At 65.6% G+C, this 113,950-nt stretch carries 105 protein-coding genes and 1 pseudogene (2 of these 106 running past the window's edge); 46 read left to right on the top strand and 60 right to left on the bottom strand.

What is annotated here, in order from left to right:
- Positions 1-234, bottom strand: the beginning of a protein-coding gene (locus LZC95_03915) for a sigma-70 family RNA polymerase sigma factor (protein WXA95984.1). The gene continues 360 nt to the left of window position 1, outside the view; only the first 234 of its 594 coding nucleotides appear in the window; it begins with the start codon at positions 232-234; its stop codon lies beyond the left edge, outside the window.
- Between the two features lie 387 nt (positions 235-621).
- Between LZC95_03915 and LZC95_03920 the strand changes: the two genes are divergently transcribed.
- The 5 genes and pseudogenes from LZC95_03920 (at position 622) to LZC95_03940 (ending at position 6,410) form a co-directional block, all read left to right on the top strand.
- Positions 622-1,923, top strand: a complete 1,302-nt coding sequence (locus LZC95_03920) for an efflux RND transporter periplasmic adaptor subunit (GenBank protein WXA95985.1) — start codon at positions 622-624, stop codon at positions 1,921-1,923.
- A 62-nt stretch (positions 1,924-1,985) separates the two neighbouring features.
- A pseudogene (locus LZC95_03925) lies at positions 1,986-2,609 on the top strand (ABC transporter ATP-binding protein).
- Between the two features lie 584 nt (positions 2,610-3,193).
- Positions 3,194-4,417: an ABC transporter permease gene (locus tag LZC95_03930; GenBank protein ID WXA95986.1), complete on the top strand. Its 1,224-nt coding sequence runs from the start codon at positions 3,194-3,196 to the stop codon at positions 4,415-4,417.
- 4 nt (positions 4,418-4,421) lie between these two features.
- Positions 4,422-5,672, top strand: coding sequence for an ABC transporter permease (locus LZC95_03935; GenBank protein ID WXA95987.1), 1,251 nt, complete (start codon positions 4,422-4,424; stop codon positions 5,670-5,672).
- Between the two features lie 99 nt (positions 5,673-5,771).
- Positions 5,772-6,410 (top strand): Uma2 family endonuclease, encoded by a 639-nt coding sequence (locus LZC95_03940; protein WXA95988.1) that lies wholly within the window; start codon positions 5,772-5,774, stop codon positions 6,408-6,410.
- Here the strand turns inward: LZC95_03940 and LZC95_03945 are convergent, their stop codons facing one another.
- Positions 6,411-7,397: a threonylcarbamoyl-AMP synthase gene (locus LZC95_03945; protein ID WXA95989.1), complete on the bottom strand. Its 987-nt coding sequence runs from the start codon at positions 7,395-7,397 to the stop codon at positions 6,411-6,413.
- A 68-nt stretch (positions 7,398-7,465) separates the two neighbouring features.
- On the opposite strand from LZC95_03945, the gene LZC95_03950 reads away from it, so the two are divergent.
- The 11 genes from LZC95_03950 (at position 7,466) to LZC95_04000 (ending at position 19,765) form a co-directional block, all read left to right on the top strand.
- A complete protein-coding gene (locus LZC95_03950; protein WXA95990.1) occupies positions 7,466-8,068 on the top strand; it encodes a hypothetical protein in 603 nt (200 codons plus the stop codon).
- Between the two features lie 134 nt (positions 8,069-8,202).
- Positions 8,203-8,607, top strand: a complete 405-nt coding sequence (locus LZC95_03955) for a RidA family protein (GenBank protein WXA95991.1) — start codon at positions 8,203-8,205, stop codon at positions 8,605-8,607.
- Positions 8,608-8,622: 15 nt separating this feature from the next.
- Entirely contained in the window at positions 8,623-9,111 is a 489-nt protein-coding gene (locus tag LZC95_03960) for a MarR family transcriptional regulator (protein WXA95992.1), read from the top strand.
- Positions 9,112-9,113: 2 nt separating this feature from the next.
- Entirely contained in the window at positions 9,114-9,938 is an 825-nt protein-coding gene (locus LZC95_03965) for an enoyl-CoA hydratase family protein (protein ID WXA95993.1), read from the top strand.
- A gap of 1 nt (position 9,939) precedes the next feature.
- Positions 9,940-11,067, top strand: coding sequence for an acyl-CoA dehydrogenase (locus LZC95_03970; protein ID WXA95994.1), 1,128 nt, complete (start codon positions 9,940-9,942; stop codon positions 11,065-11,067).
- 32 nt (positions 11,068-11,099) lie between these two features.
- Complete coding sequence (locus LZC95_03975; protein ID WXA95995.1) at positions 11,100-12,488, top strand: NADH:flavin oxidoreductase; 1,389 nt, start codon at positions 11,100-11,102, stop codon at positions 12,486-12,488.
- 10 nt (positions 12,489-12,498) lie between these two features.
- The gene (locus LZC95_03980; GenBank protein ID WXA95996.1) at positions 12,499-14,136 is read left to right on the top strand and encodes a benzoate-CoA ligase family protein; all 1,638 of its coding nucleotides are present in this window, start codon (positions 12,499-12,501) and stop codon (positions 14,134-14,136) included.
- Complete coding sequence (locus LZC95_03985; GenBank protein ID WXA95997.1) at positions 14,133-14,906, top strand: creatininase family protein; 774 nt, start codon at positions 14,133-14,135, stop codon at positions 14,904-14,906. Before LZC95_03980 ends, LZC95_03985 begins: the two co-directional genes overlap by 4 nt.
- Positions 14,907-15,119: 213 nt before the next feature.
- Positions 15,120-16,793: a 1-acyl-sn-glycerol-3-phosphate acyltransferase gene (locus tag LZC95_03990; GenBank protein WXA95998.1), complete on the top strand. Its 1,674-nt coding sequence runs from the start codon at positions 15,120-15,122 to the stop codon at positions 16,791-16,793.
- A gap of 73 nt (positions 16,794-16,866) precedes the next feature.
- Positions 16,867-19,311, top strand: coding sequence for a S1 RNA-binding domain-containing protein (locus tag LZC95_03995; GenBank protein WXA95999.1), 2,445 nt, complete (start codon positions 16,867-16,869; stop codon positions 19,309-19,311).
- A 160-nt stretch (positions 19,312-19,471) separates the two neighbouring features.
- The gene (locus tag LZC95_04000) at positions 19,472-19,765 is read left to right on the top strand and encodes a GFA family protein (protein WXA96000.1); all 294 of its coding nucleotides are present in this window, start codon (positions 19,472-19,474) and stop codon (positions 19,763-19,765) included.
- 3 nt (positions 19,766-19,768) lie between these two features.
- Here the strand turns inward: LZC95_04000 and LZC95_04005 are convergent, their stop codons facing one another.
- The 10 genes from LZC95_04005 to LZC95_04050 are packed head-to-tail and all read right to left on the bottom strand — an operon-like array spanning position 19,769 to position 28,670.
- On the bottom strand, positions 19,769-21,073 hold the full coding sequence (locus tag LZC95_04005; GenBank protein ID WXA96001.1) for a DUF58 domain-containing protein: 1,305 nt from the start codon (positions 21,071-21,073) through the stop codon (positions 19,769-19,771).
- A 14-nt stretch (positions 21,074-21,087) separates the two neighbouring features.
- Positions 21,088-22,044, bottom strand: a complete 957-nt coding sequence (locus LZC95_04010; protein WXA96002.1) for a MoxR family ATPase — start codon at positions 22,042-22,044, stop codon at positions 21,088-21,090.
- 17 nt (positions 22,045-22,061) lie between these two features.
- A complete protein-coding gene (locus LZC95_04015) occupies positions 22,062-24,002 on the bottom strand; it encodes a hypothetical protein (protein WXA96003.1) in 1,941 nt (646 codons plus the stop codon).
- The gene (locus LZC95_04020) at positions 23,999-24,799 is read right to left on the bottom strand and encodes a hypothetical protein (GenBank protein WXA96004.1); all 801 of its coding nucleotides are present in this window, start codon (positions 24,797-24,799) and stop codon (positions 23,999-24,001) included. Before LZC95_04020 ends, LZC95_04015 begins: the two co-directional genes overlap by 4 nt.
- Complete coding sequence (locus LZC95_04025) at positions 24,796-25,800, bottom strand: stage II sporulation protein M (GenBank protein WXA96005.1); 1,005 nt, start codon at positions 25,798-25,800, stop codon at positions 24,796-24,798. The genes LZC95_04020 and LZC95_04025 overlap by 4 nt, the downstream gene beginning before the upstream one ends.
- On the bottom strand, positions 25,791-26,672 hold the full coding sequence (locus LZC95_04030) for an RDD family protein (protein ID WXA96006.1): 882 nt from the start codon (positions 26,670-26,672) through the stop codon (positions 25,791-25,793). Before LZC95_04030 ends, LZC95_04025 begins: the two co-directional genes overlap by 10 nt.
- A gap of 5 nt (positions 26,673-26,677) precedes the next feature.
- The gene (locus LZC95_04035) at positions 26,678-27,340 is read right to left on the bottom strand and encodes a hypothetical protein (protein WXA96007.1); all 663 of its coding nucleotides are present in this window, start codon (positions 27,338-27,340) and stop codon (positions 26,678-26,680) included.
- Positions 27,337-28,083, bottom strand: a complete 747-nt coding sequence (locus LZC95_04040; protein ID WXA96008.1) for a Smr/MutS family protein — start codon at positions 28,081-28,083, stop codon at positions 27,337-27,339. The genes LZC95_04035 and LZC95_04040 overlap by 4 nt, the downstream gene beginning before the upstream one ends.
- On the bottom strand, positions 28,067-28,333 hold the full coding sequence (locus LZC95_04045; GenBank protein ID WXA96009.1) for a hypothetical protein: 267 nt from the start codon (positions 28,331-28,333) through the stop codon (positions 28,067-28,069). Before LZC95_04045 ends, LZC95_04040 begins: the two co-directional genes overlap by 17 nt.
- 25 nt (positions 28,334-28,358) lie before the next feature.
- Positions 28,359-28,670: a (2Fe-2S) ferredoxin domain-containing protein gene (locus LZC95_04050; protein WXA96010.1), complete on the bottom strand. Its 312-nt coding sequence runs from the start codon at positions 28,668-28,670 to the stop codon at positions 28,359-28,361.
- Between the two features lie 314 nt (positions 28,671-28,984).
- Between LZC95_04050 and LZC95_04055 the strand changes: the two genes are divergently transcribed.
- Positions 28,985-30,085, top strand: a complete 1,101-nt coding sequence (locus tag LZC95_04055) for a serine/threonine protein kinase (GenBank protein ID WXA96011.1) — start codon at positions 28,985-28,987, stop codon at positions 30,083-30,085.
- Positions 30,086-30,087: 2 nt separating this feature from the next.
- On the opposite strand, the gene LZC95_04060 is transcribed toward LZC95_04055, so the two are convergent.
- Positions 30,088-30,660, bottom strand: coding sequence for an NUDIX hydrolase (locus LZC95_04060; GenBank protein ID WXA96012.1), 573 nt, complete (start codon positions 30,658-30,660; stop codon positions 30,088-30,090).
- Between the two features lie 92 nt (positions 30,661-30,752).
- On the opposite strand from LZC95_04060, the gene cysE reads away from it, so the two are divergent.
- The 4 genes from cysE to LZC95_04080 all read left to right on the top strand — a co-directional run bounded on the left by cysE (position 30,753) and on the right by LZC95_04080 (position 33,095).
- Complete coding sequence (cysE, locus tag LZC95_04065; GenBank protein ID WXA96013.1) at positions 30,753-31,514, top strand: serine O-acetyltransferase; 762 nt, start codon at positions 30,753-30,755, stop codon at positions 31,512-31,514.
- 6 nt (positions 31,515-31,520) lie between these two features.
- Positions 31,521-32,015, top strand: a complete 495-nt coding sequence (gene smpB / locus LZC95_04070; GenBank protein WXA96014.1) for an SsrA-binding protein SmpB — start codon at positions 31,521-31,523, stop codon at positions 32,013-32,015.
- Positions 32,012-32,272 (top strand): hypothetical protein, encoded by a 261-nt coding sequence (locus LZC95_04075; protein WXA96015.1) that lies wholly within the window; start codon positions 32,012-32,014, stop codon positions 32,270-32,272. Before smpB ends, LZC95_04075 begins: the two co-directional genes overlap by 4 nt.
- 466 nt (positions 32,273-32,738) lie before the next feature.
- Positions 32,739-33,095: a four helix bundle protein gene (locus LZC95_04080; GenBank protein WXA96016.1), complete on the top strand. Its 357-nt coding sequence runs from the start codon at positions 32,739-32,741 to the stop codon at positions 33,093-33,095.
- Positions 33,096-33,347: 252 nt separating this feature from the next.
- Here LZC95_04080 and LZC95_04085 read toward each other — a convergent pair whose 3' ends face one another.
- The 3 genes from LZC95_04085 to LZC95_04095 are packed head-to-tail and all read right to left on the bottom strand — an operon-like array spanning position 33,348 to position 35,694.
- Positions 33,348-34,040, bottom strand: a complete 693-nt coding sequence (locus LZC95_04085; protein WXA96017.1) for a hypothetical protein — start codon at positions 34,038-34,040, stop codon at positions 33,348-33,350.
- A complete protein-coding gene (locus LZC95_04090) occupies positions 34,037-34,885 on the bottom strand; it encodes a hypothetical protein (protein WXA96018.1) in 849 nt (282 codons plus the stop codon). Before LZC95_04090 ends, LZC95_04085 begins: the two co-directional genes overlap by 4 nt.
- Positions 34,882-35,694, bottom strand: coding sequence for a hypothetical protein (locus LZC95_04095; protein ID WXA96019.1), 813 nt, complete (start codon positions 35,692-35,694; stop codon positions 34,882-34,884). The genes LZC95_04090 and LZC95_04095 overlap by 4 nt, the downstream gene beginning before the upstream one ends.
- Before the next feature lie 78 nt (positions 35,695-35,772).
- On the opposite strand from LZC95_04095, the gene LZC95_04100 reads away from it, so the two are divergent.
- Together LZC95_04100 and LZC95_04105 are read left to right on the top strand one after the other, a co-directional pair.
- Complete coding sequence (locus LZC95_04100; protein WXA96020.1) at positions 35,773-38,178, top strand: hypothetical protein; 2,406 nt, start codon at positions 35,773-35,775, stop codon at positions 38,176-38,178.
- Between the two features lie 69 nt (positions 38,179-38,247).
- Entirely contained in the window at positions 38,248-38,964 is a 717-nt protein-coding gene (locus LZC95_04105) for a hypothetical protein (protein WXA96021.1), read from the top strand.
- A 3-nt stretch (positions 38,965-38,967) separates the two neighbouring features.
- Here the strand turns inward: LZC95_04105 and LZC95_04110 are convergent, their stop codons facing one another.
- The 9 genes from LZC95_04110 to LZC95_04150 form a co-directional block, all read right to left on the bottom strand.
- Positions 38,968-40,083 (bottom strand): hypothetical protein, encoded by a 1,116-nt coding sequence (locus LZC95_04110; protein WXA96022.1) that lies wholly within the window; start codon positions 40,081-40,083, stop codon positions 38,968-38,970.
- A 3-nt stretch (positions 40,084-40,086) separates the two neighbouring features.
- On the bottom strand, positions 40,087-41,622 hold the full coding sequence (locus LZC95_04115) for a hypothetical protein (GenBank protein ID WXA96023.1): 1,536 nt from the start codon (positions 41,620-41,622) through the stop codon (positions 40,087-40,089).
- Between the two features lie 59 nt (positions 41,623-41,681).
- On the bottom strand, positions 41,682-41,975 hold the full coding sequence (locus LZC95_04120) for a type II toxin-antitoxin system RelE/ParE family toxin (GenBank protein ID WXA96024.1): 294 nt from the start codon (positions 41,973-41,975) through the stop codon (positions 41,682-41,684).
- The gene (locus LZC95_04125) at positions 41,972-42,205 is read right to left on the bottom strand and encodes a hypothetical protein (protein ID WXA96025.1); all 234 of its coding nucleotides are present in this window, start codon (positions 42,203-42,205) and stop codon (positions 41,972-41,974) included. The genes LZC95_04120 and LZC95_04125 overlap by 4 nt, the downstream gene beginning before the upstream one ends.
- Positions 42,206-42,299: 94 nt before the next feature.
- Positions 42,300-44,267: a CocE/NonD family hydrolase gene (locus tag LZC95_04130; GenBank protein WXA96026.1), complete on the bottom strand. Its 1,968-nt coding sequence runs from the start codon at positions 44,265-44,267 to the stop codon at positions 42,300-42,302.
- Positions 44,264-45,070 carry a 4-hydroxy-tetrahydrodipicolinate reductase gene (gene dapB, locus LZC95_04135; GenBank protein ID WXA96027.1) on the bottom strand — a complete coding sequence of 269 codons (807 nt, stop codon included), beginning with the start codon at positions 45,068-45,070 and terminating at the stop codon, positions 44,264-44,266. The genes LZC95_04130 and dapB overlap by 4 nt, the downstream gene beginning before the upstream one ends.
- 66 nt (positions 45,071-45,136) lie before the next feature.
- On the bottom strand, positions 45,137-45,871 hold the full coding sequence (locus LZC95_04140) for a 16S rRNA (uracil(1498)-N(3))-methyltransferase (protein WXA96028.1): 735 nt from the start codon (positions 45,869-45,871) through the stop codon (positions 45,137-45,139).
- Between the two features lie 6 nt (positions 45,872-45,877).
- Positions 45,878-46,732 (bottom strand): 50S ribosomal protein L11 methyltransferase, encoded by an 855-nt coding sequence (locus LZC95_04145; GenBank protein WXA96029.1) that lies wholly within the window; start codon positions 46,730-46,732, stop codon positions 45,878-45,880.
- A 56-nt stretch (positions 46,733-46,788) separates the two neighbouring features.
- Positions 46,789-47,715, bottom strand: coding sequence for a hypothetical protein (locus LZC95_04150; protein WXA96030.1), 927 nt, complete (start codon positions 47,713-47,715; stop codon positions 46,789-46,791).
- Positions 47,716-47,958: 243 nt separating this feature from the next.
- Here LZC95_04150 and LZC95_04155 point away from each other — a divergent pair, with 243 nt between their 5' ends.
- A complete protein-coding gene (locus LZC95_04155; GenBank protein WXA96031.1) occupies positions 47,959-48,468 on the top strand; it encodes an immunity 21 family protein in 510 nt (169 codons plus the stop codon).
- Positions 48,469-48,470: 2 nt separating this feature from the next.
- Here LZC95_04155 and LZC95_04160 read toward each other — a convergent pair whose 3' ends face one another.
- Both LZC95_04160 and LZC95_04165 read right to left on the bottom strand, forming a co-directional pair.
- The gene (locus tag LZC95_04160; protein ID WXA96032.1) at positions 48,471-50,099 is read right to left on the bottom strand and encodes an adenylate/guanylate cyclase domain-containing protein; all 1,629 of its coding nucleotides are present in this window, start codon (positions 50,097-50,099) and stop codon (positions 48,471-48,473) included.
- Between the two features lie 66 nt (positions 50,100-50,165).
- Positions 50,166-50,642 (bottom strand): c-type cytochrome, encoded by a 477-nt coding sequence (locus tag LZC95_04165; GenBank protein WXA96033.1) that lies wholly within the window; start codon positions 50,640-50,642, stop codon positions 50,166-50,168.
- Between the two features lie 456 nt (positions 50,643-51,098).
- Here LZC95_04165 and LZC95_04170 point away from each other — a divergent pair, with 456 nt between their 5' ends.
- On the top strand, positions 51,099-51,425 hold the full coding sequence (locus LZC95_04170; GenBank protein WXA96034.1) for a hypothetical protein: 327 nt from the start codon (positions 51,099-51,101) through the stop codon (positions 51,423-51,425).
- Between the two features lie 3 nt (positions 51,426-51,428).
- Here LZC95_04170 and LZC95_04175 read toward each other — a convergent pair whose 3' ends face one another.
- The 3 genes from LZC95_04175 to glgC form a co-directional block, all read right to left on the bottom strand.
- On the bottom strand, positions 51,429-51,866 hold the full coding sequence (locus tag LZC95_04175; protein ID WXA96035.1) for a gamma-glutamylcyclotransferase: 438 nt from the start codon (positions 51,864-51,866) through the stop codon (positions 51,429-51,431).
- Between the two features lie 67 nt (positions 51,867-51,933).
- Positions 51,934-52,644 carry a metallophosphoesterase gene (locus LZC95_04180; GenBank protein ID WXA96036.1) on the bottom strand — a complete coding sequence of 237 codons (711 nt, stop codon included), beginning with the start codon at positions 52,642-52,644 and terminating at the stop codon, positions 51,934-51,936.
- A gap of 6 nt (positions 52,645-52,650) precedes the next feature.
- Positions 52,651-53,913 (bottom strand): glucose-1-phosphate adenylyltransferase, encoded by a 1,263-nt coding sequence (gene glgC / locus LZC95_04185; protein WXA96037.1) that lies wholly within the window; start codon positions 53,911-53,913, stop codon positions 52,651-52,653.
- A gap of 96 nt (positions 53,914-54,009) precedes the next feature.
- Here glgC and LZC95_04190 point away from each other — a divergent pair, with 96 nt between their 5' ends.
- From LZC95_04190 to LZC95_04215, 6 genes are read left to right on the top strand one after another with little or no spacing between them, the layout of a single operon-like run.
- Positions 54,010-54,969: an XdhC/CoxI family protein gene (locus LZC95_04190; GenBank protein WXA96038.1), complete on the top strand. Its 960-nt coding sequence runs from the start codon at positions 54,010-54,012 to the stop codon at positions 54,967-54,969.
- 2 nt (positions 54,970-54,971) lie between these two features.
- The gene (locus LZC95_04195) at positions 54,972-55,589 is read left to right on the top strand and encodes an NTP transferase domain-containing protein (protein WXA96039.1); all 618 of its coding nucleotides are present in this window, start codon (positions 54,972-54,974) and stop codon (positions 55,587-55,589) included.
- A gap of 10 nt (positions 55,590-55,599) precedes the next feature.
- A complete protein-coding gene (locus LZC95_04200; GenBank protein WXA96040.1) occupies positions 55,600-57,852 on the top strand; it encodes a xanthine dehydrogenase family protein molybdopterin-binding subunit in 2,253 nt (750 codons plus the stop codon).
- A gap of 8 nt (positions 57,853-57,860) precedes the next feature.
- Complete coding sequence (locus LZC95_04205) at positions 57,861-58,337, top strand: (2Fe-2S)-binding protein (protein ID WXA96041.1); 477 nt, start codon at positions 57,861-57,863, stop codon at positions 58,335-58,337.
- The gene (locus LZC95_04210; protein ID WXA96042.1) at positions 58,337-59,296 is read left to right on the top strand and encodes an FAD binding domain-containing protein; all 960 of its coding nucleotides are present in this window, start codon (positions 58,337-58,339) and stop codon (positions 59,294-59,296) included. The genes LZC95_04205 and LZC95_04210 overlap by 1 nt, the downstream gene beginning before the upstream one ends.
- Positions 59,293-60,576: a phosphoenolpyruvate kinase gene (locus LZC95_04215; GenBank protein WXA96043.1), complete on the top strand. Its 1,284-nt coding sequence runs from the start codon at positions 59,293-59,295 to the stop codon at positions 60,574-60,576. Before LZC95_04210 ends, LZC95_04215 begins: the two co-directional genes overlap by 4 nt.
- On the opposite strand, the gene LZC95_04220 is transcribed toward LZC95_04215, so the two are convergent.
- From LZC95_04220 to allB, 9 genes are all read right to left on the bottom strand, one after another.
- On the bottom strand, positions 60,567-62,783 hold the full coding sequence (locus LZC95_04220) for a hypothetical protein (GenBank protein WXA96044.1): 2,217 nt from the start codon (positions 62,781-62,783) through the stop codon (positions 60,567-60,569). The genes LZC95_04215 and LZC95_04220 overlap by 10 nt on opposite strands.
- Positions 62,784-62,815: 32 nt before the next feature.
- On the bottom strand, positions 62,816-63,805 hold the full coding sequence (locus LZC95_04225; protein ID WXA96045.1) for a hypothetical protein: 990 nt from the start codon (positions 63,803-63,805) through the stop codon (positions 62,816-62,818).
- Positions 63,802-65,037: a FecR domain-containing protein gene (locus LZC95_04230; protein WXA96046.1), complete on the bottom strand. Its 1,236-nt coding sequence runs from the start codon at positions 65,035-65,037 to the stop codon at positions 63,802-63,804. The genes LZC95_04225 and LZC95_04230 overlap by 4 nt, the downstream gene beginning before the upstream one ends.
- The gene (locus LZC95_04235; GenBank protein ID WXA96047.1) at positions 65,034-65,696 is read right to left on the bottom strand and encodes a sigma-70 family RNA polymerase sigma factor; all 663 of its coding nucleotides are present in this window, start codon (positions 65,694-65,696) and stop codon (positions 65,034-65,036) included. Before LZC95_04235 ends, LZC95_04230 begins: the two co-directional genes overlap by 4 nt.
- A 69-nt stretch (positions 65,697-65,765) precedes the next feature.
- On the bottom strand, positions 65,766-66,902 hold the full coding sequence (locus LZC95_04240; protein WXA96048.1) for an ATP-binding protein: 1,137 nt from the start codon (positions 66,900-66,902) through the stop codon (positions 65,766-65,768).
- Positions 66,903-67,050: 148 nt separating this feature from the next.
- Complete coding sequence (locus tag LZC95_04245; protein ID WXA96049.1) at positions 67,051-68,256, bottom strand: urate hydroxylase PuuD; 1,206 nt, start codon at positions 68,254-68,256, stop codon at positions 67,051-67,053.
- A gap of 24 nt (positions 68,257-68,280) precedes the next feature.
- Positions 68,281-68,622: a hydroxyisourate hydrolase gene (gene uraH / locus LZC95_04250; protein ID WXA96050.1), complete on the bottom strand. Its 342-nt coding sequence runs from the start codon at positions 68,620-68,622 to the stop codon at positions 68,281-68,283.
- A 9-nt stretch (positions 68,623-68,631) separates the two neighbouring features.
- A complete protein-coding gene (gene alc / locus LZC95_04255; GenBank protein WXA96051.1) occupies positions 68,632-70,167 on the bottom strand; it encodes an allantoicase in 1,536 nt (511 codons plus the stop codon).
- A complete protein-coding gene (gene allB / locus LZC95_04260; protein ID WXA96052.1) occupies positions 70,164-71,537 on the bottom strand; it encodes an allantoinase AllB in 1,374 nt (457 codons plus the stop codon). The genes alc and allB overlap by 4 nt, the downstream gene beginning before the upstream one ends.
- 94 nt (positions 71,538-71,631) lie before the next feature.
- Here allB and LZC95_04265 point away from each other — a divergent pair, with 94 nt between their 5' ends.
- Positions 71,632-73,212, top strand: a complete 1,581-nt coding sequence (locus LZC95_04265; protein ID WXA96053.1) for a VanW family protein — start codon at positions 71,632-71,634, stop codon at positions 73,210-73,212.
- A gap of 60 nt (positions 73,213-73,272) precedes the next feature.
- Positions 73,273-73,728 carry a hypothetical protein gene (locus LZC95_04270; protein ID WXA96054.1) on the top strand — a complete coding sequence of 152 codons (456 nt, stop codon included), beginning with the start codon at positions 73,273-73,275 and terminating at the stop codon, positions 73,726-73,728.
- Here LZC95_04270 and LZC95_04275 read toward each other — a convergent pair.
- Both LZC95_04275 and LZC95_04280 read right to left on the bottom strand, forming a co-directional pair.
- Positions 73,722-75,071 carry a hypothetical protein gene (locus tag LZC95_04275; GenBank protein WXA96055.1) on the bottom strand — a complete coding sequence of 450 codons (1,350 nt, stop codon included), beginning with the start codon at positions 75,069-75,071 and terminating at the stop codon, positions 73,722-73,724. The genes LZC95_04270 and LZC95_04275 overlap by 7 nt on opposite strands.
- Positions 75,072-75,301: 230 nt before the next feature.
- Positions 75,302-77,410, bottom strand: a complete 2,109-nt coding sequence (locus LZC95_04280; protein WXA96056.1) for a hypothetical protein — start codon at positions 77,408-77,410, stop codon at positions 75,302-75,304.
- Between the two features lie 762 nt (positions 77,411-78,172).
- Here LZC95_04280 and LZC95_04285 point away from each other — a divergent pair.
- Together LZC95_04285 and LZC95_04290 are read left to right on the top strand one after the other, a co-directional pair.
- Positions 78,173-80,161 carry a transglycosylase SLT domain-containing protein gene (locus LZC95_04285; GenBank protein WXA96057.1) on the top strand — a complete coding sequence of 663 codons (1,989 nt, stop codon included), beginning with the start codon at positions 78,173-78,175 and terminating at the stop codon, positions 80,159-80,161.
- A 36-nt stretch (positions 80,162-80,197) separates the two neighbouring features.
- Positions 80,198-82,039, top strand: a complete 1,842-nt coding sequence (locus tag LZC95_04290) for a DEAD/DEAH box helicase (GenBank protein ID WXA96058.1) — start codon at positions 80,198-80,200, stop codon at positions 82,037-82,039.
- 161 nt (positions 82,040-82,200) lie between these two features.
- Here LZC95_04290 and LZC95_04295 read toward each other — a convergent pair whose 3' ends face one another.
- The 8 genes from LZC95_04295 to LZC95_04330 all read right to left on the bottom strand — a co-directional run bounded on the left by LZC95_04295 (position 82,201) and on the right by LZC95_04330 (position 90,058).
- Positions 82,201-83,643, bottom strand: coding sequence for an outer membrane protein transport protein (locus tag LZC95_04295; protein ID WXA96059.1), 1,443 nt, complete (start codon positions 83,641-83,643; stop codon positions 82,201-82,203).
- Between the two features lie 106 nt (positions 83,644-83,749).
- Positions 83,750-84,808: a sulfate/molybdate ABC transporter ATP-binding protein gene (locus LZC95_04300; protein ID WXA96060.1), complete on the bottom strand. Its 1,059-nt coding sequence runs from the start codon at positions 84,806-84,808 to the stop codon at positions 83,750-83,752.
- A complete protein-coding gene (cysW, locus tag LZC95_04305) occupies positions 84,799-85,572 on the bottom strand; it encodes a sulfate ABC transporter permease subunit CysW (GenBank protein ID WXA96061.1) in 774 nt (257 codons plus the stop codon). Before cysW ends, LZC95_04300 begins: the two co-directional genes overlap by 10 nt.
- Positions 85,569-86,408: a sulfate ABC transporter permease subunit CysT gene (gene cysT / locus LZC95_04310; GenBank protein WXA96062.1), complete on the bottom strand. Its 840-nt coding sequence runs from the start codon at positions 86,406-86,408 to the stop codon at positions 85,569-85,571. The genes cysW and cysT overlap by 4 nt, the downstream gene beginning before the upstream one ends.
- Positions 86,409-86,411: 3 nt before the next feature.
- On the bottom strand, positions 86,412-87,455 hold the full coding sequence (locus LZC95_04315) for a sulfate ABC transporter substrate-binding protein (protein WXA96063.1): 1,044 nt from the start codon (positions 87,453-87,455) through the stop codon (positions 86,412-86,414).
- 12 nt (positions 87,456-87,467) lie between these two features.
- Complete coding sequence (locus LZC95_04320; GenBank protein WXA96064.1) at positions 87,468-88,913, bottom strand: OprO/OprP family phosphate-selective porin; 1,446 nt, start codon at positions 88,911-88,913, stop codon at positions 87,468-87,470.
- A 126-nt stretch (positions 88,914-89,039) separates the two neighbouring features.
- Positions 89,040-89,594, bottom strand: a complete 555-nt coding sequence (locus LZC95_04325) for an RES family NAD+ phosphorylase (protein WXA96065.1) — start codon at positions 89,592-89,594, stop codon at positions 89,040-89,042.
- Between the two features lie 29 nt (positions 89,595-89,623).
- On the bottom strand, positions 89,624-90,058 hold the full coding sequence (locus LZC95_04330) for a DUF2384 domain-containing protein (protein WXA96066.1): 435 nt from the start codon (positions 90,056-90,058) through the stop codon (positions 89,624-89,626).
- A 656-nt stretch (positions 90,059-90,714) separates the two neighbouring features.
- Between LZC95_04330 and LZC95_04335 the strand changes: the two genes are divergently transcribed.
- The 4 genes from LZC95_04335 to murA all read left to right on the top strand — a co-directional run bounded on the left by LZC95_04335 (position 90,715) and on the right by murA (position 97,310).
- Positions 90,715-93,255 carry an ATP-binding protein gene (locus LZC95_04335; protein WXA96067.1) on the top strand — a complete coding sequence of 847 codons (2,541 nt, stop codon included), beginning with the start codon at positions 90,715-90,717 and terminating at the stop codon, positions 93,253-93,255.
- Positions 93,256-93,263: 8 nt separating this feature from the next.
- On the top strand, positions 93,264-94,715 hold the full coding sequence (glmU, locus tag LZC95_04340; protein WXA96068.1) for a bifunctional UDP-N-acetylglucosamine diphosphorylase/glucosamine-1-phosphate N-acetyltransferase GlmU: 1,452 nt from the start codon (positions 93,264-93,266) through the stop codon (positions 94,713-94,715).
- A gap of 58 nt (positions 94,716-94,773) precedes the next feature.
- Positions 94,774-95,916 carry a hypothetical protein gene (locus tag LZC95_04345; GenBank protein ID WXA96069.1) on the top strand — a complete coding sequence of 381 codons (1,143 nt, stop codon included), beginning with the start codon at positions 94,774-94,776 and terminating at the stop codon, positions 95,914-95,916.
- A 92-nt stretch (positions 95,917-96,008) separates the two neighbouring features.
- Positions 96,009-97,310 carry a UDP-N-acetylglucosamine 1-carboxyvinyltransferase gene (gene murA / locus LZC95_04350; protein ID WXA96070.1) on the top strand — a complete coding sequence of 434 codons (1,302 nt, stop codon included), beginning with the start codon at positions 96,009-96,011 and terminating at the stop codon, positions 97,308-97,310.
- On the opposite strand, the gene LZC95_04355 is transcribed toward murA, so the two are convergent.
- Complete coding sequence (locus tag LZC95_04355; protein WXA96071.1) at positions 97,282-97,839, bottom strand: helix-hairpin-helix domain-containing protein; 558 nt, start codon at positions 97,837-97,839, stop codon at positions 97,282-97,284. The genes murA and LZC95_04355 overlap by 29 nt on opposite strands.
- Before the next feature lie 8 nt (positions 97,840-97,847).
- Complete coding sequence (locus LZC95_04360; protein ID WXA96072.1) at positions 97,848-98,177, bottom strand: hypothetical protein; 330 nt, start codon at positions 98,175-98,177, stop codon at positions 97,848-97,850.
- 266 nt (positions 98,178-98,443) lie between these two features.
- Here LZC95_04360 and LZC95_04365 point away from each other — a divergent pair, with 266 nt between their 5' ends.
- Both LZC95_04365 and LZC95_04370 read left to right on the top strand, forming a co-directional pair.
- Entirely contained in the window at positions 98,444-99,544 is a 1,101-nt protein-coding gene (locus tag LZC95_04365; GenBank protein ID WXA96073.1) for a DUF362 domain-containing protein, read from the top strand.
- Positions 99,545-99,590: 46 nt separating this feature from the next.
- A complete protein-coding gene (locus LZC95_04370; GenBank protein WXA96074.1) occupies positions 99,591-100,583 on the top strand; it encodes a GGDEF domain-containing protein in 993 nt (330 codons plus the stop codon).
- Positions 100,584-100,784: 201 nt separating this feature from the next.
- Here LZC95_04370 and LZC95_04375 read toward each other — a convergent pair whose 3' ends face one another.
- Positions 100,785-101,198 carry a hypothetical protein gene (locus tag LZC95_04375; protein WXA96075.1) on the bottom strand — a complete coding sequence of 138 codons (414 nt, stop codon included), beginning with the start codon at positions 101,196-101,198 and terminating at the stop codon, positions 100,785-100,787.
- A 233-nt stretch (positions 101,199-101,431) separates the two neighbouring features.
- Between LZC95_04375 and LZC95_04380 the strand changes: the two genes are divergently transcribed.
- The 3 genes from LZC95_04380 (at position 101,432) to LZC95_04390 (ending at position 104,267) form a co-directional block, all read left to right on the top strand.
- Complete coding sequence (locus LZC95_04380; GenBank protein WXA96076.1) at positions 101,432-102,454, top strand: DNA-directed RNA polymerase subunit alpha; 1,023 nt, start codon at positions 101,432-101,434, stop codon at positions 102,452-102,454.
- Between the two features lie 45 nt (positions 102,455-102,499).
- Positions 102,500-103,069, top strand: a complete 570-nt coding sequence (gene rplQ / locus LZC95_04385) for a 50S ribosomal protein L17 (GenBank protein ID WXA96077.1) — start codon at positions 102,500-102,502, stop codon at positions 103,067-103,069.
- A 115-nt stretch (positions 103,070-103,184) separates the two neighbouring features.
- Entirely contained in the window at positions 103,185-104,267 is a 1,083-nt protein-coding gene (locus LZC95_04390) for an Mrp/NBP35 family ATP-binding protein (GenBank protein ID WXA96078.1), read from the top strand.
- On the opposite strand, the gene LZC95_04395 is transcribed toward LZC95_04390, so the two are convergent.
- Genes LZC95_04395 through LZC95_04405 form a run of 3 tightly spaced genes read right to left on the bottom strand, consistent with a single transcriptional unit; the run spans position 104,257 to position 106,149 of the window.
- A complete protein-coding gene (locus LZC95_04395; protein WXA96079.1) occupies positions 104,257-104,508 on the bottom strand; it encodes a hypothetical protein in 252 nt (83 codons plus the stop codon). The genes LZC95_04390 and LZC95_04395 overlap by 11 nt on opposite strands.
- Positions 104,508-105,341 carry a MoxR family ATPase gene (locus tag LZC95_04400; protein ID WXA96080.1) on the bottom strand — a complete coding sequence of 278 codons (834 nt, stop codon included), beginning with the start codon at positions 105,339-105,341 and terminating at the stop codon, positions 104,508-104,510. Before LZC95_04400 ends, LZC95_04395 begins: the two co-directional genes overlap by 1 nt.
- A 49-nt stretch (positions 105,342-105,390) precedes the next feature.
- Positions 105,391-106,149: an outer membrane beta-barrel protein gene (locus LZC95_04405; GenBank protein ID WXA96081.1), complete on the bottom strand. Its 759-nt coding sequence runs from the start codon at positions 106,147-106,149 to the stop codon at positions 105,391-105,393.
- Between the two features lie 78 nt (positions 106,150-106,227).
- Between LZC95_04405 and LZC95_04410 the strand changes: the two genes are divergently transcribed.
- On the top strand, positions 106,228-107,661 hold the full coding sequence (locus tag LZC95_04410; protein ID WXA96082.1) for an FAD-binding protein: 1,434 nt from the start codon (positions 106,228-106,230) through the stop codon (positions 107,659-107,661).
- A gap of 4 nt (positions 107,662-107,665) precedes the next feature.
- Here the strand turns inward: LZC95_04410 and LZC95_04415 are convergent, their stop codons facing one another.
- From LZC95_04415 to LZC95_04435, 5 genes are all read right to left on the bottom strand, one after another.
- Positions 107,666-107,968, bottom strand: a complete 303-nt coding sequence (locus tag LZC95_04415) for a hypothetical protein (GenBank protein WXA96083.1) — start codon at positions 107,966-107,968, stop codon at positions 107,666-107,668.
- 177 nt (positions 107,969-108,145) lie between these two features.
- The gene (locus tag LZC95_04420; protein WXA96084.1) at positions 108,146-108,427 is read right to left on the bottom strand and encodes a hypothetical protein; all 282 of its coding nucleotides are present in this window, start codon (positions 108,425-108,427) and stop codon (positions 108,146-108,148) included.
- Positions 108,428-108,742: 315 nt separating this feature from the next.
- Positions 108,743-110,689 (bottom strand): GMC family oxidoreductase, encoded by a 1,947-nt coding sequence (locus tag LZC95_04425; GenBank protein WXA96085.1) that lies wholly within the window; start codon positions 110,687-110,689, stop codon positions 108,743-108,745.
- Between the two features lie 81 nt (positions 110,690-110,770).
- Positions 110,771-111,649: a lysophospholipase gene (locus tag LZC95_04430; protein WXA96086.1), complete on the bottom strand. Its 879-nt coding sequence runs from the start codon at positions 111,647-111,649 to the stop codon at positions 110,771-110,773.
- Positions 111,650-111,680: 31 nt separating this feature from the next.
- Positions 111,681-112,709: an arginine N-succinyltransferase gene (locus LZC95_04435; protein WXA96087.1), complete on the bottom strand. Its 1,029-nt coding sequence runs from the start codon at positions 112,707-112,709 to the stop codon at positions 111,681-111,683.
- A 205-nt stretch (positions 112,710-112,914) separates the two neighbouring features.
- Here LZC95_04435 and LZC95_04440 point away from each other — a divergent pair, with 205 nt between their 5' ends.
- Positions 112,915-113,950: the 5' portion of a TonB C-terminal domain-containing protein gene (locus LZC95_04440; protein ID WXA96088.1), read on the top strand. It continues 668 nt past the right edge of the window; only the first 1,036 of its 1,704 coding nucleotides appear in the window; the start codon lies at positions 112,915-112,917; the stop codon falls past the right edge of the window.

Here is a 113,950-nt window from a genome sequence, read left to right on the forward strand (position 1 = left end):
GGCGATGCGGTAGAACCACGTGTACGGTTCACTCCGGCCGTCGAAGCGTGAGAGGGCGTGGAAGGCGCGCACGAACGTTTCCTGCGCAACATCCTCCGCCTCCGAATCCTCACGCAGCATATGGACGGCGAGCCGGTGGATGCGCGGTTGATGGCGCCGCACCAACTGGCCGAAAGCTGCCACGTCTCCTTGACGGGCGCGCTCGACGAGATCTCGATCGGAAGGCTTGGCCATGCGTTGTCGTGATCTCAAAATCGTCGAGCCGCCGAGAACCCATGGATGATGAATTGGGTCATGCGGTTTTCCGATGCGAGAACAATGGAACGATAACGCGTGCACGGCCTTTCGACAAAGAGAAGCGGTGCGACTTTGGATGGGGAGAAAATTGCGTTATTGAAGCAGTTTTCTGGATGTGTAGCGCACATGTGCGCGCTTTTTTTCTCGCTCGCGCATCATTTAAATGCGGGCCTACACGCTTCTTCATGCAAATGAAATAAAAGGGACGTTTCGGGTGAACAATACTTCGGCAACGTGGAACACACGCCGTGTGTGTGTGCTGTTCGCCGAATGTGGCTGAGTCTGTTCAGCCTCCCCAAGCATCCTAGGAATTCTACTGCCGCCATGAGCAATTCGATCTTCGATCCCGAGTCCGCCCGGACGACCAAAATGGCCCCGATGACCGAGGAGCTGGCGCAAGCGCTCGCCTCGGAAGAGGGTGGCCGGCTCTGGTTGCGTCGAGGTGTGTTGGCTGGTGTGTTCGTGCTCGCTATCACGGCAGGGCTCGTGTGGCGGGCCAAACATCGTCCGCTGCCACCGGCGAAGTACGTTACTGCTGCCGCAACCGTCGGCGACGTGTACGAGAAGGTTCAGGCAACCGGTGCAGTCCAACCGGTTCTGCAGGTCACCGTCGGCGCGCAGGTCAACGGACGCGTGAGCCAGGTCTACGTCGACTACAACTCGCAGGTGAAGAAGGGCGACGTGCTCGCCGAGATCGACTCGACCGTGTACGGCACGCAGGTCGCGCAAGGTCAGGCGAACGTGATCTCGCAGCGCGCCCAAGTCGCCAGCGCGAAGGCCCACACCGTCGAGGCGCGCCTCGCCTACGAGCGCACGAAGCGCCTCTACGAGCAGAGCCTCGCAACCCGCGCGGCGTTGGAGACGGCCCGCGGCGCGTACGATGCCGCGAAGGCCACGGAAGAAGCCGCCCGCGCAACCGTGGGCATGGGCGAAGCGCAGTTGCAGGCGCAGAAGACCAACGTCGGCTACACGAAGATTTTCTCCCCGGTCGATGGCGTGGTGGTCACGCGCTCGACGGATCCCGGCGCGATGGTCATCGCGAGCTACCAGTCGCCCACGCTCTTCACCATCGCCCAGGACCTGCGAAAGATGCGCGTCCTCGCGGACGTCGACGAGGCCGACGTCGGCCGCTTGAAGGAGCAGATGGAAGCCGACGCGGTGGTCGACGCGTTCCCGGGCGAGTCGTTCCACGGCATCGTGCAGCAGGTTCGTTTCAGCCCGAACAACCAGGCGGGCGTCGTCACGTACTCGGCCGTCGTCGAGGTGGGGAATCCGGACGAGAAGCTTCGTCCCGGCATGACCGCCACCATCACGATCCGCACGCGTGAGGCCAAGAGCGTGGTGCGCATCCCCAACGCCGCGCTTCGCTACCGTCCTTCGCCGCCGCTGGGCGCCGACGGCAAGCCGATCGCGCAGCCGCCCGAGGCGCAACTCGCCAAGGGCACGGGTCGCGTCTACGTCATCACCAGCGACAAGCCGGGCGAGGAGAAGGCCGAGCCGAAGGTCATCTCCATCGGTGCGAGCGACGGCATCGTCACCGAGGTCACCGATGCATCCTTCAAAGCGGACACCAAGGTCGTGACCGACGAGCTTGATTTCTCGAAGAAGAAGGGTGGTCCGTTCTAGTGGGTGAAGCGCTTCTCGAGCTCACACGCGTCAGCAAAGAGTATCGCTCCGAAGCGGGGCTCGTGCGGGCGCTGCGTGATGTGTCGGTCACCATCGAGCAGGGCGAGTTCGTCGCCATCGTCGGCACCAGCGGCTCGGGCAAGTCGACGATGATGAACATCCTCGGCTGCTTGGATCGGCCCACGCGCGGTACGTACAAGCTCGGTGGCTTGGACGTCGGCGGGCGCACGAACGACGGGCGCGCCATCGTGCGCAACCGGCTCATTGGGTTCATCTTCCAGGGCTTCAACCTGCTGTCGCGCACCACCGCATTGGAGAACGTGGAGCTTCCGCTGCAGTACCGCGGCGTTCCCGCGGCGGAGCGCAAAGCGCGTGCGACGAAGGCGCTCGAGGCGGTTAACCTCGCGCAACGCATGTATCATACACCGAACCAGCTCTCCGGCGGTCAGCAGCAGCGCGTGGCCATTGCCCGCGCACTGGTGACCGATCCGCCGCTGCTCCTGGCCGACGAGCCCACGGGTAACCTCGATACGCGCACCAGTTACGAAGTGCTGGCGCTTTTGCAGCGGCTCAATCGCGAGCGCGGCATCACGATCATCCTGGTCACGCACGAGCACGACATCGCCGCGTGCGCGTCGCGCGTGCTCCTGGTTCGCGATGGGCGCATCCAGAGCGATACGCGGCAAGAGTCGCCGACCAACGCCGCGAAGATGCTCGCCGAGCTGCCGCCGCCCCAGGAAGCCGTGGCGCCGGGCGGGAACGCGCCCGACGTGTTCGACCTCGGGCGCCGCCATGCGCGCAAAGAGCCGATCCCGCGTGCGGCTGGCCTCGCGATGGCGTGCGGGCTCTTGGCAGGTGCCGGGCTCGGAGCGCTCTACGACTCCGTCGTGCTCGGGCAGGTGGGGCCGCTCATTCCGCTGGTCCTCGGCGTCCTCGGCGAGGCCCTGGTCGGCTCGCGCTACAGCGCGAAGAAGCTCGGCCATCCCCTGAGCGGTGACCAGCGCGCGCGTCTCGCGCTCTATTACACCTTGGTCACGAGCGCGTTGATGGCCTTCCTCGCGGGCTGGCTGGTCTTTCCGAAGATTCCTCCGTCGCGTTTCGAAAGCTGGGTCACGCCGGGGCAGGTGCCCTGGGCGCTGGCGGCCGGCATGATTCTCTCGGCGGTGGCCCTCGTGCTCTTGCGCTACTTGCTCCTCACCCTCATGGGGTCGTCGGTCGTCACGAAGTTCTTCGGCGGCGGACGCGGGGTGCGAAAGAGCGCCTCCGTGCCATGAAGAACCGCGTTCTCCTCAACGCGTTCCGCTTGGCCATGACCGCGTTGGGGCGCAACAAAACGCGCTCCGCGCTGACGGTCCTCGGCATTTTGATCGGCGTGTCCGCCGTGGTGACGGTCACCGCGCTCGCCACGGCGGCGAGCGAAAAGGTGGGCGGGCAGCTCGATAGCTTCGCCAGCAATGCGATCTTCATCTCCGCGCGCCCCTCGCAGCACGGTGGCCAGAAGCGCACCAACGTGCGCCTCACCGACAACGACGTGAAGTCGTTGGATCGCGAGGCGGTGAGCTTGGCGGGCGTGACGTCGTTCAGCAACACCGAATCGCAAGTCGTTTATGCCGATCAAAATATCAATACGATGATCGTCGGGACGACGCTGCCGTATTTCAAAGTACGGAAATTCCAAGTTGCGCGCGGCTCACTTTGGACGGAGAGCGACGAGCTGCTGAAGACCAAAGTGTGCGTGGTTGGCCAGACGGTGGCCAACAAGCTTTTCCACGGCCAAGACCCCGTGGGCCGCACCATCCGCATCGGGCGGGCCCCGTACACGATCGCGGGGCTTCTGGCGCCGAAAGGAAATTCGGCCTTCGGCGACGACCAGGACGATCGCATCATGATGCCCATCGGCAGCTACCGCGCGCGCGTATCGTTCTCGTACGGCGGCAAGGTGGATCAGATCCTGGCGAGCGCCTCGTCGGAGGAAACGACGTCCCGCGCCATCTCGCAGATCACGGCCATTTTGCGCGCGCGCCATCGGCTTCCCGAGGGCGCCGAGGACGATTTCAAGATTGCCTCGCAAGATGAATTGAAGCGGATGGAAGGTGCCATTGCCGCGGTGCTCTCCTTGCTGCTCCTCGGTGTAGCCGGCGTGAGCCTGGTGGTCGGCGGCGTGGGCGTGATGAACATCATGCTGGTCAGCGTTTCCGAACGGACGCGCGAAATCGGTATTCGTATGTCCATCGGCGCGCGCGAAAACGATATATTGACACAGTTTCTGGTGGAGGCGGTGGTGCTCAGTTTGATCGGCGGCATCGCCGGGATCGTGCTGGGTATGCTCGCAGCCTTCGGGCTGGGGTACGCGCTCGATTGGCGCGTCGTTCCCAGCGTGCCGGCGCTGGTGGTGGCCCTCGTCACGAGCGGGACCATCGGCATCTGCTTCGGCTTTTTACCTGCACGGAGAGCCGCGAAGATGGATCCCATCGACGCGCTCCGCACGGAGTGATGCGATGAGCATCGTAGCGCGCATCCTCGCTCCCGTCGGCCGGGCCATCGTCCCGGTGAAATTGGCCATGCGGGCCATTCGCCGCAATGTGATGCGGGCCACGCTCACGGTTCTGGGCATTCTCATCGGCGTGGCCGCCGTGGTGATCGTGACCTCGCTGGGCACCGGCGCCCGCGATGCGGTGAGCCGGCAGCTCGACACCCTGGGGTCGAATCTGATCTTCCTCTTTCCGAAGAGCACCGCGGCCTCGGGCGCGCGCAGCCGCACGGTGACGGGGCGCATCACCGAAGACGATGCCCGCGCCATTCTGCGCGAATCGGTCAGCGTGGACCGCGTCTCGCCGACCATTTCGACGCGCGTGCAGGTCTCCAACGGCGACAGCAGCTACTCGACGCAGATCAACGGCGTCATGGCGCAATGGTTCAGCGTGCACAATTGGACCTTCTCCGCGGGCGGACCGTGGACCGAGAGCGATGCGCTCTTGAAGGCGAAGGTCTGCGTGATCGGCCAAACGGTGAAGTCGCGGCTGTTCGGCAGCGAGGATCCCGTGGGGCAGGTGATCCGCGTGGGGAATTATCCGTACCGCATCGTGGGGGTGCTCGCACCCAAAGGCGATCTGTTCGGCGCCGACCAGGACGACGTCGTCGCCACGCCGCTCGGCGGGGTGCGTTCGCGTTTTGCGCGCATGCCGCCCGGCACGGTGCAGATGCTGACCATGACCGCGACATCGGCCGATACGACGGACCGCGCCGTGGAGCAAGTGACGGAGATTTTGCGCCAGCGTCACCGCATCCGCGACGGCGCACAGGCCGACTTCGATACGCGCACGCAGAAGCAGATCCAGGAGATACAGGGCACGATCTTCACCGTGCTGACGGTGCTGCTCATTTCGGCGGCGGCGATCAGCCTGCTGGTGGGCGGCATCGGCATCATGAACATCATGTTGGTGAGCGTGACCGAGCGCACGCGCGAGATCGGCATCCGCATGGCCATCGGCGCGCGCGAGGGCGATATTCTGCTGCAGTTCCTCATCGAGGCCATCGTGCTTTCCTGCTTCGGCGGCCTCGCGGGCGCCGGCGTGGGCGCCGTCTGCGTGGCAGGGATCGGGCGCGCCCTCGGATGGAGCATGAGCGTGAGCGGTCTTTCCCTCGCCGTGAGCCTCATCACCAGCGCCATCATCGGCATCGCCTTCGGCTTCTTCCCCGCGCGCCGCGCGGCGAAGTTGGATCCGATCGAAGCGCTCCGCCACGAGTGAGTGGGGCTGTCCCGGACAGGGCGGAAACTGTCCCGGACAGGGGCGGGCGGGTGAGTTCTGCGAGAATTCGGGAGGTTCTCGACCGGCATCGGGGGTGCAATGCAGGCCGGCATGACTCATAATTCCGCTATGGATTACGCCGGCAACATCGGACGGACCGAAGGGCCTCACACCTGGGAAGAGTTCCTCGATCTCGATGACGACGACCGCCGCGAACTGATCGATGGCGAGTTCGTGGAGATCGAGACCATGCCGGGGCCCGCTCATGAATACACCGTTGGCGCACTTATCTATTATGTAAACGCGTGGGCAAAGCCGCGGCGCGCCGGGGATCTATATGCTTCAGGCTACAAGGTTCGCGTCAGCAACAAGCGCGGGATCATGCCCGACCTTCAATACTTCGCGAAAGACAACCCAAACCGTTGGCAGGAACGTGCCGTATCGGTCGGCCGTCCGGAGTTGGCGGTCGAGGTCATCTCTCCCGGCAGCTCACGTTACGACCGCGTGAAGAAGTTCAACTGGTACGCGGATATTGGCGTGCCCGAGTACTGGATCGTGCATCCTCTCGAGCGCACCCTCCAGCAGTTCATTCTGAAGGACGGCCACTACGTTGTGATGGCGTCTCTTTCGGACAGTGAGACCTTTCGCCCCGAAACGTTTCCCGGCCTAGAGATTCCGCTCGTCGAGATTTGGCAACCCCGCAAGGAAGATCTCGTCGACCCCGTCGAAGGCGACTGACTAAGTCGAGGCGGCGCGGCGGAGGCGGTCGTGGATGGCGAGCCAGCGCTCGTCGTGGGGCGGGCTCTCGATGATGATGACTTGAGCGTTCGCGTCGTCGCAGGCGTGGAGCGTCGTGAAGAGTTCGCGCTCGTAGCCTTTGGGATCGTCGGGCAGAACGTGACGGGCGAGCGGGCGCGCTTCTTCGGAGTGGGCGACCACGGCGAGCGGGCTTTCGCGGTGCTCGTGGGCGAGACGGGCCAGGTGCGCGGGGCCGTCGGCGAGCAGGATGCGGCCGCGCGGGGCGTAGTGGCGTGCGTCCATCCCGGGCGAAGGGCGTGCGGCATCTTTCGCGACGTCGGGGACGTGCATCTCGACGTCGCGGACGACGGTGCGCAAGGTCGGGAGATCGACCCCGCCGGGGCGCAACACGAGCGGGCGTGGGCCGCGAACGTCGACCACGGTGGACTCGATGCCGCCGGTGCAGGCGCCGCCGTCGAGGACCATGTCCACCCCGTCGCCGAGGGACTTCAGCACGTGCGAAGCGGCGGTCGGCGAGATCGTCTGGTAGCGGTTTGCGCTGGGCGCGGCGATGGGCTCGCCCAATTGGGCGATGAGCGCGCGTGCGACGGGATGAATCGGTGCGCGCAGCGCGATGCTCGTGCCGCCGCCTGCGACCTCTGCAGGGACATGCTCCGCGCGGTCGACGACCAAGGTCAGCGGCCCGGGCCAAAAGGCACGCGCCAACGCGTCGGCGCGTTCGTTCCAGCCGGCGGCGAGCTCGCGTGCTTCGTCGTCCCCGAGCACGTGCAGAATGAGCGGATGGCTCCGCGGGCGTCCCTTCGCCCGAAAGATGCGGCCGACGGCCTCGGGATCCAGCCCGCGCGCGCCCAGGCCATACACCGTCTCCGTGGGGAACGCGACCAAGCCCCCGGCGCGGAGAATCCGCACGGCGGCGGCGATGTCCGCAGGATCCGGGTGCTCCGGGTGGATGGTCACGAGCTTCACGGCGTGCCTCTTAGCACTTTGTGGTACGACCGTTGGCTGTGATCGGTCGCTTTTCCACTTCTTCGGCCGTGCTTGTCTTCGCGGTGACGGTCGTTTGCAGCGCGTGTGGCGGTGAGCCCAAGGTGGCGGTGAGCCCGGCACCTGCGGTCGATGCCGGTGCGAGCCCGGCCACGCCGACCGCCCAGCCCTACGTCGCATCGAGTGTTCCGATGGCCACGATGCCGCCGCCTTTCCAATATGGCTCGCGCAAGGCCGAAAAGAAGGCCGTTCCCGCGGCGCCCGGCTGCCGCGATGCCCTGGGCACGGGCTCGGGCGATCTGGCGAGCCAGGTGCAGAAGCTCGCCAAGTCGTGCAGCGAGAAGATGCGCGCCGTGGCCGCACCCACCTCCGGCACGCAGACGCAGGGGGCGGCCGCGCAGAACATCAAGCTCAAAGCGGAATCGGGGCGGTGTTACCGCGTCGTGGCCGCGGCGGCGCCCACGGTGAAGAACCTCGTGGTCGTGGTGACGGATTCCACCGGTGCGGTGGCTTGGGAATCTCGTACCGAAGAGCCGCGCATCGTCGCGCCGGAAGACGGAACCCTCTGTTTCAAGTCCGCGGACGATGCCCAAGTGACAGTGAGCGTCGGTTCAGGCGAGGGCGCCTACGCCGTGCAGATCCTCAGCGAGTGACGGTCTTCGGCTGAGACTCGCGGCTTGTCCCGCGAATCCTTTACATCTATACATTCTCGGCAGCAGCACTTCACTGCATCCATCGGCGGGCCTCGTGCGCGCCGCAACTACGGCCCAAGGCTCGAGGTAACGTCATGAGCGAAGGACACAAGGTTGTCAGCCCCACGCATTTTCCCCGTCCGCGCGGGTATGCGAACGGCATCGTCGCCGAAGGAAAACTGCTGTTCATCTCGGGCCAAATCGGTTGGGATTCGGACGCGCACATCGTCAGCTCCGACTTTGCCGTGCAGTTTCTGCAAGCGCTCGACAACGTCATCGCGGTCGTGCGCGAGGCGGGCGGCGGTACGGAGCACATCGTGAAGCTTCTCGCCTTCGTGACCGATCTGGACGCATACCGAGCTGCGCGTGCCGCGATCGGCGATGGCTGGCGTGCGCGCATGGGCAACTACTACCCGGCGATGAGCCTGGTGAAGGTCTCGGGCCTGCTCGAGCCGGGCGCACTGGTGGAGATCGAGGGCGTCGCCTCGCTTCCGAAGTGAGTCGGGCGAGCGCGGATGAGCACCTCCGTTCCAAAGCTTTCGGCTGGCGCGCGGGACGTGAGCCTATGGGTGCGCCTGCTCGACTGCCACAATCGCATGTTGGTCGAGATGCGGCGGCGGCTCGACGGGCAGATCACCCTGCCGCGGTTCGACCTGCTGGCCAGTCTCGAGAATGAGGACGGGCAAACCCTTGCCGCGCTGAGCCGTCGCCTCTTGGTGACGGCCGGCAACCTCACCGGGCTGGTCGATCGGGCGGAGCGCGATGGCGTGGTCGTGCGCCGGGCGGACCCGAACGATCGCCGCCTGTCGCGCGTCTTTCTCACGCGCAAAGGGCGCGAGCTTCTCGCCGAGTTGATGCCGCTGCATGCGGCCCACGTGGGCGAGCTTCTCTCCGCGCTCGATCCGGCGGAGCGCCGCGAAATGCGGCGCCTGCTGGGCAAGCTTCGCGAATCGCTGGGGACCCATACCGCGCGAGCCGAATCGCGCAACGGCACCAAGGAATAGCCATGAAGGCGATAGCCCCCGAGACATTCCGTTACGCCCTCGAAGACGGCGTGGCGACCCTGACCTTGTCGCGCCCGGATCGATTCAACGCGCTCACCTTCGAGGTGTACCGCGAGCTCGCCGACACCTTCGACGAGATGAACGCGCACGACGAAATCCGCGCCGTGGTGATCACGGGCGAAGGGCGCGCTTTCTGCTCCGGCGGCGACGTCGAGGACATCATCGGCGAGCTCTTTTCGCGCGACATGCAGGGCCTCGTCGCCTTCACGCGGGCCACCGGGCGGCTCATTGCCAACATTCGCAAGTTGCGCAGGCCGGTCGTCGCGGCGGTGAACGGCGTGGCCGTGGGCGCCGGCGCGGTGATCGCCCTGGCGAGCGACATCCGCATCTGCAGCGAGAAGGCCCGCTTCGGGTTCATCTTTCCGCAGGTGGGCCTTTGCGGCGCCGACATGGGGGCCGCGTACCTGCTCCCGCGCGTGGTGGGCCTCGGGCACGCCAGCGAGCTGCTCTTCACCGGCGACATCATCGGCGCCGAGCACGCACTGCGCATTGGCCTGGCGAACCGGGTCGTCACCCCCGAGGAGTGTGTCCCCGAGGCGCAGAAGCTTGCGAAAAGGCTCGCCTCCGGCCCGGCGTTCGCGCACGCGATGACCAAGCAAATGCTCGAAAGCGAGCACACCATGCCCCTCGAGGCGGCCATCGAGGCGGAGGCGCAAGTGCAGGCCATCTGCATGCAGCACCCGGATTTTCGCACCGCGTTCGACGCCTGGCAGAAGAAGACGCCGCCCACCTTCGCCGGTGCGAGCCAACCTTGGCAGGCGAAATAGCATGAAGCCGTCCACCTTCGACCTGCCCATGTTCTTCACGCCGGAGCATCTTCGGCTGGGAGAACGCTGCCATGCGGATTTCGTCGAAGGGGACGCGCCCGCGCTTCACGTTCCCAAGGACGTCGTTCCGCACCTCGGCAAGCAAGGCTACCTGCAGCACCTGGCCGCGCCGGTGAGCGTGCGTGCGCTCTGCATCGTGCGCGAGTCGCTCGCGTACCGCTCGCCGTTGGCCGACTCCATTTTCGCGGTGCAGGGGCTCGGCTCGTTTCCCATCGTGTCCTCGCCCGCGTTTCCCGATCGGGAGCGCTTCCTCGCGGAGGTCGTCTCCGGCGAGCGCGTGGCCGCGTTTGCGTTGACCGAGCCCGAGGCGGGAAGCGACGTTGCCTCGATGCGCACCACCGCGCGGCGCGAAGGCGATGCCTGGCGGCTCGACGGCGAAAAGGTGTTCATCTCCAACGTGGGCATCGCGCGGCACTACGTGGTGTTCGCCAATGCCGACCCGGCGGGCTCCAAAAAAGGGATCAGCGCCTTCGTCGTGGAGGCCGATGCCCCGGGGCTCGAGCTTTCGCCCGTGCCCATGAGCGTGGACCACCCGTTGGGGCGCCTTCGCATGCAGAACTGTCGCGTGCCCGCGGCGGCGCTCGTGGGTGAGGTGGGCCATGGCATGCGCCTCGCGCTGGGAACCTTGGGCGTGTTTCGCACGTCGGTCGGGGCGGCTGCCAACGGCATGGCGGCGCGCGCGCTCGACGAGGCCATCGCGCACGTGCGCAGGCGGCAGCAATTCGGCCAGCGCCTCGCCGATTTCCAACTGACGCAGGCCGCGCTCGCCGAAATGGCGACGGAGCTCGATGCGGCCCGCCTGCTCGTCTTTCGCGCGGCGTGGCTCAAAGACGAAAACCCCGATTCGCGCGATCCCACGGCGGTGGCCATGGCCAAGATGTTCGCCACCGAGGCCGCGCAGCGCATCATCGATCGCGCGGTGCAGCTCCACGGTGGCCTGGGGGTCACCTTGGATTCCGTCGTGGAGCGCCTTTACCGCGAAATTCGCGCCCTGCGCATTTACGAAGGCACGACGGAAATTCAAAAGCTCATCATCGGCTCGGCGCTCGCGGGAGCGGCGGAGAAGTAGCGGTGCTGTTCCAACCCTTTCCCATTCGCTCGATGCTACTGCCCAATCGCCTGGTGCTTCCGGCGATGGTGACGCGCCTCTCGGGCGAGGACGGCGTCGTCAACGCGGACATCAAAACGCGCTACGCGCGCTTCGCCAAAGGTGAGGTGGGCCTCATCGTGGTGGAGGCCATGGCGGTGCACACGGCCAAGAGCGGTCCGCTGCTTCGCATTGGCTCGGACGAGTTCACCCCCGGCCTCACCGAGCTCGCTCGATTGTGCCACGACGCAGGACCGAGCAAGATCGTCCCCCAGATCATCCATTTCCTGAAGATCTCGCGCTCGGGCTGGCGTCAAACGGTGGACATGCTCTCCCTCCAGGAGATCGACGACATCGTGGAGGCCTACGGCATGGCGGCCGTGCGCGCGCGCAAGTGCGGCTTCGATGGGGTCGAGCTGCACATGGCGCACGCGTACACCCTGTCGTCGTTCCTTTCGCGCGTGAACCCGCGCAAGGACCAGTACGGCGGCACCTTGGAGAATCGCCTGCGGCTGCCCGTCCGCGTGCTCGAGCGCGTGCGCAGCCTGGTGGGCAACGACTTTCCCGTGGGCGTGCGCTTTCTCGGCGAGGAGTGCATCCGGAACGGCTACACGGTGCTCGATGCGGGCCCGATTGCCGTGCGCCTCGCGGGCGCCGGTGCCGATTACCTCTCGCTCTCGGCGGGCGGCAAATTCGAGGACGCGCGGCCCATTCCGGGCGAGCCGCTCTACCCGTACACGGGCTACTCCGGCGATCGGTGCATGCCGGGCAATCAGTACCCGGACGGCGCCAACCTTTACATCGCGGAGGCCGTGCGCGCGGCCGTGCGCTCGGCGGGCTTCTCCACCCCCGTCGTCGCCGTGGGAAAGATCCCGACGCGCGAACTCGCCGAAAAGGTCGTGGCGCACGAAAAGGGCGACCTCGTGGGCATGGCGCGCGCGCTGCTGGCCGATCCGGACCTGCCACGCAAGTGGCGCGAAGGGCGCGAAGATACGGTGGTGCGTTGTGTTTACGGCAACGTCTGCAAGGCGCTGGACGAAAACTTCCGCAAGGTGACGTGCACACTTTGGCCGAAGGCGCTCGGGCGCGCGCCGGAGAGTCATGATGTCATCGCGCCGGTGTGGCCGCAGACGGGACCCGAATTGCGTGCGGAATGCAAAGATGGGCGGGTGCTCCTCCGCTGGAAATCAGCCACGGACAACGAGGCCATCTATGGCTACCAAGTGATGCGCGCGGAGGGTGACGGACTCTTGCTGCACCACGCCAGCGTGCGGGGAAGCTCGACGCGCTACGAAGATGCACGCGTGCTCGGCGGCCAAGTGTACCGTTACGCGATACGTCCGTACGACTTGGCGGGCAATCATGGTCCGATGAGCCCAACCGTGCGGGCGACGCTCTCTTGAGGGGTTCGACATGAACGACAGGCCGACGTTTCCGAAGATCTTCAACCTGGCGGACTACTACCTGTTCGATCGGCTGAAGGAGGGCCTGGGCGACAAGGTGGCGCTTCGCTTCGGCGATCGCGCGTACACGTACGGGCGCGTGGCCGAGCGGACGAAGCAGATGGCCTCGGCGCTCATCGAAGCGGACATCCGCCGCGGCGAGCGCGTGCTCATCGTGCTGCCGGACGTGCCGCCCTTCGCATGGGTGTTCTTCGGCGTGCTGCGCGCGGGTTGCGTCGTGGCGATGGCCAACCCGGATTCGCCGTTCGAGCAGATCGCGTACTTGATCGAGTACACGCGCGCGACCGCGGTGGTGACCGTGCCGCAGGTGGCGGAGAAGATTCGCGGGCTCACGGTCAACGAGGTGCGGCGCGTCTTCGTGGTGCCGGATGCGGCGACGGGCGAGGATCCGGAGACGCCCCTGCCGAGGGCCGCCGGGCCTATTTTCGTCGACTTGGCGGAGTGCCTCGACGAGGTGCGCATTCGCGCGGATGCTCCCGTGGTGGCGCGGGACGAGGCGGCGATTTGGCTCTTCACCAGCGGCTCGACGGGGGAGCCCAAGGCGAACATGCACTCGCACCGCGACTTTGCGTACAACACCGAGGTGTACGCCAAAGGGACCGTGGGCTACCGGCGCGACGACGTGACGGTGAGCGTCTCGCGTCTCTACTTCGGATACGCCACCGGTACGAACCTCATGTTCCCCTTTGCCGTTGGGGCCACCGTGGGCCTCTTCAGCGAGCGGCCCACGCCGGAAAGCCTGGTGCGTGCCATCGAGATGTACCGCCCCACCGTCGTCACCAACGTGCCCACCATGCTGGGCAAGCTGCTCGAGTACGACAACACCCTTCGCAAAGACGGCAAGCCCGGCCTCGACTTGAGCAGCATCCGCTTCTCGCTCTCCGCGGGCGAAGCCCTCCCCGAGGCGCTCCTCACGCGCTGGCTCGAGCGATTCTCCAGCGACGTCTACGACGGCATCGGCTCCGCCGAGATGTTCCACATCTACGCATCGAACCGCCCCGGCGACATCAAACCGGGCTCGCTCGGCAAGGTCGTCGACGGCTACGAGCTGCGCATCCTGCCCGAGGAGGCCGAGGGCCCCGGCGCCACGCCATGCGCGCCCGGTGAAATCGGTGTTCTCTGGGTCAAAGGCGACAGCGTCGCCCACGGTTACTTCCTGGACCGCGACAAAAGCTTCCGCACGTTCCACGGCCATTGGTGCCGCACGGGCGATCTCTTTCGCATCGACGAGCAGGGCTACCTGTACTTCGCGGGGCGCGCCGACGAGCTGCTCAAGGTGAGCGGTCTTTGGGTCTCGCCCATCGAGGTGGAAGATTGCCTCATGCACCACCCCGCCGTCGCGTTGGCCGCGGTCATCGGCGTCGAAGAAGAAGGGCTCCTCAAGACGAAGGCCTTCGTCATCGTCCGCGAAGGCACGCAGCCTTCCAAGGCGCTGGCCGACGAGCTTCAGAACTTTGCCAAGGGGCGGCTTTCGAAGCACAAATATCCGCGCCTCATCGAGTTCGTCTCGGACGTCCCCAAGAATGACCGCGGCAAGGTCGATCGCAAAGCGCTGCGCGCACTCGAGGCGGCGAAGCGAGCCCCATGAGCGTGCGCCTCGCCGATCTCACGACCGAGGACGTGGCGGCCATCACGTCCCGCCCGCCCACGTGCGTCCTGGTTCCCGTAGGCAGTGTCGAGCCGCATGGTCCGCACCTGCCGTTGGCCACCGACACGGTGATCAGCGAGGAAGCCGCCCTTCGCGCGGCCGAGGCCCTGCGTCGCGAAGGCGTTGCGACGTACGTGGCGCCGCCCGTCTCGTACGGCGTGACCGATTACGCGCACGGCTTCGCAGGGGCCCTCTCCATTCCCGCGCCGGTGCTCACGGCGTACCTCGAGGCCATCGCCCGGGCCATCCTCGCCGAGGGCTTTTCGCACGTCTGCCTCGTGAACAACCATCTCGAGCCCGCGCACGATGCGGCCGTGCGTGCGGCCATCGTTGCGCTGCCGCAAGGTCGCGCGTCGGTGGCGTGTCCGCTGACCCGTCGCTGGGCCCGCACCCTCTCGGACGAGTTCAAGCGCGGCGATTGCCACGCGGGGCGTTACGAGACGTCGCTGGTCCTGGCCGCGGACCCCGCGTCCGTTCGACCCGCGGCCCAGGCCCTGCCGAAGGTTCCGATTAGCTTGGCCGACGGCATTCGCGCGGGAAAATCGTCCTTTGCCGAAATGGGCATCGACCGCGCGTACACCGGGGCGCCTCAGGAGGCCACCGCCGAAGAAGGCGATGCGCTGTACGCGAAACTCACCGCCATGATTGTAGCCGAGGTGCAAGAAGCCTTGGCCGCTGTCCCGATGGCGGGGCAGGAACGACTCACCTAGTCTAGGAAGAAGAATTCACAGGGAGGCGGGGAGACGAGGAGACGAGGAGTTTTTTGGGTTTCCAATCGGCTCCTTGAGCGAACTGGAAACCCCAAAAAAAGCGTTCCGCGCCGCCTCACGCCGGAACCCCTCCCCGCCTCCCCGTCTCCCTGTTCAATTCTCTTCCAGAGAAACTGCGGCGAGCGTCTCCATATTGACGCTAGAGTTGCACCCATGCAGACGCCGCTGATGGGGTTCAACGCCGCGCGGTCGACCATCGTCGACGAGGTGGTGAAGCGTGTGTGCGATTCCGCGAAAGATCCGCTTTTTCTGCTCAACGACGCGGCTTACCACGAGATCCGTCGCCTGAGCGTCAATGGCGGGGACGAGCTCGTGGAGTGGCGCGCGCTGGCCAGATCGTTGGGGCGTTGGACGCAGGATCAGCAGCACGTGCGGCTCGAGGAGCTCGCGCGGCGCTATGCGTGGGACGTCGCGGGCAATTTCGATCCGCGCGTGTACAAGGTCGTCTCACGCGCGACGGTGCCCGTGCTCGGTGCCATGCTCAAGCCGCGGCACACGCTTCGCCAATTGGCCCACATCGGCGATATGAGCGCGCTGGATGGGCGCATTCTCGTCGAGGGCCCCGTCGCGCACATTCGCGCGCTCTCCTCGATAGGAACCTTGGTCTACGTCCCCACGCACCTGTCGAACCTCGATTCGGTGGTGTTCGGCTTTGCGTTGGAGCGCTCGCAGCTTCCGCCGGCGACCTATGGTGCGGGAAAAAATCTGTTCACCAATCCGGTGCTCAGCTTCTTCATGCAAAATCTCGGTGCTTACCGCGTCGACCGACGGCTAAAGCACTCGCTCTACAAAGACGTGCTCAAGACGTACTCCTGCGTGCTCCTCGAGCGGGGCTACCACAGTCTTTTCTTTCCGGGCGGCACCCGCTCGCGTTCGGGTGGCGTGGAGCGAAAACTAAAGCTCGGCCTCGCCGGAACGGGCATCGAGGCCTTTGCGCGCTCGGCCGAGCGGGGCAGGCTTCAGCCGGTTTTTTTCGTGCCAGCGACCATCAATTACTTGCTTACGCTCGAGGCGGAGACGCTCATCGACGACTTCCTTCAGGAAGAAGGAAAATCGCGCTACATCATCGACGACGACGAATCGACGCGGTTTGGCCGCATTGCGGCGTTCATGCAGAAGCTGCTCAAAATGGATGCGAGCTGCGTCATTCGATTTTCCCGCCCAATGGACTGTTTTGGAAATACCGTGGATGAGCTGGGACGCAGCCACGACGCACGCGGCCGCGTCGTAGACGCGAAAACGTACGTCTACGATGCGAAAGACCGGCCCGTGCACGACGTGGCGCGGGACGCCGAATACACGCGCGAGCTTGGCGAAGCCATTTGCGAGGCCTATAAGCGCGATACGGTCGTGATGGCGACGCATCTGGTCGCCGCCGTAGCATTCGAGAAGCTACGTTCGACTTCCGGCAAGGCGGACATCTTTGCTCTGCTGCGCCATAGCGATGACGTCGTCGTTCCGCGGGCGGAAATGGCGAATGACATCGAACGGCTTCTCGGGGAGGTTCGAAAAATGGCCGATCGCGGCGAAATAGTGTTGGCACCTACGGTGCGCGCGGCCAAAGGTGAGGCTATCCTGGCCGAGGCGCTCCGGGCCTTTTCTGGATACCACGCGAACGAAGTCATCACCCCACGCGGAAGCGATCTCGTCTTGGCGGATACACGTTTGCTCTTTTATTATCAGAATCGGTTGGCGGCCCACGGGCTCGCCGCCGACCTCATCGCGCCGCCCGGCGTAAGGCCTGCGGAGCCGATATTGGGCTCCGGCACGAGCGCCGAAACGCTTTCAGGTGTGAGCGCCGGTACGAATCGCACGATTGTCGCATGATCACCGCCGACGGTACTAGGCCGATGCGTGTCCGTGCGCTATGGTGCTCGCCCTTCTGGACAGAGGCTTCGCTGTGAACCCGATCGATTCGCCGGACCCGTCGTCGACGGGAAAGACCCAAACTGATATCTCGAGCGCACCCAAAGTGAACGCGAGTACGCCTTCTATCGAATCGTCATCGGCTTCGCCGAACGATGCACCGTCTGTTTCCACCTCCCCCGGCAACGCTTCCGAGGCGGATCCTTCGCAGGTATCCGCTCCTGGTAGTGGTAGCGCGGGCGAAGCTTCGTCTTCGGGCGAGAGCGCTTCGGCAGGGACCCCATCGCCTGAGGGCGGCGCGGCACCCGAGAAGAAGAAGCGCCGTCGCCGTCGTCGGAAGAAGCCCGGTGCTGCCGCAGGCGCGCAAGCTGCCGGCGCCGGCGCGGGTCCCGACAGCGCCCACGAGGAGGGCGCAGACGACGGGGAGTCCGATGACTCTCAAGCCGGCGAGACGCCAGCGCTCCAGGCAAGCGCCGAAGGTGGCGAGGCCGCGGAAGCCAAAGAGGCGAAGCCTGGTGAGGGCGGCGCCGAGGCCAAGGCGGGCGACAAGTCCAAGAAGGACAAGAAGAAGAAGCCGAAGAAGGATCGCCCTGCCAAAGACGCGCGCGAGCGCCCTGCGTTCAACGTGGGCGACGTCGTCTTCGGCAAGATCCTCGAGGTGGGCGAGGACGCGATCTTCGTCGATCTGTCCGGGAAGGGCCGGGCCATCTTCGACAAACTCGAGCTGCTGCTGCCCGAGGACGTCGCGGATCAAATCGAAGACGAGGCTCGCCGTGCGGAAGCTCGCGCCGAGGCCATCATCTCCGGTCGCGATCCCGACGCCGCCGAGGCTGCCGCTGCCGCGAATCATGCCGCCAAGGAAGCCGCCGCGAAGGCTGCGACCGAGCCGGCCAGCGCGGAGGGCGCTCCCGTTGCCGAGGCAAGCGCCGAGGCCGCCGAGCCTGCGCTGACCAACGGCCACGTTGCCGGGGGTGAAAACCACGCGGATCTGGACCTGGCGAACCATCGCCGCATCGTTCAGTCCCGCCCGAAGAGCGAGCCGCCCACCGAGGGCGCTGCGCCGGAAGGTGAAACGCCGGCCGCCGAGGCCGCGCCGACGACAGAAGGCGCGGAAGCGCCGGCTGCCGTCGAAGGCGAAGGCAACGAGGCCGCAGCCTCCGAGTCCGGATCCGAGCAGCCGTCTGCGGAAGGCGCTGCCGAGCCGGCCGGGCCGGGCGTCGTGCAGTTGCCGCGGGTTGTCCTCGAAGCGGGTGCTCCGTTCGTGGGCGTCGTGCACAACGACGGCGGCCGCGGAGGACTCGTGGTGCTCACGCACCATCCGAAGCGCGCTTCCAAGGCCAAGCCGCAGGTTGCGGCGGCCTTCAAGCAGAAGACCGAGATTTTCGGTCTCGTCACCGGCGTCATCAAGGGTGGTGTCGAGGTCGACGTGGACGGCGTTCGCGCCTTCGCGCCGGGCTCGCACATGGATCTGCGTCTCGGTGCGGATCTGCATCCGCTGGTCGGACGGCGTTTGCCCTTCTTCGTCACGCAGTACGGCAAGCGCGGTCGCGACGTGGTGCTCTCACGCCGCGCGCTGCTCGAGGCCGAGGCCAAGGTCACGCGCGAGGCTGCCCTCGCGAAGATCCAGCCCGGCACGACGGTGACCGGTACCGTCCGCAGCGTCGTTCAATTCGGTGCGTTCATCGATATCGGCGGCGTCGAAGGCTTGGTGCCGCTGACCGAGATGAGCCACAACCGAGGCGACACGCCGTCGGACGTCTTCAAGGTCAACGCCCAGGTCGAGGTGAAGATCCTTCGCATCGACGAAAAGGGCAAAGTGTGGCTCTCACGCCGCGCGACCATTCCCGATCCGTGGGGCGCCGTCGCCGAGAAGTACGCCTTCGGCACGAAGCACACGGGCAAGGTCGTGCGCCTGCAGCCCTTCGGCGCCTTCGTGGAGCTCGAGCCCGGGGTCGACGGCCTGATTCACACGGCCGATCTCGCGATCAAGCGCATCGAGCATCCGAGCGAGGTGGTGAACGTCGGCGATCCCATCGAAGTGGTGGTGGCCTCGCTCGATCCGGGCTCGCACCGCATCGGTCTGCATCCGGCTCCGACCGGCGACGCGGCGGGGGAAACTCCGCAGCGCGTGCAGCTGCACAAGGTCGTCAAAGTGCAGGTCGTCTCCATCGAGACCGGCGGCCTCACGGTGCGCGTGCTGGGCGCCACGGGTCGTCATGCCCGCGGCTTCATCCCGGCCGGCGGCACGGGTACCCCGCGCGGTACCGACTTGCGCAAGGCCTTCCCGCCGGGTCACACGCTCGATGCCAAGGTCATCGAGATGGACCCGAAGCGCTCCGAGATCAAGCTGTCGATCCGGGCGATGCAGGAAGAAAGCGAGCGCAGCGCCTACCAGCAGTACCGGCAGCAGGTAAAGCGCGAGGCCAAGTTCGGCACCTTCGCCGATCTCTTGGCCAAGCGCGGCCCGACGCAGAAGTAGTTTCTACCGAAGGCGCGGTAGGATGGCTTCCATGCACTTAGGAAGCTGTCTTTGCCGCGCCGTCCGGTACGAAATCGACGGGTCCCTTCGCCGTAGCTCCCATTGTCACTGCAGCATGTGCCGGAAATTCCACGGCGCCGCCTGCGGTACGTACACCAGCATGAAGCGCGAGCGCTTGCGCATCGTGGCCGGCGCAGACGCGATCACCGCGTACGCCTCGAGCGAGCACGTGCGGCGCTCGTTCTGTTCGCGCTGCGGGTCATCGCTCTTTTTCGAGGACGACAAGACGCCCGAGGTCATCGACGTGACCTTGGGCACCTTGGACGACGAGCCCGAGGTCAAACCGGCCGTGCACATCTTCTTCGCCGACAAGGCCGCCTGGGAAGATGTCCCCGACGACGGCCTCCCACGCTTCGAGCAGTCCTACCCCCGCGAGACGCCGCCCAAAACCTAGAGCCTAGAGAAGGCGGCGGGCCTTGATTTCGAGGTAGCCCTTCACGAGCTCGGGGGTGACATCGTCGGGAAAAACGTCGAGCACGAGCACCCCCGAGGTTCGCAGGGTGCGGATGAGGCCATCGCGCCAGGCGAGGGCCTCGGCGGCGGCCGCGCGCACGTAGAGATCGTGCGCCGTGTCGGCGGGTGCGGTCGCGAGATCTTCCACGTCGCGATCGCGCATGAGCACGCAGAGAGGCAGATGACGCGGGAGGAGCCCTCGCAGCGCCGAGGCAAGCTCCTTGGCCGAACGCGGGTCGAGCAGGTTCGTGAAAATGATGAACAGCGAACGCGCCCGCACCTGCGTCTGCAGAAATGAGATGGCCGCGTGGTAATCCGTCGCGGCGAAGCCCGCCTCCAGTGCGTAGGTCGCGCGCGTGAGCTTTCGGCCTCCTGCGCGGCCTCCCATGGGCGGCAAAAACGTGCGCGGCGCATCGTCGAAGGCGATCATCCCGGCCTTGTCGCCGCCTCGGAGCGCGACATCGGCCGCGAGAAGCGCGGCATTGAGCGCGTGGTCGACGCTGCTGAGGCCCTTCGACGTGCCGCGCATCCCGCGGCCGACGTCCAACGCGAACATGACGTTCTGGTTCGACTCCGCCTGGTACTGCCGCACCGTCGGATCGTCGCGCCGGGCGAACGCGCGCCAGTCGATGTGCCGCGCCTCGTCGCCGCGTTGGTAGGGCCGAAGCCGCTCGAACTCCGTGTCGCCGCCGCGCACCCGCAGCGAACCGAGTCGCGCGTCCTGTCGCCCCTGGCGGCGCAAAAGCTCCAGCGAGCGCGCCGCGTGCACGTCGGGGAAAATATCGACGTGCGCCGGCAGCTCGATGCGCTCCTGGCGTGCCACCAGGCCGAGAATGGACGTGTAGCGCACCGTCACCCCGCGAAAGTCACGCGGCCCTCGCCGCGTGGGGTGCACCTCGTAGCGAAGATGAACCTCGGCGTGCGCGGGCAAAAGAAACCGCGCCGGCAGATCCTTCGTCTCGCAGTCGTCCAGTGGATCGTCGGACAGGACGCCGCTCAACGCGCGCCCGCTGCGATTGCGCAACGTGATGGTCACCGGGTTGGCCCGCCCCACCGAGAAAATAGCCGCCGCATGCCGCTCCGCCTGCACCCGCCGCCCGAACGCGAGCGCGGCATCGAGCAACATCGCGAACCCCGCGAGCACGTCCAGCGCGATGAGCGCCGGGCGAACCTGCGACACGAACCCCGCCACCAACGCCACGACGGCGATGAAAAAGAGCAGCGCGGTGAATCGTTGGGTCGGGACCACCGGGCGCTCGCGGGCTAGCCGACGCGCGGCACGGGTGCACTGCGCACGATGTCCAGAATGCGGTCGTCCGCCGTCACGCCTTGAAGCTGCGCATCCGGGTGGAGCATCACGCGATGGCGCAGCACGGGGGCGACCATGGGCTTCACGTCGTCGGGCGTCACGAAGTCGCGCCCCGAGCTTGCGGCGATGACTTGGGCCGTCTTCAAAAGCGCAATCGATGCACGCGGTGATGCTCCCAGCTCGATGGCCCGATCCTCGCGGGTACGCCGCACGAGATCGACGATGTACGCGATGATGGCCTCGTCCACGCGCACCTGCGCGGCGAAGCGCTGCATCTTCAGCAGCTCGTCGGGCGAGGTGGCCGGCTCCAGCCGCGACAGATCCGTCGGATCGAAACCGCGCGCATGAAAGAGCACGATCTTCTGCTCCACCTCGCGCGGCGGATCGAGCACCGTGAGCTTCACCAGGAAGCGATCGAGCTGCGCCTCCGGCAGCGGGTACGTGCCTTGCGACTCCACCGGGTTCTGCGTGGCCACCACTACGAAGGGCAGGGGCAGCGGCCGCGAATGCCCATCGACAGTGACCTGCCGATCCTGCATGGCCTCGAGCAGCGCCGACTGCGTCTTCGCCGGCGCCCGGTTGATCTCGTCGGCAAGGAGCAGCTGCGTGAAGATCGGGCCCGCCACGAAGGTGAAGCTGCCCGTGGTGCGGTCGAACACCGAGGAGCCGGTCACGTCGCTGGGCATCAAGTCGGGCGTGAACTGAATGCGCTTGAAGATGCAGCTGGAGACGACCCCCAAGGTGCGCGCGACCAGCGTCTTGCCCAGCCCGGGCGCGCCTTCCACCAAGGCGTGACCTTGCGCGAGGGTCGCCACGAGCACGCCGTGGACGAGCTCCTCCTGGCCGACGATGACCTTGGACATCTGCTGCCTGATGCGCTCGTACGTGGTTCGAAATTGCTCGGCGTCCATTCGCGTTCCGTCTTTGTTTAGTCCAGTCGCAGCGCAAGAGATACGATGGCGCTCAGTCGCTTGAGCACGAAAAGCTCGTCGCCCTGCGGAATGGCGGCGGTTTGGGCGCTCGTGGCGCGCTGCCAGATTTGCGTGCACTCTTCCACGCTCACGCCGGAGCGCTGGCCGAGCCATGCGCCCACGTCGTGATTGCCGCGCGGCAGCCGTTGGCGCACGCGCTCCTCGGCGTAGCGCGCGTAGGCGGCCAGGGCGTGGCTCGCTGCGCGCCGGCGGTGGTAAAACGTGCCCGTCGCCTCGATGTGCTCCGTGAAGGCGCGCCGCGTCTGCGGTGCATTCGGCCGCGCGCGCGAAAGGCGCACCCCCACGGCGACGAAGAGCACCAACGTCGCCGCGAGCGCGTGGTACAGCGCCAGCCCGAGCCCCGAGCGCTCGAGCGCCGTGATCGGATTCGACGGCGGCGAAATCCCATCCTGCGGAAGCGCCAGCCGCAGCTCCGCGCGGTCCAAAAGGCGCAGAATGGACACCATGGCCGCGGCGTTCGCCGGCTGCGCGAGCTGCGCGTTCATCAGGAAATCGCTGCTGGCGATGGTGAGGATCCGTCCGCGGTCCAGCGATTGGTAAGCGGCGTACCACTTGTCGTCGCCGGTGCGTGCAACCTGCACGCGAACCGGCAGCGCCTCCTTGAAGCGAACGGCGGCCGGGTGAACGAGCCGCCCGCGATCGGTGCGCGTCGTGCCGTCGTCGGTCAGCGATTCCACCTCGATGTCGGACGACGTGGAGGTCTCCATGGCGGCGCCCAACTCGTCGGGCCAGCGAACGGGCGCGCCCGCGAGCACGAGAAACCCGCCGCCGCGCACCCAGCGCATCAAGTGCAGCTCGGTCGTCGTTTCGAGCGGCGTGCGGTCCGTGTCGACGAGGATCGCGTACGTCTGCGGCACGGCCTGCTCCGGATCGGGAAGGGGCACGCTGGCGAGCGAGCTGCCCAGCGGCCTTACCGTCACCCCCTGCCACTGCAGCAGATCGGCCAGGATTTCCTGGCCTGCCGGATCGCTTGCTCGTCCGCCATGGGACGGAAGGCTGCAGCCGCCGACCAGCACCGCGAGCATCAGCGTCGATGCGACCGCGGCGGCGGTGCGCACGATGGCCGTTGCCCGCGAGGCCGTGCGCGCCACGATGTCCGGCGTCGGTCGAGCGCCGCCGAACTGCACGCGATCGACGTCGCGCACGATCGCATAGAGCGGCTCCTTCGTCTCGGCTTCGCTGCACGCGCGCACGTACTCCCCGTTGGTGCGGTGGCGCGCAATCCGAATGGCGCCCCGCTTGTCCAGCGCACGCAGCGACGCGTTCAAGTACGTGAACAGCGCCGCCTCGAGGTTGCCTTGTTGCGCGTGCCCGTCGGCGCGGCGAAGCAGGACCTCGGCGTCGTCCTCCGGGAGCAGGTCGGCCTGCGGGGGCGGAACCATGCCCACCGCGACCTTGGGACCCTCCGCCTGATCGGCGAGCGCCTTGTCCTTCCGCGAACGAACGATCACGCGCAGCAGCGGAAGGAGAATGGCGATCATCACCGCGCCGATGAGGAGGTAGATGACGATGGTGGCCACCTGCCCGAGCACCCTCTTCAGCGCATCGAGGAAGCCGCTGTCGCCTTCGGGCTGCTTTTCCGGCGTGACGGGATGCTGCTCCGCCGCGCAAGCCGCCGTGAAGCCCTCGCAATTCGGGATGCGCTCGGCCACCGTGCAGAGCGAGCGCGCACGAAACGAGAGAGGGCGGCTCGGTTCCTTGCAGAATGCATTGTTCTCGCGAAGGACGTTGGGCGCGTCCTTTTCGGCGCGCGCAGGGTCCAATAGGCCCGAGGAGCCCATCGTACGCGGCCGGCCTGCCTGGGCGGGCGCCCCGAGCACGCCCATCAGGAACACGGGGACGGCGAGGCATGTCACGAGCCCGGCGCGCACCCTCACGCGGAGACTCCTTGCTCCTGCTGCTGCGAGCGCGCGGCGAGTGCGGCAAAGCGCGTCTGAATGTCCCAACCCTCGGTGCGGGTGCGCAGGTCGATGTAGAAGAGGAAGCGAATCGTGCTGACGAAAGGAAGTGCCGCCCAGAGCCCGAACAGCGAAAGCGCGCTTCCTCCGACGACGGTGAGCGGCTCCGGCGGACGCACCTCGAGCAAGTTGTCGAGCACCATGCGCCCCGCCGCATCGGCGAGGAAGGGCGTGCCTCCCACGAACAGCGCGAGGAGAATCACCGCCAGCACCACGTTCCCCACCTGAGCATGCGCAATGCGCCCGGCGCGCGAGATGGCCGGAAAAAAGCGGCTCTGCTCGAGCAGGATGACCTCGGGAAGAAACAGAAGGAGCGCTTGCGCCCATATCGCGGGCAACACCAAGATGAAGAGCGCTGCCCCCACGGCCAAGGTCTGCAGCGTGCGCGCGAGCACGAGCCGCGGCACGCTGCGCAAGGTGACCGCGAGCACCTCGCGCAGGCGCACTTGCTCGGTGAACATCAGGCGCGATGCAAGCACGGTAAAGGGGGCGGCCGCCAGCGGCAGAAGCGCGAACACGGCGAGCCATCCCCATGCCCAGTCGATGGCCTGGCCGAGGCCCCACGTGACCAGGAACGACGGCAGCAGCACGATCAGCGAAAGCCGCGCGTACGGCCGCCCATGAAGCGCGACGAAGCGCACCGCCAGGTCGACCACGTCGATGAATTGCCGTTGCCGCAACACCACGCGCGCGCCGTGGACGTTGAGATCGCTCATGTGCGCTCCCAAGGCTCGTCCTGGCCCGCGAGGAAGATGTACGAGAGCACGACCAGGAGCCAGGTGGCCCCGAAGATGACTTTGACGACGGCCGGCATGCTCGACGCCGACCAGAAGGCCTCGATGGCGGCCGCGATGAGCAGCATCACCGCCGCACCGCTCACGATGACGGCGACGTCGCGCCCGGCCGATTGCAGTGAGGCGAGCCTGGTCTTGTTGCCCGGCGCGATGATGGACCACCCGAGCGACATGCCCGCGCCGCCGGCGATGACGATGGCGCCGAGCTCGAACGCGCTATGGCCGATGATGAACAGAAGCAAATTGCCACCGGCGCCTTGCGAGGCCACGTATCCAAGGATGGCACCAATCGCGAGGCCGTTCTGCACCAAGTAAAATGCGGACCCGAGGCCGCCGAAGATGCCCGTGGCAAAGCACCGCAGGGCGATGCCCACGTTGTTGTTCACGTAGAAGCCCGCCATCATCGCGCCTTCACCGGCTTGGCGCCCGGTGGCGAATCCCTTGGCGTAGCCGTCGACCAGCGGACGAAGTTGCGACTCGGGCACCACGCGGAAGGCGAAGCTCGGCTCCGCGATGGAGGCGATGGCCCCGAAGAGGAATGGGCCGAAAAAGAGGAACGCCGCCAAGAGCATGGTCGGCCAATGGGCGCGCACCGCGCGGGGGAAGGCGAGGAACGCGCTTTTCTTGCCACGTAGCGAAAATGTGAAGCGCGGGCGCGGCGGCAGGGCGTACAGCACCGAGTGCGCACTCGCCGTGAGCGCGTGCAAGTAATCGACCAACGGCGCGCTGTAGCGGGCGGCCTGGGCACGCGCCAGATCGGCGCAAATGTCGCGGTAGAGCGGGGAGATGCGCGTGACCTCCTGCACCTCGAGCGCGCTCACGTCTTGGTTCGCGGCGCGCTGGGTGAGGCGTTCGAGCTCGGCCCAATCTTGGTTGCGCCGTGCGATGAACGCGGCCTCCGTGACGTGCGACGTCAGCGCCACGAAAGCCGCCCTCCCGCCGCCTCGTGCCGCGACGAAGTCGGCGCCTCACCGCGTCCCGCATTCGCCGCGCGCTCGTAGAGGAGCGCAAGAAGGCGCGACGGCCTCGGCGGTGGCGGGCCGCCATGAACTCCAGGATGCGGCGGATGGATCCCGTGCCGGCGGACCAGTGGCTCCATCATCATCGACGCGAGCTCCTCCTCGCGCGCAGGACCGAGCGTGCCGCGGCGGCGCAGAAAAAGCTCGATGGCCGTGCGCTCCTCGGCGTCGAGCATCACGCGCTCGGGGATGCTCGCCAGCTCGTACGGCTCCGCGGGCGGCCAGAGTCGCACCGGCGCGGTGGCGCGCGCGCGATCGACCATGACGACCATGGTGTTCGCCGTCAGATCCCCGAGCCGCTGAAACCGCGAGGTGAGCAGCATGCTGACGACGCCCACGAGGTAGCCGATGGGCAGCACGTCCGCCCCGCGCAGGATGTTCCGCAATGCGGCGCCGCCGAATCCGATGGGCCGCCCCGTGGTGGTGACCACGCGCAGCCCGAGGGCCATCTTGCCGAGGCTCGTGCCCTTCCACGTCTCCCACACGACGAAATAGACCCACTGCACGACGAAAAGGAGCACGAGCATCAAGCCGACGCCCATGCCCGTGGTCGTCTGCGGTGCGTGCTGCATGCGATCGACGATGTCCCCGGCGCCCGACGCCAAGAGCACGACAATGCCGACGACGAACAGCGTGAAGTAGCAAACGAAGACGTCGATCAAATACGCCAGGCCGCGCCGCGCTGGACCCGCCACCCGATGCCGAAAAACGATGTGTTCGGGCGTTTCGATGGCCACGTCGGTATCGAGCGGTGCGTGCACGACTTCCCCCATCATAGACACTACTTTACGTTTCGGACGTTCTCCTTCGGAACACTGTCGAAATCGTCCAGCGCAACGGAGCCGAGCACGCGGGTCCGCACCAGCGCGAGCCGCGCAGAAAGCGCCGATTCGTCACGGGCCGAGGCCACCTCGGTCTGGAAGTGGAAAAAGAGGCATTTTCGCACATATCCGCCAAAGGCGAAGACGTGTCCGACGATCGGATCTTTGTCCGTCGCGCCGGGCGCGATGGCCACCCATACACGCGTATCGTAGGCGCCTGGACCGACCGTCGGCTCGTCCTCCACCGTCGTGAACTTGGTGGCCGTTGCCGGTACGATGCCCAATGCGCGTGCGCGCTCCTCGCATCGCTGTCGATTGACCAGGCTCGGTTCCGTCGTGGCGTACATTTGGACGAAAGAGCGGGTCTTCGCGTGGCGCACCATGAGGTCGCGTTGCGAATGATCGTCCACCGCCCAATTCTTGGGCTCGGGTACCGGCAAGGTCAGCCCGAAGCGCTTCGAGTGGAACGCGCCCCAATGGGCCGTGTCGAAGCTCAACAAGGTGTCGTTGTCCGAGCTCGGCTCGGTCACGGTCGGGCGTTCGACGTTGGCCGGCGTGGTTTCGGCGCAGCCTGCGAGGGCGCCGATCGCCAAAAGCGCCGCATTTCGTAGATGAGAATTCACCGGCGTAGGAGAACATAGACGGCGCCCGTGCCACCATCCTCTTCGTGGGCGCTGGCAAAGGCCGCGACGTGTGTGCTCGAGCTTCCCTGTGAGAGCCAGGCGGCGATTTCGCCGCGCAACACGCCGAGCCCGCCCGGCGAATGTTCGCCCTTGCCGTGTACGACGAGCACGCACCGCTCGCCGCGTTCGCGCATCGTTTGGAGAAATGCTTCCAGCGTGCTTTTCGCTTCGCCGGCCCGCTGGCCGTGCAAATCGACGGTCGCATCGATCGGCAGAAGACCGCGCCGGAGGCGGCGCACCCAATCGGCGGGCACGTCGATGCGCCGTCCTTCCACGTGCCGGCCGTCGTCGGACACCTCGAAGCGCGTTCCGCCTTCGACCAGGGCGCGCAGGTGCTCGTGCACCTCGTCGACCTCCTGACGGATCGCCTCGCGCGGATCGGGGCGCGGCTGCTTTGGTTCGTCGCGACCATGCGCCGCCCGTGCGACGCGACCGCGGGTCTGATCGAGCGGCGTGACCCCTGCGACCAGCCGGTGGAACGCGAGCGCGTCCTCTTCGGGATTGGCACTATGGGCGGACGACTTGCCCCGAGACGGTGACGAAGGAGCAGGTCGCGGCGCGGCCTTGGGCGCACCCTTCTTTTGCTTCTCCTCCTTCGCTTGCTTCTCCTCCTGCACCATCTTGTCGCGAAGTTCGCGCAGCCCGGAGAAGGGCCCGTCGGGCGCCTTAGGCTTTTTCGCCATCGTCGCTCCGCTCCTTCCGCAGCCTGGAAATGGCCGTTTGCACGCTCTTGATGCCCGTCAGAACGCCGTCCTCGTAGTGCCAGTCCGTGTCCTGAAGCTCCGGAAAATCGTGCGGATTTTGCAGATCTTCGAGCACGATGCCGGGCTTGAGCCGGCGCGCGAGGTCGAGCACTTTCTTGCGCTGGAGGTTCTCCATCTCGCTGAGCAAGAGCTCGAGCTCGTCGAAGTGAAGCGTCAACGAAGGGGGCATGGGCCAATTCTTCCAAGAACGCGGCTCAGACGCGACCGTTTCCGACCGCTTTCACGCAAAGCGCATAAAGCGCGTCCACGTCGGCCGGTTCCACCTCGGTCGCGATCGCTTGCTCCGGGTAGACGGCCACGGTGGCCCCTTTGGCCGGACAGATGCCTAGGCAACCAGTTTGCGTAACCCAGACCGATTGAATGTGCCCGTCTTGCTGCACCCGCCGTTTGAGCGCGGCGTAGATGGCGTCCCCCCTGGCGCTGCAGCCGGGGCCCAAAGGCGAATTTTCCCGACGATTGCAGCAGACGAAGAAATGAACCCTGGGACGAAACGTGGCCGCTTTCACGCTGGATCACCGAATCCGGATCATAAAGGATCCGGATGCACCGTGGGCCCACCTCGCGCAAGGTCGCGAATGCGCGGATGAGTGCGGGGTCAAGCCCCGGGGGAACTTATGGAAACACAGCCTTTCGTGCCGTTTCCGCATGGCCGGGTGGAATGGGACACAGCGGCTGTGCGTGACGACCATGTGACACTACAGGCACGTTCGTCGGTTCGCTCGTTGCATCCCACATGAGAAAACGACCTTCACGAACTTTTCCACGTTCCTGACCTCCGTCGCTTCCCACCGCCGCGCCCCCCTTCCGACCGAAGAACGACATGGCCTGGTCGAATTCGCCCCCTGCCAAATCGAAGCTTGCCTCTTCCGCTTCTTCTAGCGGGGGTGGCGAGGCTTCTGCCGACGCGAAGAGCGATCCGCCGCGCCGGCCCACGATTGCGCTCTCGGGCGATCGGCTGGTTTACCTCGGAGAGCGACTTGGGCGGGGCAACGCTTCGGTTGTTCTTTCAGGCATCTTGGAGTCGTCCCACGGGATCCGCCGGCGCGTGGCGGTGAAGGTCATCGATGCGGTCGCGCACGATGAGCAGGAGCAGGTGCTGCCCGCCATTTTGGAGGCCTTGCAGCAGGCGGCGCAGGTGAATCACCCCAATGTGGCCACGGTCTACGAGGTCACGATGGAGGGGCATGCGCCCGTGGTCATCAGCGAGCTCATCGAAGGTCGCTCGCTGGAGGCCTTCATCGACGCGTACGCGCGCGTCGGGCGGAAAATCCCGCCCGATCTCGCGCTTTTCATCGGCACCGAGATCGCCGAAGGCCTCGCCGGTGCGCGCGACACGCGCTCCCTGGAGGGCGCGCTCCTCAATTTGATTCACGGTGAGCCATCGGGTCGTGACGTTCTCATTTCATGGAACGGTGAAGTGAAGATCACCGACTTCGGGGTGGCGCAGGCCACGCGCATCGCGTCGGGGGTGCGCAACATCCGCTCCTTCGCGCGCCGAGCGGCGACGCTCTCTCCGGAGGTGGCGAAGGGCCGCCGCCCCGATGCGCGCTCCGACGTGTTCGCCGTGGGGATGATCCTGCGCGAGATGCTCGTGGGCCCGCGCTGGCCGGCGTCGATCAACGACCAGGATGCCTTTGCCCGCGTGCGCGCCGGCGACATGGATATGGACGTGCTCGCGCCCCGGCTTTACGAGCCCATCGCGGCGATTCTGACGCGCGCGCTGGAGGTCGAGCCGTCGAACCGCTTTCCGCATGCCGGCGCGCTGGCCTTCGAGCTACGGCGTGCGAGCTTGCCGCTCGGCGTCGGCGACAATCGCATCTTTTTGCAGCACGCCATGCGCGACATCTTCGCGGTGGCCTCGGAAGACGACACCGAGATCGAGCCGGACAAGACCGCACCGGCTCGCCACAGTCGTCATTGAATTCAGCGCAGTGACCGCAGGAAGCGCTCGAGCGCGACCACCACGAGGGAGTGCGTGATTTTTCCTTCGTCGAGCAGCTGCGCGATGTGCGAGACCGGCGCAAGCGAGACCTCGCACTCCTCTTGTTCGTCCCACGCCGTGGGGTGCGTGAGCTCGGCCCCGCGCGCCACGAACATATGGCATCGGTTGTTCGACAGCGCGGGGTTGGGCTCCACGGTGGTGAGCAACGCCCAATCGCGCGCGGTGTAGCCGGTTTCCTCGAGGAGCTCGCGGCGGGCACCCTCCAGCGGCGTTTCGTCCGCCTCGATCACGCCGCCGGGGACTTCGAGCCCGAGTTCATCGCTCCCGAAGCGGTATTGCCAGAGGAGCACGACGTGATCGTCCGGCGTGATGGCCACGACGTTGCACCAATCCGGGCACGCCATCGTGTAGACATCGCGCCGCGACCCGCCGTTGCCATCGGTGACGTCGTGATGCAAGACGTCGAACACGCGGAAGCTGCCTTCGGAGCGCGTATTGGAAAGGGTCCACTTCTTCAGGCGCGGGGCGGGCAGGGTGAAGGGCGGTGTTTTCATGGGGCGGCGAAACTCTAGTACGGGCTTTTGCCAGAGATCGCTGCCTTTTCCCCCGTGCGAAGCGTCCGCCAAAGCCCTATATGTTTCCCACGATGCTGCGTCGCGCCGTTCGCTGGATGAAAGACCTTCCGCGCAAGCTTTCCGTCATTCGGGAAGACGTCCAGGCCGTTTGCGACAACGATCCGGCCGCACGCTCCGCGCTCGAGGTCCTGCTCGTCTATCCAGGGCTCCACGCTTTGTGGTTCCACCGGGTGGCGCACAATCTGTGGGATTCAGGATTTTACTTCGGCGGCCGCGCCATCAGCCATATCAACCGCTTCGTCACGGGCATCGAGATTCACCCGGGCGCGCGCATCGGCCGGCGGGTGGTCATCGATCACGGAATGGGCATCGTGATTGGCGAGACGGCGGTCGTCGGCGACGGCTGTCTTCTCTACAAAGGCGTGGTCCTGGGCGGGACCACGCTGACGCACGAGAAGCGCCACCCCACCTTGGGCAAGAACGTCGTAGTCGGGTCGAACGCGTGCATCCTGGGCGCCATCGAGATTGGCGATTTCGCGCGCATTGGCTCGGGCAGCGTGGTCATCCGCCCCGTTCCGGCCGATGCCACGGTGGTGGGCGTGCCCGCGCGGGTCATCGTGCCCGCGAGGCATCGCTTCGACGCAGCGCTCGACCACGCGAACCTGCCCGACCCGATCAGCGACATGATCCGCGCCCTCGCCTCGCAGAACGAGCGGCTGCGCGAGCGCCTTGCCAAGGTCGAAGCGCGCCTCGACATCGACCACGATGAGCGCGACAACAACGTCCATTTGCCTTATGAGGGAGACGAACTGCCGCCCGTCGATGGTGGTTGACCCGTCATGGCCAAGAAAAAAGAAGCCGAAACCAACGGCGAAAAGCTCATCGTGAAGAACAAGAAGGTGTTCTTCGACTATTCCATCGAGGACCACTACGAAGGCGGGCTCGTACTTCTCGGCGGCGAGGTGAAGTCGTTGCGCAGTGGCCGCGTCGAAATGGTCGATGCCTTCGCGAGTGTGGACCGGGGCGAACTCTGGTTGAAGCAGCTCACCATCGCGCCCACCGAGCAAGCGAGCGCCTTCCCCCACGAACCGCGCCGCCCGCGCAAGGTGCTCCTGCACGCGCGCGAGATCGAGCAAATCGGCAAGCGCATCCAGCGCGAGGGTTACACCTTGGTGCCGATTCGTCTGTACTTCAAAAATGGCTTCGTGAAGGTGGAACTGGGCCTGGGCAAGGGCAAAAAGAGCCTCGACAAGCGGCAGGACATGGCGCGCAAAACCGCCGACCGCGAGGCCCGCGCCGCCATCGGCCGCGGCCGCAAAGGAAACGCGGCATGAGCGCACACATCCGTTGGATCAAGGGCGGCGAAGCCCGCGTCACCCGCGTGGAGGGCGACGCCATCATGCTGCGCTCGAGCATCCCCTCGCCCCCAGGCTCGCGCATCGACGGCGATATCCTGGTAGGCGAAGCCGGCAAGGTGAGGGTGAAGATCCACGGCTCGAAGCGCCAGGAAGACGGGTCGTTCGTCCTGGAGGGCCGCCTCATCGACGCCACCCGCGAAACGCGGGAGCATTTGAAGTCATTGGCGGGGTAGGGTTAGGGGCTAGGCGTGGGGCTGGGGCTAGGCGTAGGCGTAGGGCTAGGGCTAGGCGTAGGCGTAGGGCTAGGGCTAGGCGTGGGGCTGGGGCTAGGCGTGGGGCTGGGGCTAGGCGTAGGCGTGGGGTATTGCGCGTCTGATCGTCGAGCGAGCTTAGTCTGCCTCAACGCCTGACCCTACGCCTACGCCTAGCCCTACGCCTAGCCCTACGCCTAGCCCTACGCCTAGCCCTACGCCTAGCCCTACGCCTAGCCCTACGCCTAGCCCTACGCCTAGCCCTACGCCTAGCCCTACGCCTAGCCCTACGCCTAGCCCTACGCCTAGCCCTAGCCCCATGCGATGCGCTCAGTGAGCGCGGGGTCATGTTTTGATCGGTCATGCTTTGCGCGCACGCCCCGCGCCAGCTCCGGCCATCGTCACGTGGACGTGTTTCGCTGTCACGGGGCCTGCGCGTGGGGGGGGCATGACCGATCAAAACATGACCCCGCGCTCAGCACTTCCACATCATTCACTCGTGGCCTATCAGGTTGCCGTCGAGTTTTTGCTCGCGGTGAAGCGGGCCAATATTCGCGATGCCAAGTTTCGCGATGAGGCCGTACGCGCCGCGAAGAGTGTGTGCCTCAATAGCGCCGAAGGCGCTGGCCGCGTCACGCGTGCGGACAAGGCACGTGCCTTTGCCATTGCGCGTGGTGAGGCCGTCGAGGCCGTGGCCGCCGTCGAGATCTGCGCGCTCGCAGGCGACGTCGAACAAGACGCCGCCGACGAGTGCGTCGTCATCGCGCGCCGGCTCCTCGCGCTCTTGACTCGCCTGTCTCGCTAAAGCCTCCTCCTGCGCGCGGGAGCCCCACCTCCCGCGCGCACCCCTCTCCGTAGCCCTGACCCTAGCCCTGAGCGCGGGCGCAGCATTTCGCGTTCGGGCTAGGCTCAGGCTCAGGCTCACGTGCAGGGCTACGCGTAGGGCTAGGGTCAGGGCTAGGCGTAGGGCGAGGGTCAGGGCTAGGCGTAGGCGTAGGGCTAGGGTCAGGGCTAGGCGTGGGGCTAGGCGTAGGCGTAGGGCATGGGGTGCGCTCGGTTACGCGGTGCGGGTGCGGCGGAGGGTGAAGAGCACGCAGGCGGCGGTGAGGAGGATCAGGGCGACGGAGCTCGTGCGCTGGGAGATGTCGCTGGGGGAGACTCCGCCGAGGAGGCTGTGGACGTTGCCGCGGGGGGTGAGGAGTGCGATGGCGCTGACGGTGCCGCCGGAGGTTGCGCCGAAGAGGTAGTCGAAGACGAGGAGCGTTGCGCGGCCGGCACCGCGTTGGCCGAAGGTGGCGCCGAAGGAGAACCAGGCTGCGTAACATGCGCCGCCGAGGGCACCGATCCAAAGGGCGGACACGAGGTCCGAGGCCACGTGGGCGCTGCCGGCGGCGAGGACCACGACGATGCCGAGCATGCCGCTGAGGGCCGCGCTGGTGAGCATACCCGTGAGGACCGTGGCGAGTGCGGCGTGGGCGGGGGAGGCCCCGAGTGCCACGACGGGGCGAATGGCGGTCTTGAGGCTGTCGCTCGAAAGGGTGGCGCCGACGACGGCGAACGAGAGCAACGGCATGGCCACGCTGCCGAAGCCTCCGAGAAGCGCGCGATCGATGCCGCCTCCAGAGGAGCCCATTCGGCGAGCCGCGAAGGCAACGACGATGGCGACGAGGCCCCAGAAGACGACGGGCAGCCATGCCCACGGCGAGCGTGTGAGGCGCGCCAACGGCAACTGCGCGAGCGCTTGCATCATGGTGCAATCTCCGGCGGCGAAGGCTCGAGTCGCATGGAATCGAGCTGCACGCCCGACGCGAGAACGGCTTGCCCCACGGCATGTGCGAGCGCCAAGGGATCGGCACCTCGGACGATGACGCGTTGATCGCTGGCGACGACCTCGGTGACCGCGGCTTCGCGTGCGAGCGCACCGGCGAGCGTGCGCGCATCGCTCGAGACGACATGAAGCTCCGCCGGCCGAAGCAGGCTGGCATCCGCGACCAAGAGCCCGTGCTGAAAGACGAAGCGCTGGTCCGCCAGGTCACGGGCATCGCGCGTCGAGGCCGTGGCGATGACGATGCACGCGCCCTCTTTGGCGCGCCGCCGCAGGAGCCCCGGAAGCACCGCGAGCGCGCGCGCATCGACCGTGGCAAACGGCTCCTCGAGGAGGATCACGCGCACCACCTTCGACGTGAGCGCCTCGGCCATCGCCACCGCGCGAACCTCGCGGGGATCCAAGCTGCGCACGCGACGTCCCGCGAGCGCGTCCAGGCCCAGCTCCGCGAGGCGCGCGGCCGCCGGGGGAGCCTCTGCATCGCCGCGCAACGTGCGCGCGAGCTCCAAGGTCTCGCTCACGCGCAGCGCGTCGGGCAACACGGCGTCGAGCGGCACGTGCGCAATCGCGCGGCGCGCAGCATCGGGCGTCAGTCCAAACACGCTCACACGGCCCTGCGCAGGCACCCGCGCCGCGAGCACGCCGAGCAGCAGCGCGACCCCGTCCTGCGCGGTGCCTTGCAAGGCCGTTATTCCGGGTGGCAGCCGCAACGAGACGGGGCCCACGCCAATGGGCGCAACGCGCGCCCGCACGTGATCGAGCTCGATCATCGACGCTCCTCGTCCAAGCGCGAGAGCTGGTACGCGAGCCACCCGAGCGCGATGGCCGAGGCCAGCGCCAAAACGACGGCGGCTCGCACGAAGCGCAGCGCATCGACGTGTTCCGGCATGAGCGCACCCCGCAAGGAGGCGAGCGCCGACGGCAACGACGCCAGCTCGCCCCATGGCTCGGGAAGGAGCTTTTGGCTCCACTCGAGCAGCAGCTCCGGCAAGAACACCAGGACCAGCAACCCGAAGAACCCACCCGCCCGCGAACGCGCGCCCAGAGCGGCCATTGCGAGGGGGGCCATCGTCACCGAGAAGCCCGCGGCGTACACGAGTGAGGCCACCGTCGACTGCGCGCACTGGAGCACCAGCCCTGCGTGACGCGCGGCCAGCATGGCCACCAGGCCCGCGAGCGCGACGCCGCCGCCAATCATGGCGAAGAGCGCCGCCGCCAACCCGGCGACCCGCGCCCAGAGGTACGACGCGGTTGCGCGCTCCCCCGTGCGTGCGCCGGCCAGCTGCCGAATGCCCTCGTCCCGATCGCGACGCAGGGCCTGTATGGCGCTTGCGAACGCGAGCAGCACGCCTGCACCCCAGGCCAGCGCGCTCGCCGTCAGCGAAGCCATGAGCTCGAGCGGCGGGTGACTCTCCAGGCGCGCCATCACGGCGGTCAGAACCACGGCGGTCAGGGTCGTCACGCCCGCGACTCCGATGGCCAGCCGCGGCATCGTCCCACCGAGCGCGAGCACAGCGCCCAGCGCCACCAGGCTTCGATCGGGCTTTTGGCCCAGGTAATTGCGTATCGGCGCCGGCATGTTCGCGGTTTTCGCCCGAATACTACGCGAAAAGACTTGATCTAGGGCAAGCTTGCCGGGAGAAAGACGACCCTCCCGATGATGAACTCACCTCCGCCGCAGTTGTCCTGGTGGCGGCGCGTTCTCGCGCGGCGGGCCCTCTTTCCCTTCGTCGCCACGGTTCTCTACGGCATTTCGGCCGCCCACCGCGGTGAGATGATCGATGCCTACGGCACCTCCATGTCCGGGCTCGACTTCGGCGGGTGGTGCATGGCCTTCACGGCCATCGGCCTCGCCGTGCACGCCGCATGGCGGACGGACACGAATGCCGCCCTCGTGGAGTGGGCGCTCGGCCTGGTGATCGCCTCGATGGCGGGCGCCCCCGCACCGGGCTGGGCCGATGCCTTCGGCAGCATCGGTGGCCTCATCGCTTGCGTCGCCGCCGCGCGCGCGATGGATGCCGTCGAGCCGGCCCCATCGCTGGCGTCGACTTGGCGCCGCGACCGACGGATCACCCTGGCCATTTACGGCGGCATCGTACTTTTCTGGTTCCTGGCCGCCTACGCCCATGTCGTGGCCGCGCTGGATGCCGACTCCATCTTTCGGGCGCACCCGCGCCCGTTCGCCACCACCCTGGGCGTCTTCGGCGGCACCGCGCTTTTCGCCGGCTGCGTGCGCACCGGCACCGAGCGTCGCTTCGAGCTCGGCGTCGCCGAGCGATTTCGCGCCTCCGCGGCGATCCTTGCGGCCAGCGTCGTCATTGCCTCCGTCTTGGCCATGGGCGCGCTCGTCGTGGCCGATCGCGCGGTGCGCTTCGGCATGACCCTCGCGTCCGTGCTCGTGGTGGCGGTCTCGCTTCACCGCGACGCCGTCACCATCGCGCGTGTCTCGCGTCTGGGCATCGTCCTCACCGGCGCGCTCGCACCGGTTGCCTTGCTGGCCGCGCTCATCGCGAGCGATCACCCCTTCAACGCAGGCTGGATCGCATGCGTCGCGGCCATCGGGGCCGCTTTCCTCGGCCGGCTCGCCTCGCGCATGGCCGCGGGCCTCCGCCCCGCGCGCGGCGCATGGCTCGATGCCATGGTGGTCGCCGAGAACGCGCTGCTCCGCAACGACCCCGAGGATGCCCTGCGCGAGGTGCTCGTTGCCTTGCGCGAGCCTGCAGGCCCCAGCGCGCCCTCGCCCGAGCTATGGACCTTCGACCCGATGCGTGTATTGCGCATCGATCTCGCGGGCTACGCGCACGAGAAGGAGAAAATGATTCTCCCCGAGCTCGTGCCCGTGGCCAGCATGGAGCGCGAGGCCGTCCTGCGCATCGAGGTGCTCGACGCCCTCGAGGTGCGCCGCCCCGATCTGCGCCCCGTGCTGCGCTGGATGGACGATCGCGGTGCGCTTGCCTGCGTCGTGGTCACCCGCGACGGCGAGCCCGAGGGCCTGCTCGTGCTGCCGCGCGGCGAACGCACCGATCCGTTCACCCTCGAAGAAGTGCGCGCGCTCAAGCGCCTCGCCGATCGCCTTGCCGCTGCCTGCCACTCGAAGAGCGCCGCCGCGCGCGCACGCCAGCGCGAACGCGATCTCGTGCGCAAGGTCGAAGAGGCGGAAGAAGCCGTGGAGCGCCTGCGCCACGATGCGGCGGTGGAGGCCTCGCGCCATGCCCGTGCAACCATGCGCTGGGCGCGCCGTGCGACCGTGGGCATCTATTCACCGCCCGCGCGCCTCGCCTACGACGCACTCGAGAGGCGCGCCAAGGCCGGCGTGGCCACCGTGGTCGTCGCCAAGAGCGGCATCGATCCCATCCCGTACATCGCCCGCGCGCACCTCGCCGGCGCCCGCCGCGATGGCCCCTTCGTCCTGGTCGACGGCACGGCGGCACGCGAGCACGAGATCGCGCGGTGGTCCGATCCCGTGGTGTCGCCTTTGGCACTCGCCGATGGCGGCGCCCTCGTGCTCGTCGACGGTGTGGCCCTTCCCGCCGACGTGCAGCGCCTCATCGGCCAGGCCCTCGCCGAGCGGCGCATGCCCTGGGAGACGGCGCGGCCCCTGGATACCGTGCTGGTGCTCACGAGCGCCATCGAGGCGGACCAGCTTCTCCAATCGGGACGCCTCGAGAACGCGCTCGTCTCGCGCCTGGCTGACGCGCTCGATCAGCCCATCGAGCTGCCGCGTCTGCGCGACCGCCCGGAGGACGTGCGGGCCATCCTGACGGACCGCCTCGCGCGCGAGGGCATGCGCATCCTCGGAAGCCCGGTAGGCTTGGAAGACGCGGCCTTTGCCCGCCTCGTCGAATACCCTTTTCCGGGGGAGGATGCCGAGCTGCAGGCGTTGGTGCGAAAGCTGGTGGCGCGCTGCGCCGCGGGCTTGGGTGGTGCGCACGTGAGCGAGGAGGGGCTCGGCGGAGCCGTCCGCCTGGTCATTCGTGCTGCCGACATCGACGCCCTCGAGCTTTCGCACACGGAGCGCGAGACGGAGACCGGGTCACCGCGGCCGGGAATTCGGCTGCTTTAGTTGAGCTTTGAAAGCCGAAAAGCCGTTTGCTTGTTTTAACGCTTTTGCCCGTGATACCTGTTTTTTGTCATGCAAATCGCGAAGCGGGTGAAGTTTTCCACAGCGGTTCTCGTGTCTTTCGCAGCCATTGGCGTGGGCGGTTGCAGCAGCAACGCCGATGAACCTTACAAGCCGCTCCCCGCATGGTCGGGTGGACGCAAACCGAGTTTGCCGCCGGTTCCTTCGCTCCCGACGACGCCGATCAAATCGGGCGATGGCTACACGGTTCATGGTGCAATTCATCACCTTCGCAGCAGCGTCCACAACGCGGACGTGACTGGAAAAGAAATCACGGTCGTCGGCTACATCGTCGATTCGAACATCGCCACCGCGCCGCCGTGTGCGATTCACAAGACGGGTAAGAAAGATCCCGACGACTGCAAGACGGACATTCCGACCTTCACCATCGCCGACACCAAAGGCGATACGAAGGGCCCGCAGATCAAGGTGATGGGCTGGGCGTCGAACTTCGCCAACGTGTACGACGCCATCGAGAAGTACAAGAACCTCAAGGAGCCGCCGAAGGAGCCTTTGAAGGACGAGCTCTGGGCGATCGACATGCCGTTTCCGCTCCCCTCCGTCGGCGCCAAGGTGAAGGTCACCGGCAAGTACGGCGTGAACTTCTCCAAGTCGTCCTCGGGCATCGCGTCCGATCCGCTGAACGGCATCCTCACGTACACGAAGATCGACGTTCTCGAAGAGGCGCCCGAGAAGGCGGCCTTCGCGAAGAACGACGGCAAGAAGTAAGGGTTACCCAGCGAGGCTCGCGGCGAGATCGCGCCCTAGGGCGCTCTCGCACACGGGCTGCAAGTACGCATCGAGTGCCGCGCGCTCCGAAGGCGAGAACGCCGCGGAGTGCGCGAGTTCCTGCCGTGCGACGACGGCCCCCGCCACCCGCGCGAACGTCTCGTCGGGGGCCTCGAACGACGACACGGGCGGTGCACTCTGGCCGCGCAAAACGGCCTTTTGCGCATTCGCGAGGGCGAAGTCTGCGAGCAAGGTCGCGGCCACCCGCGTTTGCGGCCCTGCACCGGCCGCGAGCAGCGCGCGTGTGGCGCGCCCCAGGGCGGCATTGACGACGCTCTCCGGGAGCGGGCGAAGAGCACGCCCCACGAGCGTACGGCCCGCGCGCGCGGCCGTCAGGGCCAAGGTCTCGCGGCTCCAAGCAAAGGTGGGGGCGGACCGGTTCAAGGTCGCCAGATCGGTGAGCGGCGTGTGGTGCAGGAAGACGCTGAGCGCCTGCTCGAAGGCCGTCTTCTGCGCGCGCCGCGTGTTCGTCTCGTCCTCGCCGTGAATGGGCAGGTCCGTGAGGAACGTCTGCGCCTTCTTCACCTGGACGCGTCGAAGATCGGGCCAGGTCATGAGCCGCGGCGGCGGCGTGGAGCCAAAGAACGAGCGCGAACCGACCCACCACGAGACGGTGGTGTCGAGCCGCGCGATTTCGAACATGCGCGCGAACCACGTGTGCCGCGAGAGCGCATCGGCCACGGTGCGCGGCTTGGGAATGCGGTTCAGGGTCTCCAGCGCGATGGTGCGAAGCTTCACCGTGGCGCGCCCGCGAAAGAGGCCATCGAGCGCATGGTGCGTCGATTGAACGAGATCGTGCAGGCACGCGGCAAGGGCCCACTCGTCGGGCAGCGCGTCGGGGAGGCGGTCGAGCGGTGCCAGGCGTCGTGCCGTGCGAATGCGTGCAAGCTGCACATGCGCGCGCCGGTCGACGTCGGTGACCGTGCGATCGAGCCCCAACGTGAGGGCGGCGCGTCCTCCAATCGGGCGATTCGGCTTCATCTCCCCACCGAGCACGAGGGGGGCCATGAAATCGACGAACAGGGTCTCGGCAATGGTTCCGAGGTCCACCTTCGCCACGCGCTATTCCTCCTCCACGGGCTGCGGCGTGCCCAGGTCGGGTTGCGTTGGCGGCGCCGAGGGAGACTCCACGCCGCTCATGGGAAATGCACCGAGCGGCTCCACGCGAAGATCGATGGGCGCCTCCGAGAGCGCGGCCTCGATGGTGTCGGCCACCAGCGGATCCCAGGGTTTTGCCTCGATGAGCGCAAGCTCGAGGGGCACGAAGGCCGAGGCCTCGATGGCCAGCGCCGCCTCGTTGGGTGTGACGAAGAGGACCTGCGAGGTGGGGGCCCCCAGCGCGCGGTAGAGGACCTCCGGCGCGACGGCCGGCGTCACGTCGTAGCCCGCGGGGATGTACAGGTTCGGGTGGATCTCCACGAAGAACGTGCCCAGCGGGATGGCCTCGATGCCCAGCGGCGCGCGCAGAAATGCCCCGCGCCGTGTGACCGCAATTTGGGTGCGCTGCACCGTCTCGCGCGGAAGCGCGTACGCGAGGCGCCGCAGGAGCGGAATCTCGTCGTCCTTGATCCAGCTTGCGGTGACGCCGCGCCACGGGGCCGTCGAAGGTGTGACCCGCAGCGGGACGCGCACCGATTCGGGCTTTCGCACGGCCTGCGCCTGCGCCGTGGTCCCACCTGCCGCATTTTCCGTGCGCAACTCGATGCGCGCGAAGACGCGAAGGTCGCCCATCTGGGGCATCTGCGGGAGCAGCCATGGCTCCTCGTCGCGCCCGCGCAGGAGCACGAGTCCTTTGGGATCGAACACCGGGCACGCCCGCAGTTGCACCGGGTGTCGGTAGCCCGCCTCGACGGCGACACCCGGCCCCACCGGGAAGAAGGTGACGATGCCGGGGGTCGACTGCATGAGCGGCCGCATGCGCTCGGGGAGGTCTGGGACGCGCACGATGGTGCGGCGAATGGGCCCTTCGTCGAAGGCGCTCGCCGGCGGCCACTCGCCCACGGCCACCTCACCCTCGACGCGGGAGCGGACCAGGTAGTGAATCAGGGCGGGACCCAGCCCTGGTTCGGCCACGAGGTAACGCGTCCCGGGCGTGGTGTACGTCGAGGGATCGGCGTGCGGCATGAGGCGCAGGAGGAGCGCCCGCAGCTCGATGAGCCGTTCGAACTCGTACGCTTGCGTGAAGCGGTCGTGGTACAGCGAAAGCGCCGCATCGGTCGCCAGGAGCTGCGACGTGTCGTACCCAAAGGGAGCCGCGGCATCGCGGTACTGCACGAAGTGCCGGTTGGTCCCGGTGAAGGTGAACCCGCCAGTGAGGCGGGCCGTCTCGGCCATGCGATCCATTCTGTCGCTCGACTCGGCGGCGAACGACAGGGTCATCTCCCGCGTTCCCAACTTGGAGCGCACCAGCTGAATCTCGAGGCTGGGCATGAGGTCCTCGAGCGAGTGCTCTTGCGTGTACACTGCAAGCAACGCCACGAGCCGATCGATGGACGGCAGAAGCACGAGCCCCTTGGCGCCGAGCGCAACACCCTTGGCATCCAACCCGAGCCCGGGTGTCCTCAGTCGAGTCTGGTGAAGCGCAATCCGCTCGAGCATCGAGCCCCGAGCGTAGCATGCTGCCGCTTTGGTGTTGTTAGCCGGGGCACTGCGCCCGGTTACAGTCTTGGCTGGAGTCGCACGGCGCTCCAAAGCGATGCGATGAGCACGTGATCGCCCGCAATGATGCGGTAGTACACGTAACAGCGCGTTCGTGCCATCAACACGCGATGGTACGTGCGGCCGCTTTCGGCAAGAAAGACCGTTCCTCTTTCCGGCGCACTTCGGATCCGGTCGAGCGCGGCTCGAAATTCGTCTGCGAAGAGCTGTGGAGCAGCAATACGGTGTTCGCGCCACCACTGCTCACGCCGCGCAAGCTCGCGCATCGCGCGAGGCGAGAGCTCCAGTCTCACCGACTCGCTCGCAGCGTCGCCCAGAGCTGCTCTTCGCTTACGCCACCCATTTCCGCGTATTCTCTCTCTGCCGCTTCGAGTTCCGCGTTCAGGGCGACTCGCTCTTCGTCGTCCAGATCCTCCCCGTCGATGCAGGCTGGCCAAAGTTCGACGACCTCGCCCTCGGGCAAATCCGTGGGTTCGTCGAGCACGAGGCGGCCGTTGCGTACCTGGGCTTTGAGTGGTTGCATCGCCCTCACAGTGTACTTCTCCGCGGCTCCCTTGACCATCGAGCTCTTCTTTGACCATCGATGCCGTTCCGGTCGACCGGCATCGGAAGTCCGTTTAGATCTTCCCGCGGATCAGGCCCACCTTGATGCCCGACGCCATCTGCGGCGTCCGGTGAACACGGTGCGTGGCTGCGCGGAAGTCGGCTTCCGTCGCGTGGTAGATGTCCGTGAACGTCTGCGGATTCCGATCGACCAAGGGGAACCAGCTGCTCTGCACTTGCACCATGAGGCGGTGCCCGGCGCGGAACGTGTGGAACGCGTCGGGAAGCGTGAAGCGCACCAGGGCCGGCTCGCCCGGTTTGAAGGCTACGGGCTTCTCGTAGCTCGTTCGGAACTTGCCGCGCATCACCTCGGCGCGTACCAGCTGCTGATACCCGCCCATGTGCACGCCGGAGGGGTTCGGCACCGGATCCGGGAAGTCCGCCGGGTAGACGTCGATCACCTTGACGATGAAGTCCGCGTCCGTGCCTGTCGTGCTGACCCATAGGCTCGCTTCGATCGGGCCGCCGATGGTCACGTCGCTTTCGAGATCGCCCGTCGAATAGGTGAGCACATCGGGCCGCCGCGCCGCGAAGCGCTGGTCCTCGGTCATATAATCGTGATTCACCCGCGTCGAGATGCGATCCCGATACGGCACCGGCTTGGCCGGATCGCTCACATAGGCATCGGCCCCCGCCGCATCTTCACTCCCCGCAACGGCCGCCGACGACAGCTTGCCGCCAGCATGGAACGCGACGAACACGGGCTTCGCATCCGGCGGCGGCCACGCGGCGTAGCGATGCCACGCGTTCGCCCCCGTTTCGAAGACCCATGCCTCGGCGGGCGGGGCGACCGCCTTGCCCTTCAAATAACGTTGGAAGAAGGGATACTCGATGTTCTCGCGGTAAAAGGCCGACGTCTTTTGCCCGAAGCCCACGTCGCCCAAGTGGTCGCCTTCGCCCCGCGCCCAGCCGCCGTGGGACCATGGGCCCATCACCAGCGTGTTGTTCGCGCCCGGACTCTGCTTCTCGAAGGCATGGTACGTCTCCAGCGCCCCGAACAAGTCTTCCGCGTCGAACCAACCGCCCACCGTCATCACGGCCGGTTTGGCATTTTTGTAATATGGACGAGGGTCGCGCGCTTTCCAGAATTCGTCGCGCACGCCGTGTTGTTGCATATCGTTCCAAAATGCAACTTTGTTTTCATAATGGCGCGCATTCACATTGGAGAGCGGGCCGAGATTCAAGTAAAATTCGTAAGCGTCGGTTTCGTCGCGGAACGAACTCCAATCGACCTTTTTCGTCGGCTTCGGGCGCGGTTTGCCGAAGGATGCGAAAAAGTCGATGGCATCGCCGAGCATCAGGGCGCCATTGTGATGAAAATCGTCGCCGACGAACCATTCGGTGACCGGCGCCTGCGGCGAAACGGCTTTGAGGGCAGGGTGCGCGTCGACGGCGCCCTGGGCCGCGTAAAAGCCGGGATACGAAATACCCCACATGCCGACTTTTCCACTGTTGCCTGGCACGTTTTTCACCAGCCAATCGATGGTGTCGTACGTATCCGTGCTCTCGTCGATTTCGCCTTTCGCGCGGGCGTGCGGGCGAATGTCCACGAAATTACCCTCGGACATGAAGCGCCCTCGCACGTCCTGCCGCGCGAAGATGTACCCGTCGCGGAAAAGCTGCTGCGACGGTGCAATCTTCTCCATGAACCGCGGATCGTCGGCCGCCGGATAACGGTCCTCCCCGTAGGGTTGCACGCTGTAGGGCGTGCGGTTCATGAGAATGGGATACGTCCGCGAGCGATCTTTGGGAACGTAAACGACCGTCGTCAGCCGCACGCCGTCCCGCATGGGAATGCGGTATTCGTATTTCGTATAATATTCACGCAGCGCTTGGGCGACTTCGGTGTTGTCTTTCAGCTCGCGCGCAATGAGCGGGGTATCGGCTTCCGCGGCAGGCTTTCGTGGCTCGGCGACGGCTCTGGGCGAGGCCACGCCGCAGGCCATGGTGGCCAAGCCCAGCGTGATGACGGCGAGTTTCATGTTCCGTTCCCCAACAGATGATCGAGGCCGCGCACCACGCCCCGAAGGGACTGCACTTTGCGGACGGCGAGCAAGGTTCCTCCGACGTAGGGACCGGCGGCGTCCAGCGAGTCGTGGCGAATGGTCAAGCGCTCCGCGCCGGTGCCGAAGATGACCTCGAACGACATGGTGTAGCCGGGCAACCGCACCGAGTGCACCTGCGTCTTGCCGATGCTCGCCCCGCGCGCATCGCGGTGGCCGACGGTGGAGGAGACCGGAACGTGGTAGTGCGGCGCGCGCACTTCGTCGAGCTGGCGGGCGAGCTCGCGGGAGGTGCCGCTCGGCGCGTCGACCTTCTTCTCGTAGCAGTAGTCGATGATTTCCCACGACGGGATTTCCGCGGCGGCCATGCGCGCGAAACGCTGCAAAAGCACCGCGGTGATGGCGAAGTTGCCCGCGGCGAAGACCCCGCGGTCGCGCTCTTTGGCGACCGTGTCGATCTCGGCGAAGTCCTCGTCGGAGAGCCCCGAGGAGCCGATGACCACGTGCGCGCCATGCTCGAGCGCCGCGAGAACGTGACCCTTCACCGCGTCGGCGCGCGTGTAGTCGATCAAGACGTCGCACGGCACGGACAGAGCATCCGCGACGGTGGCGCGGATGGGGACGTCGAGGCCGGGGATCCCGAGCACATCGCCCAGCTTGCGCCCCGTATTCGAGCGGGCGATGGCGCCCACCAAGGTGAGGTCATTCGATTGCACCACCGCCTTCGCAAGCGGCCCACCGACTTTTCCCGTAACCCCCGCGATAGCTACCCGAATGGTCATGCCCGCAGAATAGGGCTCATCCGCGCCACGAGTAGGGCCAATTTGGCAAGATTCCCGGTGCCATCCTCACGATTCGAGCACGCGCACCGCGCCCAAGACCGCAGCGGCAGCCGTCTCCGTGCGCAACACGAGAGAGCCCAGGGATACGCACTGCCATCCCCGCCCCACGGCCAGGGCGACTTCCTCCGCGGTCAATCCGCCCTCGGGGCCGGCGGCGAAAGCAATGGGCGCGCCTTCGGTTTGCACCGCCTCGAGCAGCAGGGGCCCGAGGGGCAGGGCCTCGTGTACATGCAAGCAAAAGCGCCGCGCGGCTTCGTCGATGGTCGAAACCGCTTCCGCCCAGGGGAGCAACTCGATGCGCGGAGGATCGGCGCGGCCGCATTGGCGTGCGGCCTCGTGGGCGATGCGCGTCCATCGTTCGAGGCGCGATGTGCGCCTTGCGCCTTGAAGCTGCACCACGCTTCGCGCGCACTCGGCGACGATGACGCAGGTGGCCCCGAGCTCCGTGGCATCGCGCACCACGGCATCGCATTTGTCGCCTTTGGCGAGGCCCTGCACGAAGGTCAGCGGGCGCGGGGCCACGACGCGTGCGGGACGCAAGGTGGACACGTGCAATGTGACGCCGCCTTCGATGGACGCGATGGCGGCGTCGGCCTCGCGGGCGGTCGCCGGATCGAAGGCCACGAAGGTCGCGCCGACCGCGAGCCGCAGCACGCGCGTGAGGTAGTGCGCGGTGTCCTCGCGCACGGTGCACGTTCCCTCACGCAGGTCCGTGATGGGGGCTCGCAGCGGCGCCGCCACCCGTGATTACTCCGGCCGGCGCAGAATCAACGCCACCCACTCGCCGCGGGCCGGCGATTCCACGCTTTCGAACGCGGCATAGGCCGCGCGGACCCGATCGTGCTGCGTCGCGAGCACGCCCGAGAGCACGAGCAGCCTCCCCGGCTTGACCCGCGCCGAAATGGGCGCGGCCAAGGTGATGAGCACGTCCGCCTCGATGTTCGCCACGACCATGTCGAACTCGGGCGCGATGTTTTCGACCGGCGTGGTGTCCACGTCGAGGCGCGCCTGGAGGCCATTTCGCTCGGCATTTTCCCGCGCTACGTCGATGACATCGGCGTCGTTGTCCACGGCGCGCGCGTTGCCGGCACCCAGGACGAGGGCCACCAAAGCCAGGATGCCGCTGCCGCAGCCCACGTCGAGCACGTGTCCGCCCGCAAAGGTCGCGCGGTGCGTGTGGAGCGCGTTGGCCACGAGTGACGTCGTCTCGTGAAGGCCGGTGCCGAAGGCGCGTCCCGGCTCGAGCTCCAAGAGATGCTCGGCCTGGCCGGCGTACTTCTCCCACGGCGGCTGGACCACCACGCCCGGGCAAAGCTCGAAGGGGCGAAAGTGCTCCTTCCATGCATCGCGCCACGCATCGCCCACGAGCTCCTCGATGCGCGGAAGCCATGCGGCATCGAGCTCATCGCGCGCCGTCTCCGCTTCCTGCTGCGAGGAGAAGCTGGCCACCAGGGTCGTCTTGTCGACGAGCCCTTTCACCAGCGTGGTTTGGTCCCGCTCCTCGACACCCGTGGCACCGAGCTCGAAGAGCAGCACGCCTGCATCTTCTGCAAGCACGGGATCGACATCGACGACGACGAAGTAAAATCGGGGTTGGCTCAACGTGACTCTCTAAGTAGCTCGAATGGGTAAGTGGCGTCTCGTGAATCGTAGCGCCCTCAGCGAACCGTCACGCTGACGGTGGATGTGCGCGCATCGTTCCCACCGGAAAAGACGCCCGTTAGCGCCAAGCCGCCCACGATGACGGCAGCCCCCAACACCGCGCCGCCAATGGCAGCGGGCAGAACCCAGTCATGCCGTGCACGTGGTTCCGGCACCGCCATGCGCAGCGGCGCACTCGCGTCGCCGCGGGAGACGATGGGGAGGCCGCCGGAGTCGAGCCCCTCGATGTAATACTCGACCAAGGGCGGGCGCATGGCCGTGGCCGGAATGGTGGCGCGCGCGAGGTCGTTCTCCATGGTGGCCTCCACGGTGTTGAATGGGCCGCGCGAGCCGGTTCGATAGAGAAGCTGCACGCCGGTCACGCGGTGCTGCGGATCGGACAGCCGTACCGACAGCGTGACCTTTCGATCCGGCGGCCACTCGGCCGGCGAAATGTGCGCCATGAGAACTTGTGCCTGCGGCATCGAGGTCTTCACCAACCCAGGTCGCCCCTCGGCCACCCAGCGATCGCGGATGGCCGTGAAGAAGTCGCGAAAGCGGGGCGATTCCGAAGAAGGAAATTCATAATCGGGCCTGAGCGCCAAAAGCCCCCGCAGCGCACTCTCCGCCTCTTCTTTCTTGTTGAGCGTGATGAAATCCAAGGCGAGCACGCGGTAAATCTCGATCTTGTCCGCATCCGGGTTGTTCGGTCGAAGAAGCGCCGCACTCAAGGTCTGAATGGACTCTTCGTACCTCTGGTCCTCGAAAAGCTGCCTCCCCCGCCCCAGGAGATCGCGCTGCGCCGCAGGTTGCGCCGCCGCCCCGCCCGCAACGAGGGCAACTGCCAGCACCGCCAGGTATTTCCGTGTCCAATGGGAGCCCATGAGCCATGGGAGAATACGCCGGCGGCGATGGCCCGTGCCCTCTTTTGACAGAGTGTGCATCGAGGGGGGCACCGTTTTCGCGGTGGCGCGGGTGGCGGCCCCGGCTCGACGAAGAAATGGACCCGGGCCGATCGCGGTCGAGTGGCGGGAGACGTAGACTAGGAAAAACGATGCAAGGGCTCCTCGATGAACCCACGGAACTGCGGACGGTGCGGAGATGGAGGTGCTCACCCTAGATGACGTCAACCTCGACGAGCAAGAGCACGACGCTTTGGACCGGTGGCTCTCAGGAGAACACGACGAATGAATACGATGAAATGGGTCGATTCGAACGGAGGACCGCTGGTATTCATGCCTATGGAGGTTATTGCCACATGGGGAGGGATTCGTAGGAAAGGTGATCGATCCACGGATTACGAGCGTGCATGTGCAGTAAAAGATGAAATTGGTATCATCCCGTCGGACGTCGAGAACGCGAACATCGTGGTGCTCGGAGACGAACCAAATCGAACGGCGTGGTTCTCCAAATCGAGTGCACTTGTGCGGTGGATATGGGCTGACAACGAGACAGCTTTGCTTGGGGCGCTTTCCATCTTGGATAAGGCCAGCTTCGTGGATACGCAGTTAGCTGTAACGGTTCGCGGTAGTGGACAATGGTGTTTGTTCGATTCGGCGGAAGCTGGAAGCCAGGTACGAGGGGCCAGCGATCTCGTTGTTCTGGCACGCGGCAATTACCGGATCTTTTCTTGTCAGATCGATATCGGGAGCAGCGCACGAATACTCGTGCATAGATTCCGTCCGTGGTCGAACTGACCTTACCGCAACGCCCGGAACCGCAAGGGCACCGCCACATTTTTCACCAACGCGGTGCGCTCGTTGCCAAATTGGAACTCGGTGCCCTCGGGGAGGCGCGTGATGGCGTCGGACATGACTAGGATTTCGTCGCGGATGGCGCAGCCTTGGAGGCGGGCGGTGTTGTTCATGCCGCTGGAGAAGCCGGTGAAGGTGTTGCTCGGTGCGAAGGTGCCGACGAAGAGTGGCGCGAGGTTGACGCCCGTGGCCACGCCCACGCCGGTTTCGCGCAGGCGGGCGAATTGGGGGCGCTGGGGGAGGGCGCGCGTCATTTCGCGGATGGCGATGGCGCAGCGGATGGCGGCGGCGAGGCGTTCGCCTGGCGCGGCCTCGTAAAAGGGCGGGCCGAACAAGGCGATGACGCAGTCGCCGACCATTTTGTCGAAGACGCCGCCGTGTTTCCATACCAGGTCGACGGCGTCTTTGCTCCAGCCTTCTACGAGTTCGGCCACGGCGCTGGGCAATCGAAGTATGGTTTCCGACAATCGCGTGAAGCCGGCGATATCGACATAGAGAATTGCGACTTCTTCTTCCCGCGGCGCCAAATATGTTTGCTCGTAGTCGTCGCTTTGAAGAAGGCGCGCGACGTCTTGCGGGCGGAAGCTGCCGGCCAGGTGGCGCCATTCTTTGTTGAAATCCACCACGCGCTGGCGAATGAATCCGGCGAAGGTTCCCAGCAATTCGCGGTCGTACGTGTTGAATGAGCCGTTTCTCGAGGTGACCAATATCTTGCCGACGACGACCCGTTTGGTCACGCCGTTGATGAGCACTTCTTCGCGCGCGTCGACGAAACCGAATCGCTCCAAAAGGGCATATCCGCGGTCGTGGAGGTAATCGCTGCCCTCCTGGCAAATGGTGGCCACGTCGTCGTCCGAGTGGCCCATCATGGTGTCGACCTTCAATTCACCCTGCTCGTAGAGCTGCACGTGCAAGGCTGCCCCCGGCTCTTCCTCCGCGACATACACGAGCAGCACGCGACCCAGGGGCACGGCGCGGCCCAGCACCGCGATGGCTTGCTTCAGCCCTTCGCCGAGCACGCGGTGGCGGAGCGCAACGCCGAGCTCCATCATGACCTGGTGCTTCTCGCGCGAGACGTGGATCGCGTAGAGGTAATTGTCGAGTTCTTCGCACATCATGTTGGCCAGATCGGCCAGGTGCTCGTGCGGGCGTGGTTCGTGCGCATCGAACACCAGCCCTGCCGCGCCAAACCACTCGCCGGCTACGTCGAGGGGCCGCGCCACGACCAAGTCGGGGCCGAAGGTTTGCACCACGACTTCGCGCTTCTCTTGTCCGGTGCGCGTGAGGATCTCCTCGTGCTCCAACACGTCGAGCTCCGCGGGAAAGGCAAAGACGTGGTGCACGAGGTCTTCCCCGTAGCTGGCCACGAACGCGCCTTTTGCGCCGATGGATTGCGCCACCGCGGGCAGCAGATGGCGCATCACTTCCGCGAGGTTGCGCCGATGAACGAGGCCATCTTCGACGATCTCGTCCACGACCCCGTGCAGATGGAGCAGTGCCTTGAGCTGCTCGGGCTCGCCATCGCGTCGCCGCGTTTCACGATTCCGCGGGTGTGCTTTTGGATGAGATGCCATCAGGAGACCATGTAGCGCAAACCGGGCAGCTTCGGCGAGCGCGGAAGATGGTCCTTGGATGGCGCATCAGGGGGGATTCAGTGCACCATTCTCGATCCACGCTTCGATCGTCTGAATCTGCTCGGCCGTGAGCGTAGGCGCACCCGCTGGCGGCATCCGATCGCCACACCCGTGGGTGCCCTTGACCTTCTGCAGGAGCAAGCTGCCCTCCGGGTCTTCGGGCTTGACGCGGACGTAGGGATCGTTGCCCTCGCCGGGGTTCTTGCACTTGCCGCCGGCGGCGGGCTTGTTGATCAGGTTTGCGTACGCTTCCGCCTTCGGGGTCAAGGTCAGCCCACCGCTCGCGCCGCTGCCATCGCCCTTGCCCGAGTGGCACTTCACGCAGCGCGCCTCGAAGATGGCGTACACCTCGTCGAAGGTCCACTTGCTCTCGACTTTGTTTCCGTCCTCCTCGGGGTTCGGCGCTTTGTCGCCGCACGCGGAGAGCAAGCCGGCGGCCCCGATCAGGGCGGCCACGAAGAATGGGCGCAGGTGCGTTCTCATGATGGCATCCGGGCACCTATGCAGAAAAGGGTCCCACCGCGATTCATCGCGTGACCATGGATATTTGCGGCGCCGACGTCGAAATTCGCCGCCCAAACGGCGATGATGCGATCCACGGCTGGATCTGCCGCGATCCCATTTCCCTCGCCACGTCACGAAATGTCCCTCGACCCCGCGAACCCTTACGTAGCACCCGAAGCCCAATTGGTTGCCCCGAGGCAAACGTTGCGTCGCGTTCCGTCGGAATGGTTCTACGCATTCGCGCTGGCCGAGGCGGCATACCTGACCGGCTTTGGCGTGACGCTTGCTATCGACCCTTTTTGGCAATGGCCATTCTACGCTCAATATGCCATTGGCTTCCTTTTTTGGGCGATGCCGTGGTTCGCGTGGGTTGGATGGGAGCGCGAACTCTGGCAGCGTCTGCCCAGGCGGGATCGCGTAATGGATTTTCGCCTCATGACACCGAACACGATCGCGCTCCGCTGCCTGATTCCCCTCTACAATCTCTATTGGTCATTCATTGTCAATCGAGCGGCCTGCCAGCGGATCGACCAGCTTCGCGCACGGCGTCGGCTGCCCCGCACCGCGCCGCGCATTCTGGCGATACTTTGCCCCCTCATCGAGGTGATTCGCCACATTCTGCCGTTTTTCATGCGCCTATCGCGCGCCTCTTGGTTCATCTTGGCCACAGTCCTGCCCCTCCTCTGGATCGCCTACATGTTTCGCGCGGAGCGGGCGTTGGCCGAGGCTCACTCGGCCAAGAAACCGCGCAGGGTAAGCTGAAATTCACTTCGGCGCGAATGCCAAAATGCGCGCGATGTACTCGTCCGCAAATTGGAATTGGCGTGCGGCCACCACGATGCGATTCACATAGGCCGCCTCGGCGGGACGCGGAATCATCTCTGGGCAGATGTACGTCAGGGCGGGGCGGTAATCGCCCGAAGAGGTGCGCGCGAGCACGGCCTCGGGCAGATAGGTTTCGCCGAGAACGTCTTCGGAGTGTTTGTACAATCGAACGAGCTCGGCGTGCGTGGCGGTGGCGAGAATGCCATATACGGAATGGCCATCGGACCGTACGAGGTTGGCGCGGGGCGCTATTCGGATATCGAATCCGCCGAGCATGGCCCGCTCCACACCTTGGGGCACGAGGTCGGCTGCATCTTTGAGGACGTCCAGATTGATGTACGAACCATAAAAGAACGTCCAGACACGCGGCGTCGTCATGAGATCTCTCCCGTTGAAATAATTCGTGACGTCGCGACTATGGACCTATCGGCCCAGATCTTCCACGCTACGGGCCGACTTGGTTCTTCGTGATCGGGTCGTAGTACACTCGTGCGGCCGGCACCGAGACGATCTTCTCCAGGCGCTTCGCCCGGTCTTGCGGCACGCGCTCGCCGTGTTCGAGCACCAAGGCCGAAAGCTTGCCGCCGTAGACACAACCGGTGTCGAGTCCCGTGGCCCAGGGGTGAATCTGCAGCTTCTCCACGGCGTTGTGCCCGAAGATGACATGCGGCGGCCCCGCATAACGCTCGCCCCAGAGCGCACCATCGGCGACCGTGCGCACGTGCAAAAGCACCTTGGGATCCTGCTTCTCGATGGGGATGCCCGGGATGAGGCCCGCATGCACCACGCGCACATCGTGCTCGGGAAGGTCGACCCAGAGCGAGGACGTCTCGAGCACCGCCCAATCCGGATCGGTGAGCGACTCCACCACGCTCTGGTGGTTCTTGCCCAAGTTCACGGGCGGGCGCTTCTTGTCTTTCATCGCCTCGCGGTACGAGAGGATCTTCGCATCGTGGTTTCCCCGCACCACGATGGCGCCCGTACGGCGTGCAATCTGCAGCACGCCGCGCGAATTGGGCCCGCGGGCCACGAGATCGCCTGCGAAAACGAGGCGATCTCCCGTGTGGAACGCGATGCGATCGAGCAGCGTCTGCAGCTCGTCGCAGCAGCCGTGCACGTCTCCGACGACGACGGTGCGGCCCTCTTTCATTGGCATGGGCGTTTACTTCAGTTTGGCGCGCTTCGGGATGACGACCACCCCTTGTTCGGTCACCGAGAAGCGCTGCCGGTCGGCTTCGAGGTTGTAACCGATCTCCGCACCTTGCGGGATTTCTACGTCTTTATCGACGATGCACTTTCGGATCCGGGCATAACGGCCGATCTGCACGCCCTCGAAAAGGACGCTTTCCACGACCTCGCTGAACGAGTTCGTGCGGCACCCTACGCTGAGCACGCTGCGGTGGATGCGACCGCCCGAGATGATGCACCCGTGGGACACGAGCGACTCCGTCGCGGTACCGACGCGGGCCTGCGCCTCGTCGCGGAAGACGAATTTCGCCGGCGGATCGTGCGTGGCGCCGGTACGGATGGGCCACCGCTTGTTGTATAGATTGAACTGCGGATGGGTCGCGATGAGGTCCATCTGCGCTTCCCAATAGGCATCGACCGTCCCCACGTCGCGCCAATAGCCGACGCCCTGGGGTTGCTCGTCCTCGCCGGGCACCACGTTGGTGGCGAAGTCGTAGGCCCAAACCTCGCGCCCTTCCGCGACCATGCGCGGCAGGATGTCGTGCCCGAAGTCGTGCGCGCTCTCCTCGATGCGGGCATCGGCCTCGAGCTCGCGCACCAACGCGTCGGTCTTGAAAAGGTAGTTGCCCATGGAGGCCAGGCACATGTTCGGATTGCCGGGCATCGTGGGCGGGTTCTTCACCTTTTCGTGGAACTTGATGATCTTGCCGCGCTCGTCCACTTCCACCACGCCGAAGTCCGTCGCTTCTGCTTTCGGCACGGGGATGACGGCGACGGTCGCGTCGGCATTCTGGTCGACGTGGTAGCCGAGCATCTGCCGCACATCCATCTTGTAGACGTGGTCGCCACCGAAGATGCACACCAGTTCCGGCTTCTCGTCGGAGATGACGTGCATGCATTGGAAGACCGCGTCGGCCGATCCCCGATACCACTGTTTGCCTCGGCGCTGCTGCGCCGGAATAGGCTCGATCCAGTTGTCGAGGAGGGGAGACAGACGCCACACGCGCGAGATGTGCTCTTCGAGCGAAGCGCTCTTGTATTGCGTGAGCACCTTGACGCGGGTGAGGCCCGAATTGACGAAGTTGGATAAGACGATATCGATAATGCGATAGCGTCCGCCGAAGGGGACGGCAGGCTTCGCCCGCTCCAACGTGAGCGGATGAAGACGTTTGCCCTCGCCGCCTGCGAGGATCATGACGAGCACTTGCCTGAGGTCGATGCTATTCCACGCCACCATGGAGGATGGGCCGAGTCTAACCTGCTCTGGTGAAATCGAGCCCGGGAGTTTTCGGGGAAATCGCAGGCCGGCGTGGTACGAGATGGAAGAAGACTCATGGCGAAGCTGATCCCGTTGCCTTCTGCGCCCACCCTTCAAGGCGAGGCCCGCTCCGCCGAGCCTGGTTTGCTGGGAAATTCCGCTCGAGATGCGCATACAACGAGCACGGAGCAAGGCCGGTTCCCAGCTGCCCCTTCGTCTTCGTTGTCTCCGCTGGCGGCCGATGTCCCGCGCGTGCTCGAAATGGCTGCAGAACGCGCGCGGCGTGGTGTGCCTGGCGCGATGGCCACGGTCATTGCACGCCATGGGTCCGCTCCGGCGACGCCCGGACAAAAACTCTACATTGGGGCGGATGGCTCCGCGTTTGGCACTGTCGGCGGCGGTGCCATCGAGCGTGAGGTGCTCGAGGCACTCGTGGAGATGCTCCAGCGCCCGCACGACAAAATCGAGAAGGGCGGGAAGAAGTCGGTCACGCAGCACCAAATCCGCAATTTTCGCCTCGGCCCCGAGCTCGGAATGTGCTGCGGTGGCCAAGCCGACCTGTTGTTCGAGCCCATTGACGCGCTCACGCCGTGCCTCATCGTCGGTGCCGGGCACGTCGCCACGGCCACGGCGCCGCTCTTGGCTCGCGTGGGCTTCGCGGTCACCGTGTGCGATGCGCGCGAGGAATGGAGCGACGAGGGACGCATCCCCGGCGTGCGCCTGGTGCTCGGTGAATACGACGAGGTTGGCGCGGATTTTCCACGCGAGGGCGTCGTGGTCGTGATGACCCATGACCACGCGCTCGATCAAGCCGCCATCGAGTGGGCGCTTCGCAAAGGCTTTGCGTACGTCGGCGGGGTCGGCAGCCGCGCGAAAGCTCAGCGCACGCGCGATCGCCTCGAGGCCAAGGGTTTTTCGCTGGAGGATCGCGCGCGGATGCGCATGCCCATCGGCGCCGACATCCATGCGCGTCTGCCGGAGGAAATCGCCGTGGCCATCGCCGCCGAGTTGATCGGCTGGCGAAAGACGCGATGATCGTGGATGCCATCGTCCTTGGTGCGGGCCAGGGCCAGCGCATCGGTGGGCCGAAAGCCCTGCTCGAGATCGACGGACTTACGCTGGCGGAACGACACGTCCAGCGCGCTCTCCTTTTAAGGTGCCGGCGCGTCGTTCTGGTGGTGCGCCCCGAGGTCGCGGCGGTTCTCGATGCGAGCGCGTGCTCGCCGTTGACGATGGCCATTTCCGAAGCGCCCGATCCCGCGGGTTCGCTGGCCGTCGGCCTGCGCGCACTCGGTGAGGCCGATGGCGCTCTTCTCGTCACACCGGTGGATGCGTTTCCGGCGAGCCAGGAAACATTCACCGCACTGACCGCGGCCCTCGAGGCAGGCGCCCAGGCGGCGACACCTCTCTATAAGGATGGGGGTGGTCATCCGGTGCTCTGCAGGCCCGAGGTCCTCGCCCCGTATCGCACCGCGTCACCGCCTCCATTGCGCGCGGTATTGCAGGCGCTTGGCCCGGCGCGCGCGCGTGTGCGCGTGGACGATCCCGCCATCGGTGTCGATCTGGACACGCCGGAAGATTTTCGACACGTCGCGAATGCATCGCCCCGCTTTGCAGCGCGCGTGGTCTTTCGTGCCGCACACCTTCACGGATAGAGTAGTTCTCATGAGCAACCTTATCGGCACCAACGTGCCGCGCATGGATGGCGCATCCAAGGTCACGGGCGCCGCCCTGTACATCGATGATTACGCGGCCGAGGGTGAACTTTACGGCGCCACCGTGCGAAGCGACATCCCGCGCGCGCGCCTGAAGGGTATCAAGAAGGACCCCTCGTTCGATTGGACCGGCATCACCGTGGTCACCGCGGCGGACATTCCCGGTGAAAACGTGGTCGCGCTCATCGAAGACGATCAGCCCCTGCTCGCGGCGAATGCCATCAACCACGTCTACGAGCCCGTGGCCCTCGTGGCCTGCGACGACCCGGTGCGTCTTCAGCGCGCGCTGAAGGCCATTACGCTCGACGTCGAGCCGCTCCCGCCGGTGCTCACCATCGATGAGGCGCTCTCGCTCAAAGAGCGCATTTTCCACGAGGACAACGTCTTCAAGCGCTACGTCATCCGCCACCACGTCGACGGGGAGCATGGCAGCATCGACGACATCCTCGCGCGCTGCGACGTCGTTCTTTCGGGGCGCTACGAGGTGCACCACCAGGAGCAGCTCTACATCGAGCCGCAGGGCATGATCGCCTGGTGGGACGAGGCGGGCGTTCACGTGACGGGTTCGCTGCAGTGTCCATATTACGTGCACAAGGCCATGAAGCGCGCCTTCGCGCTCGAGGGTGAGCAGGTGCACATTGCGCAAGCCGTCACCGGCGGCGGCTTCGGCGGCAAAGAGGAATACCCCAGCGTCATCGCCGCCCACGCCGCCCTCCTCGCCCGCGCGACCAATCGTCCCGTGCGCATGATTTACGGCCGCAAGGAGGACATCGAGGCCACCACCAAGCGCCACCCCGCGCGGGTCGACATCACCACCGGCTGCGACAAAGACGGCAAGCTCATTGCGCTCAAGGTCGACTGCGTGATGGACGGCGGCGCCTACGCCACGCTCACCTCCGTCGTCCTTTCGCGTGGATTGCTCCACGCCGCCGGCGCGTACGAGTGGAAGCACGCGCGGGTGGCCGCACAGGCCGTGGCGACCAACACGCCGCCCAACGGTGCCTTCCGCGGCTTTGGCGCACCGCAGACCATCTGGGGCATCGAACGGCACATGGATCGCCTGGCCGAGAAGCTCGGCGTGGATCCGCTCGATTTGCGAAAGAAGAACCTGCTCAAGATTGGCTCGTCCACGGTGACGGGGCAGATCCTCAAGGAGAGCGTCGGCGTCGAGGAGTGCATCGAGCGCGCGGTCAAAGAGAGCGGCTACTACGAAAAGCGCGCCGCCTACGCGAAGCAGGCGACCACGGGCACCAGCCGGCGCGGCATCGGTGTCTGCGTGTTCATGCACGGGGCGGGATTCACCGGCTCCGGGGAGCGGCGCCTCAAGGGCAAGGTGCAGATCGATCTGGAGCGCGGCGGAAAGCTGCGCATCCGCACGGCCTCGACGGATATCGGTCAAGGCACGGAAACGGTGTTCCGGCAGATCGCCGCCACCGCCGCGGGCGTTCCGCTCGAGGCCATCGAGTTCGAGGTTCCGTGCACCACGCACGTGCCCGACTCGGGACCCACGGTGGCATCGCGCACCGTCATGGTCGTCGGCTCCATCGTGGGCACGGCCGCCAAAGAGGTCGCCGAGAAGGTGCGGCGCTCCGGGCACTATCAGGGGGGAGATTACGCGGCGTTCACCGCCGCCGCCGATCGCCTGCTCGATGCCTCGAAGGAACCCGTGACGTCGCTCGTGCAATACGAGCCGCCCGTCGCCAACCAATGGGACGACGATACGTACCAAGGCGATGCCTACCCCACGTTCTCGTGGGGCTGCGACATCGCGGAGGTCGAAGTCGATCAGGAGACCTTCGAGACGAAGATCCTGGGTTTTTGGGCCGCTCAAGACGTAGGCAAAGCCATCCATCCCGTGCTTTGCGCCGGGCAGGTGGAGGGCGGCACCTTGCAGGCCATCGGCTGGGCGCTCTACGAGGCCGTCGTGTGGAAGGACGGCCGCATCATGAACCCGCGAATGACCAACTACGTCATCCCCACGAGCAAAGACGCCCCCGCGTTCAAGACGATCCTCGTCGAGCATCCGTTCTCCGGTGGTCCGAACGGCGCCAAGGGCGTGGGCGAACTTCCCATGGACGGAGGCGCCCCCGCGGTGGCCGCTGCCGTGGAGCAGGCGATCGGTGCAAAGTGCAACCATCTCCCGCTCCTTCCCGAGAACCTCTTCGCCTATGCGAAGAATGCCAAGGCGAGTAACATTCAATGATGCTTCGAATGACTGTCAACGGAGTGGCCCGCGAGGTGGAGGCTCCGCCGCTCGCGCGCTTGCTCGATGTGCTGCGCGGCCCCATGGGCCTCACGGGAACGAAGGAAGGCTGTGGCGAGGGTGAGTGCGGCGCCTGCACCGTGCTTCTCGACGGCGTTCCGGTGAACTCGTGCCTGGTGGCCGCCGGCCAATGCGAGGGCCAGGCCCTCACCACCGTCGAGGGCCTTCACGATCCCAGCGGCGCGCTTTCCACGTTGCAGCGCTGTTTCGTCGAAGACGGCGGCGCGCAATGCGGTATTTGCACGCCGGGCATGCTCGTCGCGGCCGAGGCGCTCTTGCGCGCCAATCGCAATCCGACGGAAGACCAGGTGCGCGATGCCATTGCCGGCAACATCTGCCGGTGCACGGGCTATCAGCGCATCGTCGATGCGATCTTGCATGCGGCGAAGGTGGCCACGCAGCACTCGAGCACGGGGGCAACCTGATGCTTCAGTCCACGGCAAAGCTTCCGCGCGCGGCGCATGCTCCAGCGGGGCTCGAGGCAACGGAGCTCATTCGACCGAAGACCGCCGTCGAGGCGGTGAAGGCACTGGCAGAGGCCGCGGCGAACCATCGCTCGACGATGGTGCTCGCGGGCGGTACGGACGTGATCGTCGACCGGCATCTGCTCCCGGTGGATCGCGCCCACGCGGTGGATCTCGTGGTGGACGTCACGCGCATCGAGGGGTTTCGCACCATCGAGCGCGAGTTTTCCGTCGACCGCGATCGGCTCGTATTCGCCGGTGGCGTAACGTATTGGGACCTTCGGCAGGACCCACTGGTGCTGCAGAAGATCCCGATGCTCGCGGAGATGTCCAAGGACGTGGGCGCGGTGCAGATTCAAACGCGCGGCACCCTCGCGGGGAACATCGCCACTGCATCGCCTGCGGCCGACGGGGTCGCGGCGCTGATGGCGCTCGACGCGAATGTGCACCTTTTGTCGGCGCCGAAGGTGGGCGGTTCGGCGAAGGGCGAGGAGCGCATCGTGCCGCTCACGCAGTTCTTCACGGGGTACCGCAAGACGGTGATGCGCGCGGAGGAGCTCATTGTTCGCATGGATGTGCGCGTGCCCGATCCGGCGACGGCAAGCGTCATCTGGCGCAAGGTCGGCACGCGGCAGGCGCAGTCCATCTCCAAGGTGGCGCTGGCCAGCGTCATCGAGGTGCAGGACGGCACGATCCGTCACGCCCGTTTCGGCATGGCATCCGTGGCAGCGACGACGCACCCGCTCTCGCAGGTGCAGGCTTACCTCGAGGGCCGTGCGCTCGCATCGGTGAAGGCCGACGAGGTGGACGCGGCGCTCGCGCGAGACATCCGCCCCATCGACGACGTGCGCAGCACCGGCGAGTACCGCATGCACGTTGCGCGCAGTGTGGTGCGCCGCGCCTTGAGCCAGGCCAAGTGAAAACGAGCCTCGCGGAGGAAGCGCTGGCCCCGATTCGTTCGAGGCTGCACCAGGCCAACCAAGCCTTTGCGCAGCGCTACCCCGGCGAGCGAAATGCGCGCCAGCCCGTGCACACGGTGTACGGTGGCGCGCACCTCTTTCGTGCGGGCACGGCGCCGCGCCTGGGTGAGTTGGCCCTTGGGGCGCTGGCCAAGCATGCGCCGGATGCGGGGGCCTTTGCGCGCGCCATTGGTTTGCAAGAGGCGCTCGCCGAAACGGTGTATGCGCGCGTGCAGGAAAAATTGCGCCGCGAGCCCGTGGAGGACTTCCGCATCGACTTCGAGGACGGCTACGGCGTGCGCGCGGATGCGGAGGAAGACCAGCATGCCGTGGCCGCCGCCGGCGAGATGGCCAAGGGCCTCGCGGCGGGAACGTTGCCGCCGTTCATCGGCATCCGCATCAAGCCGCTCACGGAGGAATCGCACACGCGGGCGCTGCGCACGCTCGACGGCTTTCTCACCGCGCTGCTCGAGGCCACCGGCGGCGTGCTTCCGCCGAATTACGTTACGACCTTGCCCAAAGTGCAGGTGCCCGAGCAGGTGGCCGCGATGGCGGACGCGCTCGAGCTCCTGGAATCGCGCCTCGGTTTGCCTTCCGGCGCGCTCGTGTTCGAGATCATGATCGAGCAGACGCAGGCCATCCTCGACGCCTCCGGGCGCGCCGCATTGCCGGCCTTGATCGAGGCCGCGCGTGGCCGCTGCATCGCCGCGCATCTCGGCACCTACGATTACACCGCGAGCTGCGGCATCACCGCCGCGCATCAGCGCATGGATCACCCGGCGTGCGACTTCGCCAAACACGTCATGCAGGTCAGCCTCGCCGGCACCGGCATATGGCTTTCCGACGGCGCCACGAATATCCTCCCCGTGGGCGACGCTCAAAGCGTGCATGATGCATGGAAGCTCCACATGCGCCATACGCGCCGCTCCCTCGAGGGTGGCTTCTACCAAGGCTGGGACTTGCATCCCGCACAGCTCCCCACGCGCTACGCCGCCGTCTACTCCTTCTTCCTCGAGTCGCTGCCCGCGGCCTCGGAGCGCTTGAAAAATTTCGTCCAGAAAGCCGCACAGGCCACCTTGGTCGGCGACGTCTTCGACGACGCCGCCACGGGCCAAGGCTTGCTCAACTTTTTCCTACGCGGCCTTCACTGCGGCGCCATCACCGAGGACGAGGCCCAAGCCACGGGCCTCAGCATCGCGCAAATCCGCAGTCGCTCGTTCTTCCCCGCTCCTCAGCGGTAAAAGAGGTACGCGGCGCCGGAGCCGCTCTGCCGTGCGATGTTTTCGTTGGGCACCCCCACCGCCAGACGATCTCGCCAAAACAAGAGAGCGCTCCCTTCGCTTTGCTCTCCCGCGATGCGTCGTTGCAAGGTCCATTCGCCTTTCTGCCACCGGTATAGGTGGACGCCGAGGTTGCCCTTGACGGCGAGGTAGTCTCCCGAAAGCGCCGCGCCATGGTAATAGTCGCGCGGCGGTTGCCGAATGCGCGCGGTCTCGCGCCATGTGGATCCGTTCCGCTCGAAGACATAGGCGGCGTAGTAGCGCGCCTCGTCGGTGAGGGCGACCAGCACGAGGCGATCGCCGTCGATGGCGCCCGCCGTGTAAACGTCCGCGCCTTTCGACAGCGCGAGGTCCGATTCGACGGACCATTGTCCAGCCGGATCGCGCACGTAGACGCGAGCCGTTTCCGCATGTTGGCCTGCGACGAGAATCCGACCCTTGGAGAGCGATAGCACGTCGCGCCCCGTGTATTTTCCCGACTCGGGGGTGGGGACATTCAGCACGGCTTCCTGCGTGTAGCCCGAGGCCGTTCGGCGAAAGACGGGGACATAATGTTCGACCGGAGGCGGCCAGGGCCAGTGCCAAGGTACGAGCTCCGCAATCGTGTCGTCGTCGATGGCCAAGTCCGTTCCACCTTCGCGAGGGACGGGAACCGTTGCCTTCAACATTTCACTCGGGCCCCAGTGCCCATCCTCGAGACGCCGCCGCACGTACAGGTCCTTCGAGGTGTATACGGTCGAGACCAGCGTATCATCATTGGCGACGGTGGCCCTGGATACCTCGGACTTCTGGTGCTTGAAGGCATCGCGGTAGACCGGATTCCCCTGCGCATCGAGGTCGTACACGAACACTTTCGTGTTGTCGGCTACGAGCATCTCCTGTCGGCTAAAGGCCACCTGACTTCCGAATTGATACGTCGGGCTCGCGGAAAGGGTGCGCTTGTAAGCATCGTCGTACTTTCCGCCGGCGTAGCCTCGCTCGTAGAGGTAGATGGCGCCTTCCTCTTGGGCCGTCACCGTCGCATATTCGGCCCCGAGCAAGACATCCTCGCCCATCAGGGCCAGCGTATAGCCATACCCCATCGAATAGGGCGCACTTTCCGGAGGGGCGGGAAAGCTTCGCGTCTCGCTCCACTTGCCGTCCTTCTTCTCGAAAAGCGTCGTCTCGAGGGAGTCGTAACCAAAGAGGATCTGCGAGCCTCGTGCTGCGACGGAGCACTGCCCGCAAAGGTAGCGTTTGGAGATGACGTCTTCGCGATGCACCCAGGTTTCGGTCGTATCCTTTGCGTAGACCGCAAGCGCTACGGGCTCGCCGTCGACTTTTGCCTCGACGACGGCCAATTCATCGCCCGCGAAGGCAAGGTCGTGCAGGACGCCTTGGAAGCGTTGAATGTGCGGTGTCCATTGGCCATCCTTTCGCTCGACCGTAACGAGGTCGGACAATGGGGGGTTCCCATCCGTCTCCGTGGTGATGGCCGCGACTCCATGCGAAAAGTCCGCGGGGCAAGCACGCTCCGAACGGCCTTTCCAAATGAAGGACCCGGCATACTCTTTTTTCGGAGCCACGCTGGACGTGTCATAAATTTCGAGCATGCCCGACTCGTAGCGAATGAGCGCGCGACCATCTTCGTTGACGGCGAGTGCGCATATCCGCTGCTCGGCCAATGGAAGGAGGTCCGCCATTGGCATCCATCGCGTCCCGTCACGACGAAAACGGAGCACGCCTTGGTGGTCGTAGCCCCCATGGCCCCACACGGCGTACGAAACGAAAAGGATATCACCATGCAGTGCGAGTGCGTTCACCTCCACCTTGCGCTCGAGCGAGAGCTCGGGCATGCGTACCCAGGTATCATCGCGTCGTTCGAAGGTGACGATGACGGTGGTGCCCTCGTAGAGTGACCACCCGCGGTCGAGCGTGCGCGCGCTCACGATGGTCGTCTCGTTCCCTGCGAGAACCCTGCCTAGCCCTGCGCGGAGTTCCGCTTCGTCTCGGGTGAGGGTTACCTGGCGCGACCACTCGATGTCGGGCGAGGCGCCATCGGGTGGCCCGCCATCCGGCGTCGAGCTGTCCGCGGCGCCGCCGTCGGGGCCTCCGCTGACCACGTCGAGGGTGCCGCCGCAGGCTGACGCGAGAACGATGAACGAAATGAAGAACAAGAGCACACGCATAACCCGAGATGACCGGCGCGGTATCGAACGGCTCATCTTTCTTCTCCGAAATGGAATTCGATTCCCAGTGACGCGAACAGCGCCGGCTCGCCCCACGTGGCGTGGCCTCGCCCGGCGAAGGAAAGCTGCATCGTCGACATAGTGGTCCCTACGGCGATGTCTCCGCGAACGTGCACGCGATGCGAGACACGCACGCCCGTCCCGACACCGGCCCAAGCGAAGGGCGCCACGAGCATCCCGGCGTTGCCGAAGAACGGCGGAAAGGCGCTGCCCTCGCCCGAGAGGAACGCAGCCGACAACCCCACGCGAACATGCGGGCGCGCACGGTATTCCGGCGACAAGGCCGTGTACACGATGCTGCCGCCGAGCATCGTCACGCGCACGCGCGCGGAGCCTTCGGGGCGCGTGACCTCGGCCGGAATGACGGGGGCGTGAACGTCGAGCTCGAAGCCGAAGTGATGGTCGGCATGGATGGCCGCCGCAAGATCGAGTCCCCACCCGACGCCGACACCCGGCGAGGCGAGACCTCCGAACCCGGCAAAGGCCGTCAGGTGCGGCAGGGAAGGGGGCGCTGTTTTCGGCTTCGGCGGAGGCGCTGTCGCGGGCGGCGCCTTCTCGGGGAGCGGCCGCGCATCATCGAGTACCGCCGCGCGCACGATTTCCACGGCGCGCACGGCCACGAGATCGCCGGCCTTCTCGCGGACCAGCTCCACGAAGACAAGACCGTGATCGTGCTTCGAACGCAGCCACACCTCGATGCCGGCATCGACGATGGCCAGCACCGCCACGACCTCCGATGCATCGGCCTGTTCCCGCAGCGCATCGGGGCCCAGCTTCTCGCCGACCGGCGCGAGGTAGCGGCGTGCAGCGAGACCGGCAGCCACGAGCTCCGACTCGGCGCGCGCCATGCGCACGTCGGCGTGTTCCGATGCGACCAGCACCATCGGCCTTCCCCCCGCATGGACGGCGCTGCTCAGGACGAGGAGCACGCACGCAAGGAACGAAGCAAAAGCAATTCTCACGGCGTGCCGATGACGTCCCGGGCGACGCGTGCGTGGGGACCACGCGGGTAAAGCTTCAAATAGCGCTCGGCCGCGGCCCGCGCACCGGCTGCATCGCCCGAGCGCGTGAGCGCTTCGATCAGGCGTCCCTGTGCTTCGCGCGCAAGCTCACCGTCGGGCGCCTCCGACACGTAGCGCTCGAACCACGCGGCCGCCTCCGCAGGGTGCCCATCGTCCGCCTCGATCCGGCCTAGATGAAATGACGCGACCACGCCTTCGTGCGAGCGCGCAAAACGCGCCCGCAGGATGCGCAGCGCACGTCGCGCCTCCGCGAGATGTCCGGTCAGGCGCGCCGCATCGGCGATGAGCGCGAGCTCCTCCGCATCGGCGCGTGCGCACGCCTCGTCGAACCGGCCGTCGATCTCCGCATAGGCCTCCGCGTACTCACCGCGCGCAAACCGCTGACTCAAGGTGAGCCGCGGCGCCGCGGCATCGATTTCCGCGTACTCGACCTCCGCATCCGCCACCCGCGGTACCTCCGCACGAGTCGGCGACCGCCACGCTTCGTGGTGCACCACCTCGCGTTGCGCCACGTCTTCCTGTGCGACCGGTCCCGCGTCGGCCGGCGCTTCCTCGCTCCGCGCCTCGGGACAAGCCCACTCGAGCCTTTCGCCCGCGATCGCACGCCGCGGTTCCACGTGGCAGCCCGTGACGAGCACACTCCCTTCCTCCATCTCCAGGCGAAACACGGCAGACGGCGCATCCCAGACCGCGAGAAAGCGCGTCCCTTGCACCGCGACCTCGAACGGCCCCGCATGGACGGTCCACGCGGTGTTCTCGTGATGCACCACCGCGATGCGCGCGGCACCGTCCTCGAGAACGAGATCTGCACCGTTCGCATGAAGCGCGACCACCCGCGCGCGCGCCCGTGCCGAGAGAACCACGGACGTGCCATCGGAGAAATGCAACGGCGTCTCCACGCGCGGAGCGATCCAAGCTCCGACCATCCCCGGTTCCGCCTGAATCGTGAACGTGAGTGGCGCCCGCACCCGCGTCTGCATCCAGATCGCGATGATCGCCGCCGCCGAAGCCATGGCCGCTGCAATCGCCCAGCCATGTGATCGACGCGGCCCGCGCCGGGCTTTCAGGGCGGCCAAGAACGCACCCCTTGCCCGCTCCACCGTGGCGTCGCCCGGGGCGAGAACATCGAGATCGCGCTTCACCTGACGACCGAGTTCGTCGGACCAACTCATGGTGGCATCCTCGCGATGAAGTCGGCCAGCACGGGATCTCGCTTGGCGGCGGTATGAAAGCGTTCCTCCGCCCGCTGCAGGTGCCGTTTGACGGTGGCCAGCGACACACCGCGCACCTTGGCCATGGTCTCCAGGTCCATCTGCTCGATGAATCGAAGGACGAAGAGCACGCGATCGTCGTCGGGCATCCGGTCGAGCACCCGATACACCCGCCGCAGCGTTTCCCGCGCCTGGTTTGCACTCTCGGACTTCCCCTCGTCCGATACCTCGGGCAATCGATGCTGAGGGCGCAGCTCGAGCCAGCGTGCCCTTCGCCGGCTCCGGATTCGTTCGCGCGCCACGAGCACGGTCACCGCCAAGAGCCATGGCCGCAGCCCCGAAGGCTCGATCAAGTCATCGAGTCGGTCCAACGCGCGCAGAAAAACCTCGTTCACCACGTCGGCGCGATCGCCGTCCGGCCCCAAAATGCGCGTCACCAGCCGTTCCACCGTGGCCGCGTAGCGGTCGAAGAACACGGAGGGCGCCCGCGCCACCTGCGAGCGCATCGCATCGACGAGGGCCGCATCCTCGAGGGCCTCCAAGGCTGGAAGCACGCGCAGCCCCGCATAGGTTTCGCCTATGGCACGCGAGGAAATAGAAGCATCGGACGAACGGGACATCGAAGCGCGCGTGCCCTGTATGGCCCGGCCGCGCGTCGACGGCTCAAAATTCGACGAGAAATCGGCAGGCTATCGCTCGGCGCGCCTCGGCAAGGTGACGCGCATCGTGGTGCCCGCGCCAAGTGCGCTCTCCGCGTCGATGCGGCCGCCCATCTCGTGCACGATGGTGCGCGCGATGTACAGGCCCAGGCCCGTGCCCTCGGACGCCGGCTTCGTCGTGTAAAACGGCTCGAATATCCGCGTCATCACGCCAGGATCGATGCCCGCGCCATTGTCGGTGACCTCCACGCGCACCCAATGGTCGTCCACCGCCCGCACCGCGATCTGAATCTCGCCGCCGCGCTGGCTCTCCGGAATGGCCTGGGCCGCGTTGACCAGCAGATTGAGAAACACCTGCCCCAATCGACCGGCGTTGCCGAAGACCAATGCCTCCTCCCCATAATCGCGCACCACCCGTGCCCGCTGTTTGAGCTCGCCGTGGGCCAGATTGAGGCACGATTCGACGACGGCTCGCAAATCCACGTAGGATCGCTCCTCGCTCTCACGCGAGGCGCCGCGCAGATCGCGCACCAGGTTGGCAATGCGCGCCATGCCCTCGAATGCAATGGTGAGCGGCTGAATGTCGCGCGCAATGGCCGTTGCGAGATCGTCCGAAGCGCGCCCTCCCGCAAGCCTTGCCCACTCGGGCATGTGATCCATCACCACGCGCAAGCTGGTCATCGCGTACATGAGCGGATTGTTCACTTCGTGCGCGATCGACGCGGCAATCATGCCGAATGTCGCCAGGCGGTCGGCGCGAAGCCAATGTGTCTCGCTCTCCTGGGCCTTGTTCGCCGTCCGTCGATCGCGCGCCATCACCAGGTGCACGTCGGGCTCGACGTCGCTCCAGACGGTTACCTCCAGGGGGTAGGTGCTCCCATCCGTCCGAACGAACACGCTTTCGCGATTGGATGCGCTGGGAAAACCGCCCGATTCCGAAGGAGCCTCCGTCGCCTCGCGCACGGGGCGCACGAAGTCGGCCATCCTGCGACACAAAATCTGTTCGCGTGACATGGCGAACAGGTCGCACGCCGAGCGATTGGCCTCCAGCACGCGCCCGTCGCTGCCCACGGCCAGCATCGGATCGTTTGCCTGCTCGAATGCCGCGCGGAAAAAACCGCACGGCAACGTCATGGACTGTAACGCGTGGACTTCCCGAATGCCCATCTTCGGACCCCCTTCACGAAGGCGCGGGTGGCCTTTGCAGGCCTCCTACACCGTCGGTTCCCAGTCATGTTGACATGGTGCCCGCCACGTCGCTCGAACAGGCAGAAAAGAGGGAGTCTTTTTTACGCCAACGCTTGCGCTATTGTCCCTATTGGACAGGGCTCCCCTGCAGAAACCAACGCGCCAGAAGGTCGCGTTCTTCCTGCGTCATACCGGTCTTATTGCCAAATGGCATCGTTTTGTTGATGACCGCCCGCGCTTTGATGCGCTCCGCATACATTTTTATCTGTTCGGGCGTATCGAATGTCACATTGCTCGGTGGCACTTTCCATTGATCGTCGGTGGGGGTGGCCGAATGGCAGGCCACGCAGCGCTGCCGAATGACAATCCGAACGGCCGAAAAGTCGACCTTTTCCTGCGTATCCATCGCAGCTTGCGGCACCGGCGGCCCGGAAGTGCGCGTCATCAGTGCAAACGTCGTCCCCACGCCAATGACCACCGTGGCCACGAGAGCGATGCCCCAATGGGGCCACCAGAAGCGAATGTTCATGAAATGGCGCACCAGTGCGCCCGAAACCATGAGTACCGCCAGCAAGACCCAATTGAGCGAATTGCCATACGTGCTGGGGAAATGGTTGCTCAACATGATGAAGAGCACCGGAAACGTCATGTAATTGTTGTGAATGCTGCGCTGCTTGGCGTGCTTTCCAAGCTTGGCATCCTGCCTCTTTCCCGCCTTGGTCAGCGCAATCAGTTCGCGCTGCGAGGGCATGATGTGGAAAAAGACATTGCCCACCATGATGCTGCCGAGCAGCGCGCCTATGTGAATGAACGCCGCGCGCCCGCTCAAAAGGTGGTTCAATCCATAAATGATGGCCGCGAGCAGCACGAAGCAAAGGCCAATGGCAATCGGCTCTTTGGTGCGCAGCGGCGAACGCCAGATCAAATCGTAGACGAGAAACCCCCCCGCCAAGGTGCCCAGTCCAATGGCCATGGCCGCGCCGTGACTGAGCTTGGCCACCGCCGGATCCACGAGAAACGAGGCGTCGCCCATGTAATAGACGAGCAAGAGCAGCGCAAAGCCGCTCATCCACGTGCTGTAGGCCTGCCATTTGAACCAGTGGAGCACTTTGGGCATCTGGTTCGGCTCGAGCTGCTTCTTCTCCATTTGGTAGAAGCCGCCGCTGTGGACGAGCCAGATTTCGCCCTCGAAGCCCTCGGGCGCATCGGCGCGGGACTCCAGGTTGCGATCCAGCCAATTCCAAAGCATGGAATTGCCAATCCACATGATGCCCGCGATGAGGTGCACCCATCGTATGAGCAAATCGAAAAGCTCTCGCAGATTCGAATCCAAAGTGGCTCTCCCGAAAGCGGGGCTTCAGCTCCCGCGGTACGTCGAATATCCGAATGGGCTCAAAAGCAGCGGCACGTGGTGATGCGAGCCGGCTTCGCGCACGAGGAAGGCAATCTGCACTTCGCGGAAAAACCCCGCCGTGCCCGTGGCGTCGAAGTACGTTTCCGTGTCGAAGGTGAGACGGTATTCGCCGGCGGTGAGCGGTTCGCGCAATAGGTCACGCAGGCGCCCGTCGGCATCGGTCACCCCGCGACCGAGTTCCGCCCACGCGTCAGGCGTGGTGCGCCGCTCCAATCGAATCGGGACGCCCGCGGCCGGACGCCCGCGGGCCGTGTCGAGAACGTGGGTGGTGATGCCGATGCTCATCGCTTCTCGCTACCCACCCCGGACCAACTTGTCGAGCCGAATCTCCGTGATTTTGCGCTGTTCGTCCGCCGCGCGGGAAAGTTCGGTGTCAGCGTCGTTTTTCATCCGGTCTTGCGCGATGGCGAGCATCTCCTCGGCGCTCTTTCCGGTGGCGCAAACGATGTAAATATGGCCGAATTTCTCCTCGTAGGCGCGATTGATCCGGGCCAGTTCCTCCTGCGTGGTGCGACTGGCATCCGCCACGCGCGCCTGTTCGCCCTTCGACCAGCTGGTTGCCGTTTGGCTGGTCGCGGCCTCCGCCTTCACGCCACCGATGCGCGGATGATGCCGAAACGCCTCGAGCCAATCCTGTTTTCCAAGTGACTGCCATACGTCCCGCGCCTGCGCGATCAGCGTAGCGAGATCCCGGTAAGGCCGCAGGGTCACCATCTTGTCGACCCACGCACGTGCGCCGCAGCAGCTGGTGAGCAGCGCGGCCAACTCCGGGACCGGTGCGTAGTTCAAATGGCGAATCCCCAGCGCCTCACGCCCGGCCTCCGTCACCGTGCCGTGCACGCGCATGCGGCTCACGCCGCCGTCGGGAAAAATGGAGAGGCGGATATGCGAATAGGGGCCACGCTCGCCGGTGAGCTCCTCCTCGAAGAAGTGTCGCGTGTGCGCTTGCAGCTTGGTGCGGGGCAAAATCTCGCGCCATTTCGAGGGATCGGCCAAAAGGTCCTCGGTGGTGGCGCCCGGCTGGGCGAGAATCCCATGTATGGTGCAGCTATCGGGATAATTGCCTTTGAAATGATTCGTATCCACCTCGATGCGCTCGACGGTGCCTTCCGCGGCGAGGCGCACGATGGCCCAATCCGGGCCTTCTGCGCGGCTGCGTTTCGTCTCCCAGCCATCGCCCATGTTCAAGCCGCGGCCCGGCATGATCAAATTGTGGCGCGAGCCGAAGAACATGTCATTGCACGCGAGCACCAGTGCGCCATGCTCGGCGGCCGCCAGATCGACCTCGGCGCCGGGCCGGCCGGCCCAACGCGGGGAGGGGAGCACGTCGCCGTGCACCCGCAGGCGGGCGACGCCGCCGTCGGGGTAAATGTGAAAGCGCAAATGCGTCAAACGCAGCCCTGCGTCGATGGTGAACAGGTTTTGCGTGTCACCGTTCAGCATCGTTTTGGGCAGAATTTCCACCCACGGCGTGGACTCCGACGCGAGCTCTTCGCCGGTGGGGCGCCCCGGCATGGCACACCCATCGATGGAGCACGCCGCCGGATAATTGCCTTTGAAGAACGCCGTATCGACCACCACGCCCCGCACCACGCCGGCCAGACCGAGCCGCACGATGCAGAAATCGTGACCGGGCACGCGGCGCCGGCGTGTTTCCCAGCCGTCCATCCATTTGCCGCGGTCGGTGTATTTGCCCTCGATGAATACGGGTTTGGAGACCTTGAGGAGATTCTCCTTCTCGGCGAAGAACTCGTCATTGGCGTAGATCACCGCGCCGCCCAATCGCTCCGCGGCCAGATCCATGAGCTCTGTAAATTGCGAATCGGTCATACGTTCCCTCGTCCAAGCAAGCTTCCCCGCGGCGTCCCAAGGAAGGGATCCTCGCGGTCCCGCTGGTAGATTTTCTCCCCCCGCAAATACGTAGCGACGACCACGCCATGGAGCGAGCGCCCCTCGTACGGCGTAATCTTGTGCCGATGTTCGAGCCGCGGGGCCTCGATGGTCCACGTGGCCTCGGGATCCCACACCACGAAATCGGCATCGGCGCCGGCCTGAATGGCACCTTTTCGCCCGAAAATCCCCACCAGGCGCGCCGGTCCCTCGCACATCCAGCGCGCGATGTCCTCGAGCGAACGGCCACGCGCGCGTGCGCCGCTCCACACCGCGGGCAGGCCCAATTGCAGCGAGGCGATGCCGCCCCAGGCGCGCATGAAGTCGCCCGAGCCGACGCATTTCAAATCGGCCGGCGCCGGCGAATGGTCCGTCACCACCTGATCGAGCAGGCCTTCGCGCAGCGCATCCCAGAGCACTTCACGGTTTTCGCGCTCGCGGATGGGCGGGGCGCATTTGTAGCTCGTCGCGCCGTCGGGCACCTCCTCGGCGGCGAACGAGAGGTAATGCGGACACGTTTCCGCGCTGACAGGAAGAGATGCATCGCGCGCGCGTCGAAGAATCGGCAGCGCCGTGGCGGCCGAGAGATGCACGATGTGCGCGCGCGTTTTGAAGCGTTCCGCGAGCCGGAAGACCATGTCCACCGCCTCTTCCTCGGCGCGCTTGGGGCGCGAGGCCAGGTAATGCGCATACCGGCGCGCCTCCTCCGGCGAAAGCTCGGGCGGGGCAGCCTCCTCCAAGGGCCCCGGTAGCTCCGCATGCACCAGGAGCGGCGCACCAATCTCCGCCAGGTGGCGCATGCCCACCTCGAGATAGGCCTCCTTCACATAGCCGAATTCATCGACGCCCGACTCCGCGAGAAAGCATTTGAAGGCAAAGGCACCCGCATCGAAAATGCGCGCAAGCTCGTTGGCATTGCCGGGCACCAGCCCGCCGCACAAGGCCACGTCGACGCGGATTCGGCCTTCGGCGGCCTTGCGCTTGGCCAAAAGCCCTTCCACCGACGTCGTGGGTGGAATGCTGTTCAGCGGCATATCCATCAACGTCGTCACCCCGCCGGCGGCGGCAGCGCGTGTGGCCGTTTCGAAGCCCTCCCAATCGCTCCGCCCGGGGTCGTTCACGTGCACGTGCGTATCGACGATGCCAGGCATGAGCACGAGATCGCCCACGTCTTCCACCGGACAGCCGTCGGGCACGGCATCCCAGCTTTCCACCGCGACGATGCGCCCCTTCGCCAGGTGCACGCATGCGGCGCGCACCCCTTCCGGCGTGACGACGCGTCGGCTTCGCAGGCATTGTTCGATCTTCATGCGGTTTCCATCGTTTCCAGCAGGAGCCTAGCGCTTTCCATGCGGCAGCGGACCCGGGAATGGTGGATAATAGTGCAGGCGTTTTGGATACAAGATGGTCCTTCGTTTTCCCACGTTGACGCGCGCACTCCTCGCCGTGGGCCTGCTCGCCGGCCTTGGCGCGGTGTCGATTCCGCTCTATCGGCATTTTCTTCCGTCGGACGAGATCGTGCCGGGGCTCACCATCGATGGCATGGCGCCGGAAGGTGACGCCGCTTCGTTCGTGGCATCCCGTGCACGCTCCGTGGCGGAGCGCAAAGTCACGCTCGTGATGAACGATCACGTCGCGCTGGAGACCACGCTCGGGCAACTGGGGGTCGGCGTCGACGAAGGTCGCGCGCTCGAGCTCGCGCGCGCCATCGGCCACGAGGGCGATCTTCTGCGCCGCGCCGACGAAAGCGCCCGGGCCCGCCGCGGTCAGCTCGACGTGCCGCTGTTGCCAAAGGTCGACGTGAATGCGGTTGCCGCCGCCGTCGAGCGCATCAAGGAAAAGGAAGACGTCGGCCCCATCTCCGCGCGTCTCAACGTCGAACAGCAGACGGTCGTGCCGGAGCGGGTGGGTCACTTCGTCGATCTCGACGCGACCATCGCCGCGCTGAGCAAGCTCGTGGCCGGCCCGCCGTCGAGTTTGCCCGCCAAAATCGTTCTCCCCGTGCAGAACTTTGCCCCGCGGGTCACCAGCGACTTCGTGCGCACCATCGACGTGCACACCGTGATGAGCGAGTACCTCACGTACTTCTCGCGCAACAAAGATCAATCGCGCCGCGGACAGAACATCGACAATGCGGCGGCCAAGCTCGACGGCCTCGTGCTTTCGCCGGGGGAGCTGGTCAGCTTCAACGACGTGGTGGGCGAGCGCAGCGAGGAAAACGGCTTCCAGAAGAGCTGGGAGATCTTCAAGGGCGAGATGGTCGAGGGCGTCGGCGGCGGCACGTGCCAAGTGGCGTCCACCGTTCATGCCGCAGCGTTTTTCGCAGGGCTCGACATCGTGGAGCGCCTGCCGCACTCGCGTCCGAGCGCGTACATCCCCATGGGCCTCGACGCCACGGTGGTTTACCCCGTCGTCGACATGAAGCTTCGCAACCCGTTCCGATTTCCCATCGTGCTTCACGCGGTGGTCGACGGGAATCGCCTGCGCGTGGCCATGCTGGGCAAGAGTCGGCCGGCCACGGTCAGCTTCTCCCGCGACGTGGTGCAGACCCTGCCGTACGCCCGCAAGGTCGAGGAAAAGGCGCTCGCCGGCAACAAGGTCATCGTCAAGCAGCACGGCATCTTCGGCTATCGCATCGAGCGCGAGCGGGTTCTTCGCTTCCGCGGCGGCAAAGAGCGGGTCGAGAAGAACAAAGACTTCTACCCGCCGACCACCGAGATCTACAACGTGCCGCCCGGCTTCGACGTGGCACTCCTGCCGCCGCTCCCCACGGTGAGCCAAGACGAGGGCGAGGGCAGCGATACGAGCGCACAGGCGGCAGCCGCCGCAGTGGCCGCAACGGCGATCCCGCCGAGCGGCCCCACGCCTCTTTCTCCGGTGCCTTCGCAGCCGGTCTCCACGGTCGTGATGGAAGATGCACCCGGGGCGCACGCGCCTTCGTTGGCACAATCCCGTCCGGTGAAGAAGGTGACCATACGTCGTTGAAGGTGAGACACGGGGGCCTGCCTCGCCACATCGAAATGGGTGAGCGAGAGCGGGGGCCCCATGTTCGTCACCAGGTTTTTGTCGGTTCTAGTTCTGACAGGCGCGACCCTCATCGCACCGGGCCTCGGGCGAGCGGATACGATGCCGGCGGGCGCAACGCAAACCGCGAAGCCGGCATCCACCAACACGCGACTCGAAGCCTTGAGCCAGGGCGTGCGTGAAATCGACTCACGCTCGCGCGCCGTGCGCGACATGATCGTGCGCGAACCCGACCAGCGCGTACGCCGTCACTCGCGCCGTGCCATGGCCGTCGTCGACGAGAACCGCATCTCCATCGCAGCGAGGCTCGACCTCTTTCAGGTCGTGGCGACCGCCCAGGTGGACGAGCCTACGCTGCGAAACATGGAGCTGCGCTACACCGACTCCATCAAAGTGCTCAAGGTCGTGGAGAACTGGCTCCAGAAGCCTCAAGGGCCGAACAAGAGCAAGGCGAAGAAGTCACGCAAGGATCAGTGAACGATGTTCACGCACTTGCCCTCGACGCAATAAAGCGGAGAGCTGCAGTCCTCGTCCACCGTGCATGCGCCGCACGTGCCGTTCACGCACGCTTGGCCGCCGCAGTCGTCGCTGTTCTTGCAGCCACCGGGAGGCGGCGGGGGCTTGCAGCCCTGCGTGTCGAGGATGGCCTCGTCATAATGAATGGTGAACGCACCGCCCATTTGCAGGGTGTCCGCGAAGATGGACCCTGACATGGCGAAGGCGCTCGCCAGCGAGACGGTGGCATTCGGCGCGTAGAAGTTGCCGCCCACGGCCATGGCGCCCGCGAAGCGGAAGTTCTGTCCGCCGACGTAGACGCGCACCTTGGAGGGCTTGGCGACGGAGCCGAACGCCGTGGCGCCCGCGACGTTGAAGTCGCCCGCGATGAAGAGGTCGATCTCCGCATTATCGGCCAAGTCGATGTCGAACGCGCCTGCGACGTTGAAGTCGCCCGCGACGAACATGGCCACGCGACCCTCTGCGCGAATCTTGGTGACGCCCGATCCGCCCACCGACGACAGATAGTACTTACCGCAGGGCAACGTCATGCTCTGCACGCCCGCGCGGTTCGCGAACGTATTCGCGTCGATGTGCGCGACCGCATTGTCGTTGGTCGATTTGAAATTCGAGACGATGGCCGGGACATCGACCTTCTTCTCGCAGTCACAGGGATTCTCGATGTTGACGTTCTCGGTCACGGTCTTGGCGCCCATGAAGCCATGGATCGAGTTGCCGGCGCTCAAGTGCGCCGTGCCGCCCACGCTGCCGATGCCGAGGGCCGAGACGTCGCCCGTCGCATGGATGTCGCGGCCGACTTGGACGACGCCCGAGAGGCTCACGTCTTTGCCGGACCAAATGTCGTACGCGATCTTTCCTGCGCCGGCGCCTTGGAAGCCCATGCCGTTCGCATCGCCGGTTTTACCGACGTAAACCGAACCACCGATGCTGTATCCGCCCATATCGGTGAGTTTCTCGTTGGCGCCAACGGAGGCGCCATTCCGCTTGTCCTGTCCCGTGCTCGAATTGAATGAATCCGTGGTGAGCACGCCTGCGACACTCGTCGTTTTGCACGAGCAAGTGGCAAATCGAAATAGCTTTTTGCCGAGATCGCCGGTGCACAGGTCGCCGCCGGGGAGCGGGATCGTCGCGCCGCCACCCTTGCAAAAATCCGTGCTGCCTCCGCCTTGTTGCCCATTGCCAGGTTTGTCGGCAAGGGGCGCCGAGCCCGTTTCGGTCGAGTCGGAAGCGGCGCAGCCGGGCTGCAAGAGCGCTACGACGAAGGACGAAAATACGAGCCCAAGCAAAGGTGAAAGTCGATTCATGTTTTGATTGTCCTCCGTGTGGGGGCCGGGGAAGGGTGTTCATCCCCCTGATGGCCAGACGATCCACATTTCGTTGGAGGCGCGCACGAATGGCGGTATTGGCTCCAATGCACAACGCGCAATACGCCAGAGAGAGGGTTTAGGGTTTAGGGTTTAGGGGGAGAAATGAGAAAAGGGTTCAGGGAAGTTCCTCTTCCCTAAACCCTAAACCCTCGACCCTAAACCCTAAACTACGGACAATCCGACGAACTGCCGTCGGTGTTGCCACCGCCAGTGGACGCTGGGTCGGTCGTCTTTCCCGTGATGGAGACGGCGGCCGGCGCGGCGGGGCATGCTTTCACCTCGCCCGACATCGACACGGAATAGCAAAGTTGACCCTGGGCGGAAGCTTGCAGCGAGCCGCCTTGCTTCACGTCGACGGTGAGGTTGCCACCCGAGCCGGAGGCCGTGACGGAGTAGTTGCCGGGCGCCACGTCGACGAGGACGTGATCCGCATCGGCGCTCTGCCTCACCGTGTAACGCGCGTTCTTCGTGGTCGATGTATCCGCGGCATCGCCGGGGAAGAGGACCACCTGATTGCGTGCGCTCAGCACGGAGACACCCACGACGTTGCCGCCGCTCACGTTGCCATCGGCCGCCGAGAGGCGCACTTGTTCGGGCGCCGCGCCGCCGGCGTTGATCACCGTGAGCCACTGCTGATCGGCACCAGCCGCCGAGTGCTCCTCGAGGCGCACCACGCCACCGGGCAAGCTCACCGATTGCACGTTGGCATTGCGCGGAAGCAGCGTGTGCACGCTTCCGGCGGAGCCGGTCACGGCGACGTCGAAGCGCTTGCCGCCGGCCGTCGTGACGATGGCGGGGGCCGCCGGCACGTGGAACGCCATCCACTGGTCGGACGAGCCGGAAGCCACGCTGGTGCGATCGAAGAGCACGAACGTGCCGGGGCGCAGATACACGAGGTCGCGTGTGAAGTTCTTGATCGACCCGCCCTTGTACATCTGCTCGACGTCGGCCGCACGAGCACGCGTGTAGAGGCCACCCTCTTCGTAGCGCTCGACGCGCGTCTGCGCTTGGTCCGGCGACATGGCCGCCTGACCGGGATTGTACGGATTGTTCGAATCCGCAACGAAGAACGTATTGTAGAGCGTGCGCGACTTCTTACCCCACGAATCCTGGTAAACGAAGTCTTCGCCGTTCGTTCCCGCCACCTGCGGAATCCACCCCGTGCCGTTCACCAGCACCGGAGCATCTCCCACGGTGATGCTCAAATTTCCCTGGTTGAACATCTGCTCGCCGGAGTCCGGCGCATTGATGTACGTGCCGCTTTCCAGCGCGCCCCACACCGCGTCGGCTTTCCACGCCGAGCGCATGGCCACGTGCCCGGGGCCCTTTGCCAAATACGAAAGATTGGCATCTTGATAAGGCGCTTTGGCCGCGGACGGGTCCCAATAAAGGAACTTCTGCCACGGCGAACGATCGTCGTTCGTGGCAATGATGTCCGCCGCGAACGAGCGCGCACGCGACGCTGCCGCATCGCCCAATTCACCGAGAACCGTCGCGATGGCCGAGGCCAGCGACGCCGACGGCGCGATGTTGGTGCCCGCGCGCACGGTGCCTTGATCATCCATGTGCTTCAGCGACGGCCAGGCGAAGTACGAAAGGTAATTCGCTTGGTCGCGCGCCTGCGGCACTTCGTTGATCCAATCGAGATTGCGGGCCGTCTTCGCTGCCCAGAGAAACTCGATCACGCTGCGGACCGCTTTCGGTCCGTAACCCCAGCCTTCGGGCCAACCGCCGCCGGCCATCGAGCGCTGGAACGCAGGCTTCACGAGCTTGCCCCACAAGCGGCTATTCACGTCGTCGAAGTAGGCCGACGCCTTGGAATTTTCGCCGTCCGTTGCGAGCGCGGTCGCTGTTTTTGCCAGGAGGTAACCGGCAAAATAGTTGCCAATGGGTTGGTCACGGCTGAAGCCAGATGCGTCGTACCAGTCGATCCACGTGTTGAGCGAATCGATGACCCGCTGCCGCGTGGACGAGGAGAGCGCGGGATAAAGCCAATCGTAACCAAAGGCCATACCGACGCCGTAATTGCGAATACCGTATCCCGAGTCCGTCGAAGGCTGTTGCCCACCGGAGCCGGCGGGCGTGGACATGGCCTCGAGCAAGCGCGAGCCGGCGGCGCCGTAATTTTGCTGCGCGGCCGTATCGTTGGTCACGCGGTAGCACAGGCCGAGGGACATGATCGGTGGGAGGTATTCCTCACCCTGATATCCCTGTCCGACGGCGTTGCCGCTCGGATAAGCGGTGCCGCTCGGCGGATTCATCGTCGCGGTCGTCAAGGCATCGCACTTCGTTTTGAGTGCGGTCCACGCGGCGTCGTTAGCGGACGCACGCGCCTTCAACTTCGATAACAGTCCAGACGTCAAAAAAAGTCGTGCTGCTGGACGCGAAACAATTTCGCTCGTCGTCACTGCGTTGCACGTGCGCCCGGCGGTGCTGTCACTCGAGGAACACCCAAGCGCGATAGTTGCCGTGACAATGCCCGCATATGCAAGCAGTGACTCCCCCCGGAGATTCAACTTCATATCTTCGCAGCTCCTTGCGGCTAAATGACGGCGAGCAAGGTGGACGGCGTAATCACACGTCCGACCCTGTAAGCGCCCGGGAGTGACTCACGGACTCGGAGCAGAGGGTAAGAAACACCTCCCAGCTCCTATGTAGGGGAACATCTTCAAGGTCGCGCACGACCTTCGAAGGAGGCCCCCTCCGGACCGCTCGCAGTCCGTTAGATTTGGGAAAGCACCGACTTATAGCCGACGCTGCCCCGTGGGTTCGTTCCAAGCATTCTGGAACGGCCTTTCATAAGCAAGAGAGGGTAACCTGGGAGCTCGGGTTACATTATCCCACGAAACATATACCCTCCTACAAGTATTCTGCATCGATTTTTCGAGAATTTGACGACGTCTCACCAAGATGCGATGCCTCGAACCATGCTCCGACGCGGAAGATTTTTTTTCCATCCGCTCGTCGTTTTTGTCAGCGCACTCGGGCCCACGTTCGTGCCCACGTTAGCTTCGACAGTTTCGGCAGCCCCCCCCGCGGTGACCAAGACCCCCCAGAAGAAGCCGGGGAATGCTGCCAAGGCACCAGGGAAGGGCAGCGCGGGGTCGTCTCGGGTCAAATCTTCCACTCGCAATCCCGATGCGAATGCGAGGCGACAAGTTGCTGGTGGTTCTACCAACGACGATGTAGCCGCGGGCTACGAGAGCGCGGAGCTGCGCAGCTTGCACGAAGCGGAACGAGAGCTGTTTCCGCCTGCATCGCCGGTCCCCGGACAGACCTGGCCGACGGAGTTGCCGTCGCCTCTGAGCTCCTCGCCGGATCGGCCGCACGTGCATGCGTCGGGGCTTCCGCCGGCGCCGGTGGCGAGTGCGCCTCCTGCCGCAGAAGGTGGGAGAAACTTGGGATGGATGGCCGACCTGAAGCTGCCGGATTTCCCCATCCGCTGGGACCCGCGCTTGGTGCGTTACCTGGAGTTCTTCAAGGATGATCCGCGCGGCCGGTCGATGCTGGCGATCTGGCACCGTCGCTCGGGGCGCTATCGCACGATGGTGAGCACGATCCTGCGGCGAAAATCGGTGCCGGAGGATCTTTTTTGGATCGCGATGGTGGAGAGCGGTTTCGACCCGGCGGCCCGTTCGCCCGTCGGGGCGTTGGGGCTATGGCAGTTCATGCCCGAGACGGGCAAGCAGTATGGGCTTCTGCAAGACCGCTGGGTCGATCATCGGTTGAACCCGCAGCTTGCGACGGAGGCGGCCACGGAGTTCCTCGCGGATCTGCAACGCCGCTTCGGAAGCTGGGAGCTCGCCATCGCGTCGTACAACATGGGGTACGCGGGGATGCTGGGGGTCGTGCGAAAGTTCAACACGAACGACTTCTGGACGCTGGCGCGTCTGGAGGGCGCGCTTCCCTGGGAGACGACGCTCTACGTGCCGAAGATCATGGCGGCGGCCATCGTGGGAAAGAACCTCTCGGCGTTCGGCCTCTCCGAAGACAAGATGGAGCCGCCGGTGGAATACGACGAGGTCGTGGTTCCGCCGGGCACGGCGCTTTCGCAGGTGGCCTCGGCGATTGGGCTCTCCACGAAGGAGATCGTGGACCTCAATCTGGAGCTTCGCGCACAGCGCACGCCGCCGATCGATCCGAACGACAAGGCCGAGCAAAAGGCGAAGGGCGCGCCTTCTTCGGAGGGTGAGGCCGCGGTCGGCTATCCGGTGAAGGTGCCCGTCGGCAAGGGTGCATTGCTCACGCAGAACATGAGCAAGATCAAGAAGAACTACGTGGCGTCGGAGCGCTACGTGGTGCGCTTCGGGGAGACGGTCGAGCAGATTGCCAACGCGCGTGGGGTGGCGTCGTCGAAGGTGGCGGAGCTCAATGGCATCGGGCCGGGCGAGGTCGTGCGCGGCGGGACGGTGCTTCTCGTGCCGGCCGCGAAAGGTGGAACGGTGGCCGCTCCCACGACGAGCGACAAGCCGGTGGCGATCGTGCCATCGGACGTGTTCGTCTACCCGGATCGAAAGCGCGTGTTTTACCGCGTGGTGACGGGCGACACGCTGAGGGACGTGGCGACGACGTTTCATGTCACGGTGGACGAGATCCGCCGGTGGAACGAGATCGATCCGGCGGGGCGGCTGCAGGAGGGGATGACGTTGCAGTTGTTCGTGCCGCCCGATACCGATCTGAGCAAAGTGCTCTCGCTGTCGGAGAACCAGGTGCGCACCATCGCGGTGGGGACCGAGGACTTTTTCACGTACTGGGAAGGCCAAAAGGGGCGGCGGCGGATCACCGTGCCGGCCAAGCTCGGGGAAACCATCGAGATTGTCGGCAAGCGCTACGGCGTGACCCCGGCGTCGATGGAGCGCATCAATCGGAAGAACCGCAACGAGGTGCTCAAGGAAGGCGACGTGGTGGTCGTTTACCTGCCGGCCAACTCGAAGAAGGCGGATCCGGGCGCGCAGGCCGACGATCCGTTCGCACCGGAACCCCTTGGACCGCTGCCGACGCCGCCTGCTCCGGGTTCGTTGCCTTAGCGCCTGGCGCGCGCCCGTGCTAAGGAGCGCGCCCTCATGAAATCGCCCGACTTCGCCGAGTTGCTCGGCCCCGCATTGGCCAGCGCCATCGAGCAAAGGGGCTTTACGACGCTCACCCCCGTGCAACATGCCGTGCTCGACCCCTCCTTACGGGGCCGTGATTTGCGAATCAGTTCGCAGACGGGCTCGGGAAAGACGGTGGCCATCGGCTTCACGCTTCGTGAAAGCCTCGAGGCCGGCAAAGACGCGGTTAGCCCGAAAAACGGGGTCGCATCGCCGCTGGCGTTGGTGATCACGCCCACGCGCGAGCTCGCCAAACAGGTCGACGAGGAGCTGTCGTGGCTGTACGCGCCCCAGTCGGTGAAGGTCGCTTCGGTCACGGGTGGTGGTGGCTACCGCGATGAGCGGCGTGCCTTTGCGCAGGGGCCTGCGGTCATCGTGGGCACGCCAGGGCGGTTGCTCGACCATCTGCGCCGCGGAAGCATCGATGCATCGGCCATCGGGACGGTGGTTCTCGACGAGGCGGACCGCATGCTCGACCTGGGGTTCCGCGAGGAGCTGGAAGGGATTCTCTCGTTCGCGCCGACGCCGCACACGACGCATTTGGTGTCGGCGACGTTCCCGCGGGACGTGCGGGTGCTCGCCGACAAGGTGCAATCCGATCCGGTGAACGTGGAGGGAACGCCGCTCGGGACGGCCAACGCCGACATCGATCACATGGTGCACTTGGTCTCGCTGTCGGAGCGCACGGCGGCGGTGATCAACTTGCTGCTCTCGGATCCGGATTCGAAGACGCTGGTGTTCGCGCGCATGCGCTCCGAGGTGACGGAGCTGACGAATGAGCTGAAATCCGCGGGATTTCACGTGCGTTCGTTGTCCGGTGAGATGGAGCAGCCGGAGCGAAATCGCGCGCTGGAGGACTTCAAACGAGGCCGGCTGCACGCCTTGGTGGCGACCGACGTGGCGGCCCGCGGCATCGACGTGCAGGACATCACGCACGTCATCCACGTGGAGCCCCCGAACGACGTCGACACGTACACGCACCGCAGCGGTCGAACCGGCCGTGCGGGCCGCAAGGGCATCAGCTCGGTGCTGACGCCGCCCGCCGGTTTCGCCAAGACTTCCGCGCTGTTGCGTCGGGCAGGGGTGACCTTCCGCATCGAGGCGATCCCCACCGCCGACTCGATTCGCCAGCAGCGGCAAGAGCGGCTTTTCGAGGAGCTCACGTCGGAGGATACGGGTTCGGCCGATGCCGATTGGCGTAGCGCCGCGCTCGCGGAGCGCATCGTGGAGAGCGGGCAGGCTGCCCAGGCCCTCACGCGTCTTCTCTCCCGCGTCGGCATCACGGGGCCCTGCGAGCCGCGCGAGGTCACGCCGCACGCGCCGCCTGCCGAGCGGAAAAAGTCGTCCGCACCCTCGCGTGCGAGCGATGGCCCGCCGCGGGCGCGCACCACGCGCAAAGATCACCCCGCCGACTGGGTTACGTTCCGCGTCACGTGGGGCGGCCTCCACGGAGCCAACCCGCGCCGCTTGTTCGCCATGATGTGCCGCCGCGGCGGTGTGCAAGGCGGCGACGTCGGCGCGATCGAAATCGCGAAGACGCACTCCTTCGTCAACATCGCCAAGGCCGCCGCCGCATCCTTCGAAGAAGCCGCCCGCGTCCCCGATCCCCGCGATCCCCGCGTTTCCATCCACCGCGCCGACGGCGCCCCGGAACGCTCCAGGCCGGCCCCGAAGCACCACGCGACCGCGAAGCCGCACGCCCCCGCGAAGCATCACGCCGCCCCCAAGCCGCACGCCGGCGGCGTGAAGCGAAAGCCCCACCCCGAGCCGAAACCACGGGCCGAGCGCCCCTCGAAACGCCAGGTTGCTCGCTGACGGCGCAGAAGAGGAAATCGCCAGGACGCCAGAAGAGAGGCGCCAGGATCGCCAGGTGAACCAACAATAAACCCTCATTTTGGGTTTATTGCAGGTCCCGTTGGCGATCCTGGCGACTCTGGCGTCCTGGCGGTTTCCTTCTTCTGTTGGTGACGGGTGAACTACTTGAACCTGTAATTCACGCCGACGCCGAAGACGTTGGCGCTTGCGGTGTAGCTTCCGCCGTTGATCGACTCGGTGGCGGTGGGGTTGCCGCGCACCGGATTTACCTTGGGGACGGCGGCTTCGGCGGGGGATACCTCTTGGTCCGGGGCAAAGATGCGGGCGTAGACGGCGTCGAGACGCCAATGATCGCCGACGTGGAGCGAGCCGCCGAAGCTCACGGTGTACTTGTCCATATCGATGGTGAGCGGGGACAAATACGGCGTGGGAATGGCACTTTGGTCGTAGTTGAAGCCGGCCCGAAGGTCGATTTTGTACGAGTTGTTGACCTTTATCGTGCCTTGCGCACCCACGCGGATCGAATTGCTATCTTGGAAATGCCGCGGCAGCGTAATCGTCGGTACGTAATACGGTGACGGAAAGCCGGTGACGTTGTTCAGACCGATGTTCTCCGGACGAACCTCGATTTCGTCGTGGATGCCCCAGAACTCGCGCACATAGGAAACCTCGGCGCGAATGGCCTCGATGGGCCGCACTTCGATGCCCGCGCGGAAGATACCGGGCAGCTTGAACTTCACGCGAACGTCTTCCCCGGAGACGGTGGCCTTGTCGAACAACACCGCCGTCGGCAGGCGTACTTGCATATCGCCCGGTGCGTTGATCCAAATAGGCAAATTGTACGAAAGGCCAATACGAACGTACTTCACCGGAACGAACGTCGCGCCCAAATTGGCCACGGGCGTGAGAATGTGCGCGGTGAGCTTGCCCTCGGAATCGTAATTGGGGTCCTCCGGTGCACCGATGAGGCGATCCGCAGGGTTGGCGTTGAAGAACACCGTCGAGGTGAAGGTTCCCACCAAGGCGCCCAGGCCGATACCCAATCGAATTTGCTCGATGGGCTTCCACGCGAACCACGCGCCGATGTTCACCAGGGCCGAACCGTCGAGCGAAATCAGCGAGTAGCGCTGCGGCGCAGGTTGCCCATCGACCTGCGTGGGAAAGCTGGTAATGGCCGTGTACGGCGCGTAGAGCGCCCCGGCGACGGTGAATTGCTTCTTCTTGCCCCAGTTGTACGAACCGCCCAACGTGGGAATGGGCAGAACGGGAGATTTTCCGGTGACCGTCGGAAACTCGTACACGCGCACGGTGCCGGCGCCGTCGATCACCTGCGTCTTGCGCGTGAACGAGGCCGTGTGATTGAGCCACGCGAAGTCGGCCATGAGGCTCGTGCCCGCATCGGCCAGGCCTGCGGGGTTGTACCAGACCGCGCCGACGTCATCGGCACCGGCCACCCACGCCCCTCCGCGCGACAGCGGTTTTACGCCGCGATCCGAGAAGTTAAGGCCGCCCGCCTGCGCCGTGGAGTGCGCGAACGCTGCGTCGAGAACGATGAACCCTGCGGCAAGCGCAAGCGCCCTTATTACTCCAAGACGGCGTTTCATCGACCCAGGTTAACATCAAGTCAACGCTGGCTGTCTCAGCGATGTGCAGGCAAAAATGAAATGACGCAGAGCGTAATGCCTTGTCTTTTGCGGTCTTACAAATAGGTCATTCCAGAAAAAGCCGGTGCGAACGCACCCGAATCGACACTTCCGCGTCCACCTCGAGCGGTGCATTCTCGATCAGTTGAGCTTCGAGCGACAGGCCTCCCTTGGTAAGGAGATCGACCCGCACCAAGGGTCCCGTGTTCCGCACACGTCGCACGGTGGCGAGAAGCCCATCCTCCACATCGCCGCGGTATCCCGCCGATTCGGCCGTGGAAAGGAGCTCGAGATCGTGCGGGCGAATGACCACCGTGGCCTTCTTTCCATCGACGGCATGCCCTGCGTGCCCGTTCAACGTCAGCCTCAGATCCGCCGCGCGCACGCTGCCCCCGTGAACCTCGGCCTGCACCACGTTCGCGTCGCCGAGGAACGTGCTCACGAAGGGGCTCGCGGGGCGCGAATACACTTCGTGCGGTGTGCCCACTTGTTCGAGCACACCGTGGTTGATCACGGCGAGGCGGTCGGCAATCTCGCTGGCCTCCTCTTGATCGTGGGTGACCAGGATGCTCGTGACGCGCAGCTCTTCGTGGAGCTTCTTGAGCCATCGGCGCAGCTCCTTGCGCACCGAGGCATCGAGCGCGCCGAACGGCTCGTCGAGCAGCAGCACCGCCGGATCCACCGCGAGCGCTCGCGCCAGCGCCACGCGCTGACGTTGCCCGCCGGAGAGCTGCGTGGGCCGTGACTCGGCGAGGTGCTCGAGGCGGATGAGCGCGAGCAGCTCCTCCACGCGTTTGCGCAGCTTGGGCTCCGGCAGGCGCTGGGCGCGCTTTCTCACGCGCAGCCCGAAGGCCACGTTCTCGAACACCGTCATGTGCGGGAAGAGCGCGTAGTGCTGGAACACGAAGCCCACGACCGGCTTCGACGAGGGCGACTCGTTGCCGACGAGCACCTCGCCCGTGTCGGGCGTTTCCAGCCCGGCCACGATGCGCAGCAAGGTGGTCTTGCCGCAGCCCGAGGGGCCGAGCAGGGCCACGATCTCGCCTTCCTCGACCTTCAGATCGATGCCGCGAAGGACTTCATGCTTGCCGAACGATTTACGAATGGAGGAGAGGCTTACTTCCATATTCCCCTCGCGACGAGGTTGAGAAACGATACGCCGACCAACAGAGACGAAACGGCAAAGGCGGCCACGAACGCATAGTCGTTGTAGAGGACCTCCACGTGCAGCGGCAGCGTGTTCGTCGCCCCGCGGACGTGCCCCGATACGACGGATACCGCGCCGAATTCGCCGAGAGCGCGCGCGGTGCAGAGCACGACGCCATACGCGAGCGCCCCGCGCACGCGCGGCAAGGTGACACGCCAGAACGTGGTCCAGCCCGAGGCGCCCAGCAGCATCGCGGCCTCTTCTTGATCCGCGGTTTGGGCCTCCATGACCGGGGCAATCTCACGCGCCACCAGCGGGAAGGTGACGAACGCGGTCGCCACGACGATGCCCGGCAGGGCGAAGATCACTTTGAGGTCGTGCTTCTCCAGGAAGGGGCCGAAGAAGCCGTGGCTTCCGAAGAGCAGGACGAACACGAGCCCCGCCACGACGGGCGAGACCGTGAGAGGCAGATCGATGAGCGCCGCGAGAAACCGCTTCCCGCGAAATTCGAACCGGCTCGTCACGTACGCCGCCGCCACACCGAATACCGTGTTGAGCGGCACCACCAGCGCCACCACGGTCAGACTCAAAAGCGCCGCGGTGATGGTGTCGGAATCGCCCAGCGCTTGCACGTAGCCGGTCCATCCGCTGCTGAAGGCCTCGTGGAACACCACGTACAGCGGCACGCCCAGCAGCACGCCGACGAGGGATACAGCCATGGCAATGAGTACGATGCGGATCATGGATGCCCGCCCACTTGAATCGCGCCCTGCAGGCGGTGGAGCAGGATCAACATGCCCAGAGAAAGAAGCAGCATCGTCGCGGCTAGCGCCGTCGCGCCCGCGTAGTCGTACTGTTCGAGCTTGGTCACGATGAGGAGGGGCACGATCTCCGTCTTCATCGGCATGTTGCCGGAGATGAAGACCACCGAGCCGTACTCACCCACCGCCCGCGCGAAAGCTTGGGCGCCGCCGGAAACGATGGCTGGCAGCACCAGCGGGAAGGTGACGCGGCGGAAAATCTGCCCGCGGGTGGCCCCGAGCGAATGCGCGGCCTCCTCCAGCTCGATCTCGATGTCGGCCAGCACCGGCTGCACGGCGCGCACGGCGAAGGGCAGGCCCACGAACACCAACGCGACGGTGACCCCGAGTTGCGTGAACGCGACCTGGATGCCATGCGCCGCGAAGTGACGCCCGATGACACCGTTCTCGGAGTACGCCGTGGTGAGGGCGATGCCCGCCACCGCCGTGGGCAGCGCCAGGGGAATGTCGATGAGCGCCTCGATGATGCGCTTGCCGAAGAAGGTGTAGCGGACGAGGACCCACGCGATGAGCAGCCCCGCCGCCGAATCGATGATCGCCGCCACGACGGCCGCACCGAGGCTCAATCGGAATGCGGCGAGCACGCGCGGCTGCGTGAGCGCGGTTACGATCTCGCCGAGCCCGAGGGCCTTCGTTTTTCCGAACAACCCCGATAGCGGGACGAGAACGATCAGCGCGAGGTAAAGCAGGGTAAAGCCCATGGTGAGGCGAAACCCGGGCAATGTTCTGCGCTGGACTTGCGCGGCAGTGGCCGACATCGATTACTTGGGCTGGTAGATCTGATCGAAGATGGCGCCGTCGGCGAAGTGCGTCTTCTGCGCCTTGTTCCAGCCGCCGAACACGTCGTCGATGGTGAAGGTCTGCACCGTCGGGAAGCGCGACGCGTACTTGGCGAAGACGGCCGTGCTGCGCGGGCGGTAGTAGTGCTTGGCCGCGATGTCCTGGCCCTCTTCGCTGTAGAGGTAGCGCACGTACTCTTCGGCGGCGGCCCGCGTGCCGTGCTTGTCGACGTTCTTGTCCAGGATGGCGACGGGCGGCTCCGCGAGGATGGTCACCGGCGGCGTGACGATCTCGAAGTTGTCCTTGCCCATTTCGTTGATGGCCAAGAGCGCTTCGTTCTCCCAGGCGATGAGCACGTGGCCGATGCCATGCTTCACGAAGGTAATGGTCGCGCCGCGCGCACCCGAATCGAGAACGGGGACGTTCTTGTACAACTTCGTCACGTAGTCCCGGGCCGCGGCTTCGTTGCCGCCGTTTTGCTTGAGGGCCCATCCCCACGCGGCCAGGTAATTCCAGCGCGCGCCGCCCGACGTCTTCGGGCTGGGCGTCACCACCACGGTGCCCGGCTTGATCAAGTCGGGCCAATCTTTGATGTTGCGCGGGTTGCCCTTGCGCACGAGGAACACGATGGTCGACGTGTACGGTGCGCTGTTGTTCGGCAGGCGTGACTGCCAGTTGTCCGGCAGCAGCTTGGTGCGCTCGGCGATCTCCTGAATGTCGTATGCGAGCGCGAGCGTCACCACGTCCGCCTCGAGGCCGTCAATCACCGAGCGCGCCTGCTTGCCCGAGCCGCCGTGCGACTGCCGCACGGAGATGTTCTGCCCCGACTTGCCCTTCCAGTACTTCGAGAAGGCGGAGTTGTAATCTTGGTACAGCTCGCGCGTCGGATCGTACGAGACGTTGAGCAGCGAACCGTCGCCGGCGAGGGCATTGTCCGATCGGAACACGATCGCCAGCACGCCTGCCGCGAGGGCGACGACCCCGAGCACCGTCCAGGTGAGCCAATTGAATCGATGGTTCTTCATGACGTCATCCCTTCAAAATGCGATCTGGTTCCGCAGCAGGAAGACTTGCTCGAGGTCACGACGCCCGCCCGCCGCCGTGGCCCCTCCGGAGCGAAACTCCGTGATGATGTAGTCGCCCTTCACGCTGTAATTGCGCGTGGCGTACCAATTGAGGCCTGCGCCGAACTCCGCGGCGTATCGGGCCGAGCGCTGGTCGTTCGCGAAATCGCCGAAGGCGTCGCGATCGATGATCATGCCGCTGTAGCGCGCGGCGAGCTCGATGGCGCCGACGTGGCCCTTGGTCAGGTCGAAAGGATTCTTCGGGACGATGCCCTCGAAGCGCGCGTCCTCGCCCGTGAGGGCCACGGCCGCGGTGACGTTCCACGCCTGCAAGGTGATGAGCTTCGAGACCGTGCCGCGTGCCACGCGCTCTTGCTCGATGACGTACTCGCCCAGAAAGGCGACGGGCCCGATCGGGGCGTAGATATGTCCCGTGAGCCGGTTCTCCACGCCCGCCGCCACCGTCGTAGCGCCGGCGGGTGCCCCGGCCGAGGTGTCCGCAATGTACTGGAAGAACGTGTTCTGCCCGGAGGTGCGGTAGACGGGGAGGTACGTGTTGGCTGGGGTGCCTGTCTTCTCCCCGCGCGTAGCGCCCACGCCGATGAAAAGGCCCGAGACGAACTTCGGCCGCGTGAACCTCGCCTGGGTGGCGAAGGGGCGCACGTAAACGTGCGCACTGAATTCCTTGGAGTCGTCGAACTCGATGTCGCCACCCGCACCGCCGTCGAGGGTGCCGTTGTACATGCCGACCGAGTAACCGAGCTTGCCCTCGAAGAGATCGCCGTGGATGGCGATGCCCACGTCGCGCGACGGGATGATCGAAGAAGGGTAGCCACGTTCGACGAAGTACGTGGCCTGCTCGTTCTGCATGCGTTCGAGCCCGATGGTCGGCTTGAACTTGCCCACGGTGACGCCGAACTCGTTCGCTGCGCGCGCGTCGATGTATGCGTCCTGCAAAACGGTCTGCCCGCCGCCGAAGTCCGGCATGATGCGGACCGTGAAGTTCTTTCCCATCGTGGCGTCGAAGATGGGCCGCGCGCGGCGGATGATGAACGCGTCCGTCAATTTGTGTTCGTCGTTGACGAAGATCCGCCCGTCCACCTGCAAGATGGCGCGCAACGCGACGGAGTAAGCCCCATCGGCCGACGAGATGGACAGCCCGCTCGGGCCAATCTTGACGTTCGCGCGCTCCTTGTCCTTCGCTGCGCGCTCCTTTTCTTTCGCGGCTTGCGCGGCGGCAGCTTCCTCGGCCATCTCCAGCTTGCGCAGCGCGATCCGCGAGCGCTGATCGATTTCGTCGAGCCGTTCCTCGAAGTTCGGACCGACCGGCGCTGGAGCGGAGGTTGGTGACGGTGTAGCAGAGGAGGGAGCGGGCTCTTGCGCCTCTGCGAAGGACGCACCGGTAGCCACAAAGAGCATGATTCCCGCGAAAACACCGCGACGCGATGTCGCGATACAAGAGCCCATGATGAGCGGACATTGCAGCGGCCCCCTTCGTTCGTCAAGGCGGAACCGTGTCTAGTATAGCGAATTTCTCTACTGTCGCTACTGCCGCTTTTTCGGCTTTTGCGTGTTTCGGGGCCGTTTCGGAGTACGCATCTTGATGACCCGCGGCGGTGTCGACGGTGAGGCGGGGGGTTGACGCAATCGAGGATCGAACGCGAACGGCTCCGGTAGCCCGACCGCGATGCGGCCGAAATCGGGGTGCGCCGGGTTCACCAGGTAATTCATCTCCGCCGGAATGATGGCCGAAGGAACGGCGAGCACCGCACTCGAGCCGCGCGCCACCCAATCGGTGCCGACGTCCTGGAGCACGTCGGGTGCAGGGGTCGCGCGCCAATGGCGCGGCAACTTCGCGACGTCCACCGGTTCGATGCCAACGTCGTCCGGGACGACCGCACGAAGGCACACGAGGTCGACGGGCAACTGATTGACGTCGACGTGCACCAGCATTTCCAGCGCCGCCAGCGCGAGGCTTCCACCGCAGTACGCGATGCGCGTTCCCTTGCGGTTCCAGCGTCCGCCAGCAATCCGCGCGCCTTCTCCACCAAAAGCCGTCGCGGCATATTTGCGGCGGCAGATGCGCCAGATCACGAGCATGGAAGGGGTTAGGGTGTAGGGGTTAACCCCTAGCTAAACACCCCATATTCGAGGCGAACGAGGACGTCTTCGACGGCTTGGGTGCCGATGTCCGTATCCAACAAATCGAGGGGCCTGTCTCCACCGAGTGCGCGATTCTCCGTGAGGAGCCAGCTGCGTGCGCGCGCTTCGCTTCCCAACACCTCCGTGGCCCGCGTGGCCACGTGGGCGAGACGTAAGACGCGTTCCGATTGCAGAGCATCCAGCCGTTGGGACTTTTTCCTACGTGAAAGCGTGCGTTTGGGGAGCTGCAACGACTTGGTGGCCGTGTCCACCGACAGATCGAGCTTCTTGGTGATGCTCTCCAATGCTTCGTAGGGGAGCCCCTCGCGGACCAGGGGAACGAGTTCGAGACGCGAGGTCACGGTTCGACCGAGCACCTGTTTGCCGCCCAGGAGCTTGGTCAGGGGTTCTACTCTGGCCATAGATGGAGCCCTGCCTTGTGGCACATCGTAGCACGCCATTTGGCACTCAAAAGTCGATTGTTATTCGATTTTTCTTCCAATTGTGAAGCGCTCCCCGAGTCGGGGGTGTCACCATTGGACATCATGCAAGAAGATTGCCTGCTGACACGTTTCAGACGGCCCAGTCGATTGTGTCAGGTCATCCTTAATGTCATCTTTACGCGTCCGCCGTCGACGAATTGCTTGGGGAAGGCGAGGGGGCAGCGAATCGCATTTTGATGAGTGAGCAGGCCGTAAAGATCGTGAACGAAGAGCAAACGCTTTTTCGGAGAGTTCTCGCCCTCTGCGGACTCTCGCCTCTGCTGGGACCGGGGACCCTTCGTCGCGCACTGAGAGACGTAGGGGCAGACCCCGAAACGGCCACGATCGATGATTATTGCCGCGCGATTCCTCGTCTCGAAGCAAGGCTCAAGGCTTTCCTTTCGGAGACTGAAGCCGCTCAGCGCGCGCGGTCCATTCAACTGTTGAGGCGACCTGTAAGCGGTCTCGACAGTGTAGCGCCACCTTCCGAGAGGCCGCCGCCACCTTCGGCTGAGCGGTCACGGAAGGAAGGGACGCGGAAGTAAACTGTTGAGATCGCCCGTGCCGAAGGTGCGGGAGGGTAAGGGTGGAGGGACATGACGGATACGGCAAAGCGAACACCGGAGCTTGTGAAGACGCTGCTCGAGCAGCTCGAAGAGGCTCTGGACCGCGACCACGACGCGACGATTTCGCTCGGCCACCTGCATCCGGAGGCCGACGACGAGGCGACGCGCGAGTTGCAAGCGCGGCTCAATCAGCTGCTCGACATGGCGCGCCGGAAGAGCATCAGCAAGCACCCGCTCGCCGCGGAGCACAAGAAGCTGAACTTCCTCTTCGATTCCATCGTCGACAACGTGCCCATCATGCTCTTCGTGAAGGACGCGGCCGACGGGCGATTCCTCCTCTACAACAAGGCCGGCGAAAAGCTCATGGGCTGTGACCGTGAGAAGATGATCGGCAAGAACGACTACGAGCTCACGCCCGAGAACGCGGATTTCTTTCGGGCCCGCGACCGCGAGGTGCTCGAGGGGCGCAAGCTGGTCATCGTGGACGAGCAGCTCACCACGCCGGCAGGCGAGAACAGGTGGCTCTACACGAAGAAGATTCCGCTGCTCGATGACTCGGGCGAGCCGCGTTACTTGCTGGGCATCTGCGAGGACATCACCGATCGCAAGCGCAACGAAGAGGAGCTGCGCGCGGCGCGGGATGCGGCCGAGGCGGCGAATCGCGCGAAGAGCGACTTCTTCGCCAACGTGAGCCACGAGCTGCGCACGCCGCTCACGCTCATTCTGGGACCGCTCGATTCGCTGCTTGCCGGTGAGGCGGGGCCGCTCACGCCGGAGGTGCTGACCCGGTTGGAGCGCATGCGCCGCAACACGGCGCGCTTGAATGGGCTGGTCAATGATCTGCTCGATTTTTCGAAGATCGAGGCGGGGAAGATGACCGTGCATTGGCGCTCCGTCGCCGCCGCGGAAGTCGTCTCGCACGTGGTCGAGGACGCGCAGCTCGTGGCCAAGCAGCGCGGTGTGGAGTTGCAGGCGCCGGCGCTCCAGAGCGTGCCCGAGGCCGTGCCGCTCGATGCGCGCATGTTCGAGAAGATCGTGCTCAACCTGGTTGGCAACGCGCTGAAGTTCACGCCGGCGGGCGGGAGCATCCACGTGTCGCTGACGGGCAACGACGAGGGCATCGAGCTGCGCGTGCGCGATACGGGCATCGGGATCCCGCCGGAGAAGACGTCGCTCCTCTTCCAGCGCTTCCAGCAGCTCGATAGCTCGGCGTCGCGCAAGTACGAGGGGACGGGCATCGGTCTCGCGCTCGTGAAAGAGTTCGCGGAGTTGATGGGCGGCACGGTGGCTGTGCAGAGCGAGCCGGGCAAAGGGGCGACGTTCTCGGTGAAGCTGCCGAAAAATGCGGACCGCGCGACGGTGCTGCGCGGGCACATCGAGGAGGCGACGGCGGAGGTTCCCGCGTACGACGAGAAGCGCGGCGGGGCGTTCGAGCCACCGGTGTCGTCGATTCCGGAGCCGCCGCTGACGTACACCGGCAAGCCGCGGCTGCTTCTCGCCGAGGACAATCCGGACATGCGGGCGTACGTGCACGAGCTTCTCGACTCGAAGTACGACGTGGTGGCCGTGGAAAACGGCAAGCTGGCGCTGGAAGCTGCGCGACGCTACCTGCCCGACGTCATCGTGTCCGACGTGATGATGCCCGAGATGAACGGCTTCGAGCTGGTCGCGGCGCTGAAGGCCGATGCCACGCTCAAGCAGGTGCCGGTGATTCTCCTCACCGCGCGCGCCGGCAAAGAAGCGGTGGCCTCGGGGCTCGAGGAGGGCGGCGCGGACGATTATCTGACGAAGCCGTTTTCACCTGCCGAATTGCGCGCCCGCGTCTCCGCTGCACGGCGGTTGCACCAGGCGTATCAGGATCTGGCGCTGCGCATGGACGAGTTGCTCGTGACGCGCGATCAGCTGGTGGAGGCGGAGAAGCTTTCGCTGGCGGGGCGCCTCGCGCGTGCGGTGGCCGGTGAGATCCGCGAGCCGCTCGCGAGCTTGAGGGCTACGCCGATGGCGTCCTCGTCGCCCGATGCGGCGCACGCCATCGCGCGGGTCAGCGAATTGGTGGCGGGGCTCGAGCGGCTTGCCGAGCCGCCGCGCACGTCGCTGCGGGAGCGGACGGACGTGGCGAAGGTGGTGCAGTCCATCGTGGCCGAGGTGAGCGCGGGCGCGCCCATCGCATCGACACCGGTGGGGCACGCGTTCGTCACCGCCGTTTCGGGCGAGGACTTGCGCTTTGCGCTGAAGAACGTGTTCTCGTTCCTGCATCGCGCGGAAACGCGGGCGTCGCGCTCGCCCGCGCCCGACTCGATTGCGGTGCGGTTGCACTATGAGGACGGGCAACCGTGCATCACGATTTCCGATGCCGCGGTCCAGCTGCGGCCGGACGAGACGGAGCGCCTGCTGGATCCGCAGGTGATGCTCGCGGGGGACGGCGGGCCGCTCCAGCTCGACACGGGGCTGACCATCGCCAGCCAGGTTTTGCGGCGCAACGGTGCGGAGCTTCGCGTGCTCTCGCCCGAGGTGGGCGGCATCGCCTTCCAGTTTTCGCTTCAACCCGGAGACGAAATCGACGCAAACTGACGCTCGAAATGACCGAGCCAAAAGTTAAGCCGGCGTTGGAACGCACCGCCGCCGTGATTCTCGCCGCAGGCCAGGGAACTCGCATGAAGAGCGAGCTCCCCAAGGTGATGCACACCCTGGCTGGGCGCCCGCTGATTTACTTCCCCGTGCGCGCCGCACTCGATGCTGGATGTGTCGAGGTCATCGTGGTGGTCGGCCACGGGCGCGAGCTGGTGTCGTCCTACCTGGAGAAGACCTTCGGGGCGCGCGTACGCACCGCCGTGCAAGCCTCCCAGCGCGGAACGGGCGACGCGGCCAAGGTGGGCATCGATGCCGTGGATGCCACGCGGGATGACTGCGATGCGGCCATCGTCTTTTACGGCGATGCTCCGTTGCTGGCCGCATCGGACCTGGTGCAAATCGCGCAGGCTCTTCATGGCGACGCGTCGTGCGAGCTGGCCTTGGCGACGTGCACGGTGGAGGACGCGCACGGCTACGGCCGCATCCTGCGCGATGCGCGCGGCGACATCACCGAGATCCGCGAGCACCGCGATCTGCGCACCGACGCCGAACGCGCGGTCCGCGAGATCAACCCGGGCATCTTCGCCGCCAAAATGTCCTTCTGGCATTCGAAGCTCGCGCTCTTGAAGCCGAACAACGCGCAGGGCGAGCTCTATTTGACCGACGTGGTGTCCCTCGCACGGGAAGGCGGACAAGTCGTTCGAACCGCGTCCGCTCGCGATGCGGTGTTGCTCGGCGTCAACGATCGCCAGCAGCTCGTCGAGGCAGAAATGGCGATTCACGAGCGCATCGCGCGCGACCTGCGTCGCTCCGGTGTGACCGTTCGAGCGGGCGCGCGCATCGACGAAGGCGTCGAGGTCGGCCACGATGCCACCATCGAGATGGGCGTCGTGTTGCGTGGTGCGACGGTGGTGGGGCCCGGCGCCACGATCGACGTGGGTTGCGTGCTCACCAACGTCGTCGTCGATGCGGGGGCCGTGCTCAAGCCGTACTCCGTTCTCAGCGACTCGCGCGTCGGCGCGCGCGCGCAGATTGGCCCCTTTTCCCACGTGCGACCGGACAGCGACATCGGCGAGGACGCGCACATCGGCAACTTCGTCGAGACGAAGAAGACGCGCCTCGGACGCGGCGCCAAGGCGAACCACCTCGCGTACCTCGGCGACGGCGTCATCGGACCCGCCGTCAACATCGGCGCAGGAACTATTTTTTGCAATTACGATGGATACCGAAAGCACACGACCGTGATCGAAGAGGGCGTCTTCGTCGGCAGCGACTCGCAGATCGTTGCTCCGGTCACCATCGGCAAAGGCGCCTACGTCGCCACGGGCACCACCGTCACGCGTGACGTACCGGCAGACGCCCTCGCAATTTCTCGCGTTCGCCAAGAGAACAAGGAAGGCTACGCGCCACGCCTTCGTGCGAAGCTGAAGCCTCCGAAGAAAGATCCCTCGTCAACGTGATCAATGCAGGCGCAAGTCGGAGGGTACGATTTGCCTGAAGGAATGGTATGAGTCCGACGTGCGATACCGTCACCTTTTTCTTGGCCTGCTGACTGCGAACGCCGCCTCGCTTCTCTTCTTCTACGGGTGCGATCTCAAATCGGGCGGCGACGGCAACGGTCCGGACCCCGGCTCCGACTCGGGCATCGACACGGGTGTCGATGCGGGGCCGGGCAGCGACTGCCCCGGGGTGAACACGCAGACGGATAAAGAAAATTGCGGGCGATGCAACCATTCGTGCCTCGGCAGCGAGTGCAACGCCGGGCAGTGCGTTCCGAAGCGGTTCGTTTCGGCGCCAAGTCCGGTTGACGTTGCACTAGATGATGCTGGGGCCGCGATCACCATTGGAACGAGCCCCTCAGGACGTGTCATCTACGCGCCCTTTGCGGCCGACGGTGGCTTTCTTCAGGTCGTGGATGACACGAGCAGTCCGCGCGGCGCCGCCACGGATGGAACGTCGGTTTGCTGGGCGAATGGAGGTCGAATCTCGTGTCGTTACCAGGATGGCGGCACGCCTCGCTCCACCGAGAATGATGAGAATGGGCCGAAATCCACGCTCATTCTTGGGGACACGGTCTACTGGATCAACAACGCCCCCGGCGACGTACGGAAGTTTCCCCTCGACGGTGGGACACGAGAGGTCGTTGCCTTCGGGACGGGAACTACGCTGAACAACTCCCTCGTCGTGGACGGTCAGCGATTGGTGTGGGTCATTGGCAGCAGCAAGTCGGTGGTGACGGCCCCGCTGAACGGGGATGGCGGTGCGCCGACCGTGATTGCGACCGTTGTGGTGGGGACTCCGAGTGCGGTCGCCGTCGGAACCAACGATTTTTACTACGTTGCCGTTCAGAACACGGCTTCCGATCTTGGCGGCATCTATCGCGTCCCGAAGACTGCGACAGGCGGACCCGCGGAGTTGGTCGTGCGGCAATCGCTCGTGGAGCCGAGCATCGCGGTGGATGGCGAGTTCGTTTACTACACGAACAAAACTGGCGACGGCGCTGTGTACAGGTTCAATGTCGGAGATTTGCTTCCGGACGGCGGGCCTCCGGCCTTTGCTTCGGGCCAAGCGTCTCCCGCGTCGGTGCGCGCTGGGACTGACGGCTTCGTTTACTGGACCAGCAACGTCGCCGACGGCGGGCTGATGCGGGTGGCGAAGTAGAAGTAGCGGCGGGAATCGGCGTTTTGGGCCGGGCGTTGCATGGTTCAGTCGTTTTCTTTGGAAAACGCTGAACCATCAGGCAAGGTCGGACCATGGATGCCATTCGGGTACGCGGCGGGGCTACGCTTCGCGGCAAGGTTCGCATTAGTGGGGCCAAAAATGCGGCCCTTCCCATTCTCTGTGCCACGTTGCTCTCGGATGGCGCCAGCCGGCTGCGAAACGTACCGGCCCTTCGAGACATTCACACCACGTCGGCCCTGTTGCGGTTCCTCGGGCGTGGCGTCGAGATCCACGGGCCCGAGGTGCACGTGGCCGCCGGCAGCAACGTGCGGCCCGAGGCGCCGTACGAATTGGTCAAGCAGATGCGCGCGAGCGTGCTCGTGCTCGGACCGCTGCTCGCGCGCTTTGGGCGCGCCAAGGTGAGTTTGCCCGGTGGATGCGCCATTGGCGCGCGCCCCATCGACCAGCACCTGAAAGGGCTCGAAGCGATGGGGGCGAACATTCGCCTCGAGCGCGGCTACGTCATCGCCGAAGGGCCCAACGGCGGCGGACGTCTGCGCGGTGCGGAGGTGTACTTCGATCTTCCGACCGTGACCGGTACGGAAAACCTCATGATGGCCGCGGCCCTCGCCAAAGGCAGGAGCACGCTGATCAATTGCGCGAAGGAGCCCGAGGTCGAGGAGCTGGGACGCATCCTCAACAAGATGGGCGCGGAGGTCGATGGCGCCGGCACCGACGTGATCCACATCGTCGGGCAAGACCAAGGCGAGCTGGCGCCGTTCGACCATGCCATCATCCCCGACCGCATCGAGGCGGGGACGTACATGGTGGCGGCAGCCGCCACGGGTGGGGACGTTCTCGTCGAGGGCGCGGAGCTCTCCGATCTCGAGGCGCTCGTGGCCAAGATGCGCCAGGCGAACATCAAGGTGGAGAGCGTGGCCGCCGAAGACGGCTCGGGAGCGGGCGGTGTTCGCGTTTGGCGCGATGGCCCGCTCAAGTCGGTGGACGTGACGACCGCGCCCCATCCCGGCTTTCCCACCGACATGCAGGCGCAGTTTCTCGTGTTGATGTGCCTTGCCCGCGGTGAAAGCGTGATCAGCGAGACCATCTTCGAGAACCGCTTCATGCACGTGCCGGAGCTCACGCGCATGGGCGCGAACGTGGCACTTCGCGGAAATGTCGCCGTGGTGCAGGGCGTGGATCGGCTTTACGGTGCGAGCGTCATGGCCACGGATCTGCGGGCCAGTGCGTCGCTGGTGATCGCCGGCCTGGTGGCGGACGGCGAGACGGAGGTGCGGCGCGTGTATCACCTCGATCGCGGCTACGAGCGGATCGAGGAGAAGTTCGGCGGGCTGGGCGCCGAGATCACCCGGGTGAAGGGGGCGGAGGGGTAGGCGGATCCAGCCGCACGAGAGGACGCAGGCGCCGCAACGTGGCGCGGCCGATGCCGCGGACGCGGAGCAGGTCCTCGAGTTGACGAAAGCGGCCCAAGCGCGTGCGCAAGGCGAGGATCGACTCGGCGCGCTTGGCTCCGACGCCGGGAAGGCGACGGAGATCGTCGGCTTGGGCGGTGTTGAGGATGACGGGATCGTCAGGGGAGGCTTCTCCACCGCGTCCAGCGTGCTCGCCCGCCCGCCGGGAGCCGCAAGGCTCGGGCGCCGGTGCGCTTGCGACAGGAGGCGGTGCGATTGCGCCGGCATCGGACGTCAACGGCTCGGCGATGATGGGCGAAGGCGCGGGAGGCTCCGCGTGGGCGCCGGCGGTGCGGCCGATGATGGCGAGGACCGCGAGGCCGGCGATGACGAGAAGCACGCGTGCAAGGGGCTTGCTCCACACGCTCCACACGCAGGTGGAGCACGTGCGGAGCGACGCAAGGGCGCCGCGTAACGAGTACGCGGCGCCTCCCGGGGTATGCGTCGTCATGGACGGACTCAGAAGGGAATGTCCGCCGTGTGCTTGCTGCTATCGCCGAGTGAGAAGCTCGAGCCCCTCGACCCAGCCGGCGGCCCGAGATCCGACTCTCCCGCGGCGTCGCGCGGCGTGTAATCGCGCAGCTGCAGCGTGCCGGAGACCGGTACTGCATCGAGTCGTATGTTGATCGACCCGTCGCGATTCGTGAAGGCGACGCCCACACGCGTCCAGAAGGAGCGGCCCTGCCGCTCGGAGACGGTGTACGCGACCTTCATGTTGCTGAAATTCCGAGGCGTGGAAGGACCCGAACCCGAAACCGACAAGCTACCGTTGTTCAATTGCACATCCATTTTCTTTTCTCCTGTTGGCGGTCGCGTTTTTCCGCGCCGCATGCCCAGGCATAGCGATGCATGTGCCATCAACTCTCCCGCGTGAATTCGCGCACTTACGCGGCGCGCAGGCCGTCCCGGTCAGCTTTGGCCTGTCCTGGGACACCCCCGCGCATGCGAGCCCGACAGCGTCCAACGAGATCCGCGCATGGAACGTAAATGCGTCCCGGAAAGTCCGCGCTCGCGGCAGGCTGGTGTATCCTTCGAGAGCACAAGGAGCTTCGATCATGGCAGCGCACGAGCGTGAGGGGGAAAATCGAGAGGACCAAACGACACGGCGTTCTTTCCTCGGAGCTGTGGCTGCAGTCGGTGCAGCCAGCGCAGCAGGCGCCACCCTCCTCAAGAGCGAGGTCGCGGAGGCAGCCAAGGATAGCAATGCGGTGCCGAACCTCGCGGCCAGCCCGCCGCCTGGCTTCACGCCGTTTTCGGCCCCCGGCCAAATCGTCAAGGTGACCAAGCCGGGTTCCCTGCAGAACAACAAGGTGTACCCGAAGCCCGATGCGGCCAAGGAGATGCTCACCAAGGTTCTCACGGAGCTCACCGGCGAGCCGGATCTGCCGAAGGCCGCCGCCCGCTTCGTGCACCCGGACGACAAGGTCTGCGTGAAGGTCAACGGCATTGCCCTTCGCAACCACGCCACCAACCAGGAGCTGGTCATCCCCTTCCTCGAGGCGATGATTGCGTCGGGCGTCCCGGCCAAGAACATCACCGTGCTCGAGCAGTACGGGAGCTACCTGCAAGGTACACGCATCAACGAGAAGAACGTCCCGGCCGGCGTGAAGATCTCCATTCACTCCAACGGCGATACCACCATGCCGGAGCGGCTCATTCCGGGCACCGGTGTGCGCACGAAGTTCTGCCGCGCGCTCACGGAGTCGACGGCGGTCATCAACTTCTCACTCATCAAGGACCACTCCATCTGCGGTTACACCGGGTGTCTGAAGAACATGACGCACGGCACGCAGATCTACCCGCACTACTTCCACTCGCACCACGCGTCGCCGCAGATTGCGGTGCTGTACGCGCAGGACATCATCAAGAGCCGCGTGCGCCTCTGCATCACCGACGCGTTCCAGGTCATGGTGCATGGCGGGCCGCTCGACAAGCAGCCGCAGTACCGCTACCCGTACGAGTCCGTGTTCGCCACGACGGATCCTGTCGCGATGGATACGTTGGGGTGGGAAATCATCGAAAAATTCCGCGCAGACAAAGGTCTCCGCAGCCTCACCGCCGAGGGGCGTGAACCCGCCTACATCAAGGCCGCCGCCGACTTGGGCCTTGGCATCCATGAGCGGGCCAAGATTCAGGTCAAAGAGATCGCCATCTGAGCTTTCTGCGGTCGCGCATCGGCCGGCCGAGTTTATACTCGGATAGGTGATAGACGGGCGGGACGATGACGATGGCGACACCGTTTCCGTTACGCCGGCGGCGCTAACGGAAACGAATTTGCGGCGCGGAGAGGCCTGCCTGGTCGTGATCTACGGCCCCGAGCTAGGTCGCCGCATTCCATTGGCCCATAGCCACTTCGAGATCGGGCGCTCTTCGAAGAGCGATCTCTCCATCGACCAGGAGAGCATCAGCCGCCACCACGCACGCATCGCCGCCGTCGGGGGTGGGACCTTCACCCTCATGGACCTGGGCTCGACCAACGGCACGTACGTGAACGACGTGGCCATCACCGAGCATCGGCTCGCCGATGGAGACCAGATCAAGATCGGCCGCTCGATTTTGAAGTTCATGACCGGCGACAACATCGAGACCAGCTACCACGAAGAGATTTACCGGCTGGTGACGGTGGACGCGCTCACCCAGCTGTTCAACAAGCGCTACTTCGGCGAGGCGCTCGAGCGCGAGTTCAACCGGGCGCGCCGCTACAAGCGGCACCTGTCGCTGTTCTTGCTCGACCTGGATCACTTCAAGCACATCAACGACCACTACGGCCACGTCGCGGGGGATTTCGTGCTTCGCCAGCTCGCGGTGGAAGTGAAGGCGAAGCTGCGGCGGGAAGACATTTTCGCGCGGGTTGGTGGCGAGGAGTTCGGCGTGCTGCTGCCCGAAGTACGGCACGAGGGCGCTCTGGCGACCGCCGAAAAGGTGCGCAAGGTCGTGGAGGCCGCCCAATTCAGCTTCGACAAGCAGACGATCCGCGGCACCGTGAGCATTGGCGTCGCGACCCTCGATCCGGCGTTCTTCGTCCCCGGTGACGAGGACTCGGACGACGACGACGAGGAGACCGATCCGGACCCCAGCGCCGCTGCAGATCCGGCCAACGGCAAACCAAAGAGCGCCGCGGCGCTCTATGCGCTCGCCGATGCGGCCCTCTACCTGGCCAAGGAGCGCGGTCGAAATCGGGTCGAAGCCGCGTAGCTCGATCGACGAAGAAGAAGATTGAACAGGGAGGGGGGGAGGCGGGGAGGGGAACAACGCGAGTCCCACCGCGCACCGAGGCTTTTTTTGGTTTTCCCTTGGCTTCGTAAGCCAAGTGAAAACCCAAACTAGCCTCGGTGCGCGGTGGGATTTGTGCCGTATCCCTCCCCGCCTCCCCCCCTCCCTGTCAAATCTTCGAGGTTAGGAATCCGAGTAGATCGAGAAGGTCATCGTGTATGTGTCCTTTCCGAGCCGGAAGGGGATCTCGTAGTCCTCCTGGGACGAGGTGCGCGACTTCGCTTTCTCGGTCTTGATCTCGTAGACCAGATTCTGCTGCGAGCGCACCTCGAGCTCGGTGCCGGGCTGCACCTGCTCGGCGAAGATGCCGTAGTCCACGGGGACGTAGAGCGCTTCGGGGCAGCTATTGTTCATTTCGACCGTGGCCCGTGCACACGAGCTCAGCTTGGTCTGCAAACAGGTGGGGACGTTCGGCGTGAAGGTGAGCGCCGAGGTCCTGGGGAAGGGGCACGCGCTGGAGGTGCAGCCGAGCTGCACGGGCAAGGCGAGCGCGGAAATGGTAGCGAGCGCTGCAATTCCTACGATAAGTCGACGCATGGTTGAGGGGTAGATGACCTCGCGGCCGCTTGCGTGTCGCAGGGGCCACACGCGACCCTCTTGCTTTTCCTGCGGATTGTCGTAAATGGTCCGCCCCCGCTTGGTCTCCCAGGTGGGACCGATACGGAGAAGCAGAACAACGGGCAGGTGACGGGTTTCGCCGAGGAGCGGGTTCCAAAGCGGACCGAGATCGCCGCGTTGAACGGCAGTCAACCAGGAAGGACAGCGAACATATGAGCAATATCGTCACACGCAACTGGCGCGACCTCATTCGTCCCCGCGGCATTCAGATCGAGAGCGAGACGCTCACCGACTTCTACGGCAAGTTCTCCTGCGAGCCGCTCGAGCGTGGTTACGGCATCACCATCGGCAACTCGCTTCGCCGGGTGCTCCTGTCCTCGCTTCAAGGCGCTGCCATCACCGCCATCCGCATCGACGGCGCGCTGCACGAGTTCACGACCATCTCGGACGTCGTGGAAGACGTGACGGACATCATCCTCAACCTGAAGGAAGTCGTCCTCAAGGCCGCCACCCCCAAGACCTACACGGTCCGCCTCGAGAAAGAGGGCCCCGGCCCGGTCTTCGCGCGCGACATCCAGCTCGTCGACGGCCTGCAGGTCCTCAACCCGGACCACCTCATCGCCACGCTCGACAAGAAGGGCCCGTTGTCGATGGAGCTCACGGTCAACGTGGGCCGCGGCTACGTTCCGGCGGAGAAGAACAAGACGGCGACGATGCCCATCGGCACCATCCCGATCGATGCGCTCTTCAGCCCGACCCGCAAAGTCAACTACACCGTGACCAACGCCCGCGTCGGTCAGGCCACGGACTACGACAAGCTCGCCCTCGAGGTGTGGACCAACGGCAGCGTCAAACCGCAAGATGCGGTCGCGTACGCGGCGAAGATCCTCAAGGAGCAGCTCTCGATCTTCATCAACTTCGAGGAGACCGAGGAGACGGCGTACCAAGCCCCCGGTGGCGAGGACGAGCCGCTCAACGAGAACCTGTTCCGCAGCGTCGACGAGCTGGAACTCAGCGTCCGCTCGGCCAACTGCCTGCAGAACGCCAACATCACGCTGATCGGTGAGCTCGTGCAGCGCACCGAGCAAGACATGCTGAAGACGAAGAACTTCGGGCGTAAGAGCCTGAAGGAAATCAAAGAGATCCTCGCCAACATGGGGCTCTCTCTCGGCATGAAGATCGACAACTGGCCCCAGATGCTCGAGCGCTGGAAGGCGCAACAAGCGCAGGCGTGACGCGAGTTTACGGAACCACGAGAAAGAACTTAGGGAGACAGCATCATGCGTCACGGAAACGCAGGTCGTAAGTTCGACCGCAACACCAGTCATCGCCGCGCCATGTTCAAGAACCTCGCGGCCAATTTGATCCTCCACGAGCGCATCGAGACCACCGACGCGAAGGCCAAAGAGCTTCGCCGCGTCGCCGAGCGCCTCATCACGCGCGCCAAGCGCCTCGGTGCGGTGGCCTACACCGCGCAGGCCGAGCTGTCCGACAAGGACAAGGCGCGTCGTCTGCACGCCCAGCGCGTCGTCGGCTCGATCATCCCGCGCTTCGGCGCCAAGGTCGACAAGGCCGGCGTGTCCACCAAGGTCGACCTCGTCGAAAAGGTGTTCGTCGACCTCGCCAAGCGCTTCTCGGAGCGTCCGGGCGGCTACACGCGCATCATCAAGGTCGGTCCCCGCCGCGGCGACGGCGCGCCGATCTCGCTCATCGAGTGGGTCGACGCCACGGGTCCCGTCGTTTCGGCCGAAGGCTCGGATGACGCGGACAAGCCGGCCGCCAAGACCGGCAAGGCCAAGTCGAAGAAGGCCACCGCCGTGGCGAGCACGGGCGGCGCCAAGGCCGAATAAGTCTCACCTCGAGACCTCGTAGACGGGCACGGTTGCACGGCAACCGTGCCCGTTGCCGTTTGTTCGCAGAAGGCGTTTGACGCGCGGCCCAGCGCGGCTTACTTCCACACGCGAGATGGCCACCCGTGAAGAAGTCGTTGCTGCGCTAAGTCCGCTCCTCCCGCATCCGTCGGTGCTGAGCGATGTCGTCGTCCTCGGTCGGGACGTCACCGTGACCCTGAATGCACCGGGCTCACGCGAGGAGCTGGGGAAGAAGGTGCGCGAGGCGCTGGCCAAGCTCCCCGACGTCGGCGGTACCGAGGTGCGGTGGCACTCGGAGGTGCGGGGGCGCAACATCGGGCCGGACGATCCGCTGCCCGAGGTGAAGAACGTCATCCTCGTGATGAGCGGCAAGGGCGGCGTCGGCAAGAGCACCACCGCGACCAACTTGACCATGGCCCTGCACCGCGCGGGCTTCCGCGTCGGCTTGCTCGATGCGGACATCTACGGTCCCTCCATCCCGACCATGCTCGGCGTCAGCGGCCGCCCGGTGTCGCTCGACGGCAAGAGCATCGAGCCGCTCGAGCGCTTTGGCGTGAAGCTCATGTCCATCGGCTTCCTGCTCGAGGATCCCAAGGCCGCCGTCGTGTGGCGCGGTCCCATGCTCCACGGCGCGCTGCTGCAGTTCCTCAAGGACGTGCGCTGGGGCTCGCTCGATTACCTGCTGCTCGACCTGCCGCCCGGCACCGGTGACGTGGCCCTCACCCTCGCGCAGCGCATCACGTCGCCGTACGCGGTCATCGTCACGACCCCGCAGCCGGTGGCCACCGACGACGTCTACAAGTCCGTCTCCATGTGTGAGAAGGTCAACATCCCCGTGGTGGGCGTCGTCGAGAACATGAGCTACTTCATCGACAGCGCCGGCGTCTCGCACGAGTTGTTCGGCAAGGGCGGCGGGCAAGCCATCGCCGATTTCGCCAAGGCGCCGCTCCTGGGCCAAGTGCCCATCGATCAGAGCGTTCGCGAGTGGGGCGACAAGGGAACCCCCGTCGTGCAGGCCGCGCCCTTCAGCACCGTTGCCCGCGCCTTCGTCGGCGTGGCCGAGCGCCTCACCGACGCCATCGATGCGCGCCGCAGTGAGGGCGAAGAGGAAGCCCCGCCGGAAATCGACCGCAGCGGCGGCACCGGCGGCCGCAAGCGCCTGCCCATCATGAAGTAGCGGGCAGCGTCTCTTTCCGAAGTTCCACGCGCCCCGATGCGGTGTCGACCCATACGGTCGCACCCTCCGGGGCGCGCGAAAAATCGATGATGAGTCGCGCGCTCGCCCCGAAGGCACGAAGCGCGATGCACGCCCGCATCACGTTGGCATCGCCCGCGTCGATGCGCAGCACGTCGCCGGCCGGGCGGTACGTGACGTTGGCCGCCTCGAGCTCGCGGAGCAAATCCGCGTGCGGGAGCATTACGAGCGCCAACCGGGCTTCTTTTGGGCGCGGTACGTCTCCACGTCTTGCTCCTTCTTGAGGAGCACGCCCAGGAAGGGAAGCTCTTTCACGAAGCGCTCTTTGCCGACGCCGCTTTGCTTCAACACGGCGATCCAGTCGATGAGTTCACTCGTCGAGGGGCGCTTGCGCAGGCGGGGCATGTCGCGAAGCTCGTAGAACGCGACGACGGCCTGGTCGACCAGCTCGTTCTCGAGCTTGGGATGGTGCACGCGCACGATGCGCTTCATCAGCTCGATGTCCGGGAAGTCGATGAAGTGGAAGACCGTGCGGCGCAAGAAGGCGTCGGGCAGCTCTTTCTCGTTGTTCGACGTGATGATCACCACCGGGCGCTCGGTGGCCACGACATCGTCGCCCGTTTCCGTGATGTGGAAGCGCATGCGATCGAGCTCGTGCAAAAGGTCATTCGGGAACTCGATGTCCGCCTTGTCGACCTCGTCGATCAAGAGCACCACGCGCTCGCTCCCCGCGAACGAACGGCCCATGGGCCCCAGCTTGATGTAGCGGCGGATGTCCTTCACGTCGCCATCGCCGAAGCGTGCATCGTACAAGCGTTGCACGGTGTCGTAGATGTAAAGGCCGTCTTGGGCGCGGGTGGTCGACTTCACCGGCCAGTGGATGAGCGAGAGCCCGAGGCTCTCCGCGACGGCTTGGGCGAGCAGCGTTTTTCCGGTGCCGGGCTCCCCCTTCACCAGGAGGGGGCGCTCGAGGGCCAGCGCACAATTGACGGCGGCCTCCAGCGAATCATTGGTCAAGTAGCCCGGCGTGCCCGAAAAACGGCGAAATTGACTCACCGCATCCTTATAGCAAGCAACCTAAGCGCGCGCCGCCTCTAGGCGACCGTTACAGATCGAGCAAGACGCCGAGCCCGGTAACGAGGCCGAATTGGAAGAAGCTCGCATCCGCAGAGCGGGACGCGTTGTTCACGTCCAGGGTGTGCTCCCCGCCGAGGGAGAAGGTGAGTTCGGGGGCGGCGCTCACGAAGAACGTCTCGTTGATGCGGAAGATGACCGGCACGTCGGCCGAGAAGATGAGCGAGGAGAAGCTCTCCTTGCCGCCGCCCACTACGTTCTGCCGGGTGGCGTAGCCGATGCCGCCCCTCGGCCAGACCGCGAAGCGGCTGGTGATGGGAAACATGTAACCTACACGCGGCAGGAAGGTGAAGGCGGTGGTCGTGGGACGATCCGTTTCGTTCTCTACGGTGTTGCCACCGTTGGTGGTCTTCGTCTTGTCGGTGCGGCTCGTCGACGCGATTTCGAGCAAGCCGCCAACCGAGAGGCGGTCGATGATGAAGTAGTCCGCCGCCGGGGCGAACCAGAACGTGGTCAGCCGGGTGGTGACTTCATTGTTGTTGTTCTGGACGTCGTCTGCTTTGTACGACTGGGTGGAGAAGCCGAGAGGACCCGCGTACGAGACACCGCTGAACGCGCCGATTCGGAATCCCATGAGCGAGTCGATGGCGAGCTGACCCTTGGAGCCGGGGAGGCTCAAAAGATCGCGCTGCTGAGCATGCGCGCGCGAGGGAACGAAAATCGAAGCGAGAACGATAAGAGCCGCCAGCCCGGCGAAGGCCAGCGACCGCGTTTTTGGTTTCTCATACATGATTCGCATCCTGTTTTTTGTGTTGCTTTGGTGTTGCACGGAGCCCCGCTTCGACGCGGGCCGCGCTACCCTACTCGCGTGCTCATCGCCCTTCCAAAATTGCCGCTGCCTTCACCCGAGTCGATCACACGGGCTCTTCTGGAGCTCGGACGCGCACTCGGAGACTCCAAGGTGCTCACCGGAGACGCGTGCGAGAACTACGCGCGCGACGAGAGCGAGGCCACGGGGCTCGTGCCTGCCGCCGTGGTGTTGGCGGCGAATGCCGAGGACGTGAGGCGAACCTTGGAGATTGCCGAGAGCACCGGCGTGGCGGTGACGCCGCGTGCAGGAGGCACCGGCCGAACGGGCGGAGCCGTCCCTGTCGTGGGCGGGATCGTGCTCGCGACGGACGCGATGAAGCAAGTGAAGGAGATCAATGCGAAGGATCTTCTCGCGGTGGTCGAGCCCGGAATCGTGACGGGAGACTTCCACGCGATGGTGGAGCGCGAGGGCTTCTTTTATCCGCCGGACCCGAACTCACTGGGAAGCTGCTGCATCGGCGGCAACGTGGCCGAGAACGCGGGCGGTCCGCGCGCGTTCAAGTACGGCGTGACGCGCGAGTACGTGCTCGGGCTGGAGGCCGTGCTGATGGGCGGACGGGTGGTTCGCACGGGCAAGCGCACGGTGAAAGGCGTGACCGGTTACGACGTGACATCGCTGCTCGTGGGCAGCGAGGGGACGCTTGGCGTCTTCACGGAGATCACGCTGCGGTTGGTGCCCAAGCCGCCCGAAGTGGCGACGGTGCTCGCGTTGTTCGACGACGTCCGCCATGCCGGCGCGGCGGTGAGCGCGCTGGTTGCGCACGGGTTGGTGCCGCGCTGCCTGGAAATGCTGGACTCGGCGACCCTGGACGCGGTGCGCGCGCAGAAGGTGGCCATCGACCCGCGGGCGCACGCGATGCTGCTCATCGAGGTCGACGGGGAGTCGGCGACGATTGCGACGTTGCTGGAGAAGATCGCGGACGTGCTGGGGCGCGGCGAAGGGTTGATCGATTTGTTGGCCGCGCAGGATCCATCGCAGCGTGCACGCCTCTGGGAAGCGCGGCGCATGCTGTCGCCGGCCACACGAAAGCTTGCAAAGTACAAGTTGTCCGAGGACATCGTGGTACCGCGTTCGCGCATCGCGGAGCTTCTCGACGGCGTCGACGAGATCGGCGCACGGACGAAGGTGCGGTACCTGACCTACGGGCACGCCGGCGACGGGAACTTCCACGTCAATTTTCTATGGAACGACGACGCGGAGCGCGTCGCCGTGGATCAAGCCATCGAAGCCTTGATGCGCCTCACGATCTCTCTGGGCGGTACGCTGACGGGCGAACACGGCATCGGCCTCGCCAAGGCGGCCTACATGCCACTGGAGCAATCGGAGGACCTGATGGCTTTGCAGCGCGACATCAAGCGCGTCTTCGATCCGAAGCAGCTGCTCAACCCGGGCAAGATTTTCCCCGTCCGCCCCGGTCACGGGGCCTGCTGAAGGGTCAGGGCTCTTCGCGAAAGAGCTCGTCGGTCGAAGCGACGGAGACCGCCTTGCGGATCCAGGCGTTGAGCACGCTCATGTCGGTGCACGCAAGAATGCGGGCCCGCGCCTCGTCGTGGACGGTCAGGCCGCGTGCTTCGAGAAATGAGAGCAACGCCTCAGCTTGGCCTTCTGCGTGGCCGGCACGGCGGTGCTTCAGGAAGTACTCGCTTTGGACTTGGTAAGTGCCGTGGCTCATGAGCTTCTCCAGAATGACCTTGGCGGCCTCGCTGAGCGGGACGTGGACCAGGTCGGAGTATGTCATGCCCCTCGGAGAGTCGAGCTGGCGGCATACCTCGAACGCCGTGGCCGCGACCTGCGCGGCCAGCTCGGGTTCATCTTGCCCATGGGGGCCATGGCGCTTAGCACGGAGAGTTCCGGTGTGCGCTCGGCGTCCGCGCCGTTGCGGCACGCGTAGTCTTGGGCCAAAAAAACAATGGAGCTAATTGCAATAGTTCCAACTGGAGTGTTTGCAGGTTTCGGGGCAGTGGTTTTCGCAGGCGGTGCGGGCGGCGCCGGCGGTGGGGCCGCAGGTGGAGCCGATGCCGTGGGTGAATTCGCGGCCGGTGGATTGGCAGATGTAGTCGCCACCGCGGCAGCAAGGATCGCCGATGGCTTGTTCGGTGCTTTCGGTGGATTCTTCTTCGGGGGAGGAGGCTTCGGTGGCGCAGGCCGTGAGGCCGAGGAGCAGGGCGAGTGCGGTGGTGAATAGGGCGTTCTTCATGGGTGCGAACATGCCCATTGGGGGCATTCGCAGAAAGTCGTCTCCATGGAGGACAATGGCGAGGCGGGGGCAGCGGGGTATTCGCGATTCGCGAATTGCGAATCCATGGCACCCCCCCCCCGGGGCTCGCCGTTTCAGTGCGACCCAATGGGGCCCGCCCCTGCGGGCGCGGAATGCCATGCGGCGTGGGGGCCGCGTTGCGACGCGGGGAAGCATGGCATGAGCACCCGCTTTGGGGCGGGCAGCAGCGCGAAATGAGGATATGGAGAGCATCGGAGAGCGCTGCCGGGTGGGGCAGCATCTCTTTGTCTTGCTTTAGGCGAGGCGGGCGTCGATGAGTTCGGCGACGCGGTGGGACATGGCCATGATGGTCATTTGGGGATTCACGCCCAGGGCAGATGGGACGGCCGAGCCGTCGGCGACGTAGAGGCTTTCGATTTCGTGGGTCTCGTGGTCCGGGCCCAGGACGGAGGTGCGAGGATCGGTGCCGATGCGGCAGGTGCCCAGGGGATGGTAGGCGGTGACGTCGAAGTCGCCGGGATGGAAGGCGTGGGTGGCGAGGCGGCGCAGTTCGGCGCCGGTGCGTACTTCTTCGAGGCCGGGAAGCATGGGGAGTACGCGGCGTGCGCCGGCGGCGAGGAAGATTTCGCAGAGGATGGCGACGGCGCGGGCCATCTTGACGCAGTCGGCGTCGTTCATGTTGTACGTGATGAACGGGTGGGCGGCGCCGCCGGGGACGGCCCGTACGGTGCCGCGTGAGCTGTCCTCGATCATGATGCCGAACTGCGCGATGTGGCGGTACTGCTCCATGAGGCGGCTGAAGGCCGTGCCCACCCAGGGAACGCCGATGGCCGTGACGTCGAGTGGCGTGGAGCCACCTTCGAACATCAGGCCTTCGTCGCGGAATTGATCCACCGCGTAGCCTTGCGGGATGGCATTGGCCATGTCGATCGGCTCGTCGAAGACGGCGATGACCCGCGTGGCAGGATGGATCGACAGGTTCTTGCCCAATGCGGCGTTGCCATGCAGAACGCCCGCGCGTTCGAGGAGGACGGGGGTCATCAGTGCACCGCCTGCGAGCACCACGGCGTCGGCGCGTACGCGCAGCTCGTAGCCCGAGCCAAGGCGTGCACGAACACCGCGCGCGCGGCCCTCTTCGATGCAGATGCTCGTCGCCTCGGCGGCGGTGATGAGCTCTGCGCCGCGCAGCAGCGTCTGCGGGATGTAGCTCACGTCGGTGGAGCGCTTGGCGCCGGTGGGGCAGCCGAAGACGCACACGCCTTGCCCGTCGCAATCCGGTGCGTTGCGCTGCAGCGGATGGTGCGAGTATCCGAGTGCATCGGCCCCACGCGCGATGACCCGGCCGATGCCGCCCGTGAGTTCGCGCTTTGCAGGCGTGACCTCGAGCATGCGCTCCACGCGTTCGTAGTACGGCCCGAGTTCGTCGTGCGCGACCTCGGAGAGGCCCAGCTCGCGCTCCCATCGATCGAAGATGCGCCCCGGTGCGCGGTAGCACGTGCCGGAGTTGATCACGGTGCTGCCGCCGACGGCGCGGCCCGCCCACACGGGGGTGCCGATGTTGCCCACGGCCACGGTGAGCCCTTGGTCGCGGTACAACTTGCGCGACATCTCCGCGGCGCGCGCGGTGAAGGACGAGCGGCGGTGGTAATCGCCTTCCTCGAGCAGCAAGACGGCGCGGCCGCGGGAGGCCAGTTCGTAGGCGCAGGCGGCACCGCCGGCGCCGGTGCCGATGACCACGACCTCGCAATCCACCTGGAGGTTCTGCCGGATGCTGCGCCCATCGCGAACGCGCTGCATCCAGCGCACCGGCTCGTCGATGGTGACGAGCTTCAGGCGGGTGCGTTGGTCCCGCACCGGATCGCCGGTTTTGCCGTAGGAGCAGCCGACGCGCTCGAACATGTCCGCGTCGTCGTAGTGCGCGGCCTTGAGTGGCGTGAGGATGGCCCGCAGCAGCGCACGGCGCGGGTGCAGCTGCGAACGCTGCCAGTCCTCGAGGAAGGTGCGGGCCCGGTCCGGGGGAAGCTTCGACAGCCGGCGGCCGGTCGACGGAATGGCGGCCAGCTCCGCCGCCCAGAGCAGCGCCTTGATGCCCAGCCAATGCAGCTCGGTGCCTTCTTTCAGCCAGCGCTGAAGGCGCGTCAGCGTGATTTCGCCGCCGCCGGGCAAGATTTCCCCGTCGGGAATGGCCGCGCGGGCGAGGGCTACGACGATTCGTTGTTCCTGCGCGCTGAATGCCATCATCCTGTATATTCTGTAAATGCAGAATGTTCAGGAGGCAAGCTCCTCCTGCTCCCTGAACCTCTGAGCCCTAAATCCTGTCCCCTAAACCCTGAACCCTCGAAGAAGCCAGGCCGCGATGGCTTCCCACACGTGGGACGAGCGGCGGCCGGTGACGAGGGACATGTGCCCCGGCGCGGGGCCGCCTCGATCGTCGTCTGCGATGACTTGCATGTCTCTGATGCCGGCGGTGCGCTCCAGCATGCGCTCCGCGCACTCGGGGACGCAGCGAAGCTTGTCGGCCTTGCTGGCGATGGCGAGCACGGGGATGCGCACGTTGGAAAGTGCGCGCACGTAGTCGATGGCCCCGTCGTCGCTCGTCCACGTGCCCTCGCGGCTGGCGCGCACGGCGGCGGCCATCACGCTTGCCGACTCGTCGTCGGTGCCGAGCCCCAACGCACGCGCGGGGAAGTGCCCGCGGGCCTCGATCATGCTCGCCACGTAGGCCATGGCCGCGCGCTTGGCTTGCCACCTGAGCAACGACGGTTCGAAGCGAGGGAGCCACACGTTGGTGGCGACGGCGACGATGGCATCGGCGTCGAGGACCCCGATGCCGCGGGCGGCGAGCGCAACGTGGCCTCCGAGCGCGTGACCAACGACGGCGAGCGGCCCTTTCCAGCGTGCCCGCGCGCACTCGGCGACGGCCGCGAGATCGTGCTGGATGAACGCGTCGTACGTGACCTCGCTTCGAGAAGCGCTCTCCCCGTGGCCGCGAAAGTCGAACGCCAGGGTGCGGAATCCCTGCCCGGTGAGGAACGAGGCGAGCCCCCGTCCGTCACGCAGGAACGACTGCCGCGAGGCGAACTCCGCGTGTGCCAAAAGGACGGTGCCGCGCGCCCGCAGGATCGGCTCCTGCGCGGTGGCGCGAAGCGAGACCCCGTCGGAGGTGCGGATCTCGATTTCTTCGGTGAAGGGTGGTCTCACGCCATCGACCTCCATCGAGCGTCATCGAGGCTCAATCCAGCGAGAGCACGCCGATCTCGCCGCCCACCGAGACGTCGAGGTGCGTCGCGGCGTCGGCCTCCAGGGTGCCGGATTGGGCATCCCAGTGCGCGAGCACGGCGCGGAAGTACGGCGGCTCCGCCGACTGCACCGACACGATCGATCGATTTTTCGTGCGCAGCGCATCTTCGCCGATGGCCTTCACCACCACGGTGCCCGAGCGCTGCACCAGGCTGACTTCATCCGTGGGCGCCGTGAAATGCGGCCCGCCATCGAACGGATCCACGCGTTCGGCGTAGCGGAAACCGATGCGGCGGAGCATCTTCTCGACCCCGCGGGTCTGCGAGCCCACCTTGCCGATGACGTCCTGCGCCTGCTTCGGCAGGAGCGACGCGTAGAAGGTCCCCTCCGGGAAGAGTCCCCGAATGAACTCCTTGTTTTGCTTGGACAAAACGTCGGCCTCGGCGTAGCTCAGGTCGGTAAAATGCCGGCCCAGAGCATCCCAGAGGTGCGAGGTGCCGTCGGCCTCGAGGGGCGGGAGAAGCTCGGCGAGAAGCTCGTCGCGGAAGGCCTCGCGGTGCAGTTTGATGAAGAGGAAGCGCACGTACGAGATGAATTGCCCGAGCCGCTCCGGAAAGCGGCGGTACTCGGGGAGAAGCACCAGGCCGCCGATCTCCGTCGGGCCGTTGTACGAGTAGCCGATGGAGAGCACCGTGTGCTTGAAATGCCGGTCCAACGTGGCCGAGTAGCGTTCCTCGTCGATGACGTCGAGGTAGATGTACGGTGCATCCCTGCGCCCGAGCTGAGCAATGATCATCGAGGTGCCGATGATGCGTTGCTTCTCGCGATCGACGAGGACGAAGACGTACTCGCGGCGCTTCGCGTCCTTGATTTCACCGGTGAAACTCTTCTGCGCCAGGTCCAGCAGGTGCGCGATGGCATCGCGGCTGAAGGGCAGATTGACCGTGTTCAGGTGATGCGCCAGCTCGAGGAGTTCGTCCTCATCGGAGGCGAGGGCACCGCGGATCTCGAAGGCCGGCATGCGCGGCGTTTCTGCCACAGAGTCGCGAGTTTCGTCCAGCCCGCGTGGTAGCCGACGGTGGAAATGGTGGGGTTTCAGCGGAATTCTGCCGAAATTACTCGAGATCGCTTGCGGAAGTGACCTAAAAAGCCGGTCGGGCTGCACCTGAATCGGGCCCGCAACCTGGCATCTGTAGGCGGGAGGTTTTAGTCTCTAGGGTCTTCTCATGTTGCCGACGGATCGCCGAACCTCATGGTTGGTCTGGCTGGTGGTGATCGCCGCCGCCGTCCACCTCCATTGGGACGCGGCCCAGGGCGGCAAATGGGTCGCGAATGCCCATCTGGATCGCGTGGCCCTGGAAGATCTCGGTGAGAAGGTCCGAGAGCGCGTGCGCTCCAGCCAGGTACCGCAGGAGTTCGTCATCGATACGGGCACCAAACCCGACGAGAACCCCGAGGAGCCGCCTCCGCCGCCCGAGCCCGAGAAGAAGAAGGAAAAGGACAAAGAGAAGGAAAAGGTCGCCGCGGCCACGCCCCCGAAGAAGGACGCGCCCAAGCCCGAGGAAAAGAAGATCGCGATCGTCGAGAAGAAGGAGGAGGCCAAGGTCACGCCTCCTCCGAAGGCGCTCGACGACAAGCGCATCGCGGTGAAGCAGCACGTCAAACCCGACCAGGAGGACAACCCCAACGCGAAATTCGTCGGGGACGAGGCCAACAAGGTCGATCAGGAATCGGTGGCGACGCAAACGTCGCACGATCAGGACGATCCGAACCCCACGCCGGGGGGCAACCATCCGGGGGCCGACCCCAGGATGGGCGACAGCGAGAAGAACAAAATCGCCGAGAGCGAAGAGCACGCGGGCGAGAAAAACCGCGCGCCGGGCGAGAAGGGCACCGAGTTCACCGTCCAACCGATGCCGCCGCCGGAAAAGCCCATGGGGCCGACCGCATCGCAGGGGCCGTCGTCGCAGGTGCCGCCGCAGTCGGGCGGTGACGGGCAACCGTCGCAGAATGCGCAGGGGCAGGCGTTGCCCGGCGGCGGTGTGAATTCGCCGGACGTGGTGAGCTCGCAGGGTGGAAGCTGGTCGTTCAACCCGATTCGGCCGGGGGCCACGGCGGGCATTCCGATGCACCCCGGGCAGCAGAACTCGAACAACAAGGGGCGTGGTCAGAGCGGTGTGCAGATGCTCGGCCTCGGCGGAAAGGCCGGACCGGGGCAGGTGAATTTGAACCTGAACCAGCAAGGCGTGATTGCCGTGGTAG

This window comes from Sorangiineae bacterium MSr12523 (genome assembly GCA_037157775.1).
GTDB lineage: Bacteria > Myxococcota_A > Polyangia > Polyangiales > Polyangiaceae > Pendulispora > Pendulispora brunnea.

What these genes read in the sequence shown, in the direction of transcription:
- LZC95_03920 (WXA95985.1), top strand. Translation starts at nt 622, where the DNA reads ATGAGCAATTCGATCTTCGATCCCGAGTCCGCCCGGACGACCAAAATG.
- LZC95_03930 (WXA95986.1), top strand. Translation starts at nt 3,194, where the DNA reads ATGAAGAACCGCGTTCTCCTCAACGCGTTCCGCTTGGCCATGACCGCG.
- LZC95_03935 (WXA95987.1), top strand. Translation starts at nt 4,422, where the DNA reads ATGAGCATCGTAGCGCGCATCCTCGCTCCCGTCGGCCGGGCCATCGTC.
- LZC95_03940 (WXA95988.1), top strand. Translation starts at nt 5,772, where the DNA reads ATGCAGGCCGGCATGACTCATAATTCCGCTATGGATTACGCCGGCAAC.
- LZC95_03955 (WXA95991.1), top strand. Translation starts at nt 8,203, where the DNA reads ATGAGCGAAGGACACAAGGTTGTCAGCCCCACGCATTTTCCCCGTCCG.
- LZC95_03960 (WXA95992.1), top strand. Translation starts at nt 8,623, where the DNA reads ATGAGCACCTCCGTTCCAAAGCTTTCGGCTGGCGCGCGGGACGTGAGC.
- LZC95_03965 (WXA95993.1), top strand. Translation starts at nt 9,114, where the DNA reads ATGAAGGCGATAGCCCCCGAGACATTCCGTTACGCCCTCGAAGACGGC.
- LZC95_03970 (WXA95994.1), top strand. Translation starts at nt 9,940, where the DNA reads ATGAAGCCGTCCACCTTCGACCTGCCCATGTTCTTCACGCCGGAGCAT.
- LZC95_03975 (WXA95995.1), top strand. Translation starts at nt 11,100, where the DNA reads ATGCTACTGCCCAATCGCCTGGTGCTTCCGGCGATGGTGACGCGCCTC.
- LZC95_03980 (WXA95996.1), top strand. Translation starts at nt 12,499, where the DNA reads ATGAACGACAGGCCGACGTTTCCGAAGATCTTCAACCTGGCGGACTAC.
- LZC95_03985 (WXA95997.1), top strand. Translation starts at nt 14,133, where the DNA reads ATGAGCGTGCGCCTCGCCGATCTCACGACCGAGGACGTGGCGGCCATC.
- LZC95_03990 (WXA95998.1), top strand. Translation starts at nt 15,120, where the DNA reads ATGCAGACGCCGCTGATGGGGTTCAACGCCGCGCGGTCGACCATCGTC.
- LZC95_04000 (WXA96000.1), top strand. Translation starts at nt 19,472, where the DNA reads ATGAAGCGCGAGCGCTTGCGCATCGTGGCCGGCGCAGACGCGATCACC.
- LZC95_04010 (WXA96002.1), bottom strand. Translation starts at nt 22,044, where the DNA reads ATGGACGCCGAGCAATTTCGAACCACGTACGAGCGCATCAGGCAGCAG.
- LZC95_04020 (WXA96004.1), bottom strand. Translation starts at nt 24,799, where the DNA reads ATGAGCGATCTCAACGTCCACGGCGCGCGCGTGGTGTTGCGGCAACGG.
- LZC95_04030 (WXA96006.1), bottom strand. Translation starts at nt 26,672, where the DNA reads ATGATGGGGGAAGTCGTGCACGCACCGCTCGATACCGACGTGGCCATC.
- LZC95_04040 (WXA96008.1), bottom strand. Translation starts at nt 28,083, where the DNA reads ATGGCGAAAAAGCCTAAGGCGCCCGACGGGCCCTTCTCCGGGCTGCGC.
- LZC95_04045 (WXA96009.1), bottom strand. Translation starts at nt 28,333, where the DNA reads ATGCCCCCTTCGTTGACGCTTCACTTCGACGAGCTCGAGCTCTTGCTC.
- LZC95_04055 (WXA96011.1), top strand. Translation starts at nt 28,985, where the DNA reads ATGGCCTGGTCGAATTCGCCCCCTGCCAAATCGAAGCTTGCCTCTTCC.
- LZC95_04060 (WXA96012.1), bottom strand. Translation starts at nt 30,660, where the DNA reads ATGAAAACACCGCCCTTCACCCTGCCCGCCCCGCGCCTGAAGAAGTGG.
- cysE (WXA96013.1), top strand. Translation starts at nt 30,753, where the DNA reads ATGCTGCGTCGCGCCGTTCGCTGGATGAAAGACCTTCCGCGCAAGCTT.
- smpB (WXA96014.1), top strand. Translation starts at nt 31,521, where the DNA reads ATGGCCAAGAAAAAAGAAGCCGAAACCAACGGCGAAAAGCTCATCGTG.
- LZC95_04075 (WXA96015.1), top strand. Translation starts at nt 32,012, where the DNA reads ATGAGCGCACACATCCGTTGGATCAAGGGCGGCGAAGCCCGCGTCACC.
- LZC95_04080 (WXA96016.1), top strand. Translation starts at nt 32,739, where the DNA reads ATGACCGATCAAAACATGACCCCGCGCTCAGCACTTCCACATCATTCA.
- LZC95_04085 (WXA96017.1), bottom strand. Translation starts at nt 34,040, where the DNA reads ATGATGCAAGCGCTCGCGCAGTTGCCGTTGGCGCGCCTCACACGCTCG.
- LZC95_04090 (WXA96018.1), bottom strand. Translation starts at nt 34,885, where the DNA reads ATGATCGAGCTCGATCACGTGCGGGCGCGCGTTGCGCCCATTGGCGTG.
- LZC95_04095 (WXA96019.1), bottom strand. Translation starts at nt 35,694, where the DNA reads ATGCCGGCGCCGATACGCAATTACCTGGGCCAAAAGCCCGATCGAAGC.
- LZC95_04100 (WXA96020.1), top strand. Translation starts at nt 35,773, where the DNA reads ATGATGAACTCACCTCCGCCGCAGTTGTCCTGGTGGCGGCGCGTTCTC.
- LZC95_04105 (WXA96021.1), top strand. Translation starts at nt 38,248, where the DNA reads ATGCAAATCGCGAAGCGGGTGAAGTTTTCCACAGCGGTTCTCGTGTCT.
- LZC95_04115 (WXA96023.1), bottom strand. Translation starts at nt 41,622, where the DNA reads ATGCTCGAGCGGATTGCGCTTCACCAGACTCGACTGAGGACACCCGGG.
- LZC95_04125 (WXA96025.1), bottom strand. Translation starts at nt 42,205, where the DNA reads ATGCAACCACTCAAAGCCCAGGTACGCAACGGCCGCCTCGTGCTCGAC.
- LZC95_04130 (WXA96026.1), bottom strand. Translation starts at nt 44,267, where the DNA reads ATGAAACTCGCCGTCATCACGCTGGGCTTGGCCACCATGGCCTGCGGC.
- dapB (WXA96027.1), bottom strand. Translation starts at nt 45,070, where the DNA reads ATGACCATTCGGGTAGCTATCGCGGGGGTTACGGGAAAAGTCGGTGGG.
- LZC95_04150 (WXA96030.1), bottom strand. Translation starts at nt 47,715, where the DNA reads ATGCACACTCTGTCAAAAGAGGGCACGGGCCATCGCCGCCGGCGTATT.
- LZC95_04155 (WXA96031.1), top strand. Translation starts at nt 47,959, where the DNA reads ATGAATACGATGAAATGGGTCGATTCGAACGGAGGACCGCTGGTATTC.
- LZC95_04160 (WXA96032.1), bottom strand. Translation starts at nt 50,099, where the DNA reads ATGGCATCTCATCCAAAAGCACACCCGCGGAATCGTGAAACGCGGCGA.
- LZC95_04165 (WXA96033.1), bottom strand. Translation starts at nt 50,642, where the DNA reads ATGAGAACGCACCTGCGCCCATTCTTCGTGGCCGCCCTGATCGGGGCC.
- LZC95_04170 (WXA96034.1), top strand. Translation starts at nt 51,099, where the DNA reads ATGACACCGAACACGATCGCGCTCCGCTGCCTGATTCCCCTCTACAAT.
- LZC95_04175 (WXA96035.1), bottom strand. Translation starts at nt 51,866, where the DNA reads ATGACGACGCCGCGTGTCTGGACGTTCTTTTATGGTTCGTACATCAAT.
- LZC95_04180 (WXA96036.1), bottom strand. Translation starts at nt 52,644, where the DNA reads ATGCCAATGAAAGAGGGCCGCACCGTCGTCGTCGGAGACGTGCACGGC.
- glgC (WXA96037.1), bottom strand. Translation starts at nt 53,913, where the DNA reads ATGGTGGCGTGGAATAGCATCGACCTCAGGCAAGTGCTCGTCATGATC.
- LZC95_04190 (WXA96038.1), top strand. Translation starts at nt 54,010, where the DNA reads ATGGCGAAGCTGATCCCGTTGCCTTCTGCGCCCACCCTTCAAGGCGAG.
- LZC95_04200 (WXA96040.1), top strand. Translation starts at nt 55,600, where the DNA reads ATGAGCAACCTTATCGGCACCAACGTGCCGCGCATGGATGGCGCATCC.
- LZC95_04205 (WXA96041.1), top strand. Translation starts at nt 57,861, where the DNA reads ATGACTGTCAACGGAGTGGCCCGCGAGGTGGAGGCTCCGCCGCTCGCG.
- LZC95_04210 (WXA96042.1), top strand. Translation starts at nt 58,337, where the DNA reads ATGCTTCAGTCCACGGCAAAGCTTCCGCGCGCGGCGCATGCTCCAGCG.
- LZC95_04220 (WXA96044.1), bottom strand. Translation starts at nt 62,783, where the DNA reads ATGCGTGTGCTCTTGTTCTTCATTTCGTTCATCGTTCTCGCGTCAGCC.
- LZC95_04230 (WXA96046.1), bottom strand. Translation starts at nt 65,037, where the DNA reads ATGAGTTGGTCCGACGAACTCGGTCGTCAGGTGAAGCGCGATCTCGAT.
- LZC95_04235 (WXA96047.1), bottom strand. Translation starts at nt 65,696, where the DNA reads ATGTCCCGTTCGTCCGATGCTTCTATTTCCTCGCGTGCCATAGGCGAA.
- LZC95_04240 (WXA96048.1), bottom strand. Translation starts at nt 66,902, where the DNA reads ATGGGCATTCGGGAAGTCCACGCGTTACAGTCCATGACGTTGCCGTGC.
- uraH (WXA96050.1), bottom strand. Translation starts at nt 68,622, where the DNA reads ATGAGCATCGGCATCACCACCCACGTTCTCGACACGGCCCGCGGGCGT.
- alc (WXA96051.1), bottom strand. Translation starts at nt 70,167, where the DNA reads ATGACCGATTCGCAATTTACAGAGCTCATGGATCTGGCCGCGGAGCGA.
- allB (WXA96052.1), bottom strand. Translation starts at nt 71,537, where the DNA reads ATGAAGATCGAACAATGCCTGCGAAGCCGACGCGTCGTCACGCCGGAA.
- LZC95_04265 (WXA96053.1), top strand. Translation starts at nt 71,632, where the DNA reads ATGGTCCTTCGTTTTCCCACGTTGACGCGCGCACTCCTCGCCGTGGGC.
- LZC95_04270 (WXA96054.1), top strand. Translation starts at nt 73,273, where the DNA reads ATGTTCGTCACCAGGTTTTTGTCGGTTCTAGTTCTGACAGGCGCGACC.
- LZC95_04275 (WXA96055.1), bottom strand. Translation starts at nt 75,071, where the DNA reads ATGAATCGACTTTCACCTTTGCTTGGGCTCGTATTTTCGTCCTTCGTC.
- LZC95_04290 (WXA96058.1), top strand. Translation starts at nt 80,198, where the DNA reads ATGAAATCGCCCGACTTCGCCGAGTTGCTCGGCCCCGCATTGGCCAGC.
- LZC95_04295 (WXA96059.1), bottom strand. Translation starts at nt 83,643, where the DNA reads ATGAAACGCCGTCTTGGAGTAATAAGGGCGCTTGCGCTTGCCGCAGGG.
- LZC95_04300 (WXA96060.1), bottom strand. Translation starts at nt 84,808, where the DNA reads ATGGAAGTAAGCCTCTCCTCCATTCGTAAATCGTTCGGCAAGCATGAA.
- cysW (WXA96061.1), bottom strand. Translation starts at nt 85,572, where the DNA reads ATGATCCGCATCGTACTCATTGCCATGGCTGTATCCCTCGTCGGCGTG.
- cysT (WXA96062.1), bottom strand. Translation starts at nt 86,408, where the DNA reads ATGTCGGCCACTGCCGCGCAAGTCCAGCGCAGAACATTGCCCGGGTTT.
- LZC95_04315 (WXA96063.1), bottom strand. Translation starts at nt 87,455, where the DNA reads ATGAAGAACCATCGATTCAATTGGCTCACCTGGACGGTGCTCGGGGTC.
- LZC95_04320 (WXA96064.1), bottom strand. Translation starts at nt 88,913, where the DNA reads ATGCTCTTTGTGGCTACCGGTGCGTCCTTCGCAGAGGCGCAAGAGCCC.
- LZC95_04325 (WXA96065.1), bottom strand. Translation starts at nt 89,594, where the DNA reads ATGCTCGTGATCTGGCGCATCTGCCGCCGCAAATATGCCGCGACGGCT.
- LZC95_04330 (WXA96066.1), bottom strand. Translation starts at nt 90,058, where the DNA reads ATGGCCAGAGTAGAACCCCTGACCAAGCTCCTGGGCGGCAAACAGGTG.
- LZC95_04335 (WXA96067.1), top strand. Translation starts at nt 90,715, where the DNA reads ATGACGGATACGGCAAAGCGAACACCGGAGCTTGTGAAGACGCTGCTC.
- glmU (WXA96068.1), top strand. Translation starts at nt 93,264, where the DNA reads ATGACCGAGCCAAAAGTTAAGCCGGCGTTGGAACGCACCGCCGCCGTG.
- murA (WXA96070.1), top strand. Translation starts at nt 96,009, where the DNA reads ATGGATGCCATTCGGGTACGCGGCGGGGCTACGCTTCGCGGCAAGGTT.
- LZC95_04355 (WXA96071.1), bottom strand. Translation starts at nt 97,839, where the DNA reads ATGACGACGCATACCCCGGGAGGCGCCGCGTACTCGTTACGCGGCGCC.
- LZC95_04360 (WXA96072.1), bottom strand. Translation starts at nt 98,177, where the DNA reads ATGGATGTGCAATTGAACAACGGTAGCTTGTCGGTTTCGGGTTCGGGT.
- LZC95_04365 (WXA96073.1), top strand. Translation starts at nt 98,444, where the DNA reads ATGGCAGCGCACGAGCGTGAGGGGGAAAATCGAGAGGACCAAACGACA.
- LZC95_04375 (WXA96075.1), bottom strand. Translation starts at nt 101,198, where the DNA reads ATGCGTCGACTTATCGTAGGAATTGCAGCGCTCGCTACCATTTCCGCG.
- LZC95_04380 (WXA96076.1), top strand. Translation starts at nt 101,432, where the DNA reads ATGAGCAATATCGTCACACGCAACTGGCGCGACCTCATTCGTCCCCGC.
- rplQ (WXA96077.1), top strand. Translation starts at nt 102,500, where the DNA reads ATGCGTCACGGAAACGCAGGTCGTAAGTTCGACCGCAACACCAGTCAT.
- LZC95_04390 (WXA96078.1), top strand. Translation starts at nt 103,185, where the DNA reads ATGGCCACCCGTGAAGAAGTCGTTGCTGCGCTAAGTCCGCTCCTCCCG.
- LZC95_04395 (WXA96079.1), bottom strand. Translation starts at nt 104,508, where the DNA reads ATGCTCCCGCACGCGGATTTGCTCCGCGAGCTCGAGGCGGCCAACGTC.
- LZC95_04405 (WXA96081.1), bottom strand. Translation starts at nt 106,149, where the DNA reads ATGTATGAGAAACCAAAAACGCGGTCGCTGGCCTTCGCCGGGCTGGCG.
- LZC95_04415 (WXA96083.1), bottom strand. Translation starts at nt 107,968, where the DNA reads ATGACATACTCCGACCTGGTCCACGTCCCGCTCAGCGAGGCCGCCAAG.
- LZC95_04420 (WXA96084.1), bottom strand. Translation starts at nt 108,427, where the DNA reads ATGAAGAACGCCCTATTCACCACCGCACTCGCCCTGCTCCTCGGCCTC.
- LZC95_04425 (WXA96085.1), bottom strand. Translation starts at nt 110,689, where the DNA reads ATGATGGCATTCAGCGCGCAGGAACAACGAATCGTCGTAGCCCTCGCC.
- LZC95_04435 (WXA96087.1), bottom strand. Translation starts at nt 112,709, where the DNA reads ATGCCGGCCTTCGAGATCCGCGGTGCCCTCGCCTCCGATGAGGACGAA.